At 39.6% G+C, this 98219-nt stretch carries 97 protein-coding genes, 1 pseudogene and 1 riboswitch; of the genes and pseudogenes, 78 read left to right on the top strand and 20 right to left on the bottom strand.

Annotation, left to right across the window (positions count from 1 at the left end; translation table 11 throughout):
• Positions 1-8: 8 nt before the first annotated feature.
• Positions 9-737 (bottom strand): GTP pyrophosphokinase, encoded by a 729-nt coding sequence (locus KMHG_RS05620; RefSeq protein WP_010287750.1) that lies wholly within the window; start codon positions 735-737, stop codon positions 9-11.
• Positions 738-895: 158 nt separating this feature from the next.
• On the opposite strand from KMHG_RS05620, the gene KMHG_RS05615 reads away from it, so the two are divergent.
• Positions 896-1186 (top strand): hypothetical protein, encoded by a 291-nt coding sequence (locus KMHG_RS05615; RefSeq protein WP_010287748.1) that lies wholly within the window; start codon positions 896-898, stop codon positions 1184-1186.
• 102 nt (positions 1187-1288) lie between these two features.
• A complete protein-coding gene (locus KMHG_RS05610; protein WP_010287746.1) occupies positions 1289-1714 on the top strand; it encodes a hypothetical protein in 426 nt (141 codons plus the stop codon).
• 46 nt (positions 1715-1760) lie between these two features.
• Here the strand turns inward: KMHG_RS05610 and KMHG_RS05605 are convergent, their stop codons facing one another.
• The 7 genes from KMHG_RS05605 to msrA all read right to left on the bottom strand — a co-directional run bounded on the left by KMHG_RS05605 (position 1761) and on the right by msrA (position 10023).
• Positions 1761-3365 (bottom strand): ABC-F family ATP-binding cassette domain-containing protein, encoded by a 1605-nt coding sequence (locus KMHG_RS05605; RefSeq protein WP_010287745.1) that lies wholly within the window; start codon positions 3363-3365, stop codon positions 1761-1763.
• Positions 3366-3504: 139 nt separating this feature from the next.
• On the bottom strand, positions 3505-5022 hold the full coding sequence (gene scpC / locus KMHG_RS05600; RefSeq protein ID WP_010287744.1) for a succinyl-CoA:acetate CoA-transferase ScpC: 1518 nt from the start codon (positions 5020-5022) through the stop codon (positions 3505-3507).
• Between the two features lie 353 nt (positions 5023-5375).
• A complete protein-coding gene (locus KMHG_RS05595) occupies positions 5376-6434 on the bottom strand; it encodes a DHH family phosphoesterase (RefSeq protein ID WP_238984670.1) in 1059 nt (352 codons plus the stop codon).
• 96 nt (positions 6435-6530) lie between these two features.
• Entirely contained in the window at positions 6531-7289 is a 759-nt protein-coding gene (locus tag KMHG_RS05590; RefSeq protein ID WP_010287739.1) for a hypothetical protein, read from the bottom strand.
• A 181-nt stretch (positions 7290-7470) separates the two neighbouring features.
• Positions 7471-8397: a DMT family transporter gene (locus KMHG_RS05585; RefSeq protein ID WP_010287738.1), complete on the bottom strand. Its 927-nt coding sequence runs from the start codon at positions 8395-8397 to the stop codon at positions 7471-7473.
• Positions 8398-8487: 90 nt separating this feature from the next.
• On the bottom strand, positions 8488-9393 hold the full coding sequence (locus KMHG_RS05580; RefSeq protein ID WP_010287737.1) for an AEC family transporter: 906 nt from the start codon (positions 9391-9393) through the stop codon (positions 8488-8490).
• 99 nt (positions 9394-9492) lie between these two features.
• A complete protein-coding gene (gene msrA, locus KMHG_RS05575) occupies positions 9493-10023 on the bottom strand; it encodes a peptide-methionine (S)-S-oxide reductase MsrA (RefSeq protein ID WP_010287736.1) in 531 nt (176 codons plus the stop codon).
• Positions 10024-10190: 167 nt separating this feature from the next.
• Here msrA and KMHG_RS05570 point away from each other — a divergent pair, with 167 nt between their 5' ends.
• The 8 genes and pseudogenes from KMHG_RS05570 (at position 10191) to KMHG_RS05535 (ending at position 17876) form a co-directional block, all read left to right on the top strand.
• Positions 10191-11153: an LCP family protein gene (locus tag KMHG_RS05570; protein ID WP_010287734.1), complete on the top strand. Its 963-nt coding sequence runs from the start codon at positions 10191-10193 to the stop codon at positions 11151-11153.
• Positions 11154-11176: 23 nt separating this feature from the next.
• Positions 11177-12415 carry an AI-2E family transporter gene (locus KMHG_RS05565; RefSeq protein WP_010287733.1) on the top strand — a complete coding sequence of 413 codons (1239 nt, stop codon included), beginning with the start codon at positions 11177-11179 and terminating at the stop codon, positions 12413-12415.
• A gap of 105 nt (positions 12416-12520) precedes the next feature.
• Positions 12521-12895, top strand: coding sequence for a sporulation protein (locus tag KMHG_RS05560; RefSeq protein WP_010287730.1), 375 nt, complete (start codon positions 12521-12523; stop codon positions 12893-12895).
• Positions 12896-13140: 245 nt separating this feature from the next.
• Positions 13141-14168: pseudogene (gene argC / locus KMHG_RS17420) on the top strand (N-acetyl-gamma-glutamyl-phosphate reductase).
• A gap of 19 nt (positions 14169-14187) precedes the next feature.
• Positions 14188-15411: a bifunctional glutamate N-acetyltransferase/amino-acid acetyltransferase ArgJ gene (argJ, locus tag KMHG_RS05550; RefSeq protein WP_010287725.1), complete on the top strand. Its 1224-nt coding sequence runs from the start codon at positions 14188-14190 to the stop codon at positions 15409-15411.
• Positions 15374-16153, top strand: a complete 780-nt coding sequence (gene argB, locus KMHG_RS05545; RefSeq protein WP_010287724.1) for an acetylglutamate kinase — start codon at positions 15374-15376, stop codon at positions 16151-16153. The genes argJ and argB overlap by 38 nt, the downstream gene beginning before the upstream one ends.
• A complete protein-coding gene (argD, locus tag KMHG_RS05540; protein ID WP_010287723.1) occupies positions 16150-17277 on the top strand; it encodes an acetylornithine transaminase in 1128 nt (375 codons plus the stop codon). The genes argB and argD overlap by 4 nt, the downstream gene beginning before the upstream one ends.
• 209 nt (positions 17278-17486) lie before the next feature.
• Positions 17487-17876, top strand: coding sequence for a UCP033725 family protein (locus KMHG_RS05535; protein WP_010287721.1), 390 nt, complete (start codon positions 17487-17489; stop codon positions 17874-17876).
• 46 nt (positions 17877-17922) lie between these two features.
• Here KMHG_RS05535 and KMHG_RS05530 read toward each other — a convergent pair whose 3' ends face one another.
• Complete coding sequence (locus tag KMHG_RS05530; protein ID WP_010287719.1) at positions 17923-19086, bottom strand: aminotransferase class I/II-fold pyridoxal phosphate-dependent enzyme; 1164 nt, start codon at positions 19084-19086, stop codon at positions 17923-17925.
• A gap of 254 nt (positions 19087-19340) precedes the next feature.
• On the opposite strand from KMHG_RS05530, the gene KMHG_RS05525 reads away from it, so the two are divergent.
• The 3 genes from KMHG_RS05525 to KMHG_RS05515 all read left to right on the top strand — a co-directional run bounded on the left by KMHG_RS05525 (position 19341) and on the right by KMHG_RS05515 (position 23492).
• Entirely contained in the window at positions 19341-21308 is a 1968-nt protein-coding gene (locus KMHG_RS05525; protein WP_010287718.1) for a methyl-accepting chemotaxis protein, read from the top strand.
• A gap of 125 nt (positions 21309-21433) precedes the next feature.
• A riboswitch (SAM riboswitch) is annotated at positions 21434-21538 on the top strand.
• Positions 21539-21605: 67 nt separating this feature from the next.
• The gene (metA, locus tag KMHG_RS05520) at positions 21606-22553 is read left to right on the top strand and encodes a homoserine O-acetyltransferase MetA (RefSeq protein ID WP_010287716.1); all 948 of its coding nucleotides are present in this window, start codon (positions 21606-21608) and stop codon (positions 22551-22553) included.
• 93 nt (positions 22554-22646) lie between these two features.
• Complete coding sequence (locus tag KMHG_RS05515; RefSeq protein ID WP_010287715.1) at positions 22647-23492, top strand: patatin-like phospholipase family protein; 846 nt, start codon at positions 22647-22649, stop codon at positions 23490-23492.
• A gap of 37 nt (positions 23493-23529) precedes the next feature.
• On the opposite strand, the gene KMHG_RS05510 is transcribed toward KMHG_RS05515, so the two are convergent.
• Positions 23530-23913, bottom strand: coding sequence for a hotdog family protein (locus tag KMHG_RS05510; protein ID WP_010287713.1), 384 nt, complete (start codon positions 23911-23913; stop codon positions 23530-23532).
• A gap of 149 nt (positions 23914-24062) precedes the next feature.
• Between KMHG_RS05510 and KMHG_RS05505 the strand changes: the two genes are divergently transcribed.
• Both KMHG_RS05505 and KMHG_RS05500 read left to right on the top strand, forming a co-directional pair.
• Positions 24063-26006, top strand: a complete 1944-nt coding sequence (locus tag KMHG_RS05505) for an elongation factor G (protein ID WP_010287712.1) — start codon at positions 24063-24065, stop codon at positions 26004-26006.
• A 73-nt stretch (positions 26007-26079) separates the two neighbouring features.
• The gene (locus KMHG_RS05500; RefSeq protein WP_010287710.1) at positions 26080-26955 is read left to right on the top strand and encodes a C39 family peptidase; all 876 of its coding nucleotides are present in this window, start codon (positions 26080-26082) and stop codon (positions 26953-26955) included.
• Between the two features lie 153 nt (positions 26956-27108).
• On the opposite strand, the gene KMHG_RS05495 is transcribed toward KMHG_RS05500, so the two are convergent.
• Entirely contained in the window at positions 27109-28530 is a 1422-nt protein-coding gene (locus tag KMHG_RS05495) for an alanine/glycine:cation symporter family protein (protein ID WP_010287708.1), read from the bottom strand.
• Between the two features lie 269 nt (positions 28531-28799).
• Here KMHG_RS05495 and KMHG_RS17415 point away from each other — a divergent pair, with 269 nt between their 5' ends.
• From KMHG_RS17415 to KMHG_RS05480, 3 genes are all read left to right on the top strand, one after another.
• Positions 28800-30335 (top strand): bifunctional ADP-dependent NAD(P)H-hydrate dehydratase/NAD(P)H-hydrate epimerase, encoded by a 1536-nt coding sequence (locus KMHG_RS17415; protein WP_010287705.1) that lies wholly within the window; start codon positions 28800-28802, stop codon positions 30333-30335.
• Positions 30336-30417: 82 nt separating this feature from the next.
• A complete protein-coding gene (locus tag KMHG_RS05485) occupies positions 30418-30954 on the top strand; it encodes a GNAT family N-acetyltransferase (protein WP_010287701.1) in 537 nt (178 codons plus the stop codon).
• A gap of 1 nt (position 30955) precedes the next feature.
• Complete coding sequence (locus KMHG_RS05480; RefSeq protein WP_010287699.1) at positions 30956-31138, top strand: hypothetical protein; 183 nt, start codon at positions 30956-30958, stop codon at positions 31136-31138.
• Positions 31139-31173: 35 nt separating this feature from the next.
• Here the strand turns inward: KMHG_RS05480 and KMHG_RS05475 are convergent, their stop codons facing one another.
• Positions 31174-31572, bottom strand: coding sequence for a cytidine deaminase (locus KMHG_RS05475; RefSeq protein WP_010287698.1), 399 nt, complete (start codon positions 31570-31572; stop codon positions 31174-31176).
• Positions 31573-31686: 114 nt separating this feature from the next.
• Between KMHG_RS05475 and KMHG_RS05470 the strand changes: the two genes are divergently transcribed.
• Genes KMHG_RS05470 through KMHG_RS05460 form a run of 3 tightly spaced genes read left to right on the top strand, consistent with a single transcriptional unit; the run spans position 31687 to position 34997 of the window.
• Entirely contained in the window at positions 31687-32283 is a 597-nt protein-coding gene (locus tag KMHG_RS05470; RefSeq protein WP_010287697.1) for a Maf family protein, read from the top strand.
• Entirely contained in the window at positions 32280-34403 is a 2124-nt protein-coding gene (locus KMHG_RS05465) for a type IA DNA topoisomerase (protein ID WP_010287696.1), read from the top strand. Before KMHG_RS05470 ends, KMHG_RS05465 begins: the two co-directional genes overlap by 4 nt.
• A gap of 12 nt (positions 34404-34415) precedes the next feature.
• Complete coding sequence (locus KMHG_RS05460; RefSeq protein WP_010287694.1) at positions 34416-34997, top strand: NUDIX hydrolase; 582 nt, start codon at positions 34416-34418, stop codon at positions 34995-34997.
• 49 nt (positions 34998-35046) lie between these two features.
• Here KMHG_RS05460 and KMHG_RS05455 read toward each other — a convergent pair whose 3' ends face one another.
• Positions 35047-36222, bottom strand: coding sequence for an aminotransferase-like domain-containing protein (locus tag KMHG_RS05455; RefSeq protein WP_010287691.1), 1176 nt, complete (start codon positions 36220-36222; stop codon positions 35047-35049).
• A 173-nt stretch (positions 36223-36395) separates the two neighbouring features.
• Positions 36396-37064, bottom strand: coding sequence for a transcriptional regulator YeiL (gene yeiL / locus KMHG_RS05450; RefSeq protein WP_010287689.1), 669 nt, complete (start codon positions 37062-37064; stop codon positions 36396-36398).
• A 77-nt stretch (positions 37065-37141) separates the two neighbouring features.
• On the opposite strand from yeiL, the gene KMHG_RS05445 reads away from it, so the two are divergent.
• From KMHG_RS05445 to KMHG_RS05410, 8 genes are all read left to right on the top strand, one after another.
• Positions 37142-38305: an MFS transporter gene (locus KMHG_RS05445; protein WP_010287687.1), complete on the top strand. Its 1164-nt coding sequence runs from the start codon at positions 37142-37144 to the stop codon at positions 38303-38305.
• 122 nt (positions 38306-38427) lie between these two features.
• On the top strand, positions 38428-39222 hold the full coding sequence (locus tag KMHG_RS05440; RefSeq protein WP_044504474.1) for a YitT family protein: 795 nt from the start codon (positions 38428-38430) through the stop codon (positions 39220-39222).
• Between the two features lie 68 nt (positions 39223-39290).
• Positions 39291-40145 carry a tetratricopeptide repeat protein gene (locus KMHG_RS05435; protein ID WP_010287684.1) on the top strand — a complete coding sequence of 285 codons (855 nt, stop codon included), beginning with the start codon at positions 39291-39293 and terminating at the stop codon, positions 40143-40145.
• Positions 40146-40244: 99 nt separating this feature from the next.
• The gene (locus KMHG_RS05430; RefSeq protein WP_010287682.1) at positions 40245-40505 is read left to right on the top strand and encodes a hypothetical protein; all 261 of its coding nucleotides are present in this window, start codon (positions 40245-40247) and stop codon (positions 40503-40505) included.
• A 347-nt stretch (positions 40506-40852) separates the two neighbouring features.
• Positions 40853-41953, top strand: coding sequence for a glutamate 5-kinase (proB, locus tag KMHG_RS05425; protein ID WP_010287680.1), 1101 nt, complete (start codon positions 40853-40855; stop codon positions 41951-41953).
• 2 nt (positions 41954-41955) lie between these two features.
• The gene (locus KMHG_RS05420) at positions 41956-43203 is read left to right on the top strand and encodes a glutamate-5-semialdehyde dehydrogenase (protein WP_010287678.1); all 1248 of its coding nucleotides are present in this window, start codon (positions 41956-41958) and stop codon (positions 43201-43203) included.
• Positions 43204-43267: 64 nt separating this feature from the next.
• Positions 43268-43705, top strand: coding sequence for an SRPBCC family protein (locus KMHG_RS05415; RefSeq protein ID WP_010287675.1), 438 nt, complete (start codon positions 43268-43270; stop codon positions 43703-43705).
• A gap of 70 nt (positions 43706-43775) precedes the next feature.
• Entirely contained in the window at positions 43776-44297 is a 522-nt protein-coding gene (locus tag KMHG_RS05410; protein WP_010287673.1) for a tubby C-terminal domain-like protein, read from the top strand.
• Between the two features lie 48 nt (positions 44298-44345).
• On the opposite strand, the gene KMHG_RS05405 is transcribed toward KMHG_RS05410, so the two are convergent.
• On the bottom strand, positions 44346-44747 hold the full coding sequence (locus KMHG_RS05405; protein WP_010287672.1) for a hypothetical protein: 402 nt from the start codon (positions 44745-44747) through the stop codon (positions 44346-44348).
• 173 nt (positions 44748-44920) lie between these two features.
• Here KMHG_RS05405 and KMHG_RS05400 point away from each other — a divergent pair, with 173 nt between their 5' ends.
• From KMHG_RS05400 to KMHG_RS05360, 9 genes are all read left to right on the top strand, one after another.
• A complete protein-coding gene (locus KMHG_RS05400) occupies positions 44921-46816 on the top strand; it encodes an LTA synthase family protein (protein WP_010287671.1) in 1896 nt (631 codons plus the stop codon).
• A 125-nt stretch (positions 46817-46941) separates the two neighbouring features.
• Positions 46942-47979, top strand: coding sequence for an LCP family protein (locus KMHG_RS05395; protein WP_010287670.1), 1038 nt, complete (start codon positions 46942-46944; stop codon positions 47977-47979).
• Between the two features lie 134 nt (positions 47980-48113).
• A complete protein-coding gene (locus KMHG_RS05390; protein WP_010287668.1) occupies positions 48114-48512 on the top strand; it encodes a hypothetical protein in 399 nt (132 codons plus the stop codon).
• A 65-nt stretch (positions 48513-48577) separates the two neighbouring features.
• A complete protein-coding gene (locus KMHG_RS05385; protein WP_010287667.1) occupies positions 48578-48808 on the top strand; it encodes a hypothetical protein in 231 nt (76 codons plus the stop codon).
• Between the two features lie 12 nt (positions 48809-48820).
• The gene (locus KMHG_RS05380) at positions 48821-49822 is read left to right on the top strand and encodes a YdcF family protein (protein WP_010287665.1); all 1002 of its coding nucleotides are present in this window, start codon (positions 48821-48823) and stop codon (positions 49820-49822) included.
• 62 nt (positions 49823-49884) lie between these two features.
• Complete coding sequence (locus KMHG_RS05375; RefSeq protein ID WP_010287663.1) at positions 49885-50712, top strand: Cof-type HAD-IIB family hydrolase; 828 nt, start codon at positions 49885-49887, stop codon at positions 50710-50712.
• A complete protein-coding gene (locus KMHG_RS05370) occupies positions 50713-51519 on the top strand; it encodes a hypothetical protein (protein ID WP_010287660.1) in 807 nt (268 codons plus the stop codon).
• 33 nt (positions 51520-51552) lie between these two features.
• Positions 51553-52032 carry a GNAT family N-acetyltransferase gene (locus tag KMHG_RS05365; protein WP_010287659.1) on the top strand — a complete coding sequence of 160 codons (480 nt, stop codon included), beginning with the start codon at positions 51553-51555 and terminating at the stop codon, positions 52030-52032.
• 184 nt (positions 52033-52216) lie between these two features.
• A complete protein-coding gene (locus KMHG_RS05360) occupies positions 52217-52450 on the top strand; it encodes a DUF896 domain-containing protein (protein ID WP_010287658.1) in 234 nt (77 codons plus the stop codon).
• A gap of 69 nt (positions 52451-52519) precedes the next feature.
• Here KMHG_RS05360 and KMHG_RS05355 read toward each other — a convergent pair whose 3' ends face one another.
• Positions 52520-53317 (bottom strand): enoyl-CoA hydratase/isomerase family protein, encoded by a 798-nt coding sequence (locus KMHG_RS05355; protein ID WP_010287657.1) that lies wholly within the window; start codon positions 53315-53317, stop codon positions 52520-52522.
• Positions 53318-53513: 196 nt separating this feature from the next.
• On the opposite strand from KMHG_RS05355, the gene KMHG_RS05350 reads away from it, so the two are divergent.
• Both KMHG_RS05350 and trhA read left to right on the top strand, forming a co-directional pair.
• A complete protein-coding gene (locus tag KMHG_RS05350; protein WP_010287656.1) occupies positions 53514-54074 on the top strand; it encodes a hypothetical protein in 561 nt (186 codons plus the stop codon).
• A gap of 14 nt (positions 54075-54088) precedes the next feature.
• Positions 54089-54730 carry a PAQR family membrane homeostasis protein TrhA gene (gene trhA / locus KMHG_RS05345; RefSeq protein ID WP_010287655.1) on the top strand — a complete coding sequence of 214 codons (642 nt, stop codon included), beginning with the start codon at positions 54089-54091 and terminating at the stop codon, positions 54728-54730.
• 33 nt (positions 54731-54763) lie between these two features.
• Here trhA and KMHG_RS05340 read toward each other — a convergent pair whose 3' ends face one another.
• Entirely contained in the window at positions 54764-54958 is a 195-nt protein-coding gene (locus KMHG_RS05340; protein ID WP_010287653.1) for a hypothetical protein, read from the bottom strand.
• A gap of 403 nt (positions 54959-55361) precedes the next feature.
• Here KMHG_RS05340 and KMHG_RS05335 point away from each other — a divergent pair, with 403 nt between their 5' ends.
• From KMHG_RS05335 to KMHG_RS05310, 6 genes are all read left to right on the top strand, one after another.
• Positions 55362-56138 carry an alpha/beta hydrolase gene (locus KMHG_RS05335; RefSeq protein WP_010287652.1) on the top strand — a complete coding sequence of 259 codons (777 nt, stop codon included), beginning with the start codon at positions 55362-55364 and terminating at the stop codon, positions 56136-56138.
• A 130-nt stretch (positions 56139-56268) separates the two neighbouring features.
• Positions 56269-56685 (top strand): PaaI family thioesterase, encoded by a 417-nt coding sequence (locus KMHG_RS05330; protein ID WP_010287650.1) that lies wholly within the window; start codon positions 56269-56271, stop codon positions 56683-56685.
• A 131-nt stretch (positions 56686-56816) separates the two neighbouring features.
• Positions 56817-58160 carry a sodium-dependent transporter gene (locus KMHG_RS05325; protein ID WP_010287647.1) on the top strand — a complete coding sequence of 448 codons (1344 nt, stop codon included), beginning with the start codon at positions 56817-56819 and terminating at the stop codon, positions 58158-58160.
• A gap of 111 nt (positions 58161-58271) precedes the next feature.
• Positions 58272-59423 carry an exonuclease SbcCD subunit D gene (locus KMHG_RS05320; protein WP_010287646.1) on the top strand — a complete coding sequence of 384 codons (1152 nt, stop codon included), beginning with the start codon at positions 58272-58274 and terminating at the stop codon, positions 59421-59423.
• Positions 59423-62488 (top strand): AAA family ATPase, encoded by a 3066-nt coding sequence (locus KMHG_RS05315; protein ID WP_010287644.1) that lies wholly within the window; start codon positions 59423-59425, stop codon positions 62486-62488. The genes KMHG_RS05320 and KMHG_RS05315 overlap by 1 nt, the downstream gene beginning before the upstream one ends.
• A 91-nt stretch (positions 62489-62579) precedes the next feature.
• A complete protein-coding gene (locus tag KMHG_RS05310; RefSeq protein WP_010287643.1) occupies positions 62580-62771 on the top strand; it encodes a hypothetical protein in 192 nt (63 codons plus the stop codon).
• A gap of 40 nt (positions 62772-62811) precedes the next feature.
• On the opposite strand, the gene proC is transcribed toward KMHG_RS05310, so the two are convergent.
• Entirely contained in the window at positions 62812-63630 is an 819-nt protein-coding gene (proC, locus tag KMHG_RS05305) for a pyrroline-5-carboxylate reductase (RefSeq protein WP_010287641.1), read from the bottom strand.
• A 215-nt stretch (positions 63631-63845) separates the two neighbouring features.
• Between proC and KMHG_RS05300 the strand changes: the two genes are divergently transcribed.
• The 9 genes from KMHG_RS05300 (at position 63846) to KMHG_RS05260 (ending at position 71602) form a co-directional block, all read left to right on the top strand.
• Entirely contained in the window at positions 63846-64793 is a 948-nt protein-coding gene (locus KMHG_RS05300) for an MBL fold metallo-hydrolase (protein ID WP_010287640.1), read from the top strand.
• On the top strand, positions 64780-65526 hold the full coding sequence (locus tag KMHG_RS05295; protein WP_010287639.1) for an SDR family NAD(P)-dependent oxidoreductase: 747 nt from the start codon (positions 64780-64782) through the stop codon (positions 65524-65526). Before KMHG_RS05300 ends, KMHG_RS05295 begins: the two co-directional genes overlap by 14 nt.
• 280 nt (positions 65527-65806) lie before the next feature.
• Entirely contained in the window at positions 65807-67015 is a 1209-nt protein-coding gene (locus KMHG_RS05290; RefSeq protein ID WP_010287638.1) for an argininosuccinate synthase, read from the top strand.
• Positions 67015-68391 carry an argininosuccinate lyase gene (gene argH, locus KMHG_RS05285; protein WP_010287637.1) on the top strand — a complete coding sequence of 459 codons (1377 nt, stop codon included), beginning with the start codon at positions 67015-67017 and terminating at the stop codon, positions 68389-68391. Before KMHG_RS05290 ends, argH begins: the two co-directional genes overlap by 1 nt.
• A gap of 206 nt (positions 68392-68597) precedes the next feature.
• Positions 68598-69302 carry a cytochrome c biogenesis CcdA family protein gene (locus tag KMHG_RS05280; protein WP_010287635.1) on the top strand — a complete coding sequence of 235 codons (705 nt, stop codon included), beginning with the start codon at positions 68598-68600 and terminating at the stop codon, positions 69300-69302.
• Between the two features lie 61 nt (positions 69303-69363).
• Positions 69364-69732, top strand: coding sequence for a response regulator (locus KMHG_RS05275; protein WP_010287633.1), 369 nt, complete (start codon positions 69364-69366; stop codon positions 69730-69732).
• Between the two features lie 19 nt (positions 69733-69751).
• Complete coding sequence (locus KMHG_RS05270; protein ID WP_010287632.1) at positions 69752-70252, top strand: CcdC family protein; 501 nt, start codon at positions 69752-69754, stop codon at positions 70250-70252.
• A 122-nt stretch (positions 70253-70374) separates the two neighbouring features.
• The gene (locus KMHG_RS05265; protein ID WP_010287631.1) at positions 70375-70977 is read left to right on the top strand and encodes a hypothetical protein; all 603 of its coding nucleotides are present in this window, start codon (positions 70375-70377) and stop codon (positions 70975-70977) included.
• 61 nt (positions 70978-71038) lie between these two features.
• A complete protein-coding gene (locus tag KMHG_RS05260; protein WP_010287630.1) occupies positions 71039-71602 on the top strand; it encodes an SCO family protein in 564 nt (187 codons plus the stop codon).
• Between the two features lie 41 nt (positions 71603-71643).
• Here the strand turns inward: KMHG_RS05260 and mscL are convergent, their stop codons facing one another.
• Complete coding sequence (gene mscL, locus KMHG_RS05255) at positions 71644-72024, bottom strand: large conductance mechanosensitive channel protein MscL (RefSeq protein WP_010287629.1); 381 nt, start codon at positions 72022-72024, stop codon at positions 71644-71646.
• Positions 72025-72178: 154 nt separating this feature from the next.
• Between mscL and KMHG_RS05250 the strand changes: the two genes are divergently transcribed.
• Complete coding sequence (locus KMHG_RS05250) at positions 72179-73546, top strand: MDR family MFS transporter (RefSeq protein ID WP_010287628.1); 1368 nt, start codon at positions 72179-72181, stop codon at positions 73544-73546.
• A 200-nt stretch (positions 73547-73746) separates the two neighbouring features.
• Here KMHG_RS05250 and KMHG_RS05245 read toward each other — a convergent pair whose 3' ends face one another.
• Positions 73747-74298, bottom strand: coding sequence for a cysteine hydrolase family protein (locus KMHG_RS05245; protein ID WP_010287627.1), 552 nt, complete (start codon positions 74296-74298; stop codon positions 73747-73749).
• Positions 74299-74666: 368 nt separating this feature from the next.
• Between KMHG_RS05245 and KMHG_RS05235 the strand changes: the two genes are divergently transcribed.
• From KMHG_RS05235 to KMHG_RS05130, 22 genes are all read left to right on the top strand, one after another.
• On the top strand, positions 74667-75839 hold the full coding sequence (locus KMHG_RS05235; protein WP_010287626.1) for an alanine racemase: 1173 nt from the start codon (positions 74667-74669) through the stop codon (positions 75837-75839).
• Positions 75827-77119, top strand: coding sequence for a D-arabinono-1,4-lactone oxidase (locus KMHG_RS05230; protein ID WP_010287625.1), 1293 nt, complete (start codon positions 75827-75829; stop codon positions 77117-77119). The genes KMHG_RS05235 and KMHG_RS05230 overlap by 13 nt, the downstream gene beginning before the upstream one ends.
• A gap of 313 nt (positions 77120-77432) precedes the next feature.
• A complete protein-coding gene (gene ilvD, locus KMHG_RS05225) occupies positions 77433-79100 on the top strand; it encodes a dihydroxy-acid dehydratase (protein ID WP_010287624.1) in 1668 nt (555 codons plus the stop codon).
• 349 nt (positions 79101-79449) lie between these two features.
• Complete coding sequence (ilvB, locus tag KMHG_RS05220; protein ID WP_010287623.1) at positions 79450-81195, top strand: biosynthetic-type acetolactate synthase large subunit; 1746 nt, start codon at positions 79450-79452, stop codon at positions 81193-81195.
• The gene (ilvN, locus tag KMHG_RS05215; protein ID WP_010287622.1) at positions 81192-81707 is read left to right on the top strand and encodes an acetolactate synthase small subunit; all 516 of its coding nucleotides are present in this window, start codon (positions 81192-81194) and stop codon (positions 81705-81707) included. Before ilvB ends, ilvN begins: the two co-directional genes overlap by 4 nt.
• A 71-nt stretch (positions 81708-81778) precedes the next feature.
• Entirely contained in the window at positions 81779-82795 is a 1017-nt protein-coding gene (gene ilvC / locus KMHG_RS05210) for a ketol-acid reductoisomerase (RefSeq protein ID WP_010287621.1), read from the top strand.
• A gap of 1 nt (position 82796) precedes the next feature.
• Positions 82797-84341, top strand: coding sequence for a 2-isopropylmalate synthase (locus KMHG_RS05205; RefSeq protein ID WP_010287620.1), 1545 nt, complete (start codon positions 82797-82799; stop codon positions 84339-84341).
• Between the two features lie 73 nt (positions 84342-84414).
• Complete coding sequence (gene leuB, locus KMHG_RS05200; protein WP_010287619.1) at positions 84415-85509, top strand: 3-isopropylmalate dehydrogenase; 1095 nt, start codon at positions 84415-84417, stop codon at positions 85507-85509.
• Between the two features lie 16 nt (positions 85510-85525).
• Positions 85526-86932: a 3-isopropylmalate dehydratase large subunit gene (leuC, locus tag KMHG_RS05195; protein WP_010287618.1), complete on the top strand. Its 1407-nt coding sequence runs from the start codon at positions 85526-85528 to the stop codon at positions 86930-86932.
• A gap of 11 nt (positions 86933-86943) precedes the next feature.
• Entirely contained in the window at positions 86944-87534 is a 591-nt protein-coding gene (gene leuD / locus KMHG_RS05190) for a 3-isopropylmalate dehydratase small subunit (RefSeq protein WP_010287617.1), read from the top strand.
• Positions 87535-87731: 197 nt separating this feature from the next.
• Positions 87732-87974, top strand: coding sequence for a hypothetical protein (locus KMHG_RS05185; RefSeq protein ID WP_010287616.1), 243 nt, complete (start codon positions 87732-87734; stop codon positions 87972-87974).
• Between the two features lie 526 nt (positions 87975-88500).
• Positions 88501-89346 (top strand): tetratricopeptide repeat protein, encoded by an 846-nt coding sequence (locus tag KMHG_RS05180; protein WP_010287615.1) that lies wholly within the window; start codon positions 88501-88503, stop codon positions 89344-89346.
• A 41-nt stretch (positions 89347-89387) separates the two neighbouring features.
• Complete coding sequence (locus KMHG_RS05175; protein WP_010287609.1) at positions 89388-90062, top strand: hypothetical protein; 675 nt, start codon at positions 89388-89390, stop codon at positions 90060-90062.
• A gap of 169 nt (positions 90063-90231) precedes the next feature.
• Positions 90232-90960: a (Fe-S)-binding protein gene (locus tag KMHG_RS05170; protein WP_010287607.1), complete on the top strand. Its 729-nt coding sequence runs from the start codon at positions 90232-90234 to the stop codon at positions 90958-90960.
• Positions 90961-92391 (top strand): LutB/LldF family L-lactate oxidation iron-sulfur protein, encoded by a 1431-nt coding sequence (locus KMHG_RS05165; protein WP_010287605.1) that lies wholly within the window; start codon positions 90961-90963, stop codon positions 92389-92391.
• Positions 92391-93098, top strand: coding sequence for a LutC/YkgG family protein (locus KMHG_RS05160; RefSeq protein WP_010287604.1), 708 nt, complete (start codon positions 92391-92393; stop codon positions 93096-93098). The genes KMHG_RS05165 and KMHG_RS05160 overlap by 1 nt, the downstream gene beginning before the upstream one ends.
• A 170-nt stretch (positions 93099-93268) precedes the next feature.
• Complete coding sequence (locus tag KMHG_RS05150) at positions 93269-93661, top strand: thiol-disulfide oxidoreductase DCC family protein (RefSeq protein WP_010287601.1); 393 nt, start codon at positions 93269-93271, stop codon at positions 93659-93661.
• A gap of 146 nt (positions 93662-93807) precedes the next feature.
• A complete protein-coding gene (gene acnA / locus KMHG_RS05145) occupies positions 93808-96516 on the top strand; it encodes an aconitate hydratase AcnA (RefSeq protein ID WP_010287599.1) in 2709 nt (902 codons plus the stop codon).
• Between the two features lie 441 nt (positions 96517-96957).
• Positions 96958-97164 (top strand): M14 family zinc carboxypeptidase, encoded by a 207-nt coding sequence (locus KMHG_RS19830; protein ID WP_147608086.1) that lies wholly within the window; start codon positions 96958-96960, stop codon positions 97162-97164.
• Complete coding sequence (locus tag KMHG_RS19825; protein WP_369126189.1) at positions 97146-97337, top strand: M14 family zinc carboxypeptidase; 192 nt, start codon at positions 97146-97148, stop codon at positions 97335-97337. The genes KMHG_RS19830 and KMHG_RS19825 overlap by 19 nt, the downstream gene beginning before the upstream one ends.
• 187 nt (positions 97338-97524) lie before the next feature.
• Complete coding sequence (locus tag KMHG_RS05135; protein WP_010287594.1) at positions 97525-97752, top strand: M14 family metallopeptidase; 228 nt, start codon at positions 97525-97527, stop codon at positions 97750-97752.
• Between the two features lie 32 nt (positions 97753-97784).
• Positions 97785-98210, top strand: coding sequence for an acyl-CoA thioesterase (locus tag KMHG_RS05130; protein WP_010287593.1), 426 nt, complete (start codon positions 97785-97787; stop codon positions 98208-98210).
• Positions 98211-98219: the final 9 nt, after the last annotated feature.

Here is a 98219-nt window from a genome sequence, read left to right as displayed (position 1 = left end):
GCTTTTTGTTATTGATCGCGCGATACTTTTCGCAGCGTGTCGAGCATTTCTAATGCATCTACATTATCTAATAACGGTTCGTCTTCATCAAACTGTTTTAAAATATTAATTTCTTTGTTTAGCTTTTCCATCTTATGATCGAGTTCTGCGGCAGATACGGCTGCTTCTTTTAATTCATCAATCAGTCTTTGAGGGATTTTTTTATTATACTTGTAATAAATTTTATGTTCTAATGAAGCCCAAAAGTCCATCGCAATCGTTCGAATTTGCATTTCTACATATACTTCTTCGCAACGGTCGGACAAATAGACAGGCACTTTCATAATAATGTGTAGGCTTTGATAGCCATTTTCTTTCGGATTAGCGATATAATCTTTTACTTCAATAATATGAAGATCACTTTGACGTTCGAACATTTCTTTTAAACGATAAATGTCCGATACGAATGAACAAATGATGCGAATACCCGCAATATCTGTAATATTTTCTTTAATCGCTTCTAACGTATAGGGTAGGTTTCGTTTTTGCATTTTCTTTAAAATACTTTCGGGTGATTTTAAACGTATATTGACGTGTTCAATTGGATTATATTCATGCATCAGACGGAATTCTTCTTGTAAAATACGCACCTTCGTATCGATTTCATCTAGTGCAAACTTATAAGCCATCATAAAACGTGTCATATTAATTCGTAGCGTTTGCATATGTTCTCGATGATTCGTTTGTACGTTTACCATACGCGCATTCACTCCTTTAACGACTCTCTTTTATTATACGAGATTTTAATTACTTTGACATGTTTGACGCATGACAATTAAAAAAGATACATGAAACTTTTTAGACAATGAACCGTATAATATATAACAACTAGCAAGGATAGCAAGGAGTGACGTGTATGTTTCTAATTCCTACACTTGTCGGATTAGTGTACGAAGCGATATTAGGCATACCGATTGTCGGTGGCTTAATTATTATCGGTAGTAGTTATAGTACGTTAGGGATTGCACTGATTATTCATGGTGTTATTTTGGCGTGTCGTATCGCAACGAAAGATTCAAAAATTGTGCCATTTTTAGCGCTCGTTGGAACATGGTTAACGTGGATTCCAGGAATCGGGTGGTTGATTCATGTCATCATTGCGATTGCGTACTTTATCGATTTATTCGTTGGTCGTAGACATCAATAACGAAGAAAGGACTACAACAATGGTGTAGTCTTTTTTTTATCATTGTATCGTGTTTTCATTTTCCATATAATGAGAGTATGAATGTAGATGAGGAGTGGAAGTATGACAGAGATCAAAATGAGTTTTGACTCAAAAGTAACATTCGTCAAATTGCCGGATGAAAAATTAACAAAACGTTTAGAAGTAAAAACGAAAGTAAAAGATGTAGCGAAAGGCGCTGCAAATAAGCTCTCGTCCTTTTTTAACCATCCACTCGTAAAAGTATCGAGCGACGGTACATTATCCAATATTTATTTAGATCCAGCTTTTTATGAAGCGCAAGGTGTTCATGAAGTTGAAATTTATTGTAAACATTGTGGTGCTTCTGTGAAACGTACATTTGCAGAAATGACGCGTAAGCTAAATGCAATCAACGGCGGGGCACCTGTTGATGAAAAAGATATATTAAAAGTAACTTACCCGTACCACTGTACATGTGAATTACATCATCGCACACGGAGTTTTTATAGTTTTAATTATCGTGGATAACAAAAAAAGCGTATTGCCACAGTGGCAGTACGCTTTTTCTATACGACTAATCTAAGTTGTTAGCTTCTTTCCATTCTAAGTACTCATCATAAGTTAATTGTTTATCTAACATTGAGCCGTCAGGACGGATTTCGATGACGCGGTTTGCGATTGTTTGGATGAACTGATGGTCATGAGATGTGAAGATCATCGCACCTTTAAAGTTTGTTAAGCCTTCATTTAACGCTTGAATTGATTCAAGGTCAAGGTGGTTGGTAGGTTCATCTAAAAGTAAAACGTTTGAGTGAGAAAGCATCATGCGTGAAAGCATGCAACGTACTTTTTCGCCCCCTGAAAGTACTGCAGGGCTTTTCTTCACTTCTTCACCGCTGAATAACATACGACCTAAGAAGCCACGTAAGAATGTTTCTGTTTCGTCTTCTGGAGAGAATTGACGTAACCATTCTACTAATGTTTTTTCAGAACCTTGGAAGTATTCTTCGTTATCAAGAGGGAAGTAGCTTTGAGAAGTTGTAACGCCCCATTTGTATGAACCATCGAAATCTTCATCTTCACCAGCGATAATTTTTAAGAAAGCAGATTTAGCAATTGGGTTACCAAGTAACACGATTTTATCTTCACGGTTCATAGAGAAGCGTAAATCTTTAAATTGTGTTTCACCTTCGATTTCTTTACCTAAACCTTCAACTGTTAATACGTCATTACCGATTTCACGATCCATCGTGAAGTTAATGAATGGGTATTTACGGCTTGATGGACGAATGTCATCAAGTTCGATTTTATCCAACATTTTTTTACGGCTTGTTGCTTGTTTAGATTTAGAAGCGTTCGCAGAGAAACGTGCAACGAATGCTTGTAACTCTTTAATTTTTTCTTCTTTTTTCTTGTTTTGGTCGTTTAACATTTTTTGTGCTAATTGACTAGATTCATACCAGAAATCGTAGTTACCTACGTATAATTGGATTTTAGAGTAGTCAAGATCCGCAATGTGCGTACATACTTTATTTAAGAAGTGACGGTCATGGGATACGACGATAACAGTATTTTCGAAGTTAATTAAAAATTCTTCTAACCATTGGATTGCTTTTAAATCTAAGTGGTTGGTAGGCTCATCTAGTAATAGTACGTCTGGTTTACCGAATAAAGCTTGAGCAAGTAATACTTTGACTTTTTCAGAACCTGTTAGTTCAGCCATTTTCATGTAGTGCATAGAATCGTCGATACCAAGACCTTGTAGAAGGATTGCAGCATCTGATTCAGCTTCCCAACCATTCATGTCAGCGAATTCGCCTTCAAGTTCAGCGGCACGGATACCATCTTCATCTGTGAATGGATCTTTCATGTAGATTGCATTTTTCTCTTGCATAACGTCATATAATCGTTTGTGACCCATCATCACTGTTTCTAAAACTGTGAATTCTTCGTATTCGAAGTGATTTTGTTTTAAAACAGCAAGACGTTCACCTGGATTCATACTAACGTGGCCTTCTTGGGCTTCGATTTCACCAGAAAGAATTTTTAAGAATGTTGATTTACCTGCGCCATTGGCACCGATTAGACCGTAGCAGTTGCCCGGTGTGAATTTAATATTTACATCTTCAAATAGCTTACGATCGCCATAGCGAAGACCTACATTACTTACTTGGATCATGTAGTTATGTTCCTCCCTTTTTCACAATGATTTCATTATAACATGCCGAACCATTTGCGGATAGCGTTTCGCTTGAAATACACAGCAAGAGATATAAAAAAGAGGCTATCCAAAATGGATAACCTCTAAGTCCATCACATTATTTTGTGATTTCTTTTTTCATTGTTTTGTTAGTTGCTAAGTTTACGTGCCAAGATAATGCTTCCTCTAAAAGGTGAGGTGTTTGAACGTTACCTAATTTTTCTACTGCACGGTTGTAGTAATCCCATAATTGATCTTTGAAATCTGGGTGTGCACAGTTTTCAATGATTAATGGAACACGTTCTTTTGGTGCTAAACCACGTAAGTCCGCGATACCTTGTTCTGTAACGATAACATCAACATCATGTTCAGTGTGGTCAACGTGAGAAACCATTGGCACGATTGAAGAGATGTCGCCGCCTTTAGCGTATGATTTTGTTACGAAGATACCAAGACGAGCGTTACGAGCGAAGTCACCAGAACCGCCGATACCGTTCATCATTTTCGTACCAGATACGTGTGTAGAGTTTACGTTACCGTAAATATCTAACTCAAGCGCTGTGTTGATTGAGATTAAGCCCAAACGACGGATAAGCTCTGGGTGGTTAGAAATTTCTTGTGGACGTAATAAAATTTTGTCTGCGTATGCATCTAAGTTGCCGTAAACTTTCTTTTGTAACTCTTCAGTTAAAGTGATTGAAGTTGCTGCAGCAAAGCGTACTTTACCAGCGTCAATTAAATTGAATACAGCATCTTGTAATACTTCTGAAGATACAACTAAGTTTTCGAAGTTAGAGTTTGCAAAGCCATCAAGTACAGCGTTTGCTACAGAACCAACGCCTGATTGAAGAGGCATTAATTCGTTTGTTAAACGACCAGCGTCGATTTCAGATTGGAAGAACTCAAGTAATAAGTCAGCCATACGTTGAGTTTCTTCATCTGGAGGAACGATTAATGAAGGCGCATCTGGCTCTTCAGAAATAACGATCGCTTGGATTTTTGCAGGGTCGATTTTGATACCTTTTGTACCAATACGTTGGTCAGCGTTTGTGATTGGGAATGGTTCACGTTGACCTTGTTCACCAGGAATATAAATATCGTGAATACCGATCATTGTTTCTGGGTGAGCGATGTTTAACTCAACGATAATGTTTTCAGCGTATTCAGCAAAAATTGGTGAGTTACCTACAGAAGTTGTTGGGATTAAGTATCCATCTTCTGTAATTGCAACTGCTTCGATGATTGCGTGTTTGATTGGACCAATTACGCCTTGACGTACTAACTCAGCATTGTGAGAAAGGTGAGCGTCAACGTAAGTGATTTCACCAGTGTTGATTAAGTTACGCATTACACGGTCGCCTTGGAAAGGACCACGTTTGTTAATAACACCTGCAGCTGCTAAGTGGTTATCAACTTCTGGACCTAATGATGCACCAGTGTATACATCAATTTTGAATTTTTCATTTTTTGCACGTTCAACTAATGCCATTGGTACGACTTTCGCGTCACCAGCACGAGTGAAACCTGACATACCTACTACAGAACCGTCTTCGATTAATGCAGCAGCCGCTTCAGCAGATACAACTTTTTCTTCTAGACCAGGTAGGCCTAAGCGTTTTGAGATTTTTTCTTCCACAATAACTCCCCCTAAAAAGAAAATTTAATGACTTTGTCATTAGAAATACTGTGGACCATTTATGTATGTATAAACAGTAAACCACTTGGATGACTTAAATTGCTAATTCACCCGATTGAATTCAGCTTTAGTGTAATTAAATGCTAATTTCAATTACATACGTACATTTTTACACAAAATCGTCACATTAAGCTAGCCCTTTCCTATATATTTTTTATTTTCTGATAAAAGTAAACGGTTACATTTTGCTCAAAAATGCAAGAAAACCGCGTCATAGCGCGGTTTTCTTTAAAAAATAAAATTTGTCTAAAATGTGAAAGAAAAAATTCAAATTCACGATAAAAAGGCGATTACTATTTTTTAATAGCTTTTGGTGCTTGTTGAATCGCTTCGATAAATGGCATTCCTAGTTCTGATAAGTCACAACCAGAAGCATTTGGATGTCCACCGCCATTATAATGTTTCGCGATTTCTGATAAGTTTACTGCTTTACCGATTGAACGAAGAGATACGCGATTTTTTACAAGACTAACGATAAAGACACAATCAATATCGCCTTCAAATTTTTCTGCAAGGTGGTTACCAAGTTCGCTAACGAAAGAGTCTGTTTCAATGACACCGATATTTAGTGGCGTATCGTGACCTTTTAATAAATAGTCTTTAACGATGACCATTTGTTTTTCTTTTTTCTTTAACACTTTACGTAATTCATCTTTTGAGAAGTTTAAGTACGTTTCGTCTGCGTCTGTAAATAATTTACCTGTTAAGATGTAATGGAAACGATCTTTAATAAATTCGTGACGACGGCGTGCATAGAAAATTGTATTTAAATCAGCTGCTTCTTGAATTTTAAGTGCATGCCAATCCCACGTATCGTATAGACGAACGTTTTCAACGAAGCGCGCTAAACGATCGAAAAATACAGCGATTTGTTGTGGGCTATATTCGATGACTTCTGCATCTTCTTCTGTGCTTTGCGGATTAACGACATAGCCAGCCTCATCTAAATATTTAAAGATTAATGTCGTTGCAGACATTTTAATATCATCTAAATGTGGAATTTCAGAAGCCCATGCGTAGTCATTTAAAAATAGGGCAGAAGCATGGTGATCGATAAGAACGACGAAACGACCATTTGGTTCTTTGTTCACTTTCGTAATTTCTTCTGCGACAGCTTCACTGACACTTAAATCGGTAATAATTAATAATTCATTGTCTTGTAATTCTGCTAAACGGGCAAGGACAGCTTCGTCTACTTTACGCGTTTCAACAAAATCTGCTTCATGACGAATGCCATACGCTTGCAGCACGATTGATGGACCGACACCATCTAAGTCTGTATGAGAGATTAAATGAATATTGTTATATTGTGTCAATTTTTTCGGTAAATTTTTTAATTTCAACGTGTTCACGCCTTTCTTCAAACATAAAGCCAATTATATCATAAAGCGTGTACGACGGCGGCTGTCTACACAAAAAAGACCCGCTTAAAGCGAGTCTTATCTTCTTTATTGAATAGATGATAATGTTGTATACGTTTGACCGTTAAATGTTTGTTTAATAAGGCCAACTTGTGGCGCATAATAGTAAGTCGCATTGCCATTTTGAACGACGACAACGTGACGATACGTATGTTTATGAAGCTTTAACGTTTGATTCGTCGCAATGATTTTTGCTTTTTGACCGTATAAGCTTTTAAATGTTGCATGTTTTTTAACTGGATAGCGTAGCGCTAATTCTAATTTTCCGCTATCTACATTTCCGACATACAATCCTTTTGACGTATCATATTCTGTCACGCCTTGTGCATCTGGTTGTGAGTTAGAAAACCAGAAGTTTACCGATGAATCGTTGTAGTTCATCGTACGCTTAAACGCTGTCGTATAACGCGTTGCGTAATCAGATCCTTTATTTTGTGGTAATACATACGTATATGTTTTCGCAATGTTTTTTGCATACGTTGTTCCTTTATTAGCTTTTGCTTTTTTTAAGGTATTCGTCTTCACATAACCTGTGTCAAAACCGAAGCGGATTTTTGTAAACGTTTTGTTGACCGGACGTTCGATAATCACTGCTTCATTTGGTGTAAATGAACCTAATGTTTTGGCTGTTTCCGATGGCTTTGAATACACGTCAGCTTTCGTATGTACTGTACGGAATTCTTTAAGAGATGCTGTGTCGTAAGTTGTTGCACTCGCTGTCGTAGCGGATCCCAATAAACCTAATGTTAACGCTACTGCACCGAATGTTTTTGTCATGTTTTTCATCATAAACGCCTCCTCGTAGGTCATTGTTGTAAGTAAAGATAGTTATCCATAACCTTATTTGTACGTCCATAAACGTCTTCTTGAACGAACGCGACAAATAGCACGACAATATGTCGTTGTTGTCGGTCATTATGTTGAGGAAAATCGTCGCAAAAAAGCCATAGTACCTAAAAAACATCCGCTAAGACCGAATGTTTGGAGAAGCCGGCGAATGTGTTCTTTTCATTCGTTTCATACTCGTCGTATAGACGCCAAAGATAACAAACGCGCCGCCTAGCAGTTGTGACCAAAAAAGCGTTTCATGTAAAAATATAACGGCGAAAATAGACGCGAATACAGGGATAAAGTTTAAATAAATGCCTGCGCGATTTGCTCCGTAACGTACAACGCCTGTATTCCATGATAAGAAGGCGATAATCGATGCGAAGATGCCTGTGTAACCGACCGCAAACAATGCGAGCCCATCCCATTCAATTGGTGTCGTCATCGTTTGTTGTTCAAATAGGAAGAAAGGCAATAAAATAATCGTTCCGACGACGATAGAAGCGAAAAATGTAGATTGTCCTGGCAGTACTTTCGCATACTGTTTTACGAGTAATGAATAAATACTCCATAAAACGACAGCGACGATAACAATTAAGTCTCCTTTATTGAATGCAAAATGGCGAAGCGATTGAAGGGAACCGTGAGAAATAATGAGCATGACGCCGATAAATGAAATAGCTGTACCGATTAATTGAAAACGCGTTAGACGTTCTTTTAAAAAGATAAAACTCAATAAGTAAATAAATACAGGCGTCAACATATTCATCAATGAAGCGTTAATAGATGTCGTATAATGGACGCCGATGTAAACGAGTGTGTTAAACGCAGCGACACCGGTAATGCCTAACACGATGACAATTTTATAATGTTTCATAATTTGTTTCATATCGCGTTTTAAAGACGTCCAAACAATTGGCAAAAAGACGACGAGTGCAACACACCAACGCAAAAAGGCGAGTGTAAACGGGGGAACGTGATCGGCGACCGCTTTGCCGATGACAAAGTTACCACCCCAAAGCACTGTCGCAAGTAACAATAAAATATATGGGGGTATCGCATTCATCAAAAAACCTCATTTCGTAAATAATTGCTTAAATTATACGTAATATTCTGAAAATTAAACTACAAAAAAGGCATATAACAGCAAATGCTGCTATACACCGAGGAAAAATAAGACAATCGGAATACTAATAATACTAATGACGGTCGTAATAAATGTCGTAAATGATACGAGGTCTGGTTCGGTATTAAATTGCAATGCGAGCATCGTTGTATTAGCGGCGGCAGGCATCGCTGCTTGTAAAATTAAGACCGACTTGATCAATGGATCGAGCGGCATGAAATATAAAATGAGCGCCGCTAATAATGGTGATACAATCATTCGAATCACGCTTGTGACACTCATCATTGCGTAATTGACACGCTTGCGAGACATAGCCGCTAATTGCATCCCTAATACGAGCATCACGACGGGAATAGACGCGTCCGCAATTAAGCTTACGCCATCCATAATCGCCGGATGAATCGGAACGTGCGTCAGTTGTAATACAACGCCAAGCACTGCCCCGTATAAGACGGGCATTCTTAACACGGCACGTAATGCCTCTTTGACAGAAGCATTTTCCTTAGAGCCGACAGATGCAAAGAAAATACCGAGTGAATTCATAAATAATGAATGGATAACCATAATAATAACGGCAATATGGAATCCTTCATTGCCAAATGCGAATAATGCTACAGGGGCTCCGTAGTTACCGCTATTCATAAATACCGCACCTAACATCATCGCTGAAGATTCAGAACGGCTTGCACGCAATGCTTTCGTCACTATAAACGTAATGATAAAAAGACCTACACATAATAAAATAGCAAAGCCAAAAATGTAAAAATAATCATGTGTGATTGGCGTTTGATAAAATGTACGAAAAGCGAGTGGCGGCGACATCAAATAAAGTGACATCGTCGAAATCGTTTTGATATCGAGCGATAATTTTTTTTGACCAATATAGCCGGTCGCAAAGACGATTAAAACCGGCAAAATAATTAATAATAAAGCCATATGTTCCATCTCCACTTTGTAAGGTTGGTTTTAGAAAAAAATACGAAGGGTATTGAAAAGAGAAACTTTGATACATAGAAAACCGTCTTAGTTCGTGAATTATTTTTCCCAATGTTGATCTAGAAATTCATCGCGGCCAGATTTGGCGCGATCTTCGTGATATGCTTGTGGACTTTTCTTATAAAAATCTTGATGATAATCTTCAGCTGCAAAAAAGTCTGTTGCGCGTTCAATCGGTGTAACGACGCGTGCGAAACGCCCAGAATCGATTAACGCTTGTTTAGATGCTTCAGCAAGCTGTTTTTGTGTATCATTATGATAGAAAATGACTGCACGGTAATTGTCACCACGGTCTTGGAACTGCCCTTCATCATCTGTTGGGTCTACTTGTTGCCAGTACAATTCTAGTAGCTGTTCATATGAAAATTTCGTTGGATCATATGTGATTTGAACAACTTCCTTATGACCAGTTATGCCAGTTTTGACTTGTTCGTAATGAGCAGTTTCACGTGTGCCACCCATATAACCTGAGATGACAGATTCAATGCCATCCCACTCGACAAAAGGTTTTACCATGCACCAAAAGCATCCACCGGCGAATGTTGCAACTTCAAAATGTGTTTTTTCCATATTTTAGCCTCCTTAAAGGGTTAGAATGTTGATAACGCTTGATTCTACTACAATTCACAACTAATATGTAGGAGGACGTTTATACATTTTATTGTAAACATATTCGCTTTCATTAGCAAAGATAATTCATAGTGTTTATGTAAGATATAAAGGAGGATATTAAATAGATGGCTGAGCAACGCAGGCAACAAGTGAGAAGAAAGAAAAAGCCTAAGCTACGCAAAGGACGTGTATTTTTCGTCTTGCTACTATTAGTACTCGTCGTACTAGGAGGGTACTTTTATTTCCAATATAAAGCAGGTCATAATTTAGCGTCTAATGGAGACGAAGAACAAATTGAATTTAAAGGGGATCCGTCGATTAATAACGTTGAAAATATTTTATTAATCGGTATCGATACACGCGGTGAAGAACAATCACGTTCTGATACGATGATGCTTGTGTCAGTCGACAAAGATGCAAATAAAGTACGCATGGTATCATTTATGCGTGATATTTATGCGGCGATTCCAGGATACCAATCTTATAAATTAAATACCGCTTATTATTTAGGTGGCGTATCATTGTTGCAAGAAACGTTAACGAACATGTTTGGCGTTAATATTAACCATTATGCCATCATTGATTTTAAAAATTTTGAGCAATTAGTGGATGTTGCAGCGCCAAATGGGGTAGAAGTTACAGTACCGCACGATATGTCTAAAAATATTGGTGTCAGTCTGAAAAAAGGGACACAACGTTTAAATGGTAAAGAGTTACTCGGTTTCTCTCGTTTCCGTTATGATGAAGAAGGCGACTTCGGTCGTGTAGAGCGCCAACAACAAGCATTAGAAGCATTAAAAAATGAAGTGCTATCTGCTTCAAATGTGAAAAACTATCCGAAATTAATCGGGGCGCTTGAAGGGTATATTCAAACGGATTTAACGACAAGCCAACAAGTAGGCATTATGTTTAATGCAGTGAAAGGTGGAGGCTTAGACATCGAGCGTATGACGGTGCCAACAAAAGATACGTATCAATACGCAACGTATCCACAAGCTGGTTCTGTACTACAAATTGATGTAGAGAAAAACCGCGAGCTACTCACAAACTTTTTAAACGGTAGCGGTACCGAAGCGACAAGTCCATAACATCACAAAGAGGGGAGAATTGAATGAGAGATCCAAACCCACAACCAGAGAACAAAAAAGGATTTTTTACAACACGTTTTATGCAGTTTATGGGGGGACGTAATTTAGTATATGGCTTAGCGGTCATTTTACTTTTAGGTCTTATCATTGCTATCTATGACAAAGTAAGTTTTATTTTCAAACCGCTACAAATTATTTTTGGAACGGTTATCGTACCCGTTATTTTATCGACGATCTTATTTTATTTACTAAGACCGATTTTGCGTTTATTGATTAAATGGGGCGTACCAAAAGTCGTTGGGATTTTCTTAATTTACTTAGTCGTGATTGGTTTAATTACGGTGGCGATTACACTCGTATTCCCATTCGTAAAAGAGCAATTTTTGGACTTAGTACAAGAATTCCCGGCATATATTATGCAGCTCGTACACAATACACAAGACTTTGTGAAAAGCCCATTCTTTACGTCAACGATGGAGCGTTTCAACATTGATATTGCGAGTGTGTTTGATAAAACGACGAATGAATTAACGGAAAAATTAACCGCTTGGTCGAGTACACTCGGTTCAACGCTTGCATCTAGCGTCGGCGGTTTCGTCTCAACGATTACAAGTCTCGTTGTCGCAATCGTTACAACGCCATTCATTTTATTCTATTTATTAAAAGATGGCGAAAAGTTACCAAACTTCATTTTAAAAATTTTCCCGAAACCAATTCGTCCAGAAACAGCATTACTGTTCAAACGTGCAGATACGCAAATTGCTGGTTACATTCAAGGGCAAATTATCGTAGCGATGTGTATCGGTATTTTAATGACGATTGGCTTCTTAATTATCGGTATGGATTATGCAGTCGTACTCGGTATTTTAGCAATGGTGACGAGTGTTGTTCCTTATTTAGGGCCGATGATTGCCATTACACCAGCAATTATTATCGCGATTGTCACATCACCATTTATGCTCATTAAATTAGGTATTGTTTGGACAGTTGTTCAATTGTTAGAAGGTAAATTTATTTCACCACAAGTCATGGGTAAATCATTGCATATTCATCCGATTACAATTATTTTCGTCTTGCTCGTAGCAGGTAAATTATTCGGTGTTGCAGGTGTTGTGCTTGGTATTCCAGGGTACGCCGTAATTAAAGTATTTGTATCACATATCATTTACTTATATAAACGCCGTTACAACAAATATCAACCAGATCAAGCGATGCATTATGAATTAGACCAAGAGATGGAAGATTTACAAGAAGATAAGTAAAAAAAAGTGTTAGAGAGTGTACTTCTCTAACACTTTTTGTTTTTATAGGGTAAAATAAGGGAACAGGTTGTTTAGCAACAGACAAAACAGGAGTGAATAAATAGTATGTATACGACGAAAATTGTAAAAGATGATATGGAAGTAACGACCATTGTCGACCAACCCGAGATCGCATTTGGCGAAAATTTACGCGGGACGGTCTATATCGAAGGCTGCGCCAATGAAGCGGCAATTGATTTTATTCAATTAGAAGTGCTTGTAAGAAACCGTTTAACAGGACTTGAACGTACAATTACGAAGCATGATATTCAAATGGTAGGGAACGTGAAATCAAAAGAAGCAGAGATGATTGTATTTGATATTGTACCTGATGACCGTTGGATGATTGATCAATCAAATGACTTAATATTGCGCACGTCACTGCAATTATTCGCAGAGGAAATTTTACGTGCTGAAGACGTATTCCTGTATAATCATTAATAATAACTGTATAAATCGTTTATAAAATTAGAAAAGCCCTCATTTTTATGCATAAAAATGAGGGCTTTTTGTTTTGGTGAAAAATTTTTTTGCGCTCTAAAAATTTTTTTGCGTCGCAAAAAAGCTATTCTAACGCGCTTTTATTCCGAGAATTGCAAAGAATTTTCTAAAAATAAATAAACATACAGTTGACATTATATTTATGCATTTGTATACTTGGTACATCAAAAACGAGAGGTGATTGGATGAAAGTCGGAATTATTGGAGCAACAGGGTACGGTGGTTTAGAGTTGATTCGCTTATTGCACAATCATGCAAAAGTCGATTCAATTACACTATTTACTTCATCAGATGAAGGAGCAGTATTTTCTAACAAGTATCCACATTTAAAAGGCTTGTACGACCTTCCACTTGAGGCAATTACAAAAGAAAATATTGCTGAATTGGATGTCGTCTTTACGAGCACTCCATCCGGCGTTTCTGGCCAATTGCTACCGGATCTAGCGAATGACCATACGAAAATGATTGATTTATCAGGCGATCTTCGTTTGAAAAATATTGACGATTACAAAACATGGTACGGTAAAACACCGGCACCACAATCATTCGTAGATCATGCAGTGTATGGATTAGCGGAATGGCAGTCTGCAAAAGACGCACACGTTATTGCAAACCCAGGATGCTATCCAACAGCCGTTTTATTATCGTTATTACCATTGTTAAAAGAAACTTAATCGATGGCACACAGCTTGTCATTGATGCTAAAAGTGGTATTTCAGGTTCGGGTAATAAACCATCTCAAGGCACACATTTCACAGAAAACACAGAAGCAACGTCTATTTATAAATTAAATAAACATCAACATATTCCGGAAATTGAACAAGCGATTGAGATGTTTACAGGTACGACTGCACCGATTACATTTTCAACGCATTTAGTGCCGATGATTCGAGGCATTATCGCAACGAGCTATGCACCACTAAAAGAAGGCGTAACGGAAGCAGATTTATTTGCAGCGTATGATAAATATTATGCACAAAAACCGTTCGTCCGTGTAATGCACGAAGCGACGCGTGTAAGTACGAACCAAGTACGTGGTACAAATTACTGCGACGTTCACGTCAATGTTGATAGCCGTACGAATCGCGCAACAATCGTATCGGTCATTGACAACTTAGTAAAAGGGGCAGCAGGACAAGCAATTCAAAATATGAATGCGATGTTCGGCTATGATGAAACAGAAGGATTAACGCAAGTACCGTTATTCATTTAAAACAAAGGGAGTGTTCATGATGACAACATTAGGGACTGTACAACAAATCGCATCGAAGCATATCGTGTCACCGAAAGGGTTTACGGCAGCAGGTATGCATTGCGGTGTCAAACATAAGAAAAAAGATTTAGCCATCATTTATAGTGAAGTACCAGCGAGTGTGGCGGGTGTATTTACAACAAATGCAATTAAAGCAGCACCAGTCGTATTAACGAAAGAAACGGTTTATGCATCACGTAAAATGCAGGCGATTATTTTAAACTCAGGTAACGCGAATGCATGTACAGGGAAGCAAGGTTTAGCAGATGCAAAAGAGATGCAACAACTAACTGCTGATAAATTCGGCATTCCGGCAAATACAGTAGGGGTTTGTTCAACAGGGGTAATTGGACAACACTTACCAATGGAGCCGATTCGTGCAGGTATTCAAGCGATTGAGCTTGGTAATTCAGTCGAAAATGGTGTGCAATTTGCAGAAGCATTATTAACGACAGATACAGTAATGAAAAATACTGCTTATACGGTAGAAGTCGATGGCAAAACAGTTACCATTGCAGGGACAGCAAAAGGTTCAGGTATGATCGAACCAAATATGGCGACGATGTTAGGTGTCATTACAACGGATGCAGCAATTGATTCAGATACATTACAAACATTATTAGCAGCAGCAACGAATGTGACATTCAATGCGATTACAGTAGATGGTGATACATCGACAAATGATACAGTTCTTGCATTAGCGAATGGTTTAGCGGGTAATGAATTATTAACACCTGAACATCCGGATTGGGCAGCGTTTAAAGATGCATTCCGTCTTGTAAGCCAAGATCTTGCGAAAATGATTGCAAAAGATGGCGAAGGCGCTACAAAATTAATCGAAACGACTGTAATCGGTGCAGCAACGAACGTAGAAGCGATTAAAATTGCGAAAACAGTTGTCGGCTCACCACTTGTGAAAACAGCCGTATACGGAAATGACGCAAACTGGGGTCGTATTTTAGCAGCAGTTGGCTATTCAGGCTGTACGATTGACCCAACAAATGTATTTATCAAAATTGGTGATGAAGCAGTAGTAGACGCAGGCGAGCCATTAGATTTTTCGGAAGAATATTTACTTGAGTATTTAAAGCAACCAGAAATCAAAATTGTTGTGGACCTTCATGTTGGCGAAGGCCAAGGCAAAGCATGGGGATGTGACTTAACGTATGACTACGTACAAATCAACGCAACATACCGTTCATAAGAAAATTGTCATCAAACTTGGTGGCAGCATGCTCGCACGTTTAACCGATACCTTTTTTGAAGAATTAAAAAATTTAAAAGCGGCTGGGGCTGAAATCGTCATCGTACACGGTGGTGGACCAGCGATTAATAAAGCATTAAAAGAACGTAAAATCAATTCGTACACGCATAACGGCATTCGCGTAACGAGTGAAGAAGCAATTGAAACAGTAACAGGCACATTAATCGGTACGGTTAATCCATTTTTAACAGGCCGTCTAAACCGCGCAGGTATTCTAGCAGTCGGTTTGAATGGTGAAGATGGTAATTTAATCGAATGTACGTACTTGGATAAAGAGACGTACGGCTATGTCGGCAATATCGAATCAATCAATATCGATTTGTTAGAGCAACTACAAAAAATTGACTACATCCCAGTAGTCGCATGTATCGGTGCAACTGTAGAAGGAACAGCGTTAAATATTAATGGCGATACAGTGGCGAGTGAGATCGCGCTAGAGTGGGGTGCAGACGAACTGTTACTCGTAACAGATACACCAGGGGTTAAGTTCCACGAAGAAACTGTCGAAGAATTAACGCCAGAACAAATTGATTTATGGATCGTTTCTGGCGATATTTACGGCGGGATGATTCCTAAAGTAAAAGCAGCTGTTGAATGCTTAGAAGCCGGCATTCCACAAGTAAAAATCGTTGATGATGCATTAGAAGGCACATCTATTTTAAGAAAGAAGGTACTCGTATGACACAAGCGCTCTTTAACAACTACAAACGTCGCCCTGTGCATCTTGTAAAAGGTGAAGGCACGAAAGTATGGGACGAAAATGGTAAACAGTATTTAGATTTCGTAGCAGGTATCGCTGTACTTGCACTTGGACACTCTCACCCAATTTTAGTGAATGCGATGAAAGAACAAAGTGAAAAATTATGGCACGTATCGAATTTATTCGAGAATCCAGAACAAGAAAAATTAGCGGCAAGTTTAGTAGCCGATACGCATTTATCACACGGTTTCTTCTGTAACTCAGGTACAGAAGCGAATGAAGCAGCGATTAAAATGGCACGTAAACATACAGGAAAACACAAAATGATTACGTTCCTTCATTCATTCCACGGTCGTACATTCGGGTCAATGAGTGCGACAGGACAAGAAAAAGTGCATTCAGGTTTCGGCCCAATTGTCGAAACATTTGAATATTTACCGTTCAACGATGTCGAAGCATTAAAAGCAGCCGCAGATGATGATACAGCGGCAATTATGTTAGAAGTCGTTCAAGGTGAAGGTGGCGTTAACCCGGTAACACCTGAATTTGCAGAAGCAATTCAAGCGATTTGCGATGAAAAAGGTATTTTACTCGTTGTTGATGAAGTGCAAACCGGTATTGCGCGTACAGGTACACGTTACGCGTGGGAACAAACAGCATTAAAACCAGATATCGTAACGCTTGCAAAAGGTCTCGGTGGCGGTTTCCCAATCGGTGCAATGCTCGGTACAGCCGAACTATTTGAAACGTTCTCACCAGGTTCACACGGTACAACATTCGGTGGGAATCCAATGGCGACACACGTAGCTCAAGCTGTAATCGATACTGTATTTGATCAACAATTTTTAGCTGACGTTGAAGAAAAATCAATGTTCTTTAAACAACAGCTAGCGGAAGCATTACCAAACTTACAAGTACGTGGTATGGGCTTACTACTTGGTATTGAATCACCAAAACCAATAGCAGACGTCATCAATGAAGCGGAAGCGAAAGGCTTATTATTAGTCGGCGCTGGTGAAACGACTGTACGCTTATTACCACCGTTAACAGTTTCAAAAGAAGAAATTAAAGAAGCTGTAGCGATTTTAAAAGACATTTTAGCGTAAGATGTCGTGAATTAATGTGCTCAGCGAACCACCATTCATCGACATTAACCTCTTATAATTTATAAAAGTAACGAAAAGACCTAGTAGGAACAGGGACCTATAAAAGTCGCTAGTTACACGAAAAAAGATGCTTATCTATGAGATAAGGTCTTTTTTTGTTTTATTTTAATAAAAATCGGGGAAAATTCGTGTAAGAAGGAAGTGGTAATATGAAAAAAGGAAAATACGCAACATACAATGCAGCAGAGTATGAAGTTACATCACAACAGAACGGTATGGTCGTATTGAAATCATATGAAGCGGAGAGTTTACTAGAAGGGTTTTATCGTGTAAAGCAATTTATTTCAACCGATTTTTTCATAAAAGAAGTAGCGCTTGATGATATTGACCGTCTATACCATATTGATACACATGCTCGTTATGAAGGAGAATTATACGCCGTTTATTATGACGACATAAAAAAAGGCTATCGTTTAGAAACGGATGATAGTTTAGCTGCATACTTACACAAATTTGAAATGGTTGGTCCGAATCATTATCGGAAATATGTCCAGCCGCACGAAATCGAGTTGGTCGAACAATATGAAAAATTGCGCTAAAGTACACAAAAGGCTCCGTCATATGAGACGGAGCCTTTTGTATGTCTTAAACGAGTGTTTGAAGGCGTTCTAACGCTTCCTGCAACACTGATTCAGGTTGTACGAGTGCAATACGTACGTGTTGTGCACCATTTTTGCCAAATGCAGAACCTGGCACAACGACGATACCAGTTTGTTCGATAAGGTGATATGCAAAAGCGACATCATCGAATTGTTGTAATGGATATTTGGCGTATAAAAACATACCGCCAGATGAAGGCGCAACGTCCCATCCTAAGTTTGTGAGTCCTTCGCGCAGTAGCGTATGACGAACTTTAAACGTTTGACGCAATGTATCTGTAATCATTTCAGCATGATCTAGTGCTGTGACAGCAGCACGTTGAATCGGTTCAAAAATGCCGTAATCTAAATTTGATTTTAATGCTCGTAACACATCTAACATGTCAGCGTTGCCGACGAGGTAAGCGATACGCGCGCCTGCTAAACTAAAGCTTTTCGATAATGAGTTCGTTTCCATACCGACATCTTTTGCACCTTCTGCCTGTAAAAAGGACATCGGCGCATCGCCTTCGAAATAAAACTCCGAGTAAGCAGCATCGTGTAGAACGATAATATTATATTTTTTAGCAAAAGCAACGACTTCATTAAAGTATTGTAAGCTCGGCATTGCTGGTACAGGGTTACCTGGTAAATTTAAAATGAGTAACGTAGCGCGTTGTGCGATATGTGGTGGAATGGCGTTTAAATCTGGTAAATAATGATGTTCTGCCGTAAGTGGCATATAATATGCTTCTGCTTTTGCAAGACGAATACCAGCTTCGTATGCAACATATCCAGGATCTGTCGTCAACACGATATCGCCCGGGTTGCAAAAGGCCAATGGTAAATGAACGAGCCCTTCTTGAGAACCGATCGTTTGTAACACTTCTGAAGCGGGGTCCAGTGTAACATCGACACGGCGTTTGTAGTAACGCGCGACCGCTTCATGAAAAGCATCGATTCCTCCGAGCGTATAACCATAACTGTCCGGTAAAGCGGCCGCTGTTGAGAGCGTCTCACGCACGAGTGGATGCGGTGGCAAATCAGGGCTACCGAGACTTAAATCGATTAATGTTTGCCCTTGTGCTTTTGCGCGATTAGCTGCGGCTTTTAAATCACCGAAAATAGCTTTTGGAAATTGTTTCATTAATTGAGAACGTTGAAAATTCAAACTAGCACACCCTTTATACGTAATATAAACTGATTTTATCATAGCGCTATTATTTTTGTTGGAAAATACATAATATAAAGAAAATTTAGTTATTTCATCTAAACAATTTCTTGAGTCAAAAGGTCTACTAGTGATTTAGATATAAAAACCTAAGCATTTTGTCGAAATATATAATTTTATGTTAATTTTCTGAAAAATATTTGCTATACTGAAAATTGTGATATTTATACTAGTGAAAAGGATGCGTATAAGCAATGAAAAAATCGATTAAATGGAAATTGATGGTGTCGATTTTAGGCGTCTTATTCGTAGGGCTGACACTCATCACTGTGATGACGTCTGGGCGCGTCGTCAAACAAACTACAAAAACTGTTATTAATCAAGGTCATGTGATTACGACGTCAATGGCTTCGAGCATGTCAAAATTTATCGCATCGTATAGTAATAGTTTATCGCAACTAGCAACGACGCAGGAAATGACCGAAAAAGAACACATTGCAGCGCGTTTAGAAAATTATCGAAACGATTATCATGAAGCGTCTTCCGCATATTACGGTTTAGCCGATAAGAGCTTAACGATTTTACCGAAAGTCGACTTAGGGAAAGATTTTGATGCGACATCACGCGATTGGTACAAAGCAGCGGTCGCAAAGCCGAATGAAGTGATTTGGACAGCACCGTATGTAGATGCTGCGACGAAAAAAGAAACGATTAGTGCCGCAAAAGCAGTCCAATCAAAAGGAAATGTTGTCGGGGTTGTCGGTGCAGATATTTCATTGAATGCCATTACGAATGAATTACGTGAAACGACATTAGACTATGGTGGCTTCGCTGTGTTAGTCGGTGCAGATGGTCAAGTACTCGTTCAGCCAAAAGGTGCGAAGCCTGGCGAAAATGTATCGTACATGAAAAAACTACAACAAACCGATCAACAGAGTGGCGTCATGCATGTGGACTATAAAGGGAAAAACTATGTCATCGTGTATAATACGATTGCCGATGTTAATTGGAAAGTCGCGACAGTGTACGATGAAGCGATGATTGCGAGTGCGGCGAACGATGTGAAATGGTTAATTATTAGTTTTTCAATCGCTATCTTTATCGCAATGGCACTATTTTTAATGTGGTCATTGACACGTCGCTTACAACCACTTTCACATATGCAACAGACGATGCATGAAGTTGCTGAAGGGGATTTAACAGCACGCTATGATTATCGTGGGGAAGATGAAATTGGCCGTCTAGCACACGATTTCGCATTGATGACAGAAAAAATGCAGCACTTAATGAATACGGTGAAATCATCGACAATGAATGTAGATGGACATGCACAACAATTAAGTGCATTGATGCAAGAAACGAACGCATCGAGCGAAGAAATTACAGCAGCTATGCAACAAATTGCGGCAACCGCTGTCACTGCTACGCATCGGACAGAAGATGCGGAACGAGATACAGCGATGTGGGCAGAGCGTTTACAAGTCATTGAACAACAAATGCACGATATGATTGCGCAAACAGAAACGACGTCTACGCAAACAATAGAAGGAAAACAACAAGTCGTACAATTAGAACGAGCATTTGAAGCATCTGAACAACGATTAAATGCGATGACAGAAGCGGTGCGTTCGCTATACATGAAAGTAGCATCGGTTCACGATGTGTTAAATGTGATTGGGCAAATCGCAGACCAGACGACATTGTTAGCACTAAATGCTTCAATTGAGGCGGCTCGTGCAGGTGAATATGGTAAAGGATTTGCTGTCGTAGCAAATGAAGTGCAAAAATTAGCGCAGCAATCAACGCACGCGACAGATGGTGTACGTGCAACGATTGAGGCTTTACAGCAAGACGCAAAAATGGTTGCAACGGAAATGAAACAAATGATTGCGCAATTTACTGAGCAGGCACAAAGTGTTCAGCAAACATCGACAGTATTTGACCACGTCGCCAACGATATGTCGCAACTGATGACGATGATTGAGACGGTTTCAACATCTGTCGAAACAATTGCCACATATAAACAAACGATGCAAGATGTGATGAAACAATTAGCAATGAATGCAGAAGAAACAGCTGCTGCTTGCGAAGAGGTAAGTGCATCAAGTACCGATCAAATGAATGCGATGGAACATGTCACAACGGCATCTGAACAACTGATGGCACTGAGCAAATCGTTACAACAAGAAATGAACCGTTTCAAAACAGAAAGCGTTGAGTAATGAAAAAAAGCGTAGTAACGGAGTTCGTTACTATGCGTTTTTTTTATTTTCATAGAAGTTCTCTATTTTTTCAGAAAAGTTTGCAAAATTAAATGCTTTCTGCTATGATAATGTACAACTGCATAGTCTTATCAAGAGAAGCTGAGGGATACGGCCCGATGACGCTTCAGCAACCTCTGCGTCATGCAGAAAGGTGCTAAGTCCTACAGGATATTCCTGGAAGATAAGAAACGGATGAAAAGCCCTTCTTATTTTTTTAGAAGGGCTTTTTTAATGAATTTGAGGGGGTTCTAAGATATGCCAATTAATATTCCACAACATCTACCGGCTGCCGAACATTTAAAAGAAGAGAAAATTTTCATTATGGATGAAGAGCGTTCAAAAAGCCAAAACATTCGTCCGTTAAACATTTTAATTTTTAACTTAATGCCGGAAAAGGAAAAAACGGAGTTACAATTACTACGTTTACTCGGGAATACACCGCTGCAAGTAAATGTAACATTTTTAAATACGGCAACACATGAGTCTAAAAATGTATCGAAATCACATTTAGAAACATTTTATTCGACGTTTGAAGAAATCAAGCACGAACGTTTCGATGGCATGATTATTACGGGGGCACCGATCGAGCTATTCGAATTCCATGAAGTTGATTTCTGGGAAGAACATAAAAAAGTATTAGACTGGGCAAAAGAAAATGTAACTTCGACGATGCACATATGTTGGGGCGCACAAGCAGCGCTTTATCATTATTATGGCATCGGTAAGTACCCGCTACCTTCAAAATGTTCGGGTATTTTCACGCATGAAGTATATGATAGTACGGTGAAATTAATTCGCGGATTTAACGATATTTTCACCGCACCACATTCACGCAATACGTCTGTGCCAACAGATGCTGTCCGTAATCACCCTGAGTTAGAAGTATTGTCAGCCTCTGATGAAGCGGGTATTTTCTTAGTCATTTCGAAAGATGAACGCAACATTATGGTAACAGGTCATTTAGAATATGATGCAGAAACGTTACGCGATGAGTACGAACGCGACGTAGCACGTGGTTTAAATCCAGAAGTGCCGAAACATTACTTCCCGAATGATGACCCGACGAAACGTCCGTTAAATACGTGGCGCTCGCATACACATTTATTGTTTTCGAACTGGTTAAACTATTACGTTTATCAAGAAACACCTTACGATTGGGTGGAGCAAAGCAGCAATACTTCTCTCACATCATCGTGTTTATAGTAAAGAAGAGATCGCGATTGCGGTCTTTTTTTTATGACAAGCGCTGAATGTTTAGTGTACGATAATAAGGACTCATATAAGGGAAGTGGCAAAATGGAAAAAGCAAGTTTGATTTTAGAAGGCGGTACGTTTCGAACGATCTATACGAGTGGCATACTCGATACATTTTTAAAAGAAGACATTATGATGCCTTATATATTAGGCATTTCTGCAGGTGCGATTAATTTATGCTCGTACATTTCGAAACAACCGGAACGTACGATGCGCGTCTTCACACAATATCGACACGATAAACGTTATATCGGTTTACGAAACTTTTTAACAGAGCGTTCATTGTTTGGGTTAGATTTTGGGTGGAATGTATTACCGAATGAATTAGAACTGTTTGACTGGGATACATTTAAAAGCTATGAAGGACAAGCATACGCTGGCGTGACAAATGCGCTAACAGGAGAAGTAGAATTTTTAGATGTAAAAGATATGGACCTTGAATGTCAGTTGTTACGTGCAACGTGTGCGATTCCAATTATGTTCCCTGAAATTAAACTCAACGGCACGCCTTATTACGATGGTGGTTTAGCGGACCCGATTCCGATTCATCATGCAGTAGAAGAAGGTTATGATAAGCATGTCATCGTGTTAACACGTCCGAAAGGGTACTACAAACGGATGGATCGTCAGACGAAAACAGCGATACAGTTATTGCGCAAAAAATATCCTGCACTCGTTGATGTCATGCTCAAACGTGTCGATCGTTACAATGAAACGGTCGCTTATTGTGAACGATTAGAAGCAGAAGGAAAAGCATTTATTTATCGTCCGCCATATGCGATTGAAGGGATGGAAAAAGACGTCGCAAAAATGCGTGCGAACTATCGTCTCGGTTTACATGAAGCAAATGCACGTATGCATGATTTAAAATCGTTTTTAAATATTTAAAAAATCGCGTGCCGTATTGATCGGGACGCGATTTTTATTATGAAATATTTTTAGGAATAAAACCGTTCCCCTTTCCCGTTGCAACGGTTTCGCCTTCAGAATTTAAAAAAATAAGCGACATGTCGACGTGGAAGCGGTCTTCAAGAGAAAATACATCGGTAATCGTAATTTTGCAACAAATTTCTTCACCGGTATAAACAGCTTTTACAAACGTATGGTCGAGTTTTTCAGAGAAGAAATCGAGATCACCACCAATTTTTGTCGCGATGCTCGCTACGAGTAAACTATGCACGCGTACGCGACCTTGCTGGTCAGGCACCGTATGAAGCGAACCAAAGTCGCCTGTAATGTTACTAAATGCTAAAACGTCACCTCTTGTAAACGTCCGTTTCCAAGAGAAAGTATCACCAACTTGCATCATGTACACAGCCTCCTTTTCTGTAGTTTAAAAAGACGCCTTCGACATTACAACTGTTTTGTCCTAACAGTTTTAGCGCGGTTTATTGAGGGAATAAAAGAAGGTTAGAAAGTGCTATAATAAAGGGAATTTGATAGAAATGAGGAACGAAAATGTATAAAACTTTCGGGATTTTTGCACATGTCGATACGGGAAAGACGACTTTTTCGGAACAACTATTGTACTACGGTGCAACGATACAATCACGTGGACGTGTCGATCATCAAGATGCGTTTTTAGATTTGCATCCGATTGAACGTGCACGCGGCATTACCGTTTTTGCGGAGCAAGGCGTTTTTTCATATGGCGATGATACATATACGATGATTGATACACCTGGACACGTCGATTTTTCACCAGAAATGGAACGCTCTATTCAAGTGCTAGATTACGCTGTGTTGCTTGTAGATGCGGTAGACGGTGTAGAAGGGCATACAGAAACCGTTTGGCAATTGCTCAAAAAACATCACATACCGACGTTCTTCTTCATTAATAAAATGGACCGGGAAGGCGCAAATTTAGAAGCGGCAATCGCAAGCATTCAACAATTGCTGACACCTCATACATTGTTACTCACAGAGCGCTTAACACCGATGCATGAAGATTTAATAGAAGAAATTGCAGCGTTAGATGAATCGTTAATGGATACGTACTTCGAACATGGTTACGATGCGCAATTATGGCACGAAACGTTGCAAAAATTGATTCAACAACGACGTGCATTTCCAATTCATTACGGTTCAGCGTTACAAGATGTAGGGGTCGCGTCGTTTTTAAATGATTTTCATACATTGACGGCGACACATTACGATGCAGATGCGCCGTTTGCTGCGCGTGTATACAAAGTACGCCATGATGAAAATGGTCAGCGTATTGCATACTTAAAAATAGATAGCGGTACGTTGCCTGCACGTACAGCATTAGACATTAACGGAGAAACGATGAAAGTCGGTCAAATTCGTTTATATAACGGTCAAAAATTTGACCAATTATCAGTAGCTGTTGCCGGTCAAAGTGTCGGTATATATGGCTTGAAAAACGCAGTTATCGGTACGACTTTCGGCGATACGAAATCATATGAAATGCCAAGTCTCGTCGCGACGTTGCGCACACGTGTGGAGTTTGAAGAAGATGTTTCCGCAAAGGAAATGTTGCCGTATTTCCGCATGTTAGAAGCGGAAGATCCATCGCTTCAAGTGACGTGGCGAGAAGATGTACAAGAAATTCAATTGAGCATTATGGGGAACATTCAATTAGAAGTACTTGCGCATGTGTTGCTAGAACGTTTCGCGCTACGTGTCACATTTGAACGGCCAACAATTATTTATAAAGAGACGATTGCACAGACGGTTAAAGGATACGGACATTTTGAACCGTTAAAACATTATGCGGAAGTACATCTCCGTTTAACACCGACTGCGCGTAATAGCGGTGTGACATTTAAAAATGAATGTCACGCCGATCATTTACTCATCGGTCAACAAAATGTCATTGAACATCATATTTTTGCACGGGAACATCACGGTTTATTAACAGGTTCTGCGTTAACGGACGTAGAAATAACGCTCGTTACAGGTCGTGCGCACGTTAAACATACGGAAGGTGGCGACTTCCGCGAAGCGACACATCGTGCGATTCGACAAGGATTAGAACAAGCAGAAAATATATTGCTAGAACCGTATTACGCTGTTCATTTGCGCGCGCATCTCGATCATTTAGGGCGCATGATGAGCGATATTCAACAAGCAAGTGGCACGTTTGAAGCACCAATTACAGAAGGGGACTACGTATCGTTAAAAGCGCGTGTCCCTGTCGCAAGCTTTTTAGATTATCCGACGCAATATGCAGCTTATACGAATGGTAAGGGCAGCATTCGCCTCGTGTTTGATGGGTATGATGTATGTCATAATACAAAAGAAGTCATTGCGACAATTGGCTACGATAAAAATGCAGATCCAGCATATACATCGAACTCTATTTTCTGTTCACATGGCAAAGGATACGTCGTACCATGGCAAGAAGCAGAAGCGGCCATGCATGCGAATACGGAATTGTAGGCTACTGCGTGACAATTGAATCAGGCTATTTGTATAATAAAGTAATGTCTGAATTGCGAAAGGAAGAATAATTATGAAAAAATCATTAAAAGTTGGATTAACTTTAAGCGCGATTGCAGGTGCAGCAGCACTTGTCGCGACACAAAAAAATAAAAATGCAGCGCCAGAGCCGTTTGTGACGTTCACAGATGACACAAAATTATATACATCTATGGAAACGACAGCAGCCGTAACGACTGTGTTGCCTGTTGCAACAGTAGTAAGCGTGCTATCGAAAAAACATATTGGTAAAAACTTGTGGTTAGAAGTGCAAACACCATACGGTCATGGCTTCATTTTAGATGAAACAGTACTACCGCAAATGGCTGGCGCAGTACATATCGAACTAGACGTTCCTTACGTAAATCAATATGAACCAGTAAATGCGCCATTCGGTTGCGAAGGCGCTGCTCTATTAATGGGCTTGAAATTTAAAGGATATACAGAAGATACGCTAGATGCAGTATTAGACAATATGCCAACAGCAGACCGTAATCCGAACGAAGGATTTGTCGGTTCACCGTACGAAGCGTCTCCTGAAAGCTACTACCAAACGATTTACCCAGCACCACTTGCGGCATATGCAAAAGAACGTTATAGCAAGCACATTGCAGACATTTCAGGCAGCAACATTCAAGATGTTCGTGCTGAGCTTGAAAAAGGTAATCCAGTAGTTCTTTATGTTACAAAAGATTTCGAAGCACCTGTAATCGGTGAATGGGATTTCGGTACGCCAGGTACAGAAGAAGCCGTTGATAACTTACACATCGTATTGTTAGTCGGTTACGATTCAACAATCGGTGAATATAAAGTAGCTGATCCATCATCTGAGCGTCATACGTATTGGACAAATGGTTATGCACTTGAAAAAGCATACAATGCACAACAGCACGCAGTTGTCATTCGATAATAATCGCATACAAAAAGAGGCTGGGAGATAAGTGTACAAACACCATCTCAAATGAGCATAAAAAAACCGGAATCGCGCCGCGGCGCGGTTCCGGTTTTTTGTTGCGAACGCTAAAAAGGAAAATGAAATGTTTTGTCCCAGCCTCTTTTTGTGCTAGTGATCGTCGCGATGACGGTCCCAACATTCGATATTTTTTAAATCAGGCATTTGATCTGCATAAAATACTGGATCTTTCCCTTTTTTACGTTGTGCACGATAGTCTTTTAACAAACGGAATGCCGTTTTGTTTAATAAGAAAATGGCGATTAAGTTGATAAGGGCCATAATAGCCATGAATAAATCTGCTAAATCCCATACGAGTGCCACTTTTGCAACAGCCCCGAACATCACGAATCCAAGAACGATTAAACGATATGTGAACATTAGTTTTTTCGACTTTTTAATGAATTCTAAGTTCGTTTCACCGTAATAGTAGTTACCGATGACTGAACTGAAAGCAAACATGAATAGCGCAATTGTTAAGAAAATACCCGCCCAATCGCCAAGTTGACCGACTAATGATTGTTGTGTAATATCAACACGTGAATCTGATGTAGCATTTGTGCCATAAACGCCACCTAATAAGACGATGGTAGCAGTCGCAGTACATACGAGCATTGTATCAACGAATACACCTAATGTTTGAATTAAACCTTGTTTAACAGGGTGCGTAACGTTTGCTGTTGCAGCGGCATTTGGTGCGGAACCTAAACCGGCTTCATTGGAGAATAAACCACGTTTGAAACCTTGCATAACTGCTGCACCGACAAGACCACCTGTACCTGCATCAAATGTAAATGCTTCTTTGAAAATAAGTTGGAACATCGCAGGTAATGCTGTAACATTCAATACAATGACGATGAGTGCAATTAAAATATAAGCAATTGCCATAATCGGTACGAGCCATTGTGTTACTTGTACGATACGTTGTACACCACCAAAAATAATGAGTGCCGTTAAAATAACGACGATAATACCCATCCAAACTTCATTAATACCAAAGCTTGTGTTGAATGTTGTTGCAATCGTATTTGTTTGAACAGCATTGAATACGAACGCATAACATAGTGTAATCGCGATTGCGAAAATAATACCCATCCAACGTTTTTGAAGTCCACGCTCCATATAGTAAGCAGGGCCTCCACGGAAATCATTGCCGTCTTTTACTTTGTAAAGTTGTGCTAATGTACTTTCTACGAATGAAGAAGCCGCAGCGACTAACGCCATGACCCACATCCAAAATACTGCACCGGCACCACCGATTGTAATTGCTGCTGCGACACCAACGATGTTACCTGTACCGATACGTGATGCAGCAGAGATTGTGAATGCTTGGAAAGAAGATACGCCTTTTTTACCTTTACCGTCTACGGTTGCTTTATCTGTTAACACACGGAACATTTCAGGAATGAGCGTAAACTGCATTCCACGACCACGTAGTGTAAAGAAAATACCGACGATTAAAATAATTCCAATGATGACATAAGAATATAAATAATCATTTATATTCAAAATCACCTTGTCTAATTGATCCATTGTCTTATCCATCGATTGATCAGTCCTTTCAATAAAATAGTATACCCCTATACGGTTGAAAAAAACTTTTTTTCATAATTAGCAATAATAAGATAATTTTTTGCGATAATATTTAATGTAAAAATAAAAATGTTGAACATACGTCTTTTTGATATTGCTTCTATTGAATAGTTGCATGTATTTGTATAGGCTGTTATGACTATATTATTGAACAGTATTATATAATAGATAGAAGAAATTTTTGCTTGAACGATGGAGGGGTGCCTAAAATGTATGCATTAACGAGTACGCAAATGAAACAATTAGATCGATATACGATAGAAACGATTGGTATTGCAGGTCCTAGTTTAATGGAGATTGCTGGGAATGCAGTGGTAATGGCTGGTCGTGAAAAGATGGTATTCAAAGGACGAATTGCCGTTCTTTGTGGGAGTGGGAACAATGGCGGAGATGGTTTTGTCATTGCTCGCCGTCTCGTTGACTTAGGATATGACGTATGTGTGTTTGTCGCAACTGATGAACAGCGAATTCGTGGAGATGCGCGCGTGCATTATGACATTTTAAAGCGTCGAAACATTCCAATGACGATATGTGAAAATGAATTGCAAATGAAACGTTTATTAGCCCCTATAAATACCATTATTGATTGTTTATTAGGAACGGGCATGAATGGCGCATTACGCGCGGTATATGCATGGCTTATTCCGCTGATTAATACGTGCGATGCTTTCGTTATCGCTGTCGATATACCTTCGGGGCTATGTGCTGATACGGGAGAAGCGACGGAAGCGATTATCGCAGATGTCACATTTACATTAGCCCAACCAAAAATTGGTTTTTATTTACACCAAGCGTCTCGTTTTGTTGGCAAACTGATCGTCGTGGACATTTCAGTACCAGCTACGCTCGTTGAAACGTTACGGTTATCAGCACCGAAGTTAATAGATGAAGCGACTGTTCGCAATGCCTTGCCGAAGCGTGTCGCCTATGGTCATAAAGGAACGTTCGGCCATGGTGCGGTTATCGGTGGTTCTAAACAATATGTCGGTGCACCGCTATATAGTACAAATGCAGCTTTCCATAGTGGTATCGGTCTCGTATCACTCGTCGTGCCAGAAATGTTGCAACAGGCCATTATGTTACAAGCGCCGTATGCGTTATTACATGCTGTAGAAGCGTCAGATGGCTATATGACATTACATGGGCTAGCACAGCAATCATTTACGCATGTACGTGCGATTGCATTCGGTCCTGGACTAGGGAGAGCACCGCATTTATCAGATGTTGCGGCGTACTTATTAAACGTAGAAGGCCCACAGACGTTAATCATTGATGCAGATGGTTTATACGCTTTTTTACCACATTTAGCGGAAATGTCTCGTAACGATAAAACGATTATGATGACGCCACATCCTGGGGAGATGGCGATGCTTTGTGGAACGACCGTTGCGGATATTGAAGCGAATCGTTTACACTATGCGAAGCAATTTGCGCAAACGTATGGCGTGTATTTATTATTGAAAGGGCATCGTTCCATCATATCAACACCTGATGGCGATGTGTGGATATTGCCAATTGGAGATGATGCACTCGGAAAAGGTGGAAGCGGTGACGTATTAACGGGTATGATTTTATCGTTTGTTACACAAGGAGCAACAGCATTAGAAGCGATGCAAGCGGCGAGTTATATGCAAGCGATATGTGCGATGCAATTAGCACAAAAAAACAGCCATTATAGTGTAACACCAGCACTTGTCATCGAAGCGCTTGGCGAGACGATTCGTCAATTTGAACAACGTGACTAATTCGTGACAACGCGCCTCGGTAGCCGACAAACGGGAAGCGAGCATGGTATAATAAGCGCAACTTAAGAAGGGCAGTGATTAGATGAAATGGCAAATAGATGAACAGATTACGTTAGAATCGTTAAGTGATGCACACGCTTCAGCAATGTTTGAAACGATTGATCGCAACCGTGCTTATTTTAAACAATGGCTGCCTTGGGTAGATGGAACGCAGACCGTTTTAGATACCCGTCAATTTATTGCGTTTACTGAAAAGCAATTTGCTGTTAGTGGCGTCATTAATATGGCGATTTTATATAATGGACAATTTGCAGGAACGGTTGGAACGCATGAAATTAGTCGCGAAAATCGTTCGACATCGATTGGGTATTGGCTGTCACCCGATTTTACCGGTAAAGGGATTATGACGAAAAGTGTACAACATTTATGTACATATTTATTTGATAAAGTACATTTACATCGCATTGAAATTCGCGCAGCGCTTGGCAATGCAGCGAGCCGTGCGATACCAGAACGCCTCGGCTTTACATTTGAAGGAACTGTGCGAGAATCTGAATGGCTATACGATCATTTTGTGAGCCATGCGATATATGGGTTATTGGAAGGAGAAAGACCGTAATATGAAAATTCCTTGGCAGTTTGTTGCCTTTTTCGCCATTGCTTGGCTTGTCGTGATGGTAATTATGAGTTATTTAATCGTCGGTCGCGTCGTATTTGGCCCGACAATTGTAGGACTTGTCATCTTCGTCGGTGGCTGGTTCTTCATGTTGAAATGGTATACAAAACGAAAAAAACAGCAATAGAAAAAGGCTCATACGCTTAAACGTATGAGTCTTTTTTACATATCTAGTTCTGTGAAAGCGAGTGGCGCGATATCTTTTAATAAAAATTCACGAATATCTCCAGCGCCGTTCGTTAAGTATACAGGTGTCGTTGGTGCGAAAAATTCAACCATGACTTGGCGACAAATATTACATGGCGGTAAGAAGTCCTCTGTTTCACCAGCGACCGCAATCGCTTCGAAATCACCTTTTTGATAACCTTGTGTAATCGCGGTGAAAATGGCTGTACGTTCTGCACAGTTTGTCGCGCCAAACGAAACGTTTTCGACATTAACGCCGCTAATGACTGTCCCGTCTTTCATTAAGATGGCAGCGCCGACGGGGAATTTTGAGTATGGGCTATAAGAGTGTTTTAAAACGGCACGTGCATGTGTCATTAATTGTTCTTTATTCATAATAACGACTCCTTTTTATATGTAGTGTATTGATAAACATACTAGATTGCGATACCTTTTGTAAAGTCATGACGAATGATAAAATGGAATGAAAGAAATGAGAGGGATGTAACGATGCAATTTGAAACGACAAAGCGATTTATTTTAGCTTCACAATCACCACGCCGCCGCGAATTACTCGGTCAACTCGGTATCGAATTTGACGTACAATCAGCGGACGTAGAAGAAACGAGTGTACCATTTGAAACAGCTGCCCAATACGTGCGCGACGTTGCATTACTAAAAACGCGTGCAATCGACGCACCTGATGCTGTCGTCATTGGGTCGGATACAATTGTCGTCAAAGATGGACAATTGCTACATAAGCCGAAAAATCACGTGGAAGCGGTTGCCCATTTGAAGGCATTGAGTGGTACAACGCATGAAGTAATGACGGCGGTTGCTATTATTGAAGGCCATAAAGAAGTGACGTTCGTTGAAACCGTTCGTGTCACGTTTTATCCGTTAAGCGATGAATTCATCGAGGCGTATGTACAAACAGGAGATCCGTTTGATAAAGCAGGTGGCTACGGTATTCAAACAGACGGTGTCTTTTTCGTTGAGAAAATCGAAGGAGATTATTTGTCGGTTGTCGGGCTACCATTAGCACGATTAACGCGAACATTACTTGATGAAAAATGGATTGCACTGCAACAGGAGGCGGTTCAATGATTGTCATTTTAGCAGAAAAGCCGTCACAAGCAAAAGCGTATGCAGAAGCGTTTAAAGTCGCAAAAAAAACGAAACACTTTATTACGCTTGCACCAGATGCTATTTTTCCGGACGGTGCGACAATTACGTGGGGCATCGGTCATTTAGTTGAGTTAAAAGCACCAGCAGAATATGATAGCGCATGGAAACGTTGGAAATTAGACGTCTTGCCGATGATTCCAAAAAAGTATGAATATAAGGTCGCGAAAGGCAAATGGGAGCAATTTCAAGAAGTAAAGAAACTACTAAAGCAAGCGGACCTCATTATTAATGCATGTGACGTAGATCGCGAAGGCTCGAATATTTTTTACTCGATTTTACGCCAAGCAGGTATTCGTCATCGTCGTATTGAACGCTTATGGATTAATTCGTTAGAACGCGACGAAATTCGAAAAGGATTTCAATCATTACAAAGTAATGAAAAAGATTTGCGCATGTTTGAAGAAGCGGAAACCCGTCAAATTAGCGATTGGCTCGTCGGCATGAATGCAAGTCGCCTTTATACAGTACTGTTAAAACAACAAGGATTAAACGAAGTAATGTCAATCGGCCGTGTGCAATCGCCAACCGTTTACATGATTTACGAACGCCAGCGTGAGATTGAAAATTTTCAACCGAAAAAGTTTTATGAAATCATTGGTCAGTTCCAAGCACAACGAGGAATGTATAAAGGGAAAGCGAAAGTAAAAAAAGATACGTATGAAGAAGCACTCGCCATTTTACAACGAGCAAGCATTGCAGAGCATACGCCAATGCCTGGTGTCATTGACAAAGTGACGAAGAAAATGAAACGTAATTTACCACCAAAACTGCATTCGCTCTCCACGCTTCAACAAAAAGCGAACCGTATGTGGAAGTTCAGTCCGAAAATGGTGTTAGAAACTGTTCAAAAATTGTATGAAAAGAAACTTGTGTCGTATCCGAGATCGGACTGCCAATACATTACACCAGCTGAATTTCAATATTTAGCAGAAAATGTGACGGCGTATCAACAAGTGATGAAAACACCGTTTGACGCTAACGTACAACCGTCAAAACGTTATGTCGATGCTTCTAAAGTAGAAGAGCACTATGCAATCATTCCAACGAAGACGGTACCAACTGTGGAACGACTGGCTAAATTAAGCGATGCGGAAAAGCGCATTTACGTAGAAATTATGCGTACGACGCTCGCAATGTTCCATCGTGACTACGTTTATGAAGAAACAACCGTTGAAACGAATGTGCAAGATGTATTGTTTTATTCTGTCGGAAAAGTAGAAAAAGATATCGGCTTCCGTGCATTGTGGCCACGCAAAAAAGAGGACGATGAACCGACGTTACCAATCGTTGAACAAGGTGAGACGGTAGAAGCGGATATTCATGTACATGAAGGTGAAACGAAACCACCGAAGCCATTTACTGAAGGACAACTTATTCAAATGATGAAAACGTGTGGGAAACTCGTCGATGATGAAGCGGAAAGTGATATTTTAAAAGAAGTTGAAGGAATCGGTACTGAAGCGACGCGTGCAGGCATTATCGAAACGATTAAAAAGCATGAATATATTACGGTGACGAAAAATATTGTTTCACTTACACCAAAAGGACGTGTGCTTTGTCAAGTGATTGAAGGGTCTCTACTTGCAAGTCCGATTATGACGGCCAAGTGGGAAACGTATTTACGTAAAATTGGTGAAGGTACAGGAACGCAACAAGCCTTTTTCCAAAGCGTAGAAAAGTTTTTACGTCATCTCATCGAAACGACACCGCAAACGATTGAGAAAACCGATTTAAGCGAAGCGAAAGCAGCAGCAGTGCCGGTAGCTTCACGTGAACCGATCGTTGCGTGTCCGAGTTGTGAAGGTGGTCAATTGATTGAACATAAGTCATTTTACGGGTGTACGAATTATAAAGCAGGCTGTAAAATGACGATATCTAAAATCGTCGCACAGAAAAAAATATCGCCGAAGCAATTGACCGATCTCGTCACGAAAGGTGAAACGGCGATTTTAAAAGGGTTTAAGTCGAAAAAGGGTAATCCATTTAGTGCAAAATTAAAATTAGAAAATGGCAAAGTGACATTTGACTTTGCAGAATAGTAAGGTGATCACATGGAAGTACTTGCAGTATTCAATGAACGTGATGAACGTATCGGTGAAGCGACGCGTGATAACATTCACGCAAAAGGACTTTGGCACGAAACGTTTCATTGTTGGTTAACGGGGACGAAAAAAGGTGAGCGCATCGTGTATCTTCAATTACGTAGTGCTATGAAAAAAGATTATCCGTCGCGGTATGATATTACAGCAGCGGGGCATTTACTCGCTACTGAAACTGTCGCAGATGGTGTACGTGAAATTGCCGAAGAAATTGGATTAACGTTATCGATACATGATTTACGACCGATTGGCACCATTCCGAATGTCGTCAAAACATCACGTATTCATGATCGTGAATGGGCGCGTTGCTTCGTATATGATGTCGGCGAAACGATACCGACATTTACGCTACAACGAGAAGAAGTCGAAACGATTGTGACGTGTACACTTGCTGATTTCCGCGCTTGTATTGCGCACGATATAGACGAGATTTCGATTGAAGATGTCGTGACGCATGAACGTGCGACATTAACGTATGAAGCGCTCGTACCACACCCGCAAAGCTATTTTCAACACGTTGCGAAAGCATTATAAAAAAACCCCCGTCGCCTTCATAAAGGTGACGGGGGTTTTTGACGTGATATTAAGCGTCTTTAAAGATGCTCGCTAAGCGTTTAATACCTTCATCAATAATTTCAGGTGTTGACGCTGTGTAGTTGAGACGTAATGTCGGTACATTGCTAGTGCCTGTGTAGAATGGATCGCCTGGTACGAACGCAACGTCTGCTTCCATCGCTTTATCAAATAGTTCAAGCGCTGATTGACCTTCTGGAAGTGTGACCCAAATAAACATACCGCCTTCTGGTTTCGTCCATTGAATGTTTTCAGGCATATATTTTTCTAACGCATCAAGCATGGCAGTCGCTTGCTTACCGTATAGGTCGATAATTTTTGATACGTGTTCTTTATATTCGTTGTTTGTTAAATAATCGTATAATACGTATTGAGAGAAAATGTTCGTGTGTAAGTCAGCCGCTTGTTTGGCTGTTTCCACGTGTGTCATTAACTCTTTATTTTTTGAAATGATGAAACCGATACGCATACCTGGTGCCACTGTTTTAGAGAATGAACCAAGAATGACGCTATTTGGAAGACGTTTACCGCCGATATACGGTAACGATTCGCCTTCAAAGCGTAACTCACCGTATGGGTCGTCTTCGATTAATACGATGTCAGGATAGTTTTTCAACACTTCATACACCGCATCACGTTTTTCTTGTGTGTACGTTAAGCCAGTTGGATTTTGGAAGTTTGGAACAGTGTAAATAAACTTCGCATTCGGTTTTTCAACGGCTGTTTTTAATTCGTCGATGTTTAAGCCATCTTGTTCAAGTGTTACAGGATAGAACACTGGTTGCGATAACATGAACGCTTGAATCGCACCTAAGTATCCAGGTTCTTCGATAATAATACCGTCGCCTTCATTGACAAGTACTTGGCCAAGTAATGATAACGCTTGTTGTGATCCAGTTGTAATGATGATGTCATCAGGTGTAATGCCAAGATCGTAATTGCGGTTATATTTATCGGCGATATATTGACGTAATGGCGCATAGCCTGTCGTCGTTGAATATTGGAAAAGCTTGCTGCCGTCTGCATCGATGGCACGGTTGACAGATTCACGTAACTTTTCAACAGGGAATGAAATAGGATTTGGTAAGCCCCCTGCGAATGAAATAACGTTTGGTGAATCCGTTACTTTTAAAATGTTACGAATAAATGATGAAGGTGTTGTTAAAATTCTTTTTGAATATTCCATGTGCCATACTTCCTTTATCTAATTAGTTTTAATTTTCTAAATTGTATCATTAAACGAATAGATAGCACAATATGTCATAGACTTGTATTTTCAGACAATTTGTAAAATTGAATGAATTAAAAGTCCCAACGTCAAAAAGTTTGGCATGAAGTAGCAAAAAATTACATATGAAATTAATCTATGTCATGAATCGGTGTTTTGAAAATCGACGTCGCCATTCGTGTAAGGGCTTTCACGTCCTTTAGAACGTACTGTTTACCATCTTTTTCAATTAATCCACGGTCGACGAATTGCGCAAATACATATAACAAATGACGGTACGATACGCCTAGAAAGGCTGCGACTTCCGTATGTTTTTCATTATAAACACGATTTTCTTGTGACATTAATAAAAATTCAGCGAGACGATTTTCTAATGGATACGCCAAACTTTGAGACATTTTCGCCGAATTATGCATAATTTTTCGGCTCATATACGTACATAATTGCCGTAAAAATAAGGCATCTGTCAAAAGTGTTTGACGTGCCATATGAATTGGCAGTGCCAACATTTTAAGCGTTGTTGCTGCTTGAACACCTTTTGATTCATAACGTTCATCTAACATCTCCATGTCACCGATAAATGCGCCTTCTGTAACGAAATGAAGCAAAGCGACTTTCCCATTTTGTTGGGTAAAATATACTTTCGCTTTGCCTTCCACGATATAGTACAAATATTGTGGGGCGTCCCCTTCGGTAATGACAAATTCATGACTTCGAAACGTATGTAACGTAAGATGTGGTACGACACTTTCTGGAAAAGGATGTGACCACTGTAAATGAAATGTAGACGTTTTTTCCATAAAACCCTCCAAATGTGTGAGATTTCTCATATTATACTAAAGCATTTCGTGGTACGATGCCGAAAAGGGGTGAAAGTATGAATATACAACGGTGGATGTCCGTGCGTTTTTTCTTATTCTTCATGGGATGGGGGATTTTTTTACCGTATTGGACAGGTTATTTAGTTGATGGGAAAGGTTTAACGATCGCTGAAGCAAGTATTATTATGAGTTTTGGGCTTGTGATGCGAGGGTTGTCGACAATTACAGTTTATCCGATGATGAAAAAAAGGTGGAGTGACCAACGTGTACTTCAATGGATTGGCACGATTGCGCTATTGCTGGCGCTTAGCTATATCCCAGCACAAGGATATGTCACACTGTTTATTATTACCGTATTATTTAATTTCGTTTTTCCGATGTTAATGCCTGCGCTAGATGCGACAGCTAGTGCGCTTGCCCAACACGACGGTTTGCAATATGCTAAAGCGCGCTCTTATGGCTCTATCGGCTTTATATGTGCGGTATTGCTTATTAGCATTTTATCGGGTTCCTTTGGGGATGCACTGTTTTTAACGGGCATTATTACTGTACTGGCGATTTTTACAGCATTGATGTGGATGCAAGCGCCGACAAGCGTGATGCATACACCAGATGCGAACGCTGAAAAAGGTTCTTTTCGAAAGTTATTTACGATTAAAGGTTTTACAGTCATGCTAGTGCTCGCCATTTTACTACAAGGTGCGCATGCGGCTTATTACAACTACGGTTATTTGTATTTGCAACAGTTGGCGGTGCCAAAATATTATATCGGATTCATTATTAACGTCTCTGTCATTTTAGAAATCGTATTATTTACGTATGCAGACCGTCTATTTAAAAAATGGACGCCAGGCATGATGATGGCACTCGCTGCATTTGGTTCTACGACGCGTTGGCTTATCATTTTTTTATTCCCAAATGTTGAAGTATTTATCGTGAGTCAACTGTTCCACAGTTTATCATTTGCATTAGCACATTATGCATTTATGCGTTTCATTACGTTGCACGTACCGACTGCTTATTTAGCAAATGCACAAGGATTATATGCGACGTGCGCACAAAGTTTTGCGACAGCGCTTATGACATTTTTTGCGACATACTTGTATACATTCTCGATGGGCACCGCCTTTTTAGGGATGATTGTCTTTACGATTCCAGCATTTGTGCTCGCATTTTACATTGGCAGAAAACAGATGTCCATTACAAGAAAACATGCTTAACACAGCTATTTTCAGAAAAAACTTTTAACTGGATTTTGTATAAATTTGCACTATAATTACGTTGAAAATTGTATTTGAACGTAAAAGGGGATAGTGAATTGCAACATTTACGAAATGTCGGCATGATTATTGTAGGTTCAGTCGTGATTGCGCTTGCATATAACTTTTTATTAATTCCGCACAATATTTTAAGTGGTGGTGTGAGCGGGATCGCAATGATGTTAGGGATTATCACACCATTTGATACAGGGGTTTTAAACTTTTTACTTAACTTACCATTATTAATTTTAGGGGTATGGAAGTTAGGAAAACAATTTATTACGTATACGATTATTTCCGTTATCGCATTGTCAGTAAGTTTAACATTGATTCCAGTTGAACAGTTTACACATGATGCGATTTTATCAGGTGTGTTCGGTGGTGTTATTGCCGGTGTCGGTGTCGGTATTATTTTTAAAGCGTCAGGTTCATCAGGCGGTTTTGATATCGTTGCGATGCTTATGGCAAAACGTAGCAACTTCCCAGTAGGAACGATTATTTCTGCGCTAAACGCAGTAGTCGTTGTGATCTCTGGATTTATTTTCGGCTGGGATGCAGCGCTCAATACACTTGTGAGCATTTATGCAACAGGGAAAGTCATTGATTTAATCCATACAAATCATATTAAATTAACGGTGACAATCATTACTGCAAAAGGTGACGAAGTAAAAGATGCATTACTTGCGAGTCTTTACCGAGGCTTAACGATTTCAGAAGGTAAAGGTGGCTATACAGGCGAACGTCGTGACATCGTCATGATCGTCATTACGCGTTACCAATTAAACGAAGTAAAATCAATTGCAAAACATATTGACCCACATGCATTTATTAATATTACACAAACGGTTGAAGTAGCCGGAAACTTTGATCGTGGCTAATGGAAAGCGCTCTTGAAAAAGGGCGCTTTTTGTTATAATAAAAATAATCGAAGTAAGGGGTTTTGAATATGAACAATATGAAACAATTTTTAGTAGATAGCATCTCACTTGATTTTGCTGAAAAAATGACGCAATTATCACCTACAGTGCAACAACAAGTGACATTAAAATTAGCCGAAATGTACATGTTATTCGGCGAGATACAAAAAGCACACGATTTAGCAGTGACGTTACGCGACACGACAGCACAATTACTACGTGCAGATGTTTATGCTGCAAAAGGCGATACGACACAAGCAGCGTATACGTATTTTAAAACATTTGCTGAGGAGCAATCACCAGACGTATATCGTCGACTATCGGCATTGTTTGAAAAAATGGCGCTTGCAGACGATGCGGCTTATTATGCGCAACTCGCTGAAAAACTTACAGCTTATCGTGCACTAACAGCGTTACAACAAGATGACGCTGCCTTAGAACAAGCCGCACAAATGATTGCACATCCACAAAGTTTTGACGGCTGGCTGCAATCAGTTATTCGTCTGAATGAAGAAGAAATGGCTACGTATGCTGAACAAGCTGTTGCTCCGATTATTGAAGAAAAAAGACCTGTGCGTAAACCGACACTACAAGTAACGGCTGCAAAACGTGTACAACCTGTAGTACCACCGCAACCTGTCACAGGACCAGCAGAAGAAGTATTTGAAGACGACATGTCGTTGCCAGTCGCACCGTCTGTTGTACAGCCACCAATGACCCAACAAGTAACACCGTCACAACAGCAACCGTCGCCATATGTAGATCCTGCGACGTTTATCGCAATGCAAGAAGCGGCGCGTACCGAAGAAGTACAAAAGGAACAATCAGAAGATGATTTAAATGATTTTGAAAGCATGTATTTCGGGGAAATGTATGATGATTAACCTAGATATATAAGCTGTAAAAAAGAGACATATGACCTCGCTATCGAAGCACCTAAAAGGGTATTTAATTAGAACAACTCTTACTTGGAGGTGTTCAACATGATTATATGGCCCATTTTTATCGGTATGATCATTGGATTCATTGTGTTGCACATCACAATTACGTTTAGAGATCGAGATAAAAAATTTACGATTGTGCGCATACCGGGGTTACTACTTGCACTTGCAGGCGTTAGTTGCATCGTATTCGGCGCGTTAAACTATACGTTCGTCGGCAAATCCATTTTATTTTTAGGTGTCGCATTTATCGCTTTCGCGGCGATGTCGATTGCTTCTTCACGTGCGATGCATCAAGTATAAGAAAGGGGATTTCCACCTCTTTCTTTTTATTTTTCCGATAAATTAACAGAATATATTGACAAGAAAGGTTTTTTCGTTCATTATAAAAGCAAATATAAGCGTAAGAAAGACTAGTACATAAGTGACATGCACGGATAGAGAACGTTCCTCATCGGCTGGAAGGGAACGACGTCGCGGCTTATCGGAACCTACTTTCTAGCTCCTATGCAAACATAGGCGCAGCCTCAAGCGTTATGAGAAGAGCGGAATATAGCCCGAGCTATATTCAACTAAGGTGGTACCGCGAATGAGCCCTTTTCGTCCTTAAATTATAGGATGAGAAGGGCTATTTTAATGGAGTGAATGAAATGGAACAAAAAAGAATTGTCGTAAAAATTGGCAGTAGTAGTTTAACAAATGCAAAAGGTGAAATTGATGACGTCAAAGTAGCCGATCATTTAGGGGCCATCGCTGCACTAAAATTAGCAGGGCATGAAGTCATCCTCGTGTCTTCTGGTGCGGTCGCGTGTGGGTTTAAAAAGCTCGGTTATCCATCACGTCCAGTCACACTAAAAGGAAAGCAAGCAGCGGCCGCTGTCGGTCAAAGCTTACTCGTGCAAAAATATACTGAAGTGCTAGCAACATATGATATTACACCTGCGCAAGTATTATTAACACGTAGTGACTTTTCGAAAAAAGATCGTTATCAAAATGCGTACGAAACGTTTGAAGAATTGTTAGAACGCGGCATTTTACCGATTATTAATGAAAATGATACCGTATCGGTACAAGAGTTAACATTCGGTGATAACGATATGTTATCAGCGCTCGTCAGTGGACTCGTTCATGCAGAACAGCTCATTATTTTAACGGATATTAACGGCCTTTATTCAGATAATCCGAAAAAAAATCCAGATGCGATTCACTTTAGTCATCTCACTGAAATTACTGATGAATTGCTAGGGTTTGCAACGGCAGAAGGTTCAAAAGTCGGCACAGGTGGTATGCAATCAAAATTGCTCGCTGCGAAGACAGCTTATGACTTAGGTGTTAACGTGTTTATTGGCCGAGGCGAAGGGAAACATAAATTACTAGATGTGCTTGCAGGGCGAGGCGATGGTACATATATTGAAAAGCAACATCCAGCCGTCGTTTCTAGTAAAAAACAGTGGATTTCCCTATTTTCAGCAGTAAGCGGCCGTATTTACATTGACCAAGGTGCAGCAGATGCATTGTTGCATAAAGGGAAAAGTTTATTACCAGCTGGCGTTTATATCGTACAAGGCGATTTTTCAACGGGTGATGTCGTCGAAGTATATCAAGAACGTCAATTAATCGGTCGTGGTGAAGTATTATATGATTCAGATACATTAAAAGCGGTGATGGGCAAACGTACCGATGAAATTACCGGCAATTCAGTCGTCGTTATTCATCGAGATCGTTTCGTACAAACAGAAAGGGTGGATTAAATATGTCAGAAGTACACGAAAAAGGATTGATTGCAAAGCAAGCGAGCTATGCGATGAACGAACGTACAACAGTAGAAAAAAACGAAGCATTGCGTTTAATTGCAGCGCAACTTGTAGAAGATGCCGTTTATATTATTGATGAAAACAACAAAGATTTAGAAGTAGGACAAGAAGTCGGATTATCACAATCTGTGATGGACCGTATTTTATTAACAGAAGATCGTATTACAGCAATGCACGATGCGATTTTACAACTCGTTGCATTACCTGACCCAGTCGGCGAAGTGCTAGAAACGATTGATAAAGAAAATGGCTTGCACATTGAAAAGCGTCGCGTGCCACTCGGTGTTATTGCGATGATTTATGAAGCGCGTCCAAATGTGACTGTTGATGCAGCAACATTAGCAATTAAAACAGGTAATGCCGTTATTTTACGTGGCTCTTCATCTGCGAAATTTTCAAATATCGCCATCATGGCTTCGATTCATAAAGCGTTAGAAAAATCAGCATTACCAGTAGATGCGGTTCAGTTGATCGAAGACACAAGTCGCGAGACAGCGAGTGACTTATTCAATTTAACACAATATATCGATGTTCTCATTCCTCGTGGTGGCAAAGCGTTTATTGAGCATGTGATTCGTGAAGCGAGCGTGCCTGTACTTGAAACAGGTGCGGGTAACTGCCATATTTTCATTGATGAAGATGCCGATGTTGACATGACGTTTAATATTATTAAAAATGCAAAATTACAGCGTCCTTCTGTTTGCAACGCGGTTGAAAGTTTACTTGTCGAGCAAAAATGGTTCAATGAAAATGGCCAACAGCTCGTCGATATGCTATTAGCTGAAAATATCGTCGTTCACGGTGATGCACTCGTACAAGCGTTAAATCCAGAAACTATTCGTCTTGCGACAGAAGAAGACTGGGGTGAAGAATATTTAGCAGAAGAATTATCTGTTAAAGTTGTGGGAACTCTTGATGAAGCTGTGCGTCATATTAATACGTATGGCACAAAGCACTCAGAAGCAATCATCACACCACATTCAGAGCGCGCACGTCGTTTCCAACATAACGTCGATGCCGCCGCGGTGTATCATAATGCTTCAACGCGCTTTACAGATGGTTTCGAATTTGGCTATGGTGCTGAAATTGGCATTAGTACACAAAAATTACATGCGCGTGGACCAATGGGTTTACCCGCATTAACATCTACAAAAGTGTACATTGAAGGTACAGGTCAAGTCCGTTAACGTTCGCCAAATAAAAACTTTATTGATATAATAAATGTAAATTAGAGAGAAAGAGTGATGTGACGTGGCAGCAACAACTTATAAAACAAATATCCCAGTAGAACAAGCAAAAGTATGGGCTTTCGTATCCGATATCGAAAAATGGGCACGCTTAGTTCCTGGCTATCGTAAACACGAAATGAAATCAGATAAACAATCTGTATGGACTTTCGGTGGTACGGTTGCAGGTATGACAAAAATGGTCGATGCACAAGTCGATATTACAGAATGGAACGAACCATCAAAAATCGGTTTTGAATTACAAGGTTTAAGCGATAAGTTCACAGGCGCAGGCTATTTCGAAGCAAATGCGATTAGCGCAAACGAAACAGAAATGGTTATGCATCTTGAAGTGAAAGCTGGCGGTGTTGCTGGCGTAGCATTAAATCCTATTTTCAAACTTGCTTTACCGACAGCTGCTGAAAAATTAGGCAGTCGCGTCGTCGCACAAATTAAGAAGTAGTTTATAAAGAGCCTTTTCCGTTGGCGGAGAAGGCTCTTTTTTTGTATAGTGATGTGTAGGAGGAACGAATATGAAGCAATTTTTTTATACACATCCGAACACGATTACTGAAACGCCTGAAGTATTTATTAAAAATGATGAAGGTCGTAACGTCGGAACGTGTCAACGCATTTATGCAAATGGACTTACGCGCTTTTTAGATAAAATGATGGACTATAAATATTTCGTGAAATATGAGTCACATATTGAAAATGAACCACTCGCCAGTTGTCGAAAAATTTCACGTAAAGGCCGCGTCTTTTATCGTGCAGAAATGGATGGTCAAACGTTTGAAATTGGCTATATCGGTTGGCGCGATTTAATACCGGATTTACAAATTTCTAACGGTCAAACGACGATGATATTACACAAAGAACATGAAGGCTTCTCAGAGTTTGAATGGGAAGGAACGACATATGCGCGTTGGCAAGCGACATATGATGAAGCGAAAGATGTGTTTCATATTGAACTACAAATCGAATGCATCGCGCCGATTCAAAACCCAGCATTTTATTTAGCGATTGCACAAACGACATTATTTATTGGTGGATAAACAAAAAACGGAAGCCGGCACGATGCGACTTCCGTTTTTCTATCAATATTAAAATAAAATTGGTTTTTCATTTGAGATAATTTTAAAGTAAATACCAGGTACTTCCTTAGCGATTTTTTCTTTTAATTCATCTAAATTAATGACCGCTTGTGTTTCAATCAATTGCGCGATATGCTCTAATAAATGATCAAAAGCGCTTGTGAATAAGTTGCGCATGCTATCGAAATCTAAGCTACGGAAGCTACCGTTAATATCGAAAGCTTCGATTGAATTTAATTGTTTAGATGCACCTGCAAAGCGATCATCGTACACTGTGTAATTTTCATCTGTTACAGCGATGATGAATAATTCCTCACCTGTAATCGTTTGTAATTGTAAGTTGTTTTTATGTTTTTTTACGTCAACAATAATATGTATGCCGTCCGCGTGTTTCATTTTAAATAAATACATGAAATCTTCCTCCCTTTTATGACATCATTTATATCGGCATAAAATCATAATAGTTTGACCATTTCTAAAAATTTCATGATGAAGGGAGGATGAAATTTTTCAGAAAGACATAGTATGACGAATTATAGGAGCCTAGCGCTTACGAAAATGCATAGAAAGTAGGGATGCGACAAATGGATGTTCAAAAATGGCCACGCCATACGTTATTAATCATTGCGATTGTAGCGACATGGTTACAAACGTATTGTGCTTATCGTACCGCATTTGATTTAAAAATTGAAAATGTCTTACAACAAGTGATTTTATTGTTAAATCCACTTGCCGCTTTACTATTTATATACGGTTTGGCGCTCTTCTTCAAACGAGCGAAAGGCCGCAATATGTATATTGTCACGGTGACGATTATTTTATCAATCGTACTATATGGAAATATTGTATTTTATCGCTTTTATAATGACTTTGTGACATTACCCGTGTTATTTCAAACGAAAAACTTTGGCGATTTAGGCGGTTCTGTCGCGGGTCTAGTAAGCTTTTATGATATCGGCTACTTTTTAAATGTGATCTTCGTACTAGCCGCATTAAAATGGCTGCCTGCTGCAAAGCAATTCACATATATGGCGAGCAATCGGCGTCATACATATTTTGCATTAGCGTTTGCGATGTTATTTTTAAATTTAGGGCTTTCTGAAAAAGAACGTCCTCAATTGTTAACACGTAGCTTTGACCGCGAAGTATTAGTGAAAAATCTCGGCACATTTAATTATCATTTATACGATGTGTATGTACAATCTAAAACACATGCGCAAAAAGCGTTCGCTGATGGGAGCGCGTTAACGACAATTGTGAACGATGCAAAATCGAATGAAGCACCACCGAACGAACAATTTTACGGTGTAGCAAAAGGGAAAAATGTCATTATCATTTCGCTAGAATCGATGCAAAATTTTGTCATTGGGGAGCAAATGAATGGACAGACAATTACACCATTTTTAAATGAGTTAACGAAAGATCCTGATACATTGTATTTTGATAACTTTTATCACCAAACAGGTTTAGGGAAAACGTCAGATGCAGAATTTATTGTCGAAAATTCTTTATATGGTATCGGTGGCGGTGCTGTATTTTTCACGAACGCGGGAAATACATTCCACTCATTATCAGAACGTTTAGGGGAGAACGGTTATTCAACAAACGTTTTCCATTCGAACAATAAATCGTTTTGGAATCGTGATTTAATGTATCAAGCGTTACACATCGACACGTTTCATGATGTACAATCATACGATGTAAATGCCGCTAATTCGGTAAACTGGGGATTAAAAGATATTCCATTTATGAAGCAGTCCGTCGCGCAAATGAAAGAGCTGCCACAACCATTTTCAGCACGTATGCTAACATTGACGAACCATTTCCCATTTACGTCTGATGAAAAAGATCAATTCATTGATGCGTATGATTCAGGTGATAAAACGGTTGATCGTTATTTCCAAACGGTTCGCTATACGGATGAAGCTGTAAAAGTATTATTTAAAAAGTTAAAACAAGCTGGTTTATACGATGATACCGTAATTGTGATGTACGGCGATCATTACGGTATTTCTGAAAACCATAATAAAGCGATGATGAAGTTTTTAAATAAAGAAGATATTACGCCGTATGATACAGCGATGCTACAAGAAGTGCCATTTTTCATTCACGTGCCAAATTCAAATATTCAACAACAAGTTGGCAAAAAAGTACACGAAGTGGCAGGGCAATTGGACATTCGTCCGACAGTGCTTCACTTATTAGGCATTCCGACAACGCATGATATTCAAATCGGAACAGATTTACTATCGCCAAAACACGATGATTTAATCGCATTTCGTGATGGTCGTTTCGTAAATAATGAAGTTGTTTATGCGAACGAAACGTTTTATGATCGTCAAACAGGAGATGTGTTAGTAGAATATGATGGCGCTGCATTAATTGAACAAGCAACAATGAAAACAGCAACTTCTGATAAAATTATTAACGGAGATCTTTTCCGTTTTTATGATGAAAAGACAGGAAATATTCAAGAATAATGAAAAAAATCGGTATTTATAATGATAAATACCGATTTTTTTTGAATTTTAGCAACTTTTATCGTATATTTACGTTTAAAATGTAGATATGTGGACGCAGAAACATAAAGAAGGAGCTTAGCTACATGGACGAACAGAAAAAACAGCAACCTCAGAAGAAAAAGCGGCACCTATTTCGCTGGCTCGTACGAACGCTTATGTTTCTCATCGTAATGGCACTATTTACTGTTGGTGGATATGCTTATTATTTGTATGAAACGAGTAAAGAAACCGTCGAGCAATCTTATGACTCATTACGAGACGTGAAATCAACTATGCGTGATGAACAAGTCGAACCGTTAGAAGATAATTTATCGATATTAATCGTCGGCATTGATGATAGCGAAGAACGCGCACAAGGGTCTACACATGCTCGTTCAGATGCATTAATGGTCGCAACATTAAATAATGAAGATAAAACGATCGAACTGTTAAGTATTCCACGAGATTCTTATACGTTTATTCCGAGTGTCCATTATGCGACGAAAATTAATCATGCACATGCATTCGGAGGCATCGACAGTACAATCGAAACAGTACAAAATTTATTGAACATTCCGATTGATTACTACGTAGAAGTAAACTTCAATGCATTTATTGATGTTGTAGATGCATTAGATGGTATTACAGTAGATGTACCATATGATTTACATGAATTAGATGAGTACGACAAACGTACAGTTGATTTAACAGCGGGTACACAACAACTGACAGGACGTGAAGCGTTAGCGTTAGCGCGTACACGTCATCAAGACAGTGATATTGAACGTGGAAAACGTCAACAAATGATTTTAGAAGCGATTGTCAATAAAGCGACATCAACGACATCTCTAACGAAATATAGTGAAATGATTACAGCGCTCGGGGATAACATGACGACGAATATGTCATTTGACACGATGAAATCATTATTCGCCTATATGAAAAATGGTGAACCTGAAATGACGAGTTTAGCTTTAGAAGGTTATGATGATATGTCAACAGGGGTTTACTATTACAAATTGCAACAAGAAAGTGTGTTATCAGTTCGTCAATCATTACAACGTCAGCTTGGCTTACCAGTCGATACAGACATTAATACGGATAACACATATTTAAGTTCACATGTAGAAACAGCACAATAAAAAGAGTGGTGAGGAAACAACCTTACCACTCTTTTTGTTTTTAAATATAACAGCACGATAATCTATATTAAATTAAAAAGTCGCCAGTAGCATAAACACAACACGTCTGATATGCTTAAAATAGGGGGTGTAACATGGCCATTTTAAAAGAAGCAATCGTATACATACTCGTATTAGCTGTTTTATTACGAGATAGTTTTCACGACTGGTCGCTATGGGCATCATTGCCACAAGGACCATTTTATGTCGTGATCGTCGTGCTATTATTGATTTGTTTTTATCCGACGAAAAAGCTTTCACTGATGAAAAACTTTTGGATGCAACTACGTGTCATCGTCTTCACATTAGCGGTGATTATTTTATTACCGTCTTTTGGTGGACAATCGCATATCGGATTAGATGTACGTCAGCCAGTATTTATAATGGTAATCGTCTTAAGTTTTTTCCAATTATCGATGCAACATAAACGTGCAAAGCAGCAGCTAGCGCGTGAAAAAGAAATCGCTGAACAGTTACAACAGCAAAAAAAATAACGAAAGGGGCATTCGCATATAGTGGATTGCTCTTTTTACGTTTGAAATGAATGGAGGTGGGTTATATGCACTATATGAACGTCATTGATTTTGCATGGAATGGCCAAACACTCTTTATCGAGTTTAATGGCTACGATGCAGAAAAAGATACACGCTTCAACGGAATGGTACGTGTCGTGAGTGGTACACCGTACGGGGATATGATTCATCCGTCGCGTAGTTCATTATCAGAAGCGTGTCGTCAATATGTGGTAGAGACGCTTGAAGCGCGCATCGCACGTGGCGATTTTGACTAAGGAGGAATGCTTATGATTTGGTTTGCGGTTGCGATGCTTGTTGTATTAGGGCTGTTATATTGGCTTGCACCACGTTCATTTTTTAACGTGTACGTATGCGGGTTCGTATTTGGATTATTCGGCCTGTTAGGCATGATTTACATATTACCGGATATTACGAGTGAGACAGAAATCGTTTCAAGATTTTATATCATTTTATTTTTTGCAATTATTCCACTGATTTTATGTGCACTTAGTATACTAACGTTTTTCAACGGGAAAATTTTGTTGGAAAAAGAAGGGCGTCGTCCGAAAAACTTATTGTTTAGCGCAATCGGCGTCGTCATTATCGGAATGGTCATTTGGTATTTAATGCTGCATCGTTTTTCAACGGCATCAGAGGTCGTTTTTGTCTATGCAGTCGGCGTTGTTGGCTACTTTTTATATTTGTTTACGAGTACAACGCTCTACGCCATTTTGTATCATTATCGTCCGATTTTATACAAACCCGACTACATTATCGTACTCGGTTCAGGACTGATTGGAAAAAAAGTACCGCCATTATTAGCGAGTCGTATTAATAAAGCTGTCGACGTATGGCGTGAGCATCGTTCAGCGACAATTATTATGTCGGGTGGTCAAGGTGCAGATGAGTTAATGTCTGAAGCAGAAGCGATGCGTGATTATGCATTAGCACATCATTCAGATATTGATCCTTCACAAATTTTAGTGGAAAATCAATCGACAACGACATATGAAAATTTCTTACTATCTAAACAGCTCATCGAACAACGAACGAAAATATATCGTGCTGTATTTGTGACGAATAATTTCCACGTATTCCGCGCAAGCCTTTATGCCCGTAAATTAAAAGTGAAGGCACAAGGTGTTGGTTCAAAAACAGCGACGTATTATTTAGCAAATGCGTTTACGCGCGAATATATCGCATTACTCGTCATGACGAAATGGATTCACATCGTGCTAATGGGACTGTGGACGATTATTTGTTTATTTTTATTACGCGCATATTTATAACGAAACGAGACGGGCGACTGTCTCGTTTTTTGGTACAATGGAATGAAGAAAAGAGGGGTTTTATGGAACAAATACAACTAATCGCATTAGATATGGATGGTACGACGTTACGTCCAGATTTATCATTATCAAAACAGACGATAGAAACGATTCAGCAAGTTGTTGCGAGAGGGGTTGCCGTAACAATTTGTACAGGACGTACATTAGATGAACTGAAATGGGAATTAAGCGAACTGCCGTTTGTCCCATATGTTATTACAGGAAATGGTTCTGCTGCTTGGCGTACAGCAGACCAACAATCTTTATACGAAGATGCATTAACGGTTGAAGAAACGAATAAAATTTTAAATATTTTAAAGCCGTATGATATGCGCATCGAAATTTATCATGGGGGCAAAGTATATATTGAGCAACACGTCTATGACGATATCGAACATTACGGTGCAACAGCATTTCCTGACTTTATTCGGGAAACACGTACAACGGTACCGGACATTTATGCATTTTATGAATCATTACAACAACCGATTGATAAATTCAATTTATTTTTCAAAACGCCAGCAGAGCGCCAGACAGCATGGGACGCCTGTGCCGCTGCTGGATATAATGTGACAAGTTCATTTTTGCAAAACATGGAAGTGAATTCGAAAACAGCGAATAAAGGCAATGCGTTAAAACATTTAGCACAAGTATTAAATATTCCGAATCGCGCCGTGATGGCAGTCGGCGATCAATTAAATGATGTGTCGATGTTAACGTATGCAGGGATACCTGTTGCGATGGGCAATGCGGTGCCAGAAGTGAAAGATTTGGCCGTATATATTACGAAGTCAAATGCAGAAGATGGCGTCGCATTTGCGTTAGATCACTACGTATTAGGAGGCGCGTAAATGAAAGTCATCTCGTTAAGTGGGGCAAGTGGCACAGGGAAAAGTACGGCTGCTTTGTCTTATGCATTCACACATAGTATCGATGCGTTAATTGATGATGGCTTATTGATCGTTGACGGTAAACGATGCGCAGGTACGTCGGCTAAATTTGAAAAAAGTGCGTTGAAAGCTGTACGACGTGCGATCTTTACCGATGATGCACATCGTGATGAAGTCGTAGAAGCGATGAACATCGAGCGTCCATCTTCATTACTGATTATCGGTACTTCTGATAAAATGACGTCTAAAATTGCTATGCGCTTAGGGTTAACGATTGACGAACGCATTTATATTGAAGACGTCGCATCTGAGGCACAAATCAAACTTGCCCGATTTATGCGTAAACATGAAGGGCAACATACGATGCCGTTACCGATGCAACAAGTCGAACAAAATTTCTTTAGACGTTTAATTCGACGCGGTATGGAAATTGTATCGCCAAAGCGTGATAAAATTGGCGAGACAACAATTGTATTACCCGATTTCCACGATGACGTCGTGCAAATTTCCGTAAAAGATATGATGGACGTTTTAAAAGAGGCGATTGAAGCGGAAGAGACGTTAGCAGTGAAAAAAATGCATTTAACGTTGCAACCATTGCCAGCGCTAGACGTACAAGTCGTCTTGAAAATGATGTCATTACACGTACAAAAAAATCCGTTAGAACATGCGCAACGCATCATCATTGATACGTTTACTAAACGCTATGATTTACAGTTTGGTCAAATTCGTATAAAAGTCGTCGGCGTAGAATTAGTAGACGCTTAAGCTTAAGTAGGAAGAATAAAAGCAGTAGAATGAATGATTCGACAAGCACAATTGAAAGATTTAGCACGTATTATGGAAATTGAACGTGCAGGTTTTACCGAAACGGAAGCAGCGAGTGAAGCATCTATGAAAGAACGTATTGAAAAAATTGCAGATACATTTTTTGTCGTCGAAGAAGCGGGAGAAGTCCGTGCTTTTTGTGTCGGTAATGTTATGCCACAACGTTATATTACGGACGATTTGTTTGAAACGTTATCGGCCAATACACGAACAGGTGGACATCAAAGTATTTTGAGCATTGCCGTTCACCCAGATGATCGCGGGCGAGGATATGGCACGCAATTATTAAATGCAATGGAAGCGGTAGCGCGACAAGCGCAACGTGAAACGGTTACGTTAACGTGCAAAGCGCCACTCATTTCATATTATGAAGCGCACGGTTATATGAATGAAGGTGCTTCGACATCGACGCACGGTGGAGAGTCATGGTTTAACCTTGTAAAACCTTTATAGTCCAGTCTCAAAGATACCTTATAAGAGGTATCTTTTTTTGTTGTCAGACGCCTAAATATGGTATTTAAACAAAATACTAGATTTTTTTTACGTTCTATTGTATAGTTAGTTCAACATCAAATATCTCGAAAGAAAAATACTTGAATTAAAGATAAATGATGAATCTAACAAACGAGGTGGCAAAATGATTTCAATCTTACCACGTATTAACGAATTAGCAGCAAAACAAAAAGCGGGCACATTAACTGCAGTAGAAGCCGCTGAACAAATTGTGCTACGCAAACAATATTTAGGTGAATTCCGTGCACAAGCGCATGGCATTATTACGAACGTAAAAGTATTAGACCCTAACGGCACAGACGTGACACCACAACAAGTCATTGATGCGAAAAACAAACGTTTAGCCGATGAACAATAAATGATATAAAAAAAGAGCCACTCCGATAAAGGAGAGCTCTTTTTTAATGCCTTAAAAGTAAGGCAGTCTTTACTTTTTTACGACACGTTTAAATTCAGCTGGACGTTTTTCAACGAAGGCGCGTACACCTTCTGCGAAATCTGCGCCGACAAAAGGTGTCGTACCTTCCCAAAGTTGAGGTGTTGAATCGACACATTCTTGTACCGACGTTTTTACTGCTAATAAAGAAGCTGGTGACATCGATGCGACTAATTTACCGACGCGAATTGCATAACGATCTAATTGGTCAGAAGTCGTCGTATAATTTAACATGCCTAAACGATAAGCATCATCTGTTTTTAACATACGGCCTGTATAAACTAAATCTTTCGCCATGCTAGGACCAATCAGTGATACGAGACGTTGGGCAAATTGGTTATTTAATGTAATACCTAATTTGCCGACTGGAATGCCAAGTTTTGCTTTTTCAGAGCCAATGCGTAAATCGCAAGCAAGTGCTAATTCTAACCCTGCGCCCATTGCAGGTCCATTGATAACAGCAATTGTTGGAATTGGTAATCGTTCAATCGTTGAAATCGTACGCTCCATATCGACGAAAGCCGCTTCCGCTTTTTCAAGTGAAATCGCGTTAAACTCTTTAATATCAGAGCCTGCTGTAAAGCTTTCACCGTAACCGCGAATCATCAACACTTTATTTTTTGGATTTTCAAGTGTTTGTAAGGCGATAGCGCGAAGTTGTTGCCACATATTCGCTGTTAACGCATTTTTCGCTTGGGGACGACGAATCGTAATAATCACCAACCCGGCTGTTTCTTGATAAACAATTTTTGCATCTTCTTTTTCTAAATGTGTAGTTGATACTTTCATTTCTGAAATCCCCCTCTGAAGTATACTGGTTCTATTATATAACAGTTCACGCTGCTATCGTGATGAAATGTTTGAATTAACTGATAAATGTTATATTTGCGAAAATTATTGTTGTTTTCAGTAGTCGAAAAGAGGCGAAAGGTTTAAAATATAGAAAATAGAAAGTAAAAATGATAGTGGTTTTGGAGTGAATGACATGATGGGTGTTATGATTGGCATCGTCGTACTCATCGTTATTGGTGTAAGTATGACAAAGCGTAGTAAAAGTAACCAATTGAAAGACGACCCAGTAACGAGAAAATTTCAGCAAATGGAGGAGCGTTTATGGCATAGCTATGTGGCGTTTTCAATTGCGAAACAAAATGAAATTTATGCGCTCTTTCTTGATGAAGAAGGCAGACAACATGTGTTAGAGACGAAACAATTGCCGGAAGATCTGGTGGAAGCGATTCGTTTATTTCATGAAGAACTAAACGAAGAGTTAGCAGAGATGAAGCAATTGCTCGCACAAACAGAAGCAATCGATCAACCAATCGCTGAGGCGTATATCGCTTATTTAGAAGCGCGTAATATTTTTCTCAATAAAGAATGGGGATATACACGCGCAATTTTAAAACAAGACGAAGCGGCGATTACCGCGACAAGGTTGTATCGCCAAGCGCGTATCCAGCAAACGGCAGCATATGAAACGTTTGCGCAAATGATCATCGCACGGGCGAAAAAGTTAAAAGTAAAAACACACTTTAAATTGCTTTAAAGGAAGTGACGCAGATGTTTTTAGAACGGGTAAAGCGAAAAACACGTGAACAACAAATTGCTGAAAAACAGTGGAATGCTTATACGCATGCTGTCGCCCTCATCATCGCGATTCCAATGACGTATTTTTTACTACAAAAATCGTCGCAACCAGTAGAATACATAAGCTATACATTATTTATGGGGTCGATGATATTATCGTTTGCGACATCAACTATTTTTCATACGTCCATGTCTAAGTGGCGTGAATTTTTTAGAAGGTTAGATCATTCAGCGATTTATATGTTAATCGTTGGCACGTATGCACCGATGATGTTAATTGCTGTCGGTGGCAAGTTCGGTATCGTCATGTTTACGCTCGTTTTTATCTTGGGCTTATGCGGCATTTTTTTGAAAATGCGTTACTATAAGCAGATTCAACGTATTTCGATTCGTTTATATATCGCACTCGGGTGGTTGATGACAGTAGCAATCGTACCAATTTATCATCACGTCCATTGGCAAGGAATGATTTGGATTGCGGTGAGCGCACTTTGCTTTATGAGTGGCGTCTATTTCTTTAAAGAAACGAAATTGTTATTTAGCCATACAGTGTGGCATATGTTCGTACTATTCGGTGCGGTTGCTATGTATATATGTATTTATTTATATGTATGAAAAAAGGACGAAGCGCGCTTCGTCCTTTTTGTATTATTGATATTCGTTTTCTAATTGAGCTAGGCGAGCGCGAATGTCTGCAATATTTGCTTTCACTGTCGCGTCAGCTTGTTTTTTAAATTGTTTCTCATATACTTTTTCAGATTTTGATAATGCCATCGCCGTCACGACGCCTGTTAAGACGATGCCCCCCGCTGCAAGTAGCAGTTTTTTTGTATCTTGTGCCATATGTTTCACTCCCTCTTCTTTTTATAATAAGCGCTTTTTTTCGAAAGCGCAAAAGAGATTGTATATATCAAAAATAGATGGATAAATCGAATTTTGCGAATGAATTCATCTCAAATAGATATTGACGAATTTTCTGAATTTAACGATAAAACAAAAAGATTGTGAAAAGGTTCACGAACCGTTGATATGACTGCATTTTGCTTATGCTTGAAGGTATCGTAATCATTACAAAAATGCATAAGTATTTTAAGGTTTATATAGTGTACATTATCGAAGAAAGGTGTTAGAGTGTATGTAGCTTAAAGTTGTGTACAAAATTTGTGCAACTTATTTATAAAAAAAATTATTTGTTACTATAAAGAATTGACATATTAAACGGATTATTATAAAGGAGACGTTTTAGATGAAACTACTAGCACCTCAACCATTTACATTAGAAGGTGGTAAACGCGCCGTATTATTATTGCATGGCTTCACTGGAAGCACGAAAGATGTTAAAAAACTTGGCCAATATTTAAATAAACGCGGTTACACATGTCACGCTCCAATGTATCGTGGTCATGGTGTCGATCCAGAAGAGATTTTACGTTATGGCGCTAAGTATTGGTGGGAAGATGTAACGCGTGGTTACATGCATTTAAAAGACTTAGGATATGAAGAAATCGCTGTTGCGGGTATTTCTCTAGGTGGTGTTTTTACGTTAAAAGTAGGCGCTGAGTTTCCGGTAAAAGGTGTTGTCGCAATGTGCGCACCGATTAAACGTCGTTCTAAAGAAGGTTTATTTGAACGTCTTTACAAATATGCTGAAGTTTACAAACGCTTAGAAGGTAAGCCAGATGCACAAATTCAAATGGAGTTAGACGAGTTAGAAATGATGGATCGTCACGCTTTATATGAAGTGCAAAAAATGATTGAACATACGAGCGATGAAATTGAAGATATTCAAACACCAACACTTGTATTACAAGGCAAACTAGATGATGATTTATATCAACAAAGTGCTCCTTATATTTATGAAACAGTTGAAACAGATGATAAAGAATTAATTTGGTATCAAAATTCTGGTCACATCATTACGTTAGGTAAAGAACGTGAAAAAGTATTCCAAGATACTGCTGAATTCCTTGATACGTTAGAATGGTCAGTAGCATTAGAACAAAAACAAGTTGCTGCACTATAATCAAAGAGAGGAAGAGTCACGTCATGTGGCTCTTCTTTTTTTGTTGAAATATGAATATCTATTCATTTTGCGTGCATTTTTGATTTTTCGAGCATATAATGAATAAAACGAGCGTTAAGGGGGATTTGTGATGGCGACAATTCAAGATGTGATTGATGGGAAAGTAGCAATTCCAGAATGTGAGCGTTTATTAGGTGTAAAAGTAATCGGTGGAGATATGGAAACGAGTGAAGTTATTTGTGAATGGACTGTGCAACCACAACATTTAAATCGTACAGGTATCGCACTTGGCGGTTTTACAGCAGCGGTGGCAGATGTTGCAGTCGGTTATGCTGGCGCGATTTTAATGGAAGAAGGCTATACGTTTACGAGCGTCAATTTAGTGACAACGTTCCATAAACCGATTCATCTCGGAACGGCGATTTTTACAGCGCGCATTAAACGACGTGGTCGCACGATGCTATATGGAGAAGTTGAGATTACGCAAAATGGAAAACTTGTTGGTGACGTTGTGACATCACTTATGACGTTTCAGATACGAGAATAAAATACTGAAAAACACTGCTTTTACGTCCTAGAGATGATAAAATAGGGATATTCGTTTGGCTATTAGGAGAGCCTAGTAGAGTAAGACGAATGCGGGGTTTCCCGTTCAGAGCAGAGTTTGGAGGAGTTTTTATGCAACAAAAAGGTCAATGGTCGACGAAGCTCGGCTTTATATTGGCGTCTGCCGGTGCCGCAATTGGGCTCGGCGCAATTTGGAAAATGCCATACGTAACCGGACAAAACGGCGGTGGCGCATTCTTTTTACTATTTGTGATTTTCACATTATTAATTGGTTTACCGATGTTAATTTCTGAATTTATTATCGGTCGTAGTACACAAAAAGAAGCGATTTCTGCTTATAAAAAATTAGCACCAAAATCACTATGGGTATGGATTGGGAAGCTCGGCGTTGTCGGCTGTTTCTTATTACTATCATTTTATAGTGTTGTCGGCGGCTGGATTTTAGTTTATACGCTAAAAGCGCTTGCCGGAAATGCTATCGTATCCAATATCCCACCAGATGTCATGTTTGGTCAAACGGTCGGTAGTGCAAGTATGACGATGTTAGGCATTGCACTATTCACGTTATTAAATGTGATCGTTATTGCGTTAGGTGTACAAAATGGGATTGAAAAAGCGAATAAATATATGATGCCATTGTTATTTGTGTTTTTCATTATTTTAGTCGTTCGTTCATTAACGTTAGACGGTTCAATGGAAGGCGTGAAGTTCTTCTTACAACCAGATTTCTCTAAAATTACCGGAGAAGGTGTGCTATATGCACTCGGTCAATCTTTCTTTGCTTTAGCCGTTGGATTTTCATGTATGGTCACATATAGTTCTTACTTGAAAAAAGAAGAGAGCTTACCGTACTCAGCTGGCTCTGTTGTCATAATGAACATTTTTGTTTCATTGTTAGCAGGTTTAGCGATTTTCCCAGCGGTGTTTGCGGCAGGATTAGAACCGACATCTGGCCCAGGATTATTGTTTATCGTCTTGCCAACTGTTTTTGGTCATTTACCGTTCGGTGAAGTATTTTTTGCGATTTTCTTACTGCTATTTTTATTTGCAACGTTAACATCATCGTTTAGCTTATACGAAATTATCGTTGCAGCGGTAGAAGCGAAAATTCCAAATGCGCGTCGTAAAATTACAATTTGTTTAGGCGTTATCGTATTGCTTGCGTCAATTCCGGCCGCATTATCATCATCGACATTAAGTGATGTAACGATTTTCGATAAAACGATTTTTGATGCGACGGATTATTTAGTAAGTAATATTATGTTACCGCTTGGCAACTTATTAATTGCGATCTTTATCGTGCATAAAGTAGATCAAAAAATCGTGTCGACAGAATTTTTCAGTGGTAGTCACATTTCACCGATTTATTATCGCGTATGGCGTACATTAATGGTGTATGTCGTACCAGTCGTCATTGCGATTGTTTTAATTTACACATCTTATTTATCACAATAAGTAAAAGAGGTATTATGTTTCGGCATAATATCTCTTTTTTGTCGTTTTGACATTATGCGAGATGATGTACGTCTTGTTATAATAGGAACAAATATTCGAGGAGGGAACGATATGAAAATTTTACATACAGCCGATTGGCATTTAGGGAAGCTCGTACAAGGCGTTTATATGACAGAAGATCAACGTTATATTTTGACGCAATTGATAGAGGCGATTGATACGCATCAACCAGATGTGCTTGTCATTGCAGGTGACTTATATGACCGTTCTGTGCCACCGACAGAAGCGATTCAATTATTAGATGAAACGTTCCAAACGATTATTTATGAGAAACATATACCGATACTTGCGATTGCCGGAAATCACGATGGCGCGAGTCGCATTGACTTTGGGACATCGTTAATGGCAGCAAGTGGCTTACATATGGTTGGGAAATGGACGAAAGAGACGCAACCCGTGATTTTATCAGATGATGATGGAGAGGTTCATTTTTGGCTCGTGCCATTTATGGACCCATCAGAAGTACGCTTTTTATTTGAAGATGACGACATTCGCACGCATCAGCAAGCGATGGAGAAAATCGTTGCGCACATTCATGATCGACAGGATCCGAATGCACGACATGTGTTTGTCGGTCATGCATTTGTCACAAAGGGAGGCGAACCAGCAGAAAAAGATAGTGACGGTGAACGTCCGTTATCAATCGGTGGTTCAGAATGCATTGATGCGGCGTTGTTTGACACATTTGATTATGCGGCTTTCGGACATTTACACGGGGCGCATTTCGTCGGTCATGAGCATATTCGTTATTCTGGTTCGCCGTTACGTTATTCTATTTCTGAAGAAAAACAACAAAAAGGCTATTTAATCGTAGATGTGACAGATTCGACTGTTTCTGTCGAAAAACATTTATTAACACCGAAGCGTAAGATGCGACGTATTCAAGCTTACATGGCAGATATTTTGCAACAAGAACCGTGTGAAGATTACGTATTTGTGACGTTGCTAGACGAACAGCCGATTTTATCGCCAATGGAAAAAATTCGTAGCGTCTATCCAAATGCGATGCATGTAGAAAGACAAACGATTGTTCATACGACGAGTGACACGACGAAAGCTTCTCGTCGCCAAATGGACGACCGCGCGTTATTCGCTGCTTTTTATGAAGAAATGACGACAAAACAGCCGTCTGAAAATGCGCTGTCTTTATTTGAAGAATTGTTAAATGAACAATTACACGATGAACGTGAGGAGGATCGTTAATGCAACCATTACAATTAAAACTAACGGCATTCGGCCCGTATAAACAGTGTGAAGTCATTGATTTTCGTCAGCTTGGTGATCAAAAATTATTCGTCATTTCAGGAACGACCGGCGCTGGGAAAACGACGATTTTTGATGGCATTTTTTATGCACTATACGGTAGCGCAAGTGGTGAAGATCGTAGTGAAGTGAAAAATTTACGAAGTCATTTTGCAGACGATACTACACCGACATCTGTTGATTTATTGTTTGAGATGCGCGGTCATACATACCGTGTATATCGACAATTGCCATACAAAAAAGCAGGTAATAAATCGGAAACACCGGGGAAAGTCGAGTTATATGAAATAATTGATGGTGTAGAAACACCGATTGTCGATCAACAAAAAGCGACAGACGTATCAGAAAAAATTAAAACGCTGCTCGGCTTGACGAAAGAACAATTTAAACAAATCGTCATGTTGCCACAAGGTGAGTTTCAAAAGTTGTTAACGTCCGATACAGCAAATAAAGAAGATATTTTGCGTAAAATTTTTAAAACGTCGAAGTATGATGATATGGTGGCACGTTTAAAAGAAAAGCGTAATGCTGCCCAACAATCACTTTCAGAAGCACAAAGTTTACAACAGCATTTTATTCGTTCAATCGAACAAAATTTACCACCACGTGCAGAAAGTGCGCTATTTTCGTATATCCAATCGCCGTACATTGCGACGAAACAGTTGATGCAGCATTTATTAGCAGAACAATCGTTTTATGAAGAAACGCTACCGGCCCAACAACAGCAATACGAACAAGCATCGACCGCTTATGCATCATTACGAGATGAACGTACGAAGAGCCAACAGTTCAATGAGATGCTAGCACATTACGAAACGTTAAAAGCGACGAAGCAACAATTACAACAACAACAGCAACAAATCGAACTGTTGAAAGTGCAACGTGCCGAGGCAGAATATGCCCAAACGTTAGCACCGTACGATGAGCAATATCGTTCGGCTCGTGCAACATGCCAACAATTACAACAGCAACATGCAAATTATGTACAAGCGTTCGAAAAAGCAGAACAAGCATTAACCGACGCTAAAAAAATTGTTGTACAAGCGACAACAGCATATGAAAAACGTACGACGATTGAAGCAGACATTCAACGTTGGCAACCGTTGTTACCGATGTATGAACGTGTTGAAACGTTAAAAAAACAAGCGCGACAATTAGCAGAAACACGTCAGCGCGAGACGGAAAATGCGACAGCCATTGCGCAACAATATGATACAACACGTGAACAATATATGGCGCAAAAAGAACGATATGAACAATTGACAGTGGCTGTGCAACAATTGCCAACGGTACAACAGCAATTATTTGAAGAACAAAAGAAATTAGATGTGTATACAGAATACGTGCGTGCGATACAACAAGCACAACATTGTACAGAGCAAGTAAACGAAACATCAGCAGCACTTAAAGTTGCGCAACAACGATACGAACAATTACGTACACAGTGGCTTGCTAATCAAGCATATGTATTAGCCCAAGAATTAGTCGACGGTGAACCTTGTCCTGTTTGTGGTGGCGTGGATCATCAACGACACGCCGTTGCTGAAAGTGCGCTTGAAGATGGTGCACTGGAAGCGGCCCGTCAACAGTTAGATGAAGTACAGCGCGCCTATTATCGTGCTGATAGTACACATCAAACGACACAACAAACCGTAGCGCAATTACAACAACAAGCACAGGCGCTCGCAATCGATGTGGAACATTATTCAGAAGAAGCACTTCAGACGTTAAAACGCCAATACGAAACATTACGAGCGCAACAACAAACTGCGCAACAATTATATCAATCACTTAAAACGCAAGAACAAATGGTTCGTCAATTAGAAGCGCAACGCGAACAAGCTATACGCGCACAGCAAGAAGCGACGCAACAATACGCACAAAATGATGTGCTATTAGCTGAACAATTAAAACAATTACCGTCAGCGTTTGAAACGAAGGCATCACTTGAACAAGCCATTAACGAACGGATTCATGAAAAACAACGATTAGAGCAACAATATGAAACTGCACGTGTAAATGCATCAGAAGCGGAAAAAATGTGGAGTATTGCACAAAACAATGTGAAACATAGTGAAGCACAATTAACAAAAGCGACGCATACAAAAGAAACGCTAGAAGCACAATTTAAAGAACGCGTATTAGAACGTTTTGTCGATGGTGCACATTACCAACAAGCGCAGCAACGTATTTCGCAATTAACACAACTGACGCATCAAATTGATCAATACAACCAACAATGTTATGCGAATGAGCAAGCACTTGCGACATATGCACATCTTGAAGGTAAACAGCCGATTGATGTGACGATGATTGAAAAACAATTACAGGAAGCAAAAATAAAGTATGAAACATTGCTTGCACAATACGAACAGACGAAGCGACATATGACAACAGCTGGGCAAATGTTAAAAGAAATTGGTCAAAATGCGGCACGTATCGAACAACTAGAAGCGCGTGCTGCTGAAGTCATTGCTTTATATGATATGTTACGTGGTCAAAATGATCGTAAAATTTCATTTGAACGCTATTTACAAATTGAATATTTAGAGCAAATTATCGAAGCGGCGAACGAACGATTACGCCCGCTTTCTAACGGACAATTTTTATTACGTCGTAGTGAACGTTTAGAAACACGCGGGAAGCAAAGTGGTCTCGGTTTAGATATTTATGATGCTTACACGGGGCAAACACGCGACGTGAAAACGATGTCAGGTGGCGAAAAATTTAATGCTGCGCTTTGTTTAGCACTCGGCATTAGTGATATTATTCAAAGCTACAGTGGACAAATCGACATTAATACGATGTTTATCGATGAAGGTTTTGGAACATTAGATGACGAAGCGTTAGCTAAAGCGATTGATACGCTCGTTGAATTGCAAAAATCAGGTCGAATGATAGGGGTTATTTCCCACGTTTCAGGTTTGAAAGAAGCAATTCCAGCTGTATTAGAAGTAAAAAAACAACGTGAAGGTTATAGTCACGCTGTATTTAAAGTAAAATAGTTCTGCGTTGACGTGTGCATAACATATCCGTAACATAGACAACATATGTGAGGACATCATATATGGACACTGACAATGAGGAGAGGGCATCATGAAACGACATGTATATATCGCTGTACTGAGTGTATGGTTTGGCGCATTCACGATAATGAGTCAACCCGCATTCGCAGCAACGACAGCAATTGAACAAACAAATTACGATAAAATTTACTTCGGTCTAATGGTCTTTTTCATTATTTTGGCGTTATTCACGTTTAGAATGAAGCCATCTAATAAAAAATAAAAAAAGAGTGCCGCTATTCATTCAAGGTAGCGGCGCTCTTTTATACGTTTACAGCACTTTTGGCTAAATGACGTGATTTTTGTTCGGCATCGTGTACACAAGCCGTAAATGCATCTTTGACATGGTGTTGTTCAAGGGCTTGAATACCTGCTGCTGTCGTACCACCTGGACTCGTAATTTTTTGGCGTAATATGTCAAGTGTTTCATTCGTTTGTTTTAACATTTCAGCGGCGCCTGCCATCGTTTCAACGACGAGCTTTTCGACCGTTTCTTGTGGCAGTCCATATGCTAATCCCGCTGCTTGCATCGCTTCGACAACGTAATAAAAATAAGCAGGACCACTGCCAGAAAGTGCGGTAACAGCGTGTAATTGATCTTCTGCTACTTCGACGACTGAGCCGATAGCACGCAGCATCGTATGAATCGATTGTTTAAATGTTTCATCGCTACATGCATTAAAGGCGACCCCTGTCGTACTCATTGCAATTTGTGCAGAAGTGTTTGGCATAATTCGTGCAATCGGGCGCTCATTTAAAATGCTTGTGATCGATTCAATCGCATAACCAGCAACGACTGATAAAATCGGCGTGTGTGGTTGTAAATACGGTTGAATCATTTGTAAAGATGATGCAACGTCTTTCGGTTTCATCGCTAAAATGACAAGTTCTGTTTGCGCAATTGCTGTTGCGATGTCATAAGTCGGCGTAACGCCATAAGTTGTTTGCAGGTATTGTAATCGTGTTTCGTTTTGTTTATTTGTTACAGTGATAGATGATGGCGCGAATACTTGTTGTTTTGTAAAACCGTGAATCATCGCTTCAGCCATCGATCCAGCACCGATAAATAAAATATGTTTCATACAGTAAGCTAGCCTCCTATAAATAAAAAACATGTTCATTCCATTAGAAAGAACATGTTCATCGTCATGAATTTTCGAGAAATCGAGCATTCAACTATGCAACGATTATAATGACAAAGAATCGAAAAAGTCAATTGAAAAATTAGAATAATCTGAAAATGACGTCATTGTAAAAAAAGGGTATGATAAATAAGTAAATAAAAGGGGGATTGACTGTGGAACAAATTATTCGAATTGAAACGCCGACGCCATTTGGGATTGGGACGGCAAATTCATTTTTAATGAAAGGAGATACGTTATCAATCGTTGATGTTGGGACGAAAATTCCAGAGGCACACGCCGCATTAGCGCAAGGGTTAAAAGCACATGGTTATACGTTTGAAGATGTGGAGCAAGTCATTTTGACACATCATCACCCCGATCATATCGGTTGGACAGACGCGTTTACAAATGCAACAGTCATCGGACATGGATATAACGATTACTGGCTACGTCGTGATGAGACTTTTTTTCAATATCAACGTGCATTTTACAAAGCACAATTAGCTGAAGAAGGTGTGCCACAATTATATGATCGTTGGGTGGATAAAATGATTCGAGAAGTCGACTATATGGGGACGACGCCGTTAACGACGATTTTAAGAGATGGGGATCGTGTACCGGGTCATCCACATTTACGCGCAGTAGAAACACTTGGCCATGCACAAAGTCATTTGATTTTTGTTGACGATGAGAGACGCTATGCATTTGGTGGGGATTTGTTAATCGGTTTCGTCGCATCAAATCCACTCGTTGAAGTACCTTTTCATATGGAAGGAGCGAGACCAAAATCGCAGTTACAGTACAACGCATCGTTAAAAAAACTTGCATCGCTTCAGGTGGACCGCGTGTATTCAGGTCATGGTGACGATGTTACAAACGTGCAAGCACTCGTTGAAACGCGTTTGAAAAAACAACATGAACGAGCGATGCGCGCATATGCATTAATCGATCGTCCGCTAACCGTATTTGAACTTACACAACGATTTTATCCGACAAAATTACAAACTGAACTCGGCTTAACGTTATCTTCTACCCTTGGTCAGCTTGATTATTTAGAAGCGGAAGGGTTTGTGAAACGGACGATGAATGAGGAGGGCATCGCTTATTATGAAAAAGTTTAAAACCGTTGTCATTACAGGGGCGACTTCTGGTGTTGGCTATGAAATTGCGATACGTTTGCATCAAGCAGGCCATCGTGTCATTGCAACAGGACGCAATGAATTAAAGTTACAACAATTAAAACAACAACATATTGAAACGATTCAAGCAGATTTGACGAATCGTCAGTCATTACAACGACTCGTCGAACAATTACCGTATATTGACGTAGCGATTATTAATGCGGGTATTGGCACGTTTGAATATGCACATAAAATTGATGATGCAGCGATTCAAGAAATGGTACGTTTAAATGTTGAGACACCAGCGATTCTCGTCCGAGAATTATTACCGCATATCGTTAATGGCGGGCAATTGATTTTTATGGGCTCTCAAGCCGGAAAAGTAGCGACGCCTAAAGCAAGTATTTATGCGGCAACGAAACATGCGCTGATCGGCTATACAAATGCATTACGTATGGAGCTAGCCCATCAGAAAATTGCTGTGTCTGTTATTCACCCAGGACCGATTGATACGCCATTTTTAGATCATGCAGATGCAACGAATGGCTATCGAGCAGCGATGGCGAATGTATTATTATCACCAGCAGATGTAGCGGAAGCGACGATTCGCACGATAAAAACACGAAAACGAGAAATAAATTTACCGTGGTATATGGGCATATCCAGTAAAATGTATGCGATATCGCCAACGCTCGTCGAATTCATCGGCAAACCACTATTTAATAGGAAATGATTACAAGTGAGTTTATATGCATTGAAAATGCATATAAACTCATTTTTATGCATTTTTTTGAATTTATCCGATTGAATATACATAAATATGTCTAAATTTGCTACGTTGAAACATTGATTTACTTAGTATTCGCACGTTTTAGACGTAAAAATGCGTTTTTTGAAAAAATTTATAAAAATACACTTGCACTAATAAAAATCGCATGCTATTATTAATGCATAAATATAAAAAGCAAACGCATAAACATACAAATAACATTCAACTTTGGAGGAAACACATTATGACAAACAAAAAAGTAGTACTTGCCTATTCAGGCGGTTTAGACACATCAGTAGCAATTACATGGTTACAAGAACAAGGTTACGAAGTAGTAGCTTGCTGCCTTGACGTTGGTGAAGGTAAAGACCTTACACATATTAAAGAAAAAGCACTTAAAGTTGGTGCTGTAGAATCATACGTAATCGATGCAAAAGACGAATTCGCAGAAGACTTCGCATTAATGTCTCTACAAGGTCACACTTGGTACGAACAAAAATACCCACTAGTATCTGCATTATCTCGTCCGTTAATCGCTAAAAAATTAGTTGAAATCGCTGAAAAAACTGGCGCTACAGCTGTGGCACATGGTTGCACAGGTAAAGGTAATGACCAAGTACGTTTTGAAGTTGCTTTCAACGCATTAAACCCAGATTTAGAAGTATTAGCACCTGTTCGTGAATGGGGCTGGAGCCGTGAAGAAGAAATTGAATATGCGAAAGAACGTAATATTCCAATTCCAATCAACTTAGACTCTCCATTCTCAATCGACCAAAACTTATGGGGCCGCGCAAACGAATGTGGTATTTTAGAAGATCCTTGGGCTAAACCACCAAAAGATGCTTACGATTTAACAGTTGAAATCGAAGATGCGCCAGACGAAGCAGACATCGTTGAAATCGAATTCGAACAAGGTGTACCAACGAAATTAGATGGCGTTGAGTACAAATTATCTGAAATGATCTTAAAATTAAACGCTTTAGCTGGTAAACACGGTGTTGGCCGTATCGACCATATCGAAAACCGTCTTGTTGGTATTAAATCTCGTGAAGTATACGAAATTCCAGGTGCACACACATTATTAATCGCACACAAAGAATTAGAAGATTTAACATTAGTAAAAGAATTAGCACACTTCAAACCAGTTGTTGAAAAACAATTAACTGAACTTATCTATAACGGTTTATGGTTCTCACCATTACGTGAATCAATCCAAGCATTCATTAAAAACACACAACAATATGTAAACGGTACTGTACGTGTACGTTTATTCAAAGGTCACGCAATCGTTGAAGGCCGTAAATCACCAAACTCTTTATATGATGAAAAATTAGCAACATACACTAAAGATGACGAGTTTAACCACAACTCAGCAGTAGGCTTCATTGAATTATGGGGTCTTCCAACAAAAGTTAACGCAATCGTTAATGGTAAAAAAGTAGGGGAAAAATAATGAGTGGAAAAGCATGGGGCGGCCGTTTCCAAAAATCTGCCGAAGCATGGGTAGATGAATTTGGCGCTTCAATCGGCTTTGACCAACAGCTTGTAACAGAAGATATCGAAGGCAGCATTGCACACGTTACGATGTTAGGTGCTTGCGGCATTTTAGAAGCTGAAGAAGTTGAAGCGATTAAAGCAGGCTTAGAACAATTAAAAGTAAAAGCTGATAACAATGAGCTTGAATTTAAAGTAGAAAATGAAGATATCCACTTAAACATTGAAAAAATGTTAACAGATCTAGTAGGACCTGTTGGTGGTAAATTACACACTGGTCGTAGCCGTAATGACCAAGTGGCAACAGATATGCACTTATTCTTGAAAAAGCGCGTCGTAGAAGTGATTGAGCTGATTTCAAAATTACAAGATGCGATCATTGCACAAGCCGAAGATAACGTAGAAACGTTAGCGCCAGGCTATACACACTTACAACGTGCGCAACCAATCTCATTTGCACATCATTTAATGACATACTTCTGGATGTTAGAGCGTGATAAACAACGTTTCACAGAATCAATCAAACGTATCGATATTTCACCACTAGGTGCAGGTGCGCTTGCAGGTACAACATTCCCAATTGATCGTGAATTAAGCGCGAAACTACTAGGTTTCTCAAACGTTTATCAAAACTCAATTGATGCGGTAAGTGACCGTGACTTTATCGTTGAATTCCTATCAAACGGTGCGTTAATGATGGCACACTTATCACGCTTTGCAGAGGAAATCATTCTTTGGTCAACAGATGAATTCAAATTTATCGACTTAGATGATTCATTCTCTACAGGCTCAAGCATCATGCCTCAAAAGAAAAACCCAGATATGGCGGAACTGATCCGTGGTAAAGCGGGACGCACATACGGTAACTTAATGGGCTTACTAACTGTATTAAAAGGTATTCCATTAGCTTATAACAAAGATATGCAAGAAGATAAAGAAGGCATGTTCGACACATTGCATACAATTGTCGGCTCACTGAAAATCTTCGAAGGTATGGTTCGTACGATGACAGTCAACAAAAACGTGCTTCATACAGCCGTTCACAATGACTTCTCAAATGCGACAGAACTTGCAGATTACTTAGCTGCAAAAGGGATGCCATTCCGTGAAGCACACGAAGTAACAGGTAAATTAGTATTCACTTGTATTCAACGCGGTATTTACTTATTAGACCTATCTCTTGAGGACTTGCAAGCAGGTAGTGAACTAATCGAAGCGGATGTGTACGATGTATTAGCGCCAGAAGCTGCGGTAGCACGTCGTCATTCTCTTGGTGGAACAGGCTTCGATCAAGTAAAAATCCAACTTGAAAAAGCAAAATCACTAATGAAATAAAACAATACTCGGAAACCGTATCACAGAGGGGATGCCAATCCGACTTAGGAACATATACATATGCTCCGAAAAACGAACATCCAGAGGGGTGTTCGTTTTTTTTATAGCAATTTATACGTATTTCACGTAACATAAATAGAAGTTAGAAGTTGTTTATATGATGGACATTCGCCGCGTATAACAGCAACATATGAGGGGGCCTTGTTGTGACGGATTTAAACTATCTCTTTGCGCTATTGGCGGGATTGTTGAGCTTCATGTCACCATGTACGCTGCCATTATATCCAGCGTTTTTATCGTATATTACAGGCGTATCTGCGAATCAATTGACACGCGAAGGAATACGACAAAAGCAAGCGCTATTACATACGATATTTTTTTTAATCGGGTTTTCGCTTATTTTCATTGCTTTAGGATTTAGTACGTCTTTCATCCGTATGTGGCTGACACAGTATGATGAGCTCATTCGTCATTTAGGTGGCATTGCAATCGTCTTTTTTGGACTTGTCATTGCTGGTGTTTGTCAACCATCTTTTTTAATGAAAACGCGTAAAATCGAATTAGCACGTCGTCCAATCGGTTATATCGGTTCTGGCATGATTGGTTTTATCTTTGCAGCAGGTTGGACGCCATGTACGGGCCCTATATTAGCGAGTATTTTACTACTCGGCAGTACACAGCCATCTGCTGCTGTCGGTTATATGACCGTCTACGTAATTGGTTTTGCGGTTCCTTTTATCGTCATGGCTTTTTTATTGCCAAAGCTGTCATTTTTAACGCGACATTTAACGCGCTTTATGCAAATCGGAGGGGTTATAATGGTGATAGTTGGCGTGCTCATTTTCTTTGATCAAATGAGTAAATTAAATACGCTATTAACACCTTTTTTTGGCGATTTTACAGGGTTCTAAGTCGCTTTTTTGAAGGAAAAGCGTTATAGTGTATGGTGTTAAAATAGAGGTGATGACGCAAATGAAAAAAATGTTAATCGTCGACGACTCATTGTTTATTCGTGAAACGATTAAGCGAATGATTGAAACCGCAGAAGTAGACATTGAGATTGTCGCAGAAGCAACGAATGGTGAAGAAGCGGTCGCATTATATCGTGCGCATAGGCCGGATATTGTGACGATGGATATTACGATGCCGAGAAAAAATGGGCTCGACGCGACAAAAGAGATTTGCACAGCATTCCCAAATGCAAAAATTATTATCATTACAGCAGTTGGTCAACAAAAAAATGTGATTGCTGCGATTGAAAATGGTGCCGTTGATTTTATGAAGAAACCGTTTACGCAGCAGCGCCTTATCGAAATGTTACAACAACATTTAGAAGTTTAATTGGAAAGAAGAGATTGAATTGATAGATGCATTAAAATCAGTGCCAACGCAAGTATGGCTTATCGCATCAACCGTTTTTATCGTATTTATGGGTGTAATGGCGATGATTATGCGTGCGAAAGCAGCGAAAAAACCAGCCAATCCGAAAAAAATAATGATTCCACCACTTGCTATGTCGTCAGGAGCTTTAATGTATATATTCCCGTATTTCCGCTTAACGTGGGAACATTTATGGATTACGGTGTTGATTGGGGTTATCTGTTCGACAATCTTAATTAAAACGTCTAAATTCGAAGTCATCGGGAAAGATATTTTCTTAAAACCGTCGAAAGCATTTGCTATCGTTTTAGTCGGTTTATTAGTATTTCGTACGGCTGCGAAAATTTATTTAGGTGGTACATTCCATTTAGGTGAGCTTGGTGGTATTTTCTATATGTTAGCGTATTCAATGCTATTACCATGGCGTCTTGCGATGCTCGTACAATTTAAAAAACTACAAAAGCAACTCCAATCTGTTTAAATGTGGAGAAACCTGTCATAAGTTGTGACAGGTTTTTTTCGTTTCTATCGAATTGCATGTTTTTTCATATAAGTATGCTAGAATGAAAAAGACTATAGATAATAAGAAAGAGTGATTCTTTTATGAAAAAAGGACTTTTACTTGTAGCGACAGGTGTATTATCATTATCACTTGCTGCATGTAGTAGCGGTTTAAATGGTACCGAAGAAGAGAAAGATGCAGCAAGAGAAGCACAACAACAAGAACAACAACAAGCAGCATCTTCATCTGATAACTCATTAAACAAAGTATTTGTAATTCCAAACCTTTATTTAAACCGTATGGGAGATTCAAGTGAAATTGATCCTTCATCGGTAGAACATAAAGAAGTGAACGATGAAAATACGAAGTTCACAATGTCAGAAAAAAATATCGCTGAACAAAGCGAAAAAGTGAACGATGGCATCGTAGGCGCATTAACAGCACTTGCAGAAGGTAAAACGATTGAATCGGTAACAAAAGTAGATACAGATGATATGTACAAACACGTAAAAGTGTACGTAGATGCTGATAAATTTGATAAATCAAAAGATCCAACTGTATTTGGTGCATTAGCCATTTCAATTGCAACGTATCAATACTTACAAGGTGAAAGCGAAGCGAAAAGTAAATTCGAATTCATCGATGACAAAACAGATAAAGTGCTTGTGACGAAATCAATTCCTGATGACGTGTCAAAAGAATAGTTTATAAACGGAGTTATGCGTCATGCATGATTCCGTTTTTCTATACATAAGGGGGAGCGTTATGAAACGACTACTCATTGTCGTCGTTCTTTTATTGGCAGGCTGTAGTGGCTTTAGAGGGGATATGCATTGGGAGATGCCAGCTTTTCAATATACAGACCAATCCGGTGAAACAGTGACATTAGATAATTTAGCAGGTACACCATTTATTGCGTATATGTATTTCACAAACTGTACGACGGTTTGTCCACCGATGACGATGCATATGGTAGACGTTCAACAAGCAATTCAACAAGCGGGTATTGAACGCTATGCCATCGTTGGATTTTCGGTTGACCCTGTACGGGATCAACCACATGTAATTGACACGTATATTAAACAATTTCCAGTAGTAGATCTTACTAAATGGCATTTGTTGACGGGTTACGAAGAAGCGGATATGACGAGATTTGCAGCAAAAGCGTTTAAAGCGATTGTGAAAGCTGGTGATGACGGTCAAATGATTCATGCGACAAATTTTTATTTGGTCGATCAAGCAGGCGTCGTACGAAAAACGTATGACGGGTATAGCAATGTGCCTTATCAAGACATTGTGAGCGATTTAAAAAATGTGCAGCCAAAATAAAAAGCACGACATCTTCGCGCGATGTCGTGCTTTTCTATGTGTTATTTCTGTTCGTTTTGTTGACGTAATAATTCACGAATATCTTTTAACACATCTTCTTGTGTTTCAGCAGGTACTTCTTCGGCCTCTTCTTTTGAACCGCGGAATTTTTCTCCAAGCTTCATCACGATTCGGATAAATAAGAAAATAGAAAATGCGATAATCAAGAAATCAATGACGCTTTGGATAAAGGCACCGTATTTGATGCTTTTATAAGCAAGGTCAGATACGTCTACTTTACCAATTAATAAGGTTACGATCGGCATAATGATGTTTTCTACTAAAGAAGTAACGATTTTACCGAAGGCAGCACCGATGATAACACCGACTGCTAAGTCAAGTACGTTTCCTTTTAAGGCAAACTCTTTAAAGTCTTTCCACATAGTGTGCACCTCCTTTATATAACTAATTTTATATAGTTAACAAATTTTATGATACAGAAAAAATTGTCAATTGACAAATACTTTTATGTTAAAAGCATGAAAATAAGGAAAATATAACTGTATTGCGATACGATAAAGAAAAGGAGGAAGAAGGATGAATAAGGTTTTTATTGCCATTTTGCTGGCAACCGCACTCGCAGCAATTGAAGGAACGATTGTTGCAACGGCGATCCCGAGCATTACGGCAGAATTAAAAGGCGTTGAGCTTATTAGTTGGATTTATTCTGCTTATTTATTAACGTCTGCGATTGCCGCTATTTTATTTGGTAAGTTAGCGGATTTATTTGGCCGTAAAAAAATGATTTTAATTGGGATTACATTATTTACGGTCGGTTCATTATTATGTGGAACGGCGAACTCGATGACGATGTTGATCGTCTATCGTGCGATTCAAGGCATTGGTGCAGGGTCTATTTTACCGATTACATTAACGATTGTAAGTGAACTCTTTCCAGAAGAAAAGGCCCGCGCAAAAGGACAAAGTTATATTAGCATGGTATGGGGTGTTGCAGGCATCGTAGCACCGCTTCTTGGTGGATTTTTAATCGAAGTATTTAGCTGGCATGCCGTTTTTCTTGTGAACATTCCATTTGCGCTATTTGCCATGTTGCTTATCGGTAAATATTATGATGAAACGATACATAAAAAGCGTCACACTATTGATTATGCCGGTGCTATTTTATTTGCTGTATCAACATTTGCACTTATGTATGCCATTATTACAGGAAGTAATGACGGTAACTGGTTATCGATGAACCAAATATTAAGTTACATTGTCGTTGTCATCGGCTATAGCGCGTTAATTGCAGTAGAGTTAAAGGCGAAAGAGCCGATTATTCCGCTATCATTTTTTAAAAATCGTCGCTTTATGACGATCAATGTGTTGTCATTTTCAACGATGGCGATTGTGATCGGGTTATCAGCATATATTCCACTTTACGCGCAATCTATTCTCGGCAAAAGCGCAACTGTCGGTGGGTTATTGTTAACGCCGCTATCATTTTGTTGGACGCTCGGCGCGATGTTCATCGGTTTATATATCGGTAAACTGCCGAATAAATATTTTATGTTGATTGGGACGGTCTTTTTAATGATCGGAACGTTTTGTATGACACAGTTTCATATGGAGACGTCCGCGATTTTCGTTGCAGTTGCTTCTAGCATCGTTGGATTAGGGATGGGGTTCATTTCACCATTGTTAATCATTACACTTCAAAAAACAGTACCTAAAGAACAAGTAGGGACGGCAACTGGGTTTAACTCGTTTACGAATACGTTCAGTCAAGCGCTTGGCGCCGCGATGTACGGCGTTTGCTTTAATATGGCATCAACAGGTGTTCAAACAGCTGAAACGATTACAGCAGGCGTACAAGCAGTTTATATGTTAGCTGTCGTTTTCGCAGTGATTGCATGCTTCTGTGTATGTACCATTCCGAAAAAAGTAAAAGAAGTTAAGGCGTAAGTAAACAATATATGCGTTAATAACGAAAAAAGAGGCTGGGACATAAGTGTAAAAATACCATCTCAAATGAGCATAATAAAAACCGGAATCACGCTGTAGCGCGGTTCCGGTTTTTTGTTGCGAACGCTAAAAAAGAAAAATGAACTGTTTTGTCCCAGCCTCTTTCTTATTGATTAAGGTTTTGTCTGAATCTTTGTTATTTACGGTAGAACAGTCGCACCTAATGTTTGCGCAAAATGTGAAAGAGCCCAATTGTGGCCGATTTCATTAAAACTAGCAACGCCTTGTGCATGGACAACGATATCAAAGCCTAAATTATAAGCGTCTACTGCTGTATGTAGTACGCAAATATCCGTGCATACACCGACGAGATGGAGCTGTTGAATATTTCGTTCGCGAAGACGAAGTGCTAAGTCTGTACCTGCAAATGCAGAGTAACGTGTTTTATCCATCCATTTGACGTGTTGCAAAGATTTGTTCGATTCATAAATCGACTGCAAGGCCCCGTATAATTGGCGGCCTTCTGTATTTCGGATGTTATGGGGTGGGAAAAGGGCTGTTTCTGGATGATACGGGTCATCTTGCTCATGTAAATCACAAGCAAAGACGACATACGCTTGTGCGCTAATAAAGTCTGTCGTTAAATGCTCGATATAAGATGCTAATTGTTGTCCAGGTTCACCGCATGTTAGTGCGCCATCAGGAGCAACGAAGTCATTTGTATAATCAATTACAATTAATGCTTTTTCCATGATCATCACCTCTTCTTTACTGTAAGCAATGAGCATTGTTCAATGCAACTGAAAAACTTGTCACAATTTGGACAAAAAATAGTTGATTTTTGGAAAATGAGAGTATATGATAAAACAAATAATAAGTGTGAGAGAGCATTTATTGTTTCTAAAGTAGAAAGGTGGATGATTTTTATGCGTGAAATGTCAGTCAAAAAGTACAATACAATCGGATTTTTAGTTGCTGGTGCGCACTTATTCGTATTACTAAATTTAGCATTAGATTTAACACTCATTCCGGGAATCAATGTTTAATTTAATAACTTAAAGCCTCACTGTAATGCAGCGTTTGCTACTTTCGGTGAGGCTTTTTTAATGGAGGGATATACATGCAATTGCCGAACGTTTTTCAACAGTTAGAGCATCCGTACGCTTGGATTGATTTAAACGCGCTTGACCGCAATGTAAACGTGATGATAGCTGGTACAGCGCCGAAACAAATTCGAATAGCGACAAAATCGATTCGTTCATTAGATGTTTTGCAGTACATTCAAACACGTATACCAACACATCGCTTTGCAGGGTATATGACGTTTACAGCAGCAGAGACCGTTTATTTATGTGAAGCGGGACTCGATCATTTTTTACTCGGTTATCCAACGCTAGAATCTCACAGCACAAAACAATTAATGCAATGGATTCAAAAAGGAAAGGATATTACGTTTATGGTAGACTGCGAAGCGCATATAACTTTTTTAGCACAACTAGCAGAAGACGTAGGTGTAGCAGCACCACTTTGTATCGACATAAACGTTTCAGAAATGTATCCGGGGCTTTATTTTGGAACGCGCCGTTCTAGTTTACAAACAGCGAAGCAGTTAAAAATGTTCTTACAGATAATTATGTCAAATCCATTTGTATATGTGACGAGTTTAATGGGGTACGATGCGCAACTTGCAGGTGTTGGTGATGAAGCACCACAAAAAATGAAGCGAACGGCTATCCAAACGTTACAACAACGGACACGTAAATACGTTCAAAAACAACGCACAAAAGCTATAAATATAATCGAAAAACAGTTAGGCCCGCTTCGTTTCGTCAATGGTGGCGGTACAGGGAGTATGGCGTACAGCACGACATGTGAAGAAGTGACCGAAATAACGATTGGCTCAGGGTTATATAAACCAGCGTTATTTGACCATTATCGAGATATGCCTTTTGAAGCAGCGGCGGGCTATACGGTGCGTGCAACACGAAAACCTGCGAAACATACAATCGTTGCGCATGGCGGTGGCTATATAGCGAGTGGTGCAATCGGGAATGATAAAGCGCCGCATTTTATAGACGATGCGTTGTCTTTCTACAAAACGGAAGGGGCAGGCGAAGTACAAACGCCGATTCAAATGCCGAAAAATCGTTATGACATTGGAGATGGCATTGTACTCCGACATGCTAAGGCAGGAGAGTTGTGTGAACGTTTTAATGTCTTACATAGCTATCGTGACAAAGAATATGTAGGACCAATGAAAACATATAGGGGGGATGGGCAATGTTTTCTATAGAAGGAAACTGGTCAAATTGGGCGAATACGTATACTGCAAAACACATTCAACATTATCAACCAACTACGATTGACGAAGTATCTGATATCGTAAAGCATGCACGCCAAACGAAGCAGACAGTTCGAACATCTGGCGCAAGACATTCGTTTAGTGGCGTAGCACAACCGGATCAACTATCTATCAACTTACATGAGATGCGTGGTTTAATACATGTCGATGAAATGCAGCAGCAAGCGACGTTTTGGGCAGGTACTTATTTATGTGAAATCGGGCCACTTCTAGCACCTTATCAATTAGCACTTGAAAATATGGGAGATATCGACGTGCAGTCTTTAGCAGGTGCAGTTAGTACGGGAACGCATGGTACCGGTGTAACACTCGGTTCGATTTCAAATCAAGTTGTCAGATGGGGGATTATTGATGGTGAAGGACAATATCGTGAAGTATTTCGTGACGATCCGTTAGCAGATGCGCTCCATATTAGCTTAGGGTTATTTGGCGTTCTTGTAGATATTACAATACAAGCCGTACCGATTTATGGACTTCACGGTCGTTCTTCTCGAATAACAGTTAAACAGACGCTAGCGCAGTTTCGTTCAATTGTCGCAACGCATCGTCATGCTGAATGGTTTTACTTCCCAGGTCAGGAGCAAATGCAATTAAAAGTGATGGATGCAGTACCTTATGAACAAATTACTCTTAAGCAACCGAAACGTCTCGATGCCCTTTTAGAAAATCAAGCATTACAACTGGTGTCTACAATGTGCCGTATTGCACCGAAGATGACGCCGTTTGTCAGTGCACTTTCAGCAAAGGCCGTACCGATTGGTGAACAACAAGATGTGAGTTATCGGGTATTTGCGACGCCACGTAATGTAAAATTTATGGAATGTGAGTATGCGATGCCTATTCAATACTTTGAATCATTTTTAGAAGAGTTTCATATCGTGATGCAACGTCAACTGTTTGACGTACATTTCCCAATCGAATGTCGCACGCAAAAAGGCGAGAGAGGGATATTAAGTCCAACACAAGGGCAAGATAGCGTATGGATTGCCTTCCATATGTATCGGGGTATGCCGTATAAGCGCTATTTCCGCTTCATAGACGAATTACTCAAAAAATATGGAGCCCGTGCCCATTTTGGAAAAATGAACCTTTATACACGACATGAGCTCGTCACATTGTATAATGAACTCGATATATTTCTAGCACGCAGACGAGAATTCGATAAATACGGCGTTTTTATGTCGAAATATGCAAAAAACATATTTGAATAATTGAAAATTTTTTACGCAATATATTGCATGAGAAAATTTTTTAATTTTTTTGAAAAATTCAAAAATGAGCAAATTAGCGCAATTAAGCGGGTTTACGTAGCTTTTTCCACAAAATTATTTTCTCAATTGTCTGATAATTCAAAATAGCCTGTTGACTTCATGCTGTTTACATACTATGATAACAACAATTTAAAAAACGTATTTGAAGCGATGAGCTACAAAACGTTGATAAAGTCCACAAGAAGTAGCAGCGGGTCAACTAGAATTGATAACTGATACTCCTCGGTACTTAGATATAGAAGAGGTGTAGAATATGCGTAGTGATATGATAAAAAAAGGTGTCGATCGTGCACCACACCGCAGCCTGCTTTATGCAGCAGGTGTGAAAACAAAAGATTTAGACAAGCCATTTATCGGTATTTGTAACTCTTATATTGATATTATTCCAGGGCATGTACATCTCCAAGAGTTCGGTAAAGTCGTAAAACAAGCAATCATTGAAGCGGGTGGTATTCCATTCGAATTCAATACAATCGGTGTAGATGATGGGATCGCGATGGGGCATATCGGGATGCGCTATTCGTTACCATCACGTGAACTAATCGCCGATAGCGCAGAAACAGTTATTAACGCACACTGGTTCGACGGTGTGTTCTATATTCCGAATTGTGACAAAATCACACCAGGGATGTTAATGGCGGCTGTTCGTACAAACGTACCATCTATTTTCGTAACAGGCGGTCCGATGGAAGCGGGCGTTTCATCAAAAGGTGACACATTATCACTTACTTCTGTATTCGAAGGTGTCGGCGCTTACAAAAGTGGCCGCATGAGCGAAGCGGAATTGTTAGACATCGAACAAAACGCTTGTCCAACATGTGGTTCTTGTTCAGGTATGTTCACAGCGAACTCAATGAACTCACTAATGGAAATGGTCGGTTTAACAGTTCCAGGAAATGCAACAATTCTTGCAACGTCAAAAGAACGTCATGAGTTAATTAAACAAGCGGCGCGTCATTTAGTGGATATGGTTAAAAATGACGTCAAACCACGTGATATCGTCACAAAAGAAGCAATCGACGATGCGTTCGCGCTAGATATGGCGATGGGTGGTTCAACAAATACAGTTCTTCATACATTAGCATTAGCGCATGAAGCTGAAATTGATTACAACATTGAAGATATTAATAAAGTAGCAGCACGCGTGCCATATTTAGCGAAAATTATGCCAGCATCGAACTACTCAATGCATGATATTCATTTATCAGGCGGGATTTCAGCGATTATTAATGAATTAACGAAAATTCCAGGCGCGATTCACCCAGATCGTATTACGGTTACAGGGAAAACGATGCGTGAAAATGTTGCTGGTCATGAAATTACGAATACGCAAGTGATTCGCACGAAAGATGATCCGTATAGCAAAGTCGGTGGTTTATCAATTTTATTCGGTAACATCGCACCGAACGGTAGTGTCATTAAAGTCGGCGCTGTAGATCCTTCAATCCAAACATTCCGCGGTGAAGCGATTTGCTTCGACTCACAAGACGCTGCTCAAGCAGCAATCGACGATGGCACAGTTCAAGCTGGACACGTTGTTGTCATTCGCTACGAAGGTCCAAAAGGTGGTCCAGGGATGCCAGAAATGCTTGCACCGACATCAGCGATTCAAGGTCGCGGTTTAGGTAAAGAAGTAGCCCTTATTACAGACGGTCGCTTCAGCGGCGCATCTCGTGGTATCTCAATCGGTCATATTTCACCAGAAGCAGCAGAAGGTGGCCCAATCGCATTAGTAAATGATGGCGATATCATCACGATTGATTTACCAAACCGTACGATTAATGTTGAAGTATCTGATGAAGAACTAGCGAAACGTGCGGAAAACTTACCAGAGTTTGAGCCAAAAATCAAAAAAGGTTGGCTTGCACGTTACTCTCGTTTAGTAACATCTGCATCAACTGGCGGTACAATGAAATACTAAATTTCAGAAAATTGAATATATAATGCGTTGAAGAGGTTAAAGAATATAGACCTGGACTTTACAGAGAGCTGATGGTCGGTGTGAATCAGTAGCCAACTATATTCGACATCCCCTCTGAGTGGGTGGCTAAAAGCGTAAGCGATTAGGTCGTTCCGAGTGCTTGCACTCGTTACAAAAATGGGCTAAATAGCTCGATGAGGTCAGTTAAGGTAACTTAATTGATGAAGCAGGGTGGTACCATGAAAGTTTTTTCATCCCTACGCAAACAGGCAATTATATTTATTTTGCGTGGCATGAAGAAACTTTTTTTAGTGAATACGTATTTAAAGGTAGGGAGGAGCCAAAGCATATGAGTGCAGAACTTGACATAAAACATTCAAATCAGGCAGAAAAACAAACAGAGACGAAACCGAAAACAGGTGCAGAAATCTTCATTGAATCATTAAAAAATCAAGATGTTGACATTATTTTCGGTTATCCGGGTGGTGCGGTATTACCATTATACGATGCGCTTTACCGTAACCCAATTAAACACATTTTGGCACGCCATGAACAAGGCGCGATCCACGCAGCAGAAGGATATGCTCGTGTAACAGGAAAACCAGGTGTCGTCATTGCGACATCAGGACCAGGGGCAACAAACCTCGTTACCGGTATTACAGATGCCATGATGGATTCTCTTCCATTAGTTGTATTCACTGGGCAAGTCGCAACGACTGTTGTCGGTACCGATGCATTCCAAGAAGCTGATATCGTCGGCATTACACAGCCTATTACAAAACATAACTATCAAGTAAAAGACGTACAAGATGTACCTCGCATCATTAAAGAAGCGTTCCACATTGCGAATACAGGTCGTAAAGGACCAGTCGTTGTCGATTTCCCAAAAAATATCGCCAATGCCATCTTTGATGAAGCAGCGTATGAAGATCAACCGATCAACTTACCGGGGTATCAGCCGACATTACGTCCAAACTTCTTACAAATTAAAAAAGCAATCGAGTTATTAAAAACAGCTCAAAAACCGCTAGTGCTTGCAGGCGCAGGCGTGTTAGCAGCGGATGCAAAAGCAGAATTTAATGAGTTTGTTGAACGTCACAACTTCCCAGTAGTTAATACATTACTAGGACTTGGCACAATCGATAATACACATGAAAATTTCTACGGTATGGCCGGCATGCACGGTACGTACGTCTCAAATATGGGGATTTCAGAAGCAGACGTGTTATTAAATATCGGTTCCCGCTTTGATGACCGTTTAACAGGTAACTTACAAAAATTCGCACCGAACGCTAAAATCATTCACATCGATATCGACCCTGCAGAAATCGGTAAAAACGTACCGACAGATGTACCGATCGTATCAGATGCAAAAGAAGCGTTAAAAGCATTATTAAAACAAGACTTTGAAACGTCAGATTTTTCAGCATGGACAGCGCAATTAAATGAATGGCGTGAACAATATCCATACTGGTATGAAGAAGATGCAGAAGGCGCTATGTTACCACAACATGTGTTAGAAGCACTTGATGAATTAACGAATGGTGAAGCAATCGTTACAACAGACGTTGGTCAACACCAAATGTTTGCTGCACAATACTTCTCATTCAAAAAAGATCATCGTTGGGTAACATCCGGTGGACTTGGTACGATGGGATTCGGTTTCCCAGCTGCCATCGGAGCGCAATTCGCCTTCCCAGATGAACAAGTCATCTCAATCGTCGGCGATGCAGGATTCCAAATGACGCTACAAGAGTTAGGGTTATTACAGGAATTTAACTTACCAGTAAAAGTAATCATGCTAAACAACGCTTGTTTAGGAATGGTTCGCCAATGGCAACAATCATTCTACGATGAACGTTACTCATCTTCACTAATGCCTGTACAACCTGACTTTGTACAACTGGCAGCAGCATACGGCATTAAAGGATACGTCATTGATAATCCTGCAACTGCAAAAGAACAATTAGCAGAAGCATTAGCATATGACGGCCCAGTGCTTGTTGATTGCCGCGTGAAGCAATTAGAGCTTGTAACGCCAATGGTTGCACCAGGCGCAGGCTTAGATGAGATGATTGGAGTGGAAAAAGCATGAAACGTATCATTACGGTAACAGTAATTAATCAAAGCGGTGTGCTTAACCGCGTGACAGGCTTACTAATGAAGCGTCAATTCAATATTGAAAGCATTACAGTAGGCCACACAGAACAAGTTGGCGTTTCAAAAATGACATTCATCGTTAATGTAGAAGATGAACGCAAAATTGAACAACTTGTGAAGCAATTATCAAAACAAATCGACGTTATTAAAGTGAACGACATTACTGATAAATCGACGGTTATCCGCGAATTAGCATTAATCAAAGTCGTTGCACCACCAAACTTACGTGGTGAAATTAATTCAATCATCGATCCGTTCCGCGGACAAGTGATTGACATCGGTAAAAATGTTGTCACTTATCAAGTGGTTGGTTCACCTGAAAAAATCGATGCCTTCATTGAACTCGTAAAACCGTATGGCATCAAAGAATTAACTCGTACTGGTGTTACAGCGTTTGTTCGTGATTCACAGCTACAACAGAAAACACAACTTTCGCTTTTACAATAAAAGTTACACACACATACAAAAAACAAACAAAAAAAGACTAAAACACATTAGTTAACAGGGGGAAAAGTATTATGGCAAAAATGTTCTACAACCAAGATATCAACGAGAAAGTATTAGAAGGTAAAAAGATCGCAGTAATCGGTTACGGTTCTCAAGGTCACGCACATGCATTAAATCTTAAAGAATCAGGTTTTGATGTACGTATCGGTATCCGTCCAGGTAACTCAGCAGAGCGCGCGAAAAACGACGGTTTAGACGTGAAAACAGTAGCAGAAGCTGCAAAAGAAGCAGACGTAATCATGATCTTACTTCCAGACGAGACACAAAAAGCAGTATACGAAGCAGAAATCGCTCCTTACTTAGAAGCAGGTAACGCTTTAGTATTCGCTCACGGTTTCAACATCCACTTCGAACAAATCGTTGCTCCTGAAGACGTAGATGTGTTCTTAATTGCACCAAAAGGCCCTGGTCACTTAGTACGCCGTACGTACCAATCAGGCGCTGGTGTTCCTGCATTAATCGGTATTTACCAAGATGCAACTGGCCAAGCGAAAGATCTTGCACTTGCATACGCAAAAGGTATCGGTGCTGCTCGTGCAGGCGTACTTGAAACAACATTCAAAGAGGAAACAGAAACAGATTTATTCGGCGAACAAGCAGTACTTTGCGGTGGCGCAGTAGAATTAGTAAAAGCTGGTTTTGAAACATTAGTTGAAGCAGGTTACCAACCAGAAATTGCTTACTTCGAGTGCTTCCACGAATTAAAATTAATCGTTGACCTAATGTACGAGGGCGGTATCGACAACATGAACTACTCTATCTCAGATACAGCTGAGTGGGGCGAATACGTATCAGGTCCACGCGTTGTCACTGCAGCTTCTAAAGCAGCAATGAAAGACGTATTAACTGATATCCAAGACGGTACTTTCGCAAAACGTTGGATCAACGAAAACGAAACAAATCGTCCAGAATACACTGCTAAAAAACAAGCAGTACGCGATCACCAAATCGAAAAAGTTGGCGAACAGTTACGTGCTATGATGCCATTCGTAGGTAAAAAAGCGAACGCTGAAGTAGTAGGTAAATAATATGACGAAGATTGATATCTTTGATACAACCCTTCGTGATGGAGAACAGTCAGCAGGTATTAACTTAAATACTGGAGAGAAACTTGAAATTGCGAAGCAGTTAGAACGTCTAGGTGTAACGATTATCGAAGCAGGTTTCCCTGCATCATCACCTGGCGACTTCGAAGCTGTATCACGTATCGCAAAAACAGTGAAGAACTCAACTGTTACAGGACTTGCTCGTGCGATGCAAAAAGATATTGATGTGTCTTGGGAAGCATTAAAACATGCTGAAAACCCACATATCCATGTATTCCTTGCGACAAGCCCGATCCACATGAAGTACAAACTAAACAAAACACCGGAAGAAGTTATTGAAGCGAGCGTTGCGGCAGTAAAATATGCGAAGAAATTTTTCCCACTTGTGCAATGGTCAGCTGAAGATGCCTTCCGTTCAGATCGCGAGTTTTTAGTTCGTATTATGGATGAAGTCATTAAAGCAGGGGCTACGACGATCAACGTACCAGATACGGTTGGTTATGCAAGCCCAGCTGAATATGGCGGTTTATTCAAGTACTTACTTGAAGAAATTCCAAATAGTGATTTAGTGAAGTTCTCTTGTCACTGTCACGATGACTTAGGAATGGCGGTTGCAAACTCAATCGCTGCTGTTGAAAATGGTGCACGTCAAGTAGAGTGTACAATCAACGGTATCGGTGAACGTGCAGGTAACGCCTCACTTGAAGAAATTGGGGTAGCACTACACATTCGGAATGACATTTATAACGTTGATACAGGTCTTAATCTTTCAGAAATTACACGTACATCTCGCTTAGTAAGTAAGTTGACAGGTTCACCTGTTCAACCGAACAAAGCAATCGTCGGTAAAAATGCGTTCGCGCATGAATCAGGTATTCACCAAGACGGCGTACTTAAAAATCCTGAAACGTATGAGATCATCACACCAGAACTTGTCGGTGAAAATAAAGTACCGCTTGTACTAGGTAAACATTCAGGTCGTCACGCTTTCAAAGAACGTGCGATTGAAATGGGCTTCGATTTAGACGATACACGCTTACAAAAAGCGTTCATCGCATTCAAAGCATTAGCAGATAAAAAGAAAGAAATTAACGAAGAAGATCTATTAACATTGTTAACAGACGAAACGCTAGAAACAGCGGATATTCCGTTATATTCTTTACAATCTGTCCAAGTACAATACGGCACAGAAAATATTCCGACAGCAACTGTGCGTGCAACAAAACCATCTGGCGAAGAAATTACGGTCGCTTCAACTGGATCTGGTTCTGTAGAAGCTATTTTTAATACACTTGAAAAATTAGTCGAAGAACCTGTTCAAATTTTAGATTACCGTGTATCTTCTGTCGGCTCAGGTCGCGATGCACTCGGTGAAGCGGTTATTAACATCGCTTATAAAGGCGGAAAATTCCGCGGACGCGACGCTGCACAAGACGTGCTAAAAGCATCTGCTGAAGCATACTTAGATGCTGTGAACCGTGAAATTATTCAAGCACAGCTACAGTTACGTTCAAAAGAATTAGTTTAACAACTTATGAGGCTGTCTCTTTGAGGCAGTCTCATCTATTACATACATGTTTTACTTTTAAGGGGGACTTTTAATGGAAAAGAAAATTACAGCTTTACCTGGCGATGGTATCGGCCCAGAAATCGTATCAAGTGCAGTACAAGTATTACAAGCAATCGCACAAAAATATAACCACACATTCCACATTGCCGTCGGTGCAATTGGTGGTGCAGCGATCGACCAATATAACGATCCATTACCACAAGAAACAATTGAATTATGTGAGGCAAGTGACGCGATTTTATTAGGTGCAGTAGGTGGCCCGAAATGGGATAACAATCCATCTGAATTACGCCCAGAAAAAGGCTTGTTACGTATTCGTAAGCACTTTGATTTATTCTCAAACCTACGTCCAGTACAAGCAATTCCATCAATGTTAAAGTCTTCTCCGTTAAAAGAAGAAAATGTCAAAGACGTAGATCTTCTGATCGTTCGTGAATTAACAGGTGGTTTATACTTCGGTGAACGCGAACGCGATGAAGAGAAAGCGTATGACACACTCACATATACACGTCCAGAAATCGAACGTATCGTAGACAATGCATTCCAATTAGCGCGCCTACGTAATAAAAAACTAACATCTGTTGATAAAGCAAACGTGTTAGATACATCCCGTTTATGGCGTCAAATCGTTGAAGAGAAAAAAGCTGACTATCCAGATGTAGAAGTAGAACATAGCTTAGTCGATTCAACAGCAATGAAATTAATTACAAATCCTGCATCGTATGATGTCATCGTCACTGAAAATATGTTCGGCGACATTTTATCAGATGAAGCATCTGTGATTACAGGTTCTCTAGGCGTGTTACCATCAGCTTCTATGCGCGGGGATAACTTCGGTTTATACGAACCTGTTCACGGTTCAGCACCTGATATCGCAGGTTTAGGAATTGCTAACCCAGCAGCAACGATTTTATCAGCAGCGATGCTTCTACAATATACATTTGAGTTATCAGAAGAAGCGAAAGATATCGAGCAAGCTGTTGCACGCGTCTTTGAACAAGGATTCTTCACAGGTGATATGGCACCACAAGGTTCAAAAGCATTAACGACAAATGAATTTACAGAAAAAGTATTAGCTGAAATTGAACCATCATATGTACCAGATACACTAGCAAATCTACTATAAGAAAGGATGACGAACTATGGGTAAAAATATTATTGAGAAAGTTTGGGACAATCATATCGTATACGAAGAGCCGGGGAAACCAGATTTATTATTCATCGATCTACATTTAGTACATGAAGTAACAAGTCCACAAGCGTTTGAAGGATTACGTTTAAACAATCGTAAAGTACGTCGTCCAGACTTAACATTTGCGACGATGGACCATAACGTACCGACACAAAACCTACCAGTCATTAACGATCCAATCGCGAAAAAACAAATTACAACGCTTGCAGATAACTGTAAAGAATTCGGTGTTGAACTGGCAGATATGGGACACCCTGACCAAGGGATTGTCCATGTTATTGGGCCACAACTTGGTTTAACACAACCAGGTAAAACAATCGTTTGTGGTGACTCACATACGTCTACACATGGTGCTTTCGGTGCAATTGCATTCGGTATCGGTACTTCAGAAGTAGAACACGTATTAAGCACACAAACACTTTGGCAAAATAAGCCGAAAACGATGGAAGTTCGAGTTGAAGGTGAACTAGGTTTCGGTGTTGCAGCAAAAGATATTATTTTAGCGATCATTGCTAAATTCGGTATTGATATGGGTACGGGTCACATCGTTGAATTTACAGGCGATGCGATTCATAAACTATCAATGGAAGAACGTATGACAATTTGTAATATGTCTATTGAAGCTGGTGCAAAAGCGGGCTTAATTTCACCAGATGAGATTACGGTTGAATACTTACGCGGTCGCAAATATGCACCGAAAGAACAGTTCGATGAAGCAGCAGCGCACTGGTTATCATTAGCGTCAGACGAAGATGCGACATACGATGAAGTACGTATTATTCATGCATCAGAAATCGAACCAATCGTTACTTGGGGTACAAACCCATCAATGGGGATTGGCGTATCGAAAACAGTGCCAACTGCTGATGATTTCACAGAGGAATCTGATAAACAAGCGTTAGAAAAAGCGTTAGCATATATGGATTTAAAAGCAGGTACACCAATTACAGATATCGAAATCCAACACGTGTTTATCGGTTCTTGTACGAACTCTCGCCTACACGATTTACGTGCCGCATCAGAAGTTGTAAAAGGTCAAAAAGTACATGAAGGCGTTCGCGCAATCGTTGTACCAGGTTCTCATTCTGTGAAAAAACAAGCCGAAGAAGAAGGATTAGACAAAATCTTCTTAGATGCAGGTTTTGAATGGCGTGAATCAGGTTGTTCAATGTGTTTAGCGATGAATGAAGATGTCGTACCAGCAGGTGAACGTTGTGCCTCTACATCAAACCGTAACTTTGAAGGACGTCAAGGTGCGGGTTCTCGTACGCACTTAGTATCGCCTCCAATGGCCGCAGCGGCAGCGATTGCTGGTCATTTCGTTGATATTCGCGAAGTTATGAAAGCAACTGTATAGGGGGAGATTTCATGGAACCAATTAATAAAGTAAAAAGCGTGCTAACACCGCTTAATCATAAAAACGTAGATACAGACCAAATCATTTCAAAAGAGTTTTTAAAACGTATCGAGCGTACAGGCTTCGGTCAATACGTATTTTATCACTGGCGTTTCAATGCAGATGGTACACCAAATGAAAACTTTGTATTAAATAAACCACAATATAAAGGCTCAAGCATTTTAGTCGCACACGATAACTTTGGTTGTGGTTCATCTCGTGAGCATGCACCGTGGGCTATTTTAGATTATGGCTTCAACGTCATCGTTGCACCGAGCTATGCAGATATTTTCCATAATAACTGCTTTAAAAACGGTATTTTACCGATTGAACTATCAATTCCAGAAGTAGAAGAAATTTTAGCAACAGCTGAAGCAAATCCAACGGACGGTATTGTAAGTTTAGAAGATCAAACTTTAACAGTAGGTGACAAAGTTTATCGCTTTGAGATTGATCCATATTATAAAGAAACGCTATTGAATGGCTGGGATGAAATTTCATTAACGATTCAATATGATGAACATATTCAAAACTATGAAGCGAAGCGTAAAACATTCGCTTAAACAGTGTGTTAAAGGGGGAAGTTGTAACATTGCAACTTCCCCCCTTTTTTTGATGCTATATTTTGATGGTTTTTATTGGAAAAAATACGTTATTCACTATTTTAAACGCAAAGTTTCTTTTGTGATAAAAGTGACGTGTTTTATGTAAAAGTAAACAGGCAATATACTAAACATAGAGTAAAAAAGGAGTGGTCCATATGAATAACTTTTCAGAAGCGATTCAATCATTACATCAAGCAGCTGTGCAAAGAGAGCGTTCAGCACATGTCATTCACTACGAAATGGATGGACAATTAATGTTGAAACTACATCGTGCACAATTAAAACCTGTAGAAAATATGATTAACGAGCGCGGAATTGTCGAAAAGAAACTACTTGAACAACCTGATCGTGTCACGCTAAAACAATTTGAGAAAGTCTTTAGCGCATACTCACTTTAATGAATGCATAATTAGATGATATAGCTACATAACGAGGGACAGAAAAAGGCACTCACATCTAGGGGATGATGAATAGCCTTTTTTCATTGTTTTATAACAGAAAAAATAAAGAAATTTCTAAAAAATACTGTACAAACGCCTTTTTTCGGTGGTAAAATAGAAATTGTTAAAGCGTACAATGTTATCTATTAAAAAAACTTATTAAGATTGTAGTAAACAATCACTTTTAAGGACATATATGGATGCAATTCATGCTTTTATCACATATTTCTTCTGCCGCTTCTGTATCACAACAGCTTGCCAGAGGGCTTACATAAGGGGTGTAAGCGATCTGTCAACGGAAGAAAAGTTGCTAATACGCGTGATGCACAACAAATAAGGGGTTATTTGGCATCTTACATAGCAAACCATGGGGATGGGAAGCGCGTATTAGCCACGTTCAAACAATAGGGGATTTTATAGACGAAGGGAGTTGTCACGAGACAGCTCCTTTTTTGTTATACTCATATCGATGAGGAGGAGAAAGATGAACGAACAACAATTAAGAAAACAACTGATTGAGGCACAACTAGCAGCAGTTCAGCAACATCATCCAATTATCTCATGTCTAAGAGAAGCTGAAAAATGTACGAATTTCTCAACGGCACCTGTATATATCGATGAAACGTTAATAAAAGACTCTATTCAACTATTAAAACGAGCGATTCAACATGAAACTGCTGCACAGTATGAGCTTGGGCATTTATATAGAGGACTAGATTTAATGACGTTAAGTGCATGCTGTTTCCAATGTGCGAGTGATCAAGGCTATTTAGCTGCTACATATTGGCTAGGTAATTTATATTATGAAGGACTAGGCGTTGAAGAAAATATACAACGCGCGTTCGATTGTTATGAATATGCAGCGAAACGTGGACTTGCTGATGCGATGAACAACTATGCAGACATGCATTTTAGGGGAGAAACAGTGCCTCAAAATGATGAGATTGCGCATCATTGGTTCCGCAAAGCGGCAATGCTCGGTGTATCAGAAGCAATGTTTACGATGGGCTATATGTTTGAAAAAGGTGTTGGTGTCGAAGCAGATGCGGATCAATCTATTTATTGGTTCGAACAATCCGCGATGCACGGCGACTTATATGCGGCCAATTATTTAGGCCATAAAGCGATGCAACGTGGCGAGTTTGATAAAGCGTTTATTTGGTATTTACAAGCTGCAGAAGGGCAAGATGTAGAAGGTGAATACAATGTTGGCTTCTGTTATGAAGAAGGTGTCGGTGTCGGTCAAAATTTACAAAAGGCAAAATATTGGTATCAACGTGCCGCACTTCAAGGAGATGACCAAGCAAAAGAAAAATTGTCACGTTTTTAACGTTTGAAAATCGGGAATTGTTTGCAAAGGGGGTGGCTTCGATGCGACATCATATTGAACAACTACTGTTATTAGAAGAACGTTTATCTGATGAATTACAAGATACATTTCAACGTGACATTAATGCACATGTTGCAACAACACTACAATTACCGATGTTTAAACATGTGAGTGTAGTACGGCAACTGTTAGCACAATGCGCGTCGGTTCATATCGGTGTATATGAAAGCATACCGAAAAGAGAAATGGCGGCAGCAATTGCGACACTGCGTCAATATTTACATCGTACTTATTTTCAAATGCCACAACTAGATGCGCTTTGTTACTTCGAGCAATGGTATGAAGCGGAAGATGCTCGCCTCGTCGTTCGCGGTCAGGCAAGAGATGAATTGAAATTTGCTATTGCATATACGATGACGTGGTTAGAGACGCCGATGCAGTTAGATGCATTAGTGGACTATTTAGCCCCGCTTGCGAAACAATTTGAAACGTATTATCCAGCGTATTCGTTTAAAGAAAACGTAAGGTTAGCATTAGATGAACTCGTAGATGTCGAACAAATTGTATCAGTAACGATTGATGCTCACCATATCGCACGCTATGAATTGAATGCCTCTCATTTTGGATCGCTTATTATGCGACTATATCATGCAAATCGACGTTACACGTTGCTAACAGAACCATTACAAAAGCAACTCCAACATTTATGTGCGTAACAGACTGAATTTATTCAGTCTGTTTTTTTGTGGAATATAATATATACATTCCAAAAACAAATTTAATTAAAAATGATCATTCTTTTTTGGAATGATAACTATTCCAAGATCATACAGCGTTATAATGGAAATAATCTAAATATTCAAGTTTTTTTGAGGGGGATGTTTGATGAAAGTTTCATTATTTGCGACATGTTTAGTCGATTTATTTCAAACAGATGTAGGGAAAGCAACTGTACAATTATTAGAATCGCTCGGTTGTGATGTAAGTTTTCCGAAAGGACAAGTATGTTGCGGGCAGCCAGCATACAACTCAGGATATGCCAAAGATGCACGTGAACCGATGAAAAAAATGATTGATACGTTCGTAAATGAAGAATGTATCGTTACGCCATCGGGCTCTTGTGCGACGATGTTTAAAGAGTATCCACATATTTTTAAAGACGATCCGGTTTATGCAAAAAAAGCACAGCTCGTAGCGGATAAAACGTATGAGTTAACAGACTTTATCGTCAACGTTCTAAAAGTGAAAGATGTTGGGGCGAGTTTTCCACATAGCGTAACGTATCATCCGTCTTGCCATATGACGCGCATTTTAGGGGTGAAAGATGCGCCGATGACGTTATTAGAAAACGTGAAAGGGTTAGAAATTATCGACTTACCGAATAGCTATAACTGTTGTGGTTTCGGTGGTACGTTCTCTGTGAAAATGGGGAACATTTCCGAACAAATGGTTGATGAAAAAGTAGATTGTGCGGTCCAAACGGGTGCGGAGTATTTAGTAGCATCAGATGGTGGGTGCATTATGAACATTAGTGGTCGTATGAATCGTCGTGGTGAAAAAATATCGACGATGCACATTGCAGAAATTTTAACGCAACATGAGGAGGTGCACTAAATGTCGATTCAATTTAATGACAATAAATTCAAAGATAATGTAAAAGACAATTTAGAAAAAGAATTTATGCGTGGTGCAGTATCTTCTGCACAAAATCATTTACATGCGAAACGTCTCGTAGCGGTTGATACGCTCGGCGACTGGGAAGAGTGGCGTAATCATGGACAAGAAATTCGTCAGCACGTCTTAAATCATTTAGATTTTTATTTAAATGAACTTGCTGAAAATGTTGAAAAAGCCGGTGGCCACGTCCATTTCGCAGCAGACGCAGAAGATGCGAACCGTTATATTCGCGAAGTTGTACGTAAAAAAGAAGCGAAAAAAATCGTGAAATCCAAGTCGATGGTGACGGAAGAAATTAGTTTAAATGAAATGTTAGAAGAAGAAGGTTGCCAAGTGCTTGAAACCGATTTAGGGGAATACATTTTACAGCTAGAAGGCGATAAGCCATCACATATCGTTGCGCCGTCTCTTCATAAAAATAAAGACCAAATTAAAGAAGTATTCGTAGAAAAGCTTGGCTACGACGAACAAAAAACGTCGAATGCAAGTGAATTAACCGATTATGTACGTTCGATTTTACGAGAAGAATTTTTAACCGCGGATCTCGGTATTACTGGTTGTAACTTTGGGGTAGCGGATAGCGGTTCGGTTTGTCTTGTAACGAATGAAGGGAATGCAGGACTCGTAACGACGATTCCGAAAACACATATTGCGGTGATGGGGATGGAACGTTTAGTACCATCTATGAAAGAATTAGAAGTGCTCGTCAATATGTTGGCGCGTAGTGCAGTCGGTCAAAAGTTAACGAGTTACGTTAATATTTTAACAGGTCCGAAACGTCCAGAAGATATTGATGGTCCAGAAGAGTTTCATTTAGTCATTGTTGATAATGGTCGTTCAAATATTTTAGGAGGCGATTTCCAAGAAGTATTGCAATGCATTCGTTGTGCAGCTTGTGTCAATACATGTCCTGTATATCGCCATATTGGCGGGCATTCTTATAACTCGATCTATTCAGGACCAATTGGCGCGGTATTAACACCGCTTCTTGCAGGATATGACGATTATAAAGAATTGCCATATGCGTCTAGTTTATGCGGTGCTTGTACTGACGCATGTCCGGTAAAAATTCCGTTGCATGAATTATTACTGAAGCATCGTCAAGTTATCGTCGAAAAAGAAGGAAAGGCACCAATTGCAGAAACAGCGATGATGAAAATGTTTGAAATCGGTGCTTCAAGCTCTCCACTATACCGTTTCGGTACGAAAATTGCCACGAAAGTCGTCAAACCATTTGCGAAAGACGATAAATTCACAAAAGGTCCCGGGCCGTTAAAAGAATGGACAGCTGTTCGTGATTTCCCAGCACCGAAAGGCGAACGATTCCGCGATTGGTTTGATCAACACGAAAAAGGAGGCAAATCGTAATGGAACGACAAGCATTTTTATCAAATATCGCAACGCGTTTACAACGACCTATTAATACGACTGAAAAACCTGAACGTCATTGGCAACATCGTCCAGTAGAGAAACATTATACACCGATGAATCAAGATGAATTGCTCGCAGCATTAAAAGAACAGTGTAAAAATATTCATACTGATGTTGTAGAAGCAACGACTGCGAATGTAGGGGACGTGTTAAAAGAAGTGGTTGCTCATTACGGCAACGGTGCCGTGTCACTTTGGGACGACCCACGATATGAAGAGTACGGTTTAACATCGCTATTAAAGACGGAATGGCCAAAAGACGGTGTAGACGTTTATACGTGGAGTGAACAAAAAAGTCGTGAACAAAACTTCGCTGAAGCAAATCGTGCGCGCGTCGGATTGGCAATTAGTGAATATTGTTTAACAGAGTCAGGTACGGTTGTATTGTATTCAGCAGCAGGAGCAGGGAAAGCAGTCGGACTGTTACCACATGCTTTCGTCGCTTTGATTCCGAAAAGTACGATTGTAGCACGTATGACGCAAGCTGCCGAAAAAATTCAACAACGCGTAGATCGTGGTGAACTTTTACCACATGCGATTGACTTCGTTTCTGGTCCGAGTAATTCGGCTGATATTGAAATGAAATTAGTCGTAGGTGTTCACGGTCCTGTACAAGCAACATATATCGTGTTAACAGATTGTTAAGTCTGTCCACCTTCTTACTATATAATAGTAGGAAGGTGGATTTTTTTGTATAACTCCCGTATAATAAAAGTGAATAAAATGCTCGAAAATCTCATGCTTTTTACTACTTATGTAGTGAAAATTGTTAATATCGAGTGTTTTAAGGTTACATTCCGAAAGAAGGCTTGTATATGAGTAGACCAATTTTATTTTATGACGGTGATTGTGGATTTTGTGCATCAACTGTACAGTTTATCATGGACCATGAAACGAACGAAAAGTTCTTATTTGCGCCGCTACAAGGCGAACTAGCAGCGCAAGAGTTACCGGGAGTGCTCGTCACTGATTTAAATACGGTCGTTGTGAAATATAACGATATCATTTATACAAGGACAAATGCCGTAATTTTTATTGCGAAATATTTGAAAAAACCTTATCGTTATATAAGACTATTGCAGATCGTGCCAAGTCGTATTCGTGATATAGGGTATAACATTGTCGCGAGAAACAGAGATTTTTTGTCGCAATCGAGAAAAATGTGCAAAATCCCGTCAAATCAAGAGCGAAAGCGTTTTATCAATTAAAAGGTCATAACTAAAACTTATCACAACACATAAAAATAATTTTATTTACTTATGTATAGCCATTCTGTATCATTGGTTTTGGAGAAAAGTAGTACAAAATTTTGTAACCTTTTCATAATGAACATATTAGAGGGGGACCATCAATAATGGCAAACTTACACAACAGCCGCGCATCTTTCGAAGTTAATGGTAAAACGTATAACTACTACAACCTTAACGCTATCGAAGAAGCTGGCGTAGCAAAAGTATCTAACTTACCTTACTCAATCAAAGTTTTACTTGAATCAGTATTACGTCAATATGACAACTACGTGATTAAAGAAGAACACGTTGACAACTTAGCAAAATGGGGTACTCCAGAAGCAGACACAACTGGTGAAGTACCATTCAAACCATCTCGCGTAGTATTACAAGATTTCACTGGTGTACCAGTAGTAGTTGACTTAACTTCTTTACGTACAGCAATGAAAGATATGGGCGGTAACCCAGACGAAATCAACCCTGCAATCCCAGTTGATTTAGTAATCGACCACTCTGTACAAGTAGATAAATACGGTAACGAATCTGCATTAAAAGCTAACATGGACCTTGAATTCGAACGTAACGCTGAACGTTACAACTTCTTAAAATGGGCTCAAACAGCTTACAACAACTTCCGTGCAGTACCACCAGCAACTGGTATCGTTCACCAAGTAAACTTAGAGTATTTAGCTCCAGTTGTACACGTTAACGAAAACCCAGATGGCACATTCGAAACATTCCCTGACTCAGTAGTAGGTACTGACTCTCATACAACTATGATCAACGGTATCGGTGTTCTTGGTTGGGGCGTCGGCGGTATCGAAGCTGAAGCTGGTATGTTAGGACAACCTTCTTACTTCCCAGTTCCTGAAGTAATCGGTGTTAAATTATCTGGTAAATTACCATCAGGCACAACTGCAACTGACTTAGCACTTAAAGTAACTCAAGAATTACGTAAAAAAGGCGTAGTTAACAAATTCGTTGAGTTCTTCGGTCCTGGCGTTGTAGGTCTTCCATTAGCTGACCGTGCTACAATCTCAAACATGGCTCCTGAATACGGTGCAACTTGTGGTTTCTTCGCAATCGATGACGAATCACTTAACTACATGCGCTTAACAGGCCGTGACGAAGAACACATCGCAGTTGTAGAAGCTTACTTAAAAGCGAACAACATGTTCTTCGATCCATCATTAGAACCAAACTATACTTCTGTAGTTGAAATCAACTTAGATGAAATCGAACCAAACCTTTCTGGTCCTAAACGTCCACAAGATTTAATTCCTTTATCTAACATGAAACAACGCTACCACGAAGTAGTAGTTGCTCCAGCAGGCGTACAAGGTTTCGGTTTAACTGAAGAAGAATTCACTAAATCTTCTACAGCTAAATTCGCTGAAGGCGACGTTGAAATCCCTGCAGGTGCAGTAGCAATCGCTGCAATCACTTCTTGTACAAATACTTCTAACCCATACGTTTTAATCGCTGCTGGTCTTGTTGCGAAAAAAGCGGTTGAAAAAGGCTTAACTGTTCCTAAATGGGTTAAAACTTCATTAGCACCAGGTTCTAAAGTTGTAACTGGTTACTTAAATGATTCAGGTTTAACTGAATACCTAGATCAATTAGGTTTCAACACTGTAGGTTACGGCTGTACTACATGTATCGGTAACTCAGGTCCGTTACTTCCAGAAATCGAAGAAGCAATCAAATCTAACGATTTATTCGTAACTTCAGTACTTTCTGGTAACCGTAACTTCGAAGGCCGTGTTCACCCACTTGTAAAAGCTAACTACTTAGCTGCTCCTCCATTAGTTGTAGCTTACGCATTAGCTGGTACTGTTGATATCGACCTACGTAAAGATTCATTCGGTAAAGACAAAGATGGCAACGACGTATTCTTCGATGACATCTGGCCAACAACTGATGAAATCAACGCTGTATTAAACAAAGTTGTCACTCGTGACCTATTCCAAAAAGAATACGAAACTGTATTCACAGCTAACGAAGCTTGGAACGCAATCGAAACTTCAACTGATACTTTATATGAGTTCGATACTAAATCAACTTATATCCAAAACCCACCATTCTTCCAAAACTTATCAGTGACTCCAGAAGATATCACAGCTCTTTCTGGCTTACGTGTATTAGCTAAGTTTGGTGACTCTATCACAACTGACCACATTTCACCAGCAGGTGCAATTGGTAAAGAAACACCAGCAGGTCAATACCTACAAGAAAACGGTGTTGAAATCCGTAACTTCAACTCTTACGGTTCTCGTCGTGGTAACCACGAAGTTATGATGCGCGGTACATTCGCTAACATCCGTATCCGTAACCAAATCGCTCCAGGCACAGAAGGTGGTTTCACTACTTACTGGCCAACAGGTGAAGTTGAATACATTTACGATGCAGCAATGAAATATGCTGAAACTAACACTGGTTTAGTAGTATTAGCTGGTAAAGACTACGGTATGGGTTCTTCTCGTGACTGGGCTGCCAAAGGTACTAACTTACTAGGTGTTAAAACAGTAATCGCTGAATCATACGAACGTATCCACCGTTCTAACTTAGTATTCATGGGTGTTCTTCCATTACAATTCTTAAATGGTGACAACGCTGAATCTCTAGGTTTAACTGGTGAAGAAACATTCGCAGTAAACATCGCTGAAGGCGTTAAACCTCGCGATATCTTAACTGTAACTGCTACTAAAGCAGACGGTTCTGAAGTTAAATTCGACGTATTAGCTCGTTTCGACTCAGACGTAGAAGTAGACTACTACCGTCACGGTGGTATCCTACAAATGGTATTACGTAACAAATTAGCTGAAAACAAATAATTTGAAGCGTAACGCTTAAAGAGGATCAGGTGCAAACCTGATTCTCTTTTTTTATATATTTTTATAATAATTAAGCTCGCTAGTCTATATAAATGAAAAATATCAGGTTAAATAAAATCCATTATACTGAATAAAAAGGAGGCTTTGTATATTGTTGGCATTCAAAGAAGGTATATGCCGTTTCTACAAACAGTACGATGATAGTGAAAGCAATCGTTATACGAAAAGGAACAATCGTCTCTCTTCAACATCAAGCTAATAAAGCACCATATATAATAGTAGGAAAACAAAAAGAAATTGCTAATCTATCGAATTATCACCACGTTACGGCTATAAATGGTTCGCAACAAATAACGTATCATCAATATGTTTCAATGTTGCAAGTATTCTAGGACATGTATCTAAATGCCGTACAATTAAAGCGAATTGGCACTTCTGTAGATAATAGAGGTATTATGCGTATCGACTGGGCAAAGGGAAAAAGAAATCTATATCGATGCATTTACACATGCACGTGAGCATATGACGACGAATGTTGTAATGAAAATGATTGATACGTATACAAAGGCGTATGTAAGAGGAACGACAATTGACGGGGGAATGTTCGTAACATATGAGATTAGACGTCCATTTGGTTCTTACCAATGATAAATCCAGATGGTGTCACACTCGTCCAACACGGATTAAAAAGTGTAAGCGTTACGTATCGTAACAAAGTATTAGCAGCAAATGGTAGTAGTCACAATTTCCAACGTTATAGAGCTAATATGCGAGGAGGAGATTTAAATCGGAATTATCCCTGCAGGATGGCAAGCATTTAACGGTATGAAAAAGCTAAGTTATCAGCATTATAAAATAAAGACAGCAAGCTCAGAACCTGAAACATCAGCATTGATACAGTTTGTAAAGTAGCATCAATTTAGGACGTACATTACGTATCATTCTTCTGGGCAAGTGTTATATTGGCGCTATGGACAGCCAAAAAAGCGAGAAATACGTGATCGCCAAGTGATTCAACGAGCAACAGGATATCAACAAGTGAATGATTCAGGGATTTCAAATGGCTCAGGTGCAGGTCAAGATTGGTTCGTTGCACATATGAAACAGCCTGGCATTACTGTTGAAATTGCACCAGCAGGTGGCCCGAAACCGGTACCTACGCGCTATTGGTCTTCTGCATGGCGAAAAAATAAAATAGTCGGTATTTTCGCAGCAAAAGAGGCGATAAGACGATAAATTTTGCTATACTACTTCATGAGGTGACGGAAATGTTTACAAGCACAAAAGAAATCGAAATTCGCTATGCGGAAACAGACCAAATGGGCGTCGTATACCATGCGAACTATGTCGTTTGGTTAGAGTTAGGGCGTTCACAGTTAATTAAAGACCTTGGCTATTCATTTGTTGAAATTGAGGAGCAAGGCTACGTTTCACCAGTTATGAATGTCAACATTAGCTATAAAGCTGCGCTTCGTTATGGCAAGCCTGCATTCGTTAAGACGTGGGTGAAGTCACAAGATAAGTTACGTACCGTTTATGGCTATGAAGTGTTGCATGAAGATGGTACGGTCGCTGCAACGGCAACGACAGAACACATTATCGTGAAGAAAGAGAATTTTAGACCTGTATCATTCAAGAAAATTAATGAATCATGGTTTAATAAATATGTAGAAATTGCAGAAATACAAGCATAAAAAGAGGCT

This window comes from Kurthia massiliensis (genome assembly GCF_000285555.1).
Taxonomy (GTDB): Bacteria; Bacillota; Bacilli; order Bacillales_A; family Planococcaceae; genus Kurthia; species Kurthia massiliensis.
The sequence above is the reverse complement of the archived record's forward strand: the minus strand, read 5'-3'. Positions and strand labels throughout refer to the sequence as shown.

Excerpts from the sequence above, each read along its gene's own strand:
- KMHG_RS05620 (WP_010287750.1), bottom strand. The coding sequence starts at position 737 with ATGGTAAACGTACAAACGAATCATCGAGAACATATGCAAACGCTACGA.
- KMHG_RS05615 (WP_010287748.1), top strand. The coding sequence starts at position 896 with ATGTTTCTAATTCCTACACTTGTCGGATTAGTGTACGAAGCGATATTA.
- KMHG_RS05610 (WP_010287746.1), top strand. The coding sequence starts at position 1,289 with ATGACAGAGATCAAAATGAGTTTTGACTCAAAAGTAACATTCGTCAAA.
- KMHG_RS05605 (WP_010287745.1), bottom strand. The coding sequence starts at position 3,365 with ATGATCCAAGTAAGTAATGTAGGTCTTCGCTATGGCGATCGTAAGCTA.
- KMHG_RS05590 (WP_010287739.1), bottom strand. The coding sequence starts at position 7,289 with ATGAAAAACATGACAAAAACATTCGGTGCAGTAGCGTTAACATTAGGT.
- KMHG_RS05585 (WP_010287738.1), bottom strand. The coding sequence starts at position 8,397 with ATGAATGCGATACCCCCATATATTTTATTGTTACTTGCGACAGTGCTT.
- KMHG_RS05580 (WP_010287737.1), bottom strand. The coding sequence starts at position 9,393 with ATGGCTTTATTATTAATTATTTTGCCGGTTTTAATCGTCTTTGCGACC.
- msrA (WP_010287736.1), bottom strand. The coding sequence starts at position 10,023 with ATGGAAAAAACACATTTTGAAGTTGCAACATTCGCCGGTGGATGCTTT.
- KMHG_RS05570 (WP_010287734.1), top strand. The coding sequence starts at position 10,191 with ATGGCTGAGCAACGCAGGCAACAAGTGAGAAGAAAGAAAAAGCCTAAG.
- KMHG_RS05565 (WP_010287733.1), top strand. The coding sequence starts at position 11,177 with ATGAGAGATCCAAACCCACAACCAGAGAACAAAAAAGGATTTTTTACA.
- KMHG_RS05560 (WP_010287730.1), top strand. The coding sequence starts at position 12,521 with ATGTATACGACGAAAATTGTAAAAGATGATATGGAAGTAACGACCATT.
- argJ (WP_010287725.1), top strand. The coding sequence starts at position 14,188 with ATGACAACATTAGGGACTGTACAACAAATCGCATCGAAGCATATCGTG.
- argB (WP_010287724.1), top strand. The coding sequence starts at position 15,374 with ATGACTACGTACAAATCAACGCAACATACCGTTCATAAGAAAATTGTC.
- argD (WP_010287723.1), top strand. The coding sequence starts at position 16,150 with ATGACACAAGCGCTCTTTAACAACTACAAACGTCGCCCTGTGCATCTT.
- KMHG_RS05535 (WP_010287721.1), top strand. The coding sequence starts at position 17,487 with ATGAAAAAAGGAAAATACGCAACATACAATGCAGCAGAGTATGAAGTT.
- KMHG_RS05525 (WP_010287718.1), top strand. The coding sequence starts at position 19,341 with ATGAAAAAATCGATTAAATGGAAATTGATGGTGTCGATTTTAGGCGTC.
- metA (WP_010287716.1), top strand. The coding sequence starts at position 21,606 with ATGCCAATTAATATTCCACAACATCTACCGGCTGCCGAACATTTAAAA.
- KMHG_RS05515 (WP_010287715.1), top strand. The coding sequence starts at position 22,647 with ATGGAAAAAGCAAGTTTGATTTTAGAAGGCGGTACGTTTCGAACGATC.
- KMHG_RS05510 (WP_010287713.1), bottom strand. The coding sequence starts at position 23,913 with ATGATGCAAGTTGGTGATACTTTCTCTTGGAAACGGACGTTTACAAGA.
- KMHG_RS05505 (WP_010287712.1), top strand. The coding sequence starts at position 24,063 with ATGTATAAAACTTTCGGGATTTTTGCACATGTCGATACGGGAAAGACG.
- KMHG_RS05500 (WP_010287710.1), top strand. The coding sequence starts at position 26,080 with ATGAAAAAATCATTAAAAGTTGGATTAACTTTAAGCGCGATTGCAGGT.
- KMHG_RS05495 (WP_010287708.1), bottom strand. The coding sequence starts at position 28,530 with ATGGATCAATTAGACAAGGTGATTTTGAATATAAATGATTATTTATAT.
- KMHG_RS17415 (WP_010287705.1), top strand. The coding sequence starts at position 28,800 with ATGTATGCATTAACGAGTACGCAAATGAAACAATTAGATCGATATACG.
- KMHG_RS05485 (WP_010287701.1), top strand. The coding sequence starts at position 30,418 with ATGAAATGGCAAATAGATGAACAGATTACGTTAGAATCGTTAAGTGAT.
- KMHG_RS05480 (WP_010287699.1), top strand. The coding sequence starts at position 30,956 with ATGAAAATTCCTTGGCAGTTTGTTGCCTTTTTCGCCATTGCTTGGCTT.
- KMHG_RS05475 (WP_010287698.1), bottom strand. The coding sequence starts at position 31,572 with ATGAATAAAGAACAATTAATGACACATGCACGTGCCGTTTTAAAACAC.
- KMHG_RS05470 (WP_010287697.1), top strand. The coding sequence starts at position 31,687 with ATGCAATTTGAAACGACAAAGCGATTTATTTTAGCTTCACAATCACCA.
- KMHG_RS05465 (WP_010287696.1), top strand. The coding sequence starts at position 32,280 with ATGATTGTCATTTTAGCAGAAAAGCCGTCACAAGCAAAAGCGTATGCA.
- KMHG_RS05460 (WP_010287694.1), top strand. The coding sequence starts at position 34,416 with ATGGAAGTACTTGCAGTATTCAATGAACGTGATGAACGTATCGGTGAA.
- KMHG_RS05455 (WP_010287691.1), bottom strand. The coding sequence starts at position 36,222 with ATGGAATATTCAAAAAGAATTTTAACAACACCTTCATCATTTATTCGT.
- yeiL (WP_010287689.1), bottom strand. The coding sequence starts at position 37,064 with ATGGAAAAAACGTCTACATTTCATTTACAGTGGTCACATCCTTTTCCA.
- KMHG_RS05445 (WP_010287687.1), top strand. The coding sequence starts at position 37,142 with ATGAATATACAACGGTGGATGTCCGTGCGTTTTTTCTTATTCTTCATG.
- KMHG_RS05440 (WP_044504474.1), top strand. The coding sequence starts at position 38,428 with ATGATTATTGTAGGTTCAGTCGTGATTGCGCTTGCATATAACTTTTTA.
- KMHG_RS05435 (WP_010287684.1), top strand. The coding sequence starts at position 39,291 with ATGAACAATATGAAACAATTTTTAGTAGATAGCATCTCACTTGATTTT.
- KMHG_RS05430 (WP_010287682.1), top strand. The coding sequence starts at position 40,245 with ATGATTATATGGCCCATTTTTATCGGTATGATCATTGGATTCATTGTG.
- proB (WP_010287680.1), top strand. The coding sequence starts at position 40,853 with ATGGAACAAAAAAGAATTGTCGTAAAAATTGGCAGTAGTAGTTTAACA.
- KMHG_RS05420 (WP_010287678.1), top strand. The coding sequence starts at position 41,956 with ATGTCAGAAGTACACGAAAAAGGATTGATTGCAAAGCAAGCGAGCTAT.
- KMHG_RS05410 (WP_010287673.1), top strand. The coding sequence starts at position 43,776 with ATGAAGCAATTTTTTTATACACATCCGAACACGATTACTGAAACGCCT.
- KMHG_RS05405 (WP_010287672.1), bottom strand. The coding sequence starts at position 44,747 with ATGTATTTATTTAAAATGAAACACGCGGACGGCATACATATTATTGTT.
- KMHG_RS05400 (WP_010287671.1), top strand. The coding sequence starts at position 44,921 with ATGGATGTTCAAAAATGGCCACGCCATACGTTATTAATCATTGCGATT.
- KMHG_RS05395 (WP_010287670.1), top strand. The coding sequence starts at position 46,942 with ATGGACGAACAGAAAAAACAGCAACCTCAGAAGAAAAAGCGGCACCTA.
- KMHG_RS05390 (WP_010287668.1), top strand. The coding sequence starts at position 48,114 with ATGGCCATTTTAAAAGAAGCAATCGTATACATACTCGTATTAGCTGTT.
- KMHG_RS05385 (WP_010287667.1), top strand. The coding sequence starts at position 48,578 with ATGCACTATATGAACGTCATTGATTTTGCATGGAATGGCCAAACACTC.
- KMHG_RS05380 (WP_010287665.1), top strand. The coding sequence starts at position 48,821 with ATGATTTGGTTTGCGGTTGCGATGCTTGTTGTATTAGGGCTGTTATAT.
- KMHG_RS05375 (WP_010287663.1), top strand. The coding sequence starts at position 49,885 with ATGGAACAAATACAACTAATCGCATTAGATATGGATGGTACGACGTTA.
- KMHG_RS05370 (WP_010287660.1), top strand. The coding sequence starts at position 50,713 with ATGAAAGTCATCTCGTTAAGTGGGGCAAGTGGCACAGGGAAAAGTACG.
- KMHG_RS05365 (WP_010287659.1), top strand. The coding sequence starts at position 51,553 with ATGATTCGACAAGCACAATTGAAAGATTTAGCACGTATTATGGAAATT.
- KMHG_RS05360 (WP_010287658.1), top strand. The coding sequence starts at position 52,217 with ATGATTTCAATCTTACCACGTATTAACGAATTAGCAGCAAAACAAAAA.
- KMHG_RS05355 (WP_010287657.1), bottom strand. The coding sequence starts at position 53,317 with ATGAAAGTATCAACTACACATTTAGAAAAAGAAGATGCAAAAATTGTT.
- KMHG_RS05350 (WP_010287656.1), top strand. The coding sequence starts at position 53,514 with ATGATGGGTGTTATGATTGGCATCGTCGTACTCATCGTTATTGGTGTA.
- trhA (WP_010287655.1), top strand. The coding sequence starts at position 54,089 with ATGTTTTTAGAACGGGTAAAGCGAAAAACACGTGAACAACAAATTGCT.
- KMHG_RS05340 (WP_010287653.1), bottom strand. The coding sequence starts at position 54,958 with ATGGCACAAGATACAAAAAAACTGCTACTTGCAGCGGGGGGCATCGTC.
- KMHG_RS05335 (WP_010287652.1), top strand. The coding sequence starts at position 55,362 with ATGAAACTACTAGCACCTCAACCATTTACATTAGAAGGTGGTAAACGC.
- KMHG_RS05330 (WP_010287650.1), top strand. The coding sequence starts at position 56,269 with ATGGCGACAATTCAAGATGTGATTGATGGGAAAGTAGCAATTCCAGAA.
- KMHG_RS05325 (WP_010287647.1), top strand. The coding sequence starts at position 56,817 with ATGCAACAAAAAGGTCAATGGTCGACGAAGCTCGGCTTTATATTGGCG.
- KMHG_RS05320 (WP_010287646.1), top strand. The coding sequence starts at position 58,272 with ATGAAAATTTTACATACAGCCGATTGGCATTTAGGGAAGCTCGTACAA.
- KMHG_RS05315 (WP_010287644.1), top strand. The coding sequence starts at position 59,423 with ATGCAACCATTACAATTAAAACTAACGGCATTCGGCCCGTATAAACAG.
- KMHG_RS05310 (WP_010287643.1), top strand. The coding sequence starts at position 62,580 with ATGAAACGACATGTATATATCGCTGTACTGAGTGTATGGTTTGGCGCA.
- proC (WP_010287641.1), bottom strand. The coding sequence starts at position 63,630 with ATGAAACATATTTTATTTATCGGTGCTGGATCGATGGCTGAAGCGATG.
- KMHG_RS05295 (WP_010287639.1), top strand. The coding sequence starts at position 64,780 with ATGAAAAAGTTTAAAACCGTTGTCATTACAGGGGCGACTTCTGGTGTT.
- KMHG_RS05290 (WP_010287638.1), top strand. The coding sequence starts at position 65,807 with ATGACAAACAAAAAAGTAGTACTTGCCTATTCAGGCGGTTTAGACACA.
- argH (WP_010287637.1), top strand. The coding sequence starts at position 67,015 with ATGAGTGGAAAAGCATGGGGCGGCCGTTTCCAAAAATCTGCCGAAGCA.
- KMHG_RS05275 (WP_010287633.1), top strand. The coding sequence starts at position 69,364 with ATGAAAAAAATGTTAATCGTCGACGACTCATTGTTTATTCGTGAAACG.
- KMHG_RS05265 (WP_010287631.1), top strand. The coding sequence starts at position 70,375 with ATGAAAAAAGGACTTTTACTTGTAGCGACAGGTGTATTATCATTATCA.
- KMHG_RS05260 (WP_010287630.1), top strand. The coding sequence starts at position 71,039 with ATGAAACGACTACTCATTGTCGTCGTTCTTTTATTGGCAGGCTGTAGT.
- mscL (WP_010287629.1), bottom strand. The coding sequence starts at position 72,024 with ATGTGGAAAGACTTTAAAGAGTTTGCCTTAAAAGGAAACGTACTTGAC.
- KMHG_RS05250 (WP_010287628.1), top strand. The coding sequence starts at position 72,179 with ATGAATAAGGTTTTTATTGCCATTTTGCTGGCAACCGCACTCGCAGCA.
- KMHG_RS05245 (WP_010287627.1), bottom strand. The coding sequence starts at position 74,298 with ATGGAAAAAGCATTAATTGTAATTGATTATACAAATGACTTCGTTGCT.
- KMHG_RS05235 (WP_010287626.1), top strand. The coding sequence starts at position 74,667 with ATGCAATTGCCGAACGTTTTTCAACAGTTAGAGCATCCGTACGCTTGG.
- KMHG_RS05230 (WP_010287625.1), top strand. The coding sequence starts at position 75,827 with ATGTTTTCTATAGAAGGAAACTGGTCAAATTGGGCGAATACGTATACT.
- ilvD (WP_010287624.1), top strand. The coding sequence starts at position 77,433 with ATGCGTAGTGATATGATAAAAAAAGGTGTCGATCGTGCACCACACCGC.
- ilvB (WP_010287623.1), top strand. The coding sequence starts at position 79,450 with ATGAGTGCAGAACTTGACATAAAACATTCAAATCAGGCAGAAAAACAA.
- ilvN (WP_010287622.1), top strand. The coding sequence starts at position 81,192 with ATGAAACGTATCATTACGGTAACAGTAATTAATCAAAGCGGTGTGCTT.
- ilvC (WP_010287621.1), top strand. The coding sequence starts at position 81,779 with ATGGCAAAAATGTTCTACAACCAAGATATCAACGAGAAAGTATTAGAA.
- KMHG_RS05205 (WP_010287620.1), top strand. The coding sequence starts at position 82,797 with ATGACGAAGATTGATATCTTTGATACAACCCTTCGTGATGGAGAACAG.
- leuB (WP_010287619.1), top strand. The coding sequence starts at position 84,415 with ATGGAAAAGAAAATTACAGCTTTACCTGGCGATGGTATCGGCCCAGAA.
- leuC (WP_010287618.1), top strand. The coding sequence starts at position 85,526 with ATGGGTAAAAATATTATTGAGAAAGTTTGGGACAATCATATCGTATAC.
- leuD (WP_010287617.1), top strand. The coding sequence starts at position 86,944 with ATGGAACCAATTAATAAAGTAAAAAGCGTGCTAACACCGCTTAATCAT.
- KMHG_RS05185 (WP_010287616.1), top strand. The coding sequence starts at position 87,732 with ATGAATAACTTTTCAGAAGCGATTCAATCATTACATCAAGCAGCTGTG.
- KMHG_RS05180 (WP_010287615.1), top strand. The coding sequence starts at position 88,501 with ATGAACGAACAACAATTAAGAAAACAACTGATTGAGGCACAACTAGCA.
- KMHG_RS05175 (WP_010287609.1), top strand. The coding sequence starts at position 89,388 with ATGCGACATCATATTGAACAACTACTGTTATTAGAAGAACGTTTATCT.
- KMHG_RS05170 (WP_010287607.1), top strand. The coding sequence starts at position 90,232 with ATGAAAGTTTCATTATTTGCGACATGTTTAGTCGATTTATTTCAAACA.
- KMHG_RS05165 (WP_010287605.1), top strand. The coding sequence starts at position 90,961 with ATGTCGATTCAATTTAATGACAATAAATTCAAAGATAATGTAAAAGAC.
- KMHG_RS05160 (WP_010287604.1), top strand. The coding sequence starts at position 92,391 with ATGGAACGACAAGCATTTTTATCAAATATCGCAACGCGTTTACAACGA.
- KMHG_RS05150 (WP_010287601.1), top strand. The coding sequence starts at position 93,269 with ATGAGTAGACCAATTTTATTTTATGACGGTGATTGTGGATTTTGTGCA.
- acnA (WP_010287599.1), top strand. The coding sequence starts at position 93,808 with ATGGCAAACTTACACAACAGCCGCGCATCTTTCGAAGTTAATGGTAAA.
- KMHG_RS05130 (WP_010287593.1), top strand. The coding sequence starts at position 97,785 with ATGTTTACAAGCACAAAAGAAATCGAAATTCGCTATGCGGAAACAGAC.